Source organism: Vibrio sp. CCB-PB317 (assembly GCF_022808245.1).
GTDB classification, from domain to species: domain Bacteria; phylum Pseudomonadota; class Gammaproteobacteria; order Enterobacterales; family Vibrionaceae; genus Vibrio; species Vibrio diabolicus.
The window spans coordinates 1,439,689-1,555,031 of record NZ_JALGNU010000002.1 but is presented as its reverse complement, the minus strand read 5'-3'; the positions used below and the strand labels follow the sequence as shown (position 1 = coordinate 1,555,031).

The following is a 115,343-nucleotide window of genomic DNA, read 5'->3' as shown; positions in this document are numbered from 1 at the left end:
CCATACTGATGTGCCAGATACGTTGAAAGGTTTGGTATTGCAGCGGCTGCGTTGGGATGGCGATTTATTGTTTTTGTTTTTGCGTAAACACAATGAAGGGTTGTCTCCACGGTTACTTGGTTGGGGAAACTTCTTATTCACTTTGGCTTATGGCGTGATTCAAAACGTTTTATTGCCGCTGCTTGTGGTGATATTTAGCGTGTACATGGTGATTGTCTATCCACTTAAATTTGTATTGGCGTTGATGCTAATGCTCTATTTTGTCTACCTCTTCTTATCTGCTCTGATTTTTGTTGTCTACATTGGGCTTGTATCAGAGAGAAAAAAAGAGGATTTGAAGTCAGCGAAATGGTTATTTCTTTACCCAGTCTACCAGTTTTTCATGCGTTTGATTACCGCTTTCTCAATGGTTAATGAAGTTGTGAGGAGAAGTCATGAAGAGTCGAGTATGGCACCTTGGTGGGTATTGAAGCGAGGTAAAAAGTTTTAGTATGAAAGTTAACTTTCACTTAGATAAGAAAAACAAACCGCAGTCTGAGAACGGGATGAAAGTCGTCTACGGACAGGCAAAGCGTGGCGGTTATCGTCTCCGTTGGTACTTGATTTTAGCGATTGTAATCAGTCCGCTTTTGTTTATGGCTTATTACTTGTTTAGAACGCAAGTGTTAGTGACGGCGCCTGCCATTATCACGTCACATCCACTTACGGTGACGGCAACTCGCTCTGCCATTGTTGGGCCAGTGCCTGTGAATGTCGGTACGGAAGTGAGTCAGGATCAAGCGCTGCTGTTGTTAAAAGATAATGCGTTGAATAAAGAGATTGATTTCATTAAAGATGAGCTGGTGAAACTGTCTAAAAATCAGGTGCAAAGTACTGATGAGCTATACAAAAGTGCTATTGAAAGCTCAGCCGAAGGCTTGAAGAAGGTTCGTGATATTCAGAAAAAATACGACCTTTACAGAAAGAAAGGGCAAGTGTCTGAGGTGGATTACGCGGCTATTGTGAGTGTGAATAACTCACTGAGTAATCAGTTAAGCAGTCAGAAAATTGCTTATGTGGATGCGATGCGTAACTTGGAAGAGTTAGAGTTGGCTGGTCCAGTGACACAAGAGTATCGTTCTTTAATGCGTGAGCTGGTAGTAAAGCGTGCTCAACAAGAAGATCTCACCTTCCGTTCTCCTATGAACGGTCGTGTACTCGATATTCATGTGCATGAGGGGCAAAATGTATCGGAAAATACGCCATTGCTCACGATTGCTCGCAACGTGACACCTGAAATTACGGCTTTTCTAAATCCTAAATACCTCGAATACAGCAATATGGAAACCAAAGCAAAAGTCGTATTTCCTGATGGTCGAAAGTTTAATGCGACGGTATCGAAGCCGGTTGAGGTTGTGAACAAATTGCCTTCGGAACTTCAAAGCCCATTTGAAGGGCAGCCTGCCTATTTAAAAGTCACACTGAGCTTTGATGAGCCGTTGGAAAAAAGTCGATGGATTGAAGGGGTCGAAGTGGAAGTTCGCTTTTAACGTTGGTTGATTGAGTAGGAAAGGAGCGAAAGCTCCTTTTCTTTTTTGGTTGTTAACGCGCCTTTAGTCGCCTTTAGCATGCATTAAAAACGCGCTAGTCAGTTGCTGAAAGAGTGAATCTATCGAGGGGCGGTCGGATATATGATTGAAGAGCGGTGTGTGGACATCGCCACGAATATCATCGCTGTGACCACAAAGCTGATTACACATTCGTACTGGTTCGACAATCTTCTCGACGTCGGTATCAATCAGAATGCATGCTTGTGACAATACCACTTGTCCGCCGCCTTTTTTAAGTAAAACACGCTGCGCGGTTCCCACGACTTTTTGCCCGCCAATGTTGAGGTTGTACTCGCCATCGCAGTAGGAATAAGGCGTAGCATGAACATCCACTTTCACGCCGAGCTGTTTAAAGAAAACCGTTAATATCGCACATAAATCGAGATACGCTTTCTTGATGTCGTAAGGCTCACCGTCTGGCCAGTGATAGATGTGGGATAGATTAATAATACCCGGTACTTGAGGGACGGGGGCACCACCAGTTTTACGGGAAAAGAGTTTCCAGCCAGACGCATTTAACGCATGTTCTAACTCGTTAGAAATAGGCCACTTTTTACCTGCGGGAAGCACGAGCGTCGGGCTTTTTACTTGCCAAAGTAATAGCACTTGCGAGAGTTGGTTGGACTGAACTTGTTTAATGAGCTCATCTTCTTTTTCAAATGCATCAGCGACTTCCGTAGCCGTATAGCGAATTAGCTTATTTTTAGAAACCACACTCTATCCCTCATCCGTATATTATCGCTACTGTTTTATCTTAGATACCATGTGATTACTAGCGGTATACGCTGCCTTTAGAGCTTTCTTCGCTTCCATTATTTCTATTTAAAGGGGCGATAGAAATATTTTGTTGGTCATCACATAAGCAATTCATAAAATCCGCCATCTAAATAATTTTTAGGCGATATGACTATGAAAAAGCGAGTGATGTGTCTTGCGTTAGCGGCATCATTGACGGGATGTGTGACGTTCCCGACCCAAGAATCTGAGCAAGTCCAAGTGCTTTGGGACAACGTGAATGCGATTGAAAACTGTGAGCTAATGGGAACGGTAATTGGCTCGGAAGGGCACTTTTATGATTATTGGCTGCACGCAGATAAAGACATGGTTTGGGGTACGTTAAACCAAATGCGCATCAAAGCGGCAGATTTGGGCGCAGATACATTGTATTTATATGAGCCGTTGGACTTCTCCACATCGGTTACCATGTTTGCCAATGCTTATAAGTGCAAACAGCCATAATTTTACTTTTCCGAAAGCAAAGACAGGCGAAATGTGCCTGTCTTTGCTCTTGCTGCCAAACAACAAGTTTACGTCTGTGCGCGTTGTGATGAGCACTTTTCAGCTAATTTACATTCGCTGTAGCCACAGCCGTCGTGTCAGAAAACGACAGCGTGAAGTCTTGTTCGGTATTTAATACTTTGGCTGGGAACTCCAAGCTTAACTGTGCGTGTGGTGCGACTTCTGAAGCGATACTGGTGACGAATTTTCGGGTTTCACCCGGAGAGATTGACAAGTTGTCTCCCCCTCGTGATGATAGCTCTGCGATCCCCATGGTTTCAAGCGTGTTACCCGCAGTATCTGCTAAGTTCAACAAAGACTCCGATTTATACACTAGCTCTCCGCTTTCGGTGCGATAGGCATTAAACGTGTTGAAGTTTGGCTGTAATGAACCTTGTGAACCGACGTTAGTGACGGAAAACGTCACATTAGAGCCATCAAAATTCTCGACTTTCACCAACACGTTACCGTCTTGGTAACGCGCTGCTGCGGCAGCACTGGCTTGCTGCTTCTGTCTCTGTTGTTCTTTCTCGATGTTGCTTAACTGTTCTTGCTCGCTAGCAATTCTATTTTCTGCCATGGCGTAAGATTGATCCACCATTGCTAACAAAGCGGGGATTGAATACAACGTGAGACCTTCCAAATGGTCAAAGTCGATTTTGGCATGCTGAGTAAGTTCGTGGTTCGAGAACTGGCAGTAACCATCAATCAAGCTAACAAATGCGACTTCAAAAGTACCTTGTAATCGGCTCACTTCCTGTGCGGCTTTTTCTAAATCTGAGCGTACTTTTCTGATCTCTTCCAATGTCTTTTGTGGCAAACGTCCATTGGGTGACACGTCGTTGGAAACCGAGACCAGTGCTTCGGTTACAAATGGATTGTTTTCGGCTGGAATCACTGTGGTGATGCGGTTGGATTTAGTGATGTCTTCGCCCAGTAAAACCATCATTTTTTGCGATACGGCGGTTGTGTTGCCCGCTAAAACATCACTACAGTTTGGAGACGTATTCGCATACGCGGCGAATGCGGTAAAAAGTGAAAAGATAACGGACCAGCCAGTGGCGACGAGTCCTGTCGTGGTTCGAGTGTTCATCCTGATAACCCCTCTGTCATTTGGTGCGATTCACTGACGTAATTGCCAATCAAAAGATTGGCTCGCGACATTCAGAATGGTTCTGGTCAATCCTTCGTAGTGGGTATGCCCGCAGATGCTTTCTAGTCGTTTTCTCAATCGCTAAGCCACGACTGAGTAAAGTGTCTGAAATTGAGAACATTAATGCTGCGAAGTTGATGTCTTTTGTTTGAAAGATAGACGTAACTTTTCTAACCATCAAATACGTGATTAGGTTCTCATTTTTATATGAGTGAGAGGATCAAGAGAAAACAGGCACTTACTGTAGAGAGTTGATTTGAGAGAAAAATATAAATTTTTTTGGGGAACTTTTTTGATGCTGCCTTTGAGACTTTTTCGAATCTCAAAGGCAAATTCTAACGCATGCGCTTAATTACAAAGCGTTGAGTACATCCGCAAGTCGAGTGACAGCAGTCGTCAGTTCTTCTGGTGTGGCATTGGTAAAGTTAAGACGCAGAGCGGCTTTTACCTTTGAACCTTCCGGATAAAATACCGGGCTAGGCACCACAGCAACCCAGTTTGCGAGAAGAGTCTTCGCAAGTTCGAAGGTGTCGCATTCTGGAATTTCGACCCATACAAACATGCCACCATCGACAGGTTTGAGTACGCAACTTTCTGGCAGCTGTTTTTGCAGCTCAGCAAACATGACATCGTAACGCGATTTGTAAAGCGCACAGATGGTTGAAATGTGCGTTTCGAAGTTGTCATGTTGCAGTAGACCATGCAGCAAAGCTTGCATAGGAATACTAGAGTGCAGATCGGCACCTTGTTTGATTTTGATGAGTGGCTCAAGGTAACTGCGTTTGCCCGTTACCACACCAATACGCAAGCCTGGAGAGGCGATTTTGGAGAATGAACGCAACACGATGGAGTGCTGCGGGCAGAAATCCGAAACCAGCGGTAGTGCTTCACCAGAAAAACGCAGCTCTCGGTATGGTGCGTCTTCAATGAATGCAACGTCGTATTGGATACAAAGCTCGGCAACTTTTTGGCGAGTCTCTAGCGCCCAGCATACGCCCGTTGGGTTGTGAAAATCGGGCACGGCGTAGAACATTTTTGGTTGCTGCGTGGCAAAACATTGCTCGAGTTCTTCAAGGTTTGGGCCACACTCGGTTTGCGAAACGGTCACGATGTTGGCTTGCACTAAACCGAATACTTGCATAGCACCAAGGTAGCTTGGCGCTTCCATCACCACTTTATCGCCCGGATTCACGTACGCACGCGCAATCAAATCTAGCCCTTGCTGAGAACCCGTTGTGATCATCGCCAAATGAGATTCTGGTAGCTGGTAATAATCGGTCAAAAAGTTAAGTAGCGGTGCGTAGCCTGCTGTTGCGCCATATTGAAACACCTCTGGCATGTTCGCGAGGTTTTCGAGCGTCGGTTTCATTAAGTCGATCGGGAAGGTTTTTTCGTCCGGTAAGCCACCCGCAAGAGAAATGACGTTCTTATCGCTCGCTGCTGCGAGGATTTCTCGGATGTAGGATGACTTAGTTTGTTGTAATGACTGTGCGATTTCCATGTGCTGTGCTTCTCGTAATTGTCTTTTTTTATGTCAGAAATAGTATAGGTAAATTGCCAAGCTTAGTGTGTCCATTTATGCTGTTAAACATGTCCATTTATGCTATTTGAGCGAAAGTTTACTCCGTGAGCCATCAACAAGTTTCCAGAATCAATGACGTGCTGTTTTACATTCATCAGGACATTAGCAGAGAGTTATCGGCTAAAGAGCTAGCAGATGTAGCAGCCTATTCTGAACAACACTTCCATCGTATTTTTAAAGATGTAGTGGGGGAGTCCATCCATCAATATATCCGCCGTACAAGAATGGAATACGCCGCCAACCAACTGATGTTTGATACCAGCTCATCGGTGTTAGATATTGCTAACAAGTGCGGCTTTAGCTCGGTATCTTCTTTTAGCCGAGCGTTTAAAGCGACGTTCGCTATGTCTCCCGGTGCGTGGCGAAAGCATGATTTACAAGTCGCAGAAAAGCCGTATTTGAAGGATCCGGAAGTGGCTGCGGGTTATCATCGGGTTGCGAAACGCGAGTTGCCAGAACCTAAAATTATGGAGGTCCCACAACGCTTTGCAGCGTATGTTCGACATGAGGGCTATAGCCGTTCCATTCGCAATGCGTGGCTGATTTTGAAAGCGTGGGCAAGTTCTGAGAATCGGGACTTTTCAGTTCAATACGGTTTGCATCACTCCAACCCTGCTTGGGTCGAACTCGACAAGTGTCGCTATGTGGCTTGTATGGATATTGATACGCCGCTCAAAGTGCGTGGCGTCGTGAATCAAATGACTATCCCAGGCGGTTTACATGCCGTCTTTCGCTTAACGGGAGTATATGGTGAGCTTCTTCCTCAACTGAGTATGGTATTAGAGAAGTGGTTGCCTAACTCTGGCTTTAAACAGCGTTCTACGCCCGCTTATGTCCATTATCATAAAAATCACTTTCTCAGCCATGATGAGGCGTTTGAGCTGGATTTCTATCTACCCATTAGCTTCTTCTAAGGATGAAAACGAACGTATTATCTTGTGAGTCGATTTGTGGTGAGCAAAGAGCTGACCAAGAACGCCATGAAGAAAAGGCAGAGCTTGTGCTGACTCTGCCATTTCTAGGGGATCTTAAAAGTTTGCGTCTGTATTAGTACCAACGGATACGTTAAGTCCGCTAGTTGATTGATAAATGCTGAAAGTTTCGCCAGCGACAATACCTTCTTCAGAATCGTCATTTGCCGTACAGGTATAACCGACCGAGTAAGTACCAGGTTCTACAAAACCGAATTCGTACTCGTAATTTGCATCATCAACGTCTTGAACCACGTTCGCTGCTGCGATTGGCATTGCTTGGCCTTCTGCGCCGGCAAATGGCCCCATGTTTTCTTCGGCGATATTTCCTTGATATAAGTAGACCGCGTGCGAATATCCATTTGCACTTGGGGTATCCGTTTCGCAGCTTTGATAGGTCAATGTTGCGACATCACCCTGAATCTCCCCCGTTGTAACCGTGTTAATTAAAGTGACGGAGGTGCGTTGAATGCTGTAGCCTTCGTTTTGGCCTGTTCCGTCTTTTAAGCCACGGCGCAGATCAAATTCAACTACGAACTCATTATTGTCAGGGTTGACTGCAAAGGTGTTGTTAAAGAACAGTACTCCAGAATCAGGATCCTTTCCGACACCTTGTGGGCAAGCCCCATCACCTTTGACGGTCAGTGGGATTTGATTTCCTGTCGCTTCGTCAATTACATACGATGGGTAGTTTGGATGATCGCCATCATTAGCAAACACGCAGAGTTTATAATTACCAGTTGGTATCAGTTCATCATCCACCAATTCTTGTGCGTCACTGCCTTGGAAGTTGAGTAAGTTAACACTTAGGGGGAGTGGATCTTCACCATCGGGAAGGGGGTTACCATCTTCGTCGACCAAATTGCCTTCTTCGTTTGTTTTATACACATCGAATACTTGTGGTGTGCCACCATCCAGAGGAAGAAATGCAACTTTGTTATATGTGATCACCACTTCTGATACGTCATCAATAGGGGCATCTGATACAGACAAAGTAACAGGAGTCATTGTACTGACAGAGTCACTGTCTGAATTACAGCCAATAAGTGCAACGGCTATTGATGCACTGATTAGGCCAATTTTCATGCTGTTCATTAGATGTACCTTTTTATGAGAAGTGTATTAAATGTAGCTTATTATTGACAAAATACAGAATAACAACGAGCGGAGTTACCGGGTCGAAAACAGTGACGAACCATCATTAAGACGTTCAGTAAAAGTGTGCTCAAATCGACGATATTGTGCTCAATGAAGTGCTATGGTTAAGAATGTGTCGCTCAAAAAATGAGCGGAGATATACATCAATAACTCTAGCCAAGAGGTCTCTATGTTAGGTGAAAATCACTCATTAACTCATGAATTCCCAGAACATTTGGATACCATTACTCAGCTTGCCGAAAACGATGCATCATTTGCTGAAACCGTTAAAAACTACAATGCTTTAGATAAGGAAATCCGCGTACTAGAACTGCAAGGAAGCCCGATTGATGATCACGAAATGAACGTGTTAAAACATAATCGAGCTGAGCTCAAAGATTGGCTCCACTCGAGAATTATGGGTTCTTAGCGACGCAATGATCATCGGCTCGTAAACTACGAGCCGATTTTAGTTTCAAGGGACGATGCCAAGTATTCCAACATTAGGATTGCTGAGCAGGAGCTTGGAGTGGCAGGTGGCCTGTTTTTACCCAAATGATCGTTTCTTGCTCTACAAAAGGAAAGTGCTCACTCATATGTGGACTGCGTATCCAAGAGTAGGGAGGATAGGTTCCTAGCTCGTCTTTAAACTCTCCCGATAACACAAAAATTTCTTCACCACCAAAGTGACGGTGTGGTTGAAACTTCTCGTCTTTCGGCCATTTAACCAATGCGACATGTTCATGCTCAAAATCATGCAATGGCATGACTTTCAGCCCACCAATGCCAGGTAACCAATTCGCTTCGTTCGTGTTGATGCGAACTGTTTCAAGATCATCAGAATTGAATTGATTTAGTTTAACTAAAATCACACAGCCTTCTTTGCTATAGGGCGCATGTTGACTTCCAGGAGGGTTACGCAAGTAGGTTCCAGCAGGGTAGTCACCATGTTCGTCAGAGAACACTCCTTCGAGCACTAATATTTCTTCTCCGTGAGGATGAGGATGAGTCGAAAAGTGCGAGTTTGGCTCATACTTCACTAAGCTGGTGGTGTGCCCTGATTCTTTGGCTTCTCTTTCCAAAGGTTTACGCCACACGCCTTTGGAAGGGCTGGCGATCCACTCCTGTTCACCTGTTTCTATCACGATTCTTTTCGAGAAATCCATATTCAACATACTGAAATTCCGTTACTTATCTAATGATTGACTCTCAATAGTATACGTATAAAAAACATCAATTGATTCACTTGTTGATAGTCGAAATCAGGGATTGGATACGAGCTAGCAGTCGGAACCGAGTTAAATTTCTGCTTGTGTAATGATAATTGTTATATTATAACATCGCAAAATTAAATGTTATAACATAACAAAAGGAAAGAAGTAGTGAATAAGAAATTGGTTTCTCTCGCGATCGGTAGCATTTTTGCGTCCCCTGTTTTTGCCGATACATTATCGAACCCACAGATTGGTGTTGTTGTTGATGGCTACTACCAAGATGGTCAACGTCATAATTCTGAGCGCGAAGAAGGTTTTGGTCTAGGTCATACGGAATTGAACTTATCATCAAATATTGACGACAAGTTTCACGGTGCGTTGACCGCTGTTCTTGAAAGTCATGGCGATGAGACAGAATTAGAGCTTGAAGAAGCATTCATCGAAACTTTGGCATTGCCATACGGTGTAAACGTGCGCGCGGGCCGATTCCTATCTGACTTCGGTTACCTCAACAATCAACACATGCACACTGACAGTTTCGTTGAACGCCCAATTGCTTATCGTACTTTCCTTGGTTCGCATTACTATGATGACGGTGTACGCGCAAACATCGTTCTGCCAACCGATCTTTACGTGAAGTTTGGTGTAGAAGCATTAAGCGGCAACAAGATGTCTTCTGTTGAAGATGGCTCTAAAGTTGGTGTTTACACGACAACGATGAAGCTTGGTAATGATTTCTCTGAATCTTCCAGTTGGCAGTTTGGTTTAAGTTATCTGCGTAACGAAAACGGCAAAGTTAAAGAATTTGAAGATCACGACCATGGTCACGAAGAAGAACATGACCACAGCCACGCTGCGGCTGTAACGGGTGCGAACCTATACGGCGCAGATTTTGTGTGGAAGTGGGCACCAGATGGTAACTACAAGTACAGCAACTTCACGCTATCTGCGGAATACATGTTGTTAGACGGTGTAGTAGACAGCAAATACAAGAACGATGCAGAGTCACCAGACAACCTAAGCGCATACTATGTTTCGGGCGTTTACCGATTCAACCCAAGCTGGTCTACAGGCCTACGTTACGGCGAAGCAGAAAGCTATGATGGCCACGCACACGGCGATCATATGCACTTCACTGCACTGAATGATAAAGAGATGGATGCGATGATCGCATGGGATTCTTCTCATTTCGGTACGATCCGTGCGCAATACACTCGCATTGATAACCAAGACAGCGAAACAGACAACGTGTTTACTCTGCAATACGTGATGACATTTGGAGCGCACGGTGCACATGCGTTCTAAACTTGCGATAAGTAAATGCAGTTTAGTGATGATGGCGGCGGGATCTGCCATCATCTCTTCGCCTGCTTTGGCTCTCAACATTTTCGTTTGTGAGCCTGAATGGAAAGCTTTTCTTGAAAGTCATGCCCCAAACGCCACCATTTACTCAGCAACCACGGCTAAGCAAGATCCGCATTATGTTCAAGCTCGTCCGTCTTTAATTGCCAAGATGCGCCAAGCTGATATGGCGATGTGCTCTGGCGCTGAGTTGGAGGTAGGTTGGTTGCCGATGCTTCAAACTAGAAGTGGCAATAGTGCTGTTCAAAATGGTGCTCAAAGCATGATTTATGCGACCGATTTCGTGCGTATGTTGGACTCTCATGATCATGTTGACCGCAGCATGGGGGACATTCATGCGCACGGAAATCCACATGTTCAGTTTGCGGCAAATGACATGATTCCATTATCTCGTAAAGTAACTGAGCGCTTAAAAGCGATTGATCCCGACAACGCGCAAAGTTACCAAGTGAATGGTATGAAGTTTCGCGCGCAGTGGCAAAAAAAGCTCAATGAATGGAATGAGAAAGGCGCGGCTTTAAAGGGTAAGCAAGTTGTCGGTTATCACGCGACGTATCGTTATTTGTACGATTGGCTCGGAATGAAGCAGATTGCCGATCTCGAACCTAAACCGGGCATTTCACCGACCACATCTCACCTGCAATCACTTACCAAGTTAGATGCCGACAGTTTTGATGCGATTGTTTACTCCTCTCATCAGGATCAGCGTCCAGCGAACTGGTTGCAGGAGCATACTGACAAACCTGTGATTCAACTACCATTGACCGTTTCTGAGGGTGAAAGCTTGGATGAGATGTACGATCAGGTCATTGATGATTTACTGGATGTGTTAGTGCCACCCGTTCCAGTGAAGATCTAAGTCATGGCAGATTATGCATGGCTTTTACCTGCGGTTTTGTGTGGCTTAATTGCGTTAGTTGGCAACATCGTTCTGGGGCAACAAGTTCTTAATCGTCAGATCATCTTTATAGATTTGGCGGTGGCGCAAGTTGCGGCATTGGGGGCAGCACTAAGCCACTACTGGTTGAGCCAATACGCGCTGTTCTCAGGCTCATTCTTTGGTGAAATGATTGGCCCTTGGGTTATGTCTTTGGTGCTTTGCGGTTTGATTGCCTTAATGGAGAAACGATACCAGCAACATTTAGAGCCCATGATTGGCAGCTTGTTTGTGGTGTCTGCATCGCTGGCGATCCTGCTGGTGAGCAAAGACCCACACGGCGGAGACTTTATTCAAGGCATTCTTAATGGGCAACTGTTATGGGCGACTTGGGCAGACGTTTGGCCTTTGGCACTCATTACCGCTGCGATGTTGCTATTGGTTTGGTTAAAACCTGCGTTTATGTGTGGTAGTGGTTTTTATCTGATCTTTGCTATCCTGATGCCCATTACGGTCAAGTTAACCGGCATTTATTTAGAATTTGCTTTGTTGGTTATTCCGGCTTTATGTGCGGCAGCATTGAAGGGAACTCGATTCTTTGTCGCCAGTATCAGCATCGGTATTGTTGGGATTTTATCGGGTATTGCCGCATCGGCTCGCTACGACTTACCAAGTGGTGCGAGTATTGTGATCACCCTGTTTATTACTGGAATGTTGTTTAATCTTTTGCTTCAACCTTTTCTGGTGAAAATAACAAAACCAGCTTTTGTAAGAGATTAAGAGACAAGTAATATTGGTCTGATGAAGTAGTATTTGAGTCATCAGATCAATACTTTTCTATCCAAGTCCTCCAATCGTGTAACTTTGCTCCTTCCAACACACTTTCTTAAGTTGATCTTGCCATAGTCATCAAGTTGCCTTGATTAGTTCACATCCGACTCCCAGACTGTTTCTATAGTTTTTATAAGATATAAAAGACCCTGCGTATGAGAAGCGCAGCTGTAGCGCGACTAGGCACAAAAACAAAAAACGCTAGGGATACAAGCGAATTTGTACTCTCAACATTTAAGGAAGACCAAGATGAAAGACGAAAAAGTCGCCGTCGTTACAGGGGCTGCTCGCGGTATAGGGCAGGCCATTTGCGAACAATTACTCGAAGATGGATTTCACGTCGTGGGGCTAGATATCTCGCCTGTGGAGTGGAGTCAGTCGCCAAACCTTTCAAGTTATCAAGTGAATCTCTGTGAGGCCGCAGCGGTAAGTGAAGTGGTCGACAGCATCGTCGCGAAACATCAACGCATTGATGTTCTGGTCAACAACGCCGGGATAACGAGAGATGCACTGCTGCCAGACATGTTAGAGCAAGACTGGGACAGCGTTATCGACGTGAACCTAAAGGCGGTGTTTTTACTCACCCAGCGAGTTGCACCTGTCATGCTAGAGCAAGGCGCAGGCAGTATTGTCAGTATTTCGTCTATCGTGGGAACGGATGGCAATATTGGTCAAAGTAATTATGGCGCGAGTAAAGGTGGCGTGATAGCGATGAGCAAAGGCTGGGCGAAAGAGTTCGCAAGAAAAGGCGCTCAAATCCGAGTCAACTGTGTTGCTCCAGGTTTTATCGCTACCGACATGACAAAGAGCTTGCCTGAAAAAGTCATTCAAATGATGGAAAGTAAAACGCCTCTGGGACGCATGGGCTCGGCGCAAGACATTGCCAATGGCGTTGCGTTTCTAGCGTCTGATAAAAGTGCGTTTATAACCGGACAAGTGCTCAAGATTGATGGTGGGTTGGTGTTATAGCTCGCTAATCAAAATCTCAAATAACAAACGCCCTTTACTTATGTGAAGGGCGTTTTTGTTGGGTAACGTTAATTGCGCTGCTGGCGCGTTTTTGCCCCATTCCAATTTAGCTCGTTTTATCGCAACTTTCTTTATAAAATTACTGTATATACAGACAGCGTTTGTTACAAATCTCGACGTAATTGTTTTTAACTTTCTAGAACAACTTAACCCAAAAAAATAAGGAATAAAAATGCTCGAAGAAGTTTTTAAAACCGTTAAAAATGACCTATCTGAAATAGGATGATGTGATTGGTATTAGTATTAGCTTTGCTGAAAAGTAGAGATGGTGAAAGCTAAGTGCTCAGTTTCAGGTGAAGAGGCAGATGCAGAGTTTTTGCGCCTTATGGAGCTATTCCGTAAGATCGGGAATCGTAATATTTATGGCAACAACTGTACTATATTTAGACCGCCTTCAGGCTTTAGATTTACCGATGAAGTAGCTTATACTTACTATCACATGTATGAGGGTGCTCTTAAGGTATTCGAAGCTTTGAGCCTTCTAGAAGCGTTTTTTAACGCTAGTCTAGAGTACGCAGTTGGCGGTGGTCCAACGAGCATGATTCGATGGATTCTCGAAGTTGGCCGCGCTATTGCCATGCAAGAAATTGAGAACCAAATGATGTTCTGAATCCTACGCTAACTTACCTAGCAAATCAGTCATATCAAAGCCCTCTGACAACAGCATATATCTTTGGTTAACAAACTAGGAAAAAGTGGGTGTGTTAACACTAACTTTTTTAACAGGTTTCATTCAAAAGTACCTTGTAGTATTTCGGTAAGAACAACTCACCTTTTTGCCATTCTAATTGAACGTGTTGGCATCGGCCTTGGTAAAGATAGTTACCGTCGGCGTAGATTGACTTGCCTTTATCTATCACCTGATTAAGGAGCACAGCTTCTTCTATTTTATCGTCCACTCTGATTTTTGTTTGCAAGTCCCTATCATCATCTATTGCTATCGTCAGAATCCTATTTTTGGCGCTGAACTCTACAGATCTAAGATTATTAATTTTGTCTTCATCGCCACTGGTGTAAAAGTAGAACGCTACTGCAATTAAACCCAGAATAACAAATATTTTCATTTCATCCCCATAATTAATGCGTTGTATAATCAGCTATTTTAACACGTTGTTTTAGAGAGAAAAATTGATTGAAACGGCAGTCTTGTTGGAGTATTCAATAAAGAAAGATGTTTCAAAGGCCTTAGTAGAGTAAGAGAAGTTTCTTCACGTTAGGGCGTTTGACTCTAACGATCGTAAAGAGGTTGAAGACGGGGCTGCTGAAGATTACATGAAGGCAAACCAAATGGAGCCAGTCGAAGTTGCGGTATACGATGTGATTTTTCCTGTACCTACAGACAGCACAATGCCACCAACAATGCTACTAATTAGTTCAAGTTATAAGGTACTAAATAACAAGTGGTTGCATTAAATTAGCACATAACAAAGCATTTAGAGTGATTTGCAACGCGTGGCATTTTCACTATACATTGGTTTTAGTGGTTGAGGTGTTATGCGGCAGCATCAGTATTGCGTTGATCACCTCAACAGGGCGTTAAAAGCCTTTTATGTCGTTTGAACCAAGGTATCGAGATCCGCTTCGCTCTTAGTCACTTTCAAGCTTAGCCGCTGATCTTCTAGAGGTGCGTCGTCACCAAGTAGATTGGGGAAGTGAGTGATTATCATTCCCTCAAGCGAACATCAAATTCCCATTCACAACCTGATATCTTCAAACTAATTCCGCTAGAACGAATAATTTAACTGTGCGCTGGTTAATGATTTTTATGTAAGTAACACAATTGAACGTGATAGAAGTAACAAATTCGCTTCCTTGCGGTAACGTTCCCGAAAATTTTATATATTATCGCCCCATTGACAAAAGTGGTAGAGACGCTCTGTATCTGAGCGCTCTGAAATTCAGGCTTTAGATGGACATTTAAAGTCACCATAAGTTTGCAATTTTTCTTGGGAACGTTTGCAAATAACCTAAGTATAAATTTACGTGAGACTATGGAAATGAAACTACACACTTTGACGATGGCAGTAGCGCTTGGGCTGGTTACTGCACCTGCATTCGCAACAACAGATGTTGACGCTCTTGAAAAGCGAATTAATGAATTAGAACAGAGACTTGAACAGACAGAAAAAGTATCCACAGAAGCAAATGAGAAAGCCTCAAGCTTTGAGTTTCATGGCTACGCTCGTTCCGGGCTGCTCATTAATGATGATCTGAATGGTGCAGTGGGTACTGGTCCTTACATGACGGCAGCTGGTGCTATTGGCGCGCCAATTGGACGATTAGGGGTTGAGGATGATCATTATGTGGAAGCAAACCTTATTCACAAACGCTTTGCAGATGATGGTTCCAGCGCATTGTTCCGAATCATGTTGGCAGATAGTACGGAAACCAATAACGAATGGACAGCGAGTGAGAGTCAATTAAACGTTCGTCAGGTATATGCTGAGCTAAACAAGTTGAGCATGTTCTCTGAATCAAGTGCGTTTGCTGACGCAACGTTTTGGGCAGGTAAACGATTTGACCGTGATAACTTTGACATTCACTTCTTTGACTCGGATATCGTTTTCCTATCTGGTACTGGTGCTGGCGTGTATGACGTCCAAATGAACGATTCATGGAAAGCAAACTTCTCGATCTATGGTCGTGATTTTGGTGAGATTGATAGCTCGTCAACTGATGTTGAAAACTATATCGCGACAATGAACAACCGCTTTGGTAATTGGCAATTGATGCTGAGCGGCATGACGTCAGCTGATAACAATGATCGTGTAGAAGGAGCTGCGGACAAAGGTTTACATGCGATGTTTGCTTACCATGGCGATAACTTCTTTGGCATGAGTGAAGGCTTCTCTAAAACTGGTATTTTGGTGGGTGATGGACTGGGTGCAGAACTTAAAGGCATTGGTTCAAACGGTGATTTGCTAGAAGACGCAAAAGCCGTACGTTTGTTCAGTTATGGTGTAACACGCATCGGCGACAACTGGCGTGTAGCACCTGCGTTGCTAGCAGAACACAGCCAAGATCGCTTTGCTAAAAATGATGAATTTATGTGGGCATCGTTCAACATCCGCTTAGCACAAGAGTTTACGCAAAACTTTGAGATGGTTTATGAAGGCTCATACCAATACATGGACCTAGACAATGCGATTGATAAAGCAAGTGGCAGTTTTTACAAAGCGACAATTGCACCAACGCTTAAGATGTCTACCGCAGCAGGTTTCTTTGACCGTCCGGAGCTACGTTTTGCAGTTAGCTACGTTGATTGGAGCGAAGACTTGAATGGCTACTCGATTAGCCAGGATGCGGGCGCTGCAACGATGGGTGATGGTGGTGAAGTTCTGTTTGCACTGCAAATGGAAACTTGGTTCTAAAGGGCTCTAACCGACAAAGAGTAATAAGAAAAGCGCCAACTGATTTCAGTTGGCGCTTTTTCATTAACAGGACTGACGCTCAATTGTTTTGAAGGTTAGTACCATCTTACTCATTTCAAAACTTCTGTTGGCGATTCTATCTAGTAACAGTTTCGCACCATTTTCCCCGGCTTTATCAAATGCATAGTTAAATGTTGATAAGGTTGGGGTGCACACTGATGCGAGCTCATCATCACCAACTCCTAGCACTAAAACGTCTTTACCCGGTGTTAACCCGAGCTCTTGAATCGCTCTCATCGCACCGATAGCAATACGGTCTGTCGCACAGAACAAGCCATCTAGCTTAGGGTTCTTTGTTAAGTGTTGTTTTGCCAATGAATAGCCAGAATCGATTGTAAAGTCACCACGAGCATGGAAGGCGAGCTCAAAACCATGATGTTGTAGCGCTTGAACAAATCCTTCAGAGCGTTGCTTATCTACCGCGATATCGTCACCTTGCACACCAATAAAACCCATGGTTTGGCAACCTTTTGCAACCAGTCTATTTCCCGCTTCAAACCCTACTCGTGCGTCATCATGAATGATGCTTGGAATATTAAACATGGAACCATCTTGACCGACGAGCACAACTGGGACGGCTGAGTTTTGAATTGCTTTTACCAGCTTGGAATCGAGGTGGGTGGCGTAAAGAATGATCCCTTCAACCCGTTTTTGGTTAAAGATCCGAATGTATTCCAGTTCTTTTTCGTGGGCTTGGTGAGTGCTAGCAAGTAAGACATGTTTCCCGGCTTTTTCAAGGACATCGGTTAATCCATCGACACCTTGGGATGTGGCATGAGAGGAAACCCGAGGAACAATGACACCAACCAGATTGGTCTTTTGAGATTTTAGATCTTTAGCGACTTGGTTCGGCACATAGCCACACTCCGCTACTGCTTGGCGGACCTTCTGTTTTGTCGCTTCTTTTACGCCATACTCATCGTTTATAACCCGTGACACTGTTGATTTTGATACGCCAGCCAGACGGGCGACATCATGCAGACTCGCCATTGTTCCTATCCATTCTGTTTTTCGTTTTTGGGATTGTTTGCAAAGAGAAGATGAAAATCTCTTTGATAAGTAGCGATTCTAACCTCCTATACTGCACTTAGGGAGAGAATTTGACGATCATTCTCACATTCTCTCTGCTTTATCTTTGATCATTTGGTTTTATTGAGCAAAAATCTGTTTTGCAAACGTTCCCGAAAATTTCGCAAGCTCAGATAATAATCCAATGGGGTATGAAATGAATTATCCGGCAGTAGCAAAAGAGTTGTTAACTCTATTAGGTGGTAAAAGCAACATCACCGCACTTGCGCATTGTGCGACACGCTTACGCCTTGCCGTTGCAGATGAGCAAAAAATAGATGAACAAGCGATTGATAGCCTTGAAGGGGTAAAAGGGCAGTTCAAAGTTGCGGGTCAGTACCAAATCATTTTTGGATCAGGCATCGTAAACCAAGTTTATGCAGAAATGGCGAAGTTGACGGGTATGAGTGAAATGTCCACCAACGACGTTGCGTCTGCTGGTGCAGAGAAACAAAACATCGTTCAGCGCGCGGTGAAAGGGTTGTCTGATATTTTCGTTCCAATCATTCCCGCAATCGTCGCTGGCGGTTTGTTGATGGGTATCTATAACCTATTGACTGCCCAAGGCTTGTTCATTGATGGCAAATCTTTGATTGATGCCAACCCAGGACTGACAGACTTGGCGAACATGATCAACACGTTTGCGAATGCTCCGTTTGTTTACCTGCCTATTCTGCTGGCATTTTCAGCCAGTAAGAAGTTTGGCGGTAACCCATATTTAGGGGCGGCGCTAGGTATGTTGATGGTTCACCCAGAATTACTTAACGGGTGGGGCTTCGGGGGGGCTGCGGTATCTGGCAACATTCCGGTTTGGAATATTCTTGGCTTTGAAATTCAAAAAGTGGGCTACCAAGGTTCGGTGTTACCGGTTTTGGTATCGGCATTCATTCTTGCGAAGGTTGAGTTGGGTCTGCGTAAGGTTATTCCTTCTGTTTTAGATAACCTTTTAACGCCGCTACTTGCAATTTTCATCACGGGTTTATTGACGTTTACTGTCGTTGGTCCATTCACGCGTGATATCGGTTTCCTATTGGGTGATGGTCTGAATTGGCTATACAACACAGCTGGCTTTGTTGGCGGTGCGGTATTTGGTCTTATCTATGCTCCGTTTGTTATTACCGGTATGCATCACAGCTTCATTGCGATTGAAACGCAACTTCTTGCCGATATTGCGACGACAGGCGGCACCTTTATCTTTCCTATTGCGGCGATGTCTAACGTTTCTCAAGGTGCTGCAGCGTTGGCGGTGGGCGTGATGAGTAAAGATAAGAAGATGAAAGGTATTGCGATTCCATCAGGTGTCACGGGTTTGCTGGGTATTACAGAACCAGCCATGTTTGGTGTTAACTTAAAACTACGTTACCCATTTATTGCGGCAGTTTGCGCTGCAGCGTTATCAAGTGCGTTCATCACAATGTTTAATGTGAAAGCTCAGGCATTGGGTGCAGCTGGTCTTCCAGGCATCATTTCCATCACGCCAGATAAGATTGGTTACTACATCGCGGGTATGGTGATCGCGTTCTTGACCGCATTTGTTCTCACCATCGTTCTTGGTATGCGTGACCGCGCTAAAGTCGGTAAAAAAGCAGCGGCTTAATCTGAACTCCTTAAGGGTGGAGTCCCCCAAAATCCACTTCTTTTCCTAAATGTTTGGGGTGCTAGCCAAGCACTAATGGCTTGGCTAGCCTTTTTCAATTTTTACTTGGTAGTGAAGGTGTTCAACACGTTGGACTATCAGGGCTTTAATTTTAAGGTAAGCAAGATGAATCAAGTGTGGGTAACTGGTGATGCTGTTGTCGATCTAATACCGGAATTTGAGACTTCTTTACTCAAATGTCCCGGTGGTGCACCAGCGAATGTCGCCGTAGCAATTGCTCGTCTATCTGGTAAGAGTGCGTTTTTTGGACGTGTGGGTGATGACCCATTTGGTCGCTTCATGCAATCAACGCTGGATCAAGAGGGCGTGTGCACGGAGTTTCTCGTTAAAGATCCTGAGCAAAGAACATCAACAGTGGTGGTGGATTTAGACGATCAAGGTGAGCGCAGCTTTACGTTTATGGTAAAACCGAGCGCTGATCAGTTTATGTCTGTTGAAGACATCCCAAACTTTAAGCAAGGTGACTGGTTACATGTTTGCTCGATTTCACTGGCAAATGAGCCAAGTCGAAGCAGCACATTTGAGGCGATTAAAAGAGCAAAAGCCGCTGGTGGTTTCATTAGCTTTGACCCTAACTTGCGTGATGAAGTGTGGCAAGATCAATCAGAAATCCAAGCTGTCGTAATGAAGGCTGTAGCGATGGTTGATGTGGTTAAGTTCTCTGAAGAGGAGCTTTTGTTCTTAACTGACTCAACATCGATGGCACAAGGTTTACAACAAATAGCCGCTTTGAATATTGCTTTGGTCTTGGTGACACAAGGTGCGAAAGGTGTTTGGTGCGTCTTTGAAAGTCAGAGTGAGCTGATCACAGGTCAAGTCGTTAGTCCGATTGATACCACAGGTGCGGGTGATGCTTTTGTCGGAGGGCTACTGGCATGTCTGTCTCAGCATGACGATTGGAAAAATCATCCTGTTGTTAGCTCTGCGATTCAATGGGCAAATGGCTGTGGTGCATTAGCGACGACGCAAAAAGGCGCAATGACCGCGCTTCCGACCCAGACAGAATTGCTGCGATTTATTGGGCAATGATCTTCAGATCCAATTTCAGTTGAGAAAAATTATGAGCTTAGACAACCGTTGGACTGTAGAGCAAAGATATCGCCGACTTGAGCAAATCCCTCAGTGTGATATCGAAGAAATGACACTTTTACGTCAGCAAGATAAAGGCTTTCCTAGTTTTCATATCGCCCCTAGATTTGGGCTGTTAAATGACCCAAATGGGTTGTGCTATTTCAATGGTGAGCACCACATCTTTTACCAGTGGACGCCTGTGGGACCAGTTCATGGAATGAAGTATTGGTATCACCTTTCTACTAAAGACTTCATCCATTTTAAAGATCATGGCGTGGGTCTTCATCCCGACCAAGACTACGATTCACATGGTGTTTATTCGGGTGGCGCTTTGGTGGAAAACAACAAGGCTTTGCTGTTTTTTACTGGCAACAAGCGTGACCAAAACTGGAACCGAATTCCAACACAGTGCTTTGCCACCATGGATTCAGACGGCAACATTGAAAAACATGGTGTGGTCATTGAGAACGAACATTACAGGGAGCACTTTCGTGACCCAAAAGTTTGGAAGAAAGGCGACGACTATTTGATGGTGGTGGGTGCTCAAACCAAAACTGAGCATGGTTCAATGGCGCTCTATCAAAGCAAAGATTTGAAAACGTGGCAGCATAAAGGTCCTATCAAGACCAAGTTTTCTGACCTTGGGTACATGTGGGAGTGTCCTGATTTCTTTGAGATTAATGGTCAATCGGTGATGCTGTTTTCTCCACAGGGCGTGAGCAGTAGTAATTCTTATGATTTCAAAAACATCTATTCTGTTGCGTATATCGTGGGTGATCAGTTGAACCTAGAGTCGATGACTTTAGAAAACCACCAAGATATTTTGCAGCCAGATTATGGGTTTGATTTCTACGCCCCACAAACCTATTTAGATGAGAATGGGCGTCGCATTCTTATTGCATGGATAGGGTTGCCAGAAATCGACACGCCATCGGTCACACACCAGTGGGCAGGAATGTTGTCTCTTCCTAGAGAACTAACGTTGAAAGATGGTTTTCTTGTTCAAACTCCACTCCCTGAGCTGGAGAGTTTAAGAAAAGAAGAGGTGGTCTTTGCACAATCCCATACACTGGAAAGCACAAGTTGTTTGATCCAATTAGACCTTGTGGGTGATGGTTTTGAACTTGAGCTGAGTAACCTCAAAGGTGACAACATCGTCTTTAGTGCGACAGAGCACGAGTTTATGCTGGATCGTCGTCACATGTCGCACTTGTACGCAGAAGAATTTGGTAGCATTCGAAAAGCACCAAGATTGGACGCTAAGCAGACGATTGAGATATATATCGACAATTCTGTCATCGAGATTTTTATTAATGGTGGCAAACACACGATGACCAGTCGTTTCTTTATTGATGACCTTAGTAAGGTAACGTTGAGAAGGTTGGAGCAAGCAAGGCTTTTCCCTTTGAAAGGCATCACTGGTTTGTTTGAATCAGCTAAGTAACGGTTTCGATTACAAAGATATTAAAACGCCCTTCATTGACTCAGTGAAAGGCGTTTTTCTTTTTAACGATCTAACCTAACTATCTTTCACGTACGTAAGTCTTCTGAATCAAAGTATCTAACACTACTTCGCTCTTAGTGACTGTAAAGTTAAGCGGTTGTTCTAAATCACCAAACAGAGATGCGCCGCCGAGTTGGGCTTACTCATTATTGTTAGCATCTCGAACCTAACTCACATTAACACAACGTTTTTCCTTATAGCGTGAAAGAAAATCCCATAACCAAAGGTTCTAATTAAGTGAAAGGTCAGGACTTTTATTTGAAGATTCCGGCCTAATATCTTGGGTATGCCCATTTATCGAATGCGGTGGGTTACTTCATCATGCTTGCTGGCGCACTGAGTTTGCCAGTTTGATAATGCATTCAAACACAATAAGGGATAACAATGGCTAACGAATACATTCCACCAAAAGTTTGGACAAACGATAACGAAAACGGTGGTCAGTGGGCGAGCATTAACCGTCCGGACTCAGGCGCTCGTCATGAGCAAGAATTGCCTGTTGGGGAACACCCATTCCAACTTTATTCCATGGGGACTCCAAACGGCCAGAAAGTAACGATCATGTTTGAAGAGCTTCTGGCGGCAGGCGTAAAAGAAGCAGAATATGATGCATACCTGATCAAGATTGGTGACGGCGACCAGTTTGGTTCTGGCTTTGTAGCTGTTAACCCAAACTCTAAAATTCCGGCATTGGTTGACCGTTCGGGTTCTGAGCCAGTGAACGTGTTTGAATCTGGCAACATCTTGTTTTATCTAGCAGAGAAGTTTGATCATTTCTTACCAAAAGAAGGCGCTAAGCGTGCTGAGGTAATGAACTGGTTATTCTGGCTGCAAGGTTCTGCGCCATACCTAGGCGGTGGTTTTGGTCACTTCTACGCGTACGCACCAGAGAAGTTCGAGTACCCAATCAACCGTTTTACAATGGAAGCAAAACGTCAGTTAGATGTATTAGACAAGCGTCTTGCGAACAATGAATTCCTAGGTGGCGATGAGTACAGTATCGCTGATATCGCAACATGGCCATGGTACGGCAACCTTGTACTGGGTCGTGCTTACGATGCGGCTGAATTCTTAGATGTAGAAAGCTACAAAAACGTTGTGCGTTGGGCGAAAGCGATTGATGAGCGAGAAGCTGTCCAGCGTGGTCGTATTGTGAATCGCTCATGGGGAGAAGAGTGGGAGCAGTTACCTGAACGTCACAGCGCAGAAGATATTGATAAGGTATTGAAGCTTAAACCATAAGCAACCTTGGCTCAGTCACTTCAAGTAAGTTTGTTTTCATCCGAACTCATACTCCAAAACTGATCAAATCCATAGCGCATCTTACTAGATGCGCTACTTTTATTTGAATTGTAACCCCGTTGAAGATTATTCAATCTATAGATGGTTCTTTGCTTCTATTTGTCGTTTTCATATTCAACAAGCCCTCTGCGTTTCTATTAACTATTAGCTGATGATATTCTAAAAGTTTATACTTTAGATAACCTTAAATTTATAACTTAATTTTATATCTAGTATAAATAAACTTAATGATAATTAATCTTTGACATAACCTTTTATTTTGTGTGGAATGTGCAGGTTAATCTATTTAAATTAAAATTTATAGATAAATAAAATTTAAATAATTTACTGAATTCTACATCTAGCTTTGAGCAATGTTTAATTACAACTGCTTATACCATGAAAGAGGATATGTATAATGTCGTCGTTTGATTCGTACTGGGTTGGGGTACGTGAAAGAATTGCTATACAAACTGAAGGTAACCGAAATTTAAAGTCTTTAGTGATAAAAAAGCAGAGAGTGAACTTAAATAACAGTGGTTTATCTTTTCGTGCTAAAGCCGGATGCCTTATCCCTCATTGTTACACTCAGTTTACTGATGACGATACAAACTCAAAGGCATCGAAAAAAGCCTCCCTTAGTTTTAAGAAAGGGAAATTATACTTTTCTCCTGTCTAGTAATAGATAATATTTAGGTTATATATAAATTAAATTTTTATTTTTATCTGAATTTCTGACAATAAATTATTATGTTGTTATGACCGAGATGAAGCATTGGTTAGTAAATTATTAGTTCGGGTTATTAATTGAATTGTAGATTTTCTTAGTTGCCCCTAGTTAGATAGTGATAAAATTTTTAGCTATCTTTTCCCGTACAAGCTTAGTTTTAGATCTGGCTTGTACGGTTTTTTCTCTGAACACTAATTACATAGCACAACGGCATGATTTCTCGTCTCTTGTCTCATCTTTCTAGACGAAAGCTCTACCTACCTCTCATTATTCTCGACAAACATTGAGTAAAAGTAACTAATCGTAACAAGGTGGCTGTAACTGAGCGCCGTTTCAATATACTCGCTCTTTACCTAGGTAACCCTGCGCTTTGAATTCATTCGGGTACCGTTTGTAAGCCTTAAATGCTACTAAGATAAGATGTCATGATGAGAAAAAGTACTATATTAAACACAGTGTTAATTACAGGGTTCGCTGCTGTATCTTCGTTGGCTTATGCAGCACCAACGGTTGTGCCAAATGCACCGGAACTCAGTTCTCGTGGCTATGTTTTGATGGACTTTCACACTGGGAAAGTGCTGGTTGAACGTGATGCACATAAACGGCTAAATCCTGCGAGCTTAACGAAGTTAATGACGGCTTATGTGGCTGGTCAAGAAATTAACGCAGGTAATATTACTTTGGATGATGAGGTCGTCATTAGCCGAAATGCTTGGGCAAAAAACTTCCCAGATTCCTCAAAGATGTTTATTGAAGTCAATACTTCCGTTTCTTTATCTGACTTATACCGTGGCCTGGTTGTTCAATCAGGTAATGATGCTAGTGTGGCCATTGCTGAACATGTCGCAGGTAGTGAATCAGGGTTTGTAAGCTTGATGAATAGTTGGGCTGCTAAGCTTGAATTAACTAACACGGCTTTCACCAACCCTCATGGTCTAGACAGTGACGGTTTATATTCAACACCTTATGACATTGCCAAGTTGGGTCAAGCTATTATTCGTGACTTACCTGACATCTACCCACTGTATAGCGAAACCTCGTTTACCTACAACGGTATTACGCAATATAACCGCAATGGCTTGCTTCGTGATCGCAGTATGAATGTTGATGGCATGAAAACTGGTTATACGAGCGGTGCTGGTTATAGTCTAGCGACTTCAGCGACTCAAGGTGATATGCGTTTGATTGCTGTTGTAATGGGAGCGAAAAGTGAGAATATCCGTGAATCCGAAAGCAAGCAATTGTTAAGTTATGGCTTCCGCTTTTACGATACGGTAATGCCAACCGAGGCAGGAACGGAAGTTGCGAACGCTCGAGTTTGGATGGGCGAACAAGATGAGCTTAAAGTAGGCGTGGCCAATGACGTTTATCTCACTTTACCAAAAGGGGATGTGAAAAAGCTACAAGCTGAAGTTGAATATAATGGCGATTTGGTAGCGCCAATTTCTCAACAACAAGTGGTTGGTAAAGTGCTTTACAAAGTCGAAGGTAAAGTTGTGAATGAAGCCGAACTTGTTGCGTTGGAATCGGTGGAAGAAGGCAGCTTATTCAAGCGAGTTTTAGACTGGTTTAAGCAATTGGTCGCGAGTTGGCTCTAAAAAACAGCTAACTTCTGCCATTATCACTCTATCTTGTTATTGTTCTATTAAATCAATTTACTAAGGCGGCCAACGTGGTCGCCTTACTTTTTTGGAATACTCGTTGTGCTAAAACATCGAACCTTCTTGTAAGGGGCTATTTTCGCCTAATTAGAAGCGTTTTTGTGTTTTTGAGTGCGAGAAAAAAGAAACTAGAACAAAAATGGAGTGACACGTGCACAAGATTTTATCTTTGACATTGATTTTATCGCTCATGGGCTGCGCTATGCCTTACCAGCAGCAGGTCGATAGTGGCCAATGTGTTGGAGTAATGACCTCTCAGGATGCGTATGGTTATTTAAACCCAAACCATTACACGATGCAGGTACTCGCGCTAAAGCAAGAAAAAGATGTGAAAGATTACATTCGTTATATCGATCCTAAGCATCCGGTTTGGGTTAACTGGAAAAACAGCCGAGGCACGCGTTGGTATACGGTAACTGTTGGCGATTTTAAAACGAAACAGGATGCCTACAATGCGCTTTCTTCACTGCCGAGCCGCGTAAAGCAATCATCCCCATTTGTGCTGACTTTTGCGGAAATGCAGCGTAAGCAACAAACGAGTGTTGTGAGAATGCGTTAGCCAACAAAAAACGGAAGCGATGGCTTCCGTTTTTGTATCTAAGGGTAAGCTTAAAGCGCCGCTAAAATCGTTTCTGCTTTGCTTGCTTCAAACTCTTTTGGTTCTTCAACGTTAAGTTTGGTCACAATGCCGTTTTCAATGATCATGGCGTAGCGTTGTGAGCGAATACCACCAAAGCCGCCGGTATCCATTTCAAGACCCAATGCTTTAGTAAAGCTTGCGTCGCCATCACCCAACATCAGGATTTCTGAAGCGTTTTGAGCTTCGCCCCAAGCTTGCATCACAAATGCATCGTTTACAGAAACACAAGCTATTAAATCAACACCTTTTGCCTTCAACTCGTCGACTAATACCACATAGCCTGGTAGGTGAGCTTCCGAGCACGTTGGGGTGAATGCGCCAGGTACAGCGAAGAGTACGACTTTCTTGTTTGCAAACAGCTCAGTAACGTCGTGGTTAACCATACCATCGGCAGTCAATTCGCTTAGAGTCGCAACTGGTAGAGCTTGGCCTTGTTGAATCATGATTTTATTCCTTTTTGTGTGCTAGTTTAGCTTTCTCAGTCTAGCGCTTATAAATGCGGTTAACCACAGAGCTTTTGTAAGGTTTTAGCACCTAAGTGTTTGACCTAAGATGTAGCACTGATGGCTTTATTACAACGCTTCATGCTGACTTACGTATTGACTAACGAGATGGCGATACTTCGCTTTCAACTCATTATCGATGAAGCTAGCATCAATCGCATTCATTGTGAATTGAGCTAGTTCATTCTTACTCATTGGGTGTGCGTTGTTGACGGCTAAAAAGTTATCTGTCATGTAACCACCAAAGTATACCGGATCGTCCGAATTAATTGTCACAGCGACCCCTTTGCGCAGTAGCTCGACAATATTGTGATCGTTCATATCGTCAAATACACACAATTTAAGGTTCGATAATGGACATACCGTCAGTGGCATTTTTCTTTCAATTAACGACTCGACTAATGCTTCATCCTCAACACAGCGAACACCATGATCCACGCGGCTGACGTGAAGCATTTCAATTGCATCGGTAATGTTTTGTGCCGGACCTTCTTCACCTGCGTGAGCAACAGTCAGTAAGCCTGCTTCTACTGCTTGTTTAAATACTCGTTTGAACTTAGCTGGTGGATGCCCTTGTTCTGAAGAATCTAGACCGACACCAATGATCTTATCACGGTGTTTCAGAACGGCTTGCAGAGTCTCCATGGCGCTTTCTTCTGAAAGGTGACGGAGAAAACACGCAATGATTTGTGAAGTAATGCCGAGCTTCTCGTGCCCATCTTGTAGTGCGCGAGCGATCCCGTGGATAACGGTGTCAAAGTCAATACCGCGCTCTGTATGCGTTTGTGGGTCAAAAAAGATTTCGGTATGAATAACGTTATCCGCTTTACAGTGCAGTAAGTATTCCCAAGTGAGATCGTAAAAGTCTTGCTCTGTACGCAAAACATCCGCCCCTTGGTAATAAAGGTCAAGGAATGACTGTAAGTCTTCGAACTGATACGCGCTGCGTAGTTCACTCGGAGAAGAGTAAGGAATGTCGATGCCGTTTCGTTGTGCTAACTTGAAGAGAAGTTCTGGCTCAAGTGAACCTTCGATATGTAAGTGCAGCTCTACTTTTGGAAGACCTTGAATAAATGCGTTCATATTCCACCTTATGTGTATTGTGGATGCAGTTACTCTAAGAATAGGTATAGATAAGAATAAATCGAACGCTATCACAAAGAGTAAGACCCACGATGATCTCAACTCTTCGTAATCAGCACTTTGCGGGAACTGGTAGAGACCCCCAAACCATATCATTGGGGTTATACGAAGCAAACGAGGCGATTATACGCAAAATTCTCAATTTGGCTATACGCAAATAACCTAGTTGTCAGTAGTCGAAGGGTTTTTCTAAGAAAAGTAACTGGCAACCGCATAAGTCACTTGGGTATAGAGGAGCAAATTGGTTTTTGGGCGTGCACGAGGCTTATCGTGTTGTTAGAAGTGAGGAAAAAGAGTGAGGCTTCGTTTGAGCAAAGGTAGGTGGCGGTACCTTGCACAACGATGGAGCAGAGAGAGAATTGAGAGAGTCAAGGATAGCTTATAGATCAAATAACTTGTCAAATTCTCTTTGTTCCATAATGTCTTCTATACGGCGTCGCGTTTTTTGTTTTACCGCCGCCGCGTTTTGCTCAGACTCTTTCTTGTCTTTTTCTGCTTGCTTCTTACTTTTTCTAGCCATTGGATACCTTCCAAATTAGTTGCATCATTCATTAATGCATGAAAACTGAATTAGTTAACAGTAAAACTTCCTAACTTTGAACCTGAATCACAGAGAATAGTTCCAGATTGCGTTTTCTCACAATATTCAAAATCGATCATGTAGCTATGAGAATGAAGCTTAGGTAATACGTGCCTTCGTAAAATATCACCATTTAATTGATGTATTTTAGCGTTCCAAGAGGTGTGAGGTTGTTCTAGATTAAATTCAATTTCTAACATTTATTCTCCTGTTTCTTAGTGATTTTGTCTTTGTTAAGTAATTGATACCAATGCCTTTGACGGCCTGTTCTTTTTGAGGACATGATTTTTCCTATAAATAATAAATTAAGCAGTACTATCCTATTTATTTTAGGTAGCACAAAGCAATGCCTGATATTAAGCTGAGTGATTAAAGTGAGAATATTTTTGAAGGAGAGAGATTTGGTGCAGCATGGGCATGCTACACCAAGAAAAGCAGTCTTATAGAGGAGTTACTTCAGTCGCTTGAGGACCTTTTTTACCTTGCTCTACGTTGAAGCTTACTTTCTGACCTTCAGTCAGTGTTTTGAAACCGTCAGAAACGATAGCGTTGAAGTGTACGAATACATCTTGACCACCGTTGTCTTGAGATAGGAAGCCAAAGCCTTTAGTTTCGTTAAACCATTTTACTGAGCCGTTTACTTTAGACATAAAAATACCTTTGAATTAAACATTAAAATTTGAATTTGTTTTGTGGATCTTTTCTAAGCTATTGAATGTTCAATCAAGAGGAAGTTGTACGCAGGTGTCTGAATTGGGGGATTCAAGATTTTACTGAGAGGAAACTTAAACTAAATGTTGCATTAACAGCTCTCTTCTAAGAGCCAAGGCCTACTATACACCTTGTTTAGGAAATAGCTACACTTATTTTTAAATATATGTCGACAGCTTGGATAAGTGGGCTGTTCGAAAAATTTGAATAAGTAGCTCAAATAGCAAGGCTCATGATTATTTTTCTTCAATCTAAAATAGAACCATATCGATAGCCATGGCTGAACATGCGGTTTGCAAGCGGCCACAAAGGTAAACGAGGAGAAATAGTATGAGCACATTCAGAGAAATTCGTCAGCTTATTCAATCACAACCCACTGCTGATGGTGACGGAGTGAAAATTCGTCGAGTAGCAGGGTTTAATAATGCGAGCTTTTCTCCATTTTTGATGATGGATGAACTTAAGTCTGACGACCGTGCTGATTATGTGGGTGGCTTTCCTCCTCATCCGCATCGCGGCATCGAGACGCTTACTTATATGTTGAAAGGTCATTTCCAGCATCGTGACCACATGGATAATGTTGGTGAGCTTCGTTCTGGTGGCGCTCAATGGATGGCGGCAGGAAGAGGCGTCATTCATAGTGAGATGCCTATTATGCAGGAAGGTGAATTGCATGGTTTCCAAATTTGGATAAACCAGCCTGCGAAAAATAAGATGGCACCGGCTCAATATCATGACTTTCAACCTGAAACGATAACGGAATTCGAAACTCAAAGCTCGGGCGTTGTGCGCTTGATTGCTGGTCATCTGACTATAAACAACGAACGTATTCAGGGGCCTCTAACAGAAACAGGTGTTGCTGCCACGGTGGCCGATTGGAGAGCGATGGTTGGCCACGCTTTGAATTTGACCACGGAGCAAGACCACAACATGATGATCTACGTTTATAAAGGTCGTGTTCAGTTAAAAGATCGTGAGATCAATCAAGGCGAAATGGCGATTCTATCGAAAGGTGAATGGGTTGAATTACAAGCCGAAAAGGAGAGTGGTGCTCTGATTTTTATTGGCGAACCAATCAATGAACCAGTGGTTCACTATGGCCCTTTTGTAATGAATAGCATGGAAGAAATAGAACAAGCAATCCAAGACTACAATTCAGGATTGTTTGAAACCTACTAGCGTCAACATCCTAACTCCCTTTTCTGTGAGTAGCGCAGTTATCAACAGTTTTGAGCCTGACTATTGGGCTCGACCAGAAGCAAATACGATAATCCACTGCCATCGAATTTGCGTTAGCCACGTCTAATCCACGTGGCTTTTTTCTACTTCTGATTCCATCGCATGATGGCTTCTTTTCCTGCTTCAATACCTAACTCATAAGCTTGGCGCAATGGTGCTGGCGAGCGACTCAATCGTTTTAATTTAAATGATTCAGGAGGACAAACTTGGATGATTTCGACTCCCGATGGTGGATTGTCGATCAGTGCTAACGTTTGATTGTAGCGAACTTCACGCGTCAACATCGGCTCAATTAATCCTGGCGTTTCTTTCAACATCCGTTTGGTTAGTGCGCTGAACTTTCCTTTCGGCTTTTGATAGCTAGAGGGTTGGCTGCGTAAAACCATAATCTTTTTGGCTCCTCGCTTTATTGCTTCTGCGACAGGAAGGGCATCAGAAACCCCACCATCAACGTATCGGGTGCCGTTCAGTAAGACACCATTTCGGTAAAGTACGGGAAGCGCGCTGCTGGCTTTCATTGTTTCTGCGAGCTCGTCGACACTAGGAGTATGGTACTCGGCTTGGCCATTGTCTTGACGTGTTACGCCTAAAAAGAAAGGTCTCGAATCCGCTTTTAGTGCGGACTTGTCGATGCCAAGCTCTTCGAGAGTGACGTCCCACATCCAATCTAAGTTCATCATATCACCACCACGTAGAATCTGAGATGGTGAGATGAATTCTTTCCTTAAACTGTAATCGAGATAGATTTTTAAGTTGCGCCCGGGCATTTTAGCTAAATACGCCGCCAAGTTACTTGCGCCCGCCGATACGCCCCAAAAGCTATCAAATGGAGAGAAATCGTTAGCGAGAAAATGATCGAGTATGCCGCAAGAAAATACACCTCGCATTGCACCACCTTCGACAATCAACGCACGCTCTCCTACTTGTTCCATCACTGTGTTCCATTCTTTACCTATTGGATGAATAGAATGCAGCTTAACGCATAACGGTTTTATACCCAAGTGGCCCTAAGTGCTAGGGCATCTCCTTAAGTAAAAGAAAAGGGCATCGATGGATGCCCTTTTCATATTAAGCCTAGGGAGTTACAGGTTATTGAGCAGCTCATTTAGTGAAAGCGCACTGAATAAATATGTCACTCCCACACAGAAAGCGGCGCCTGTAATTCCGATACTGATCGTTGTTGTAATTAAAAGAAGTGTCATCTTAGACATACAAGATCAAACTCCTTTTTTATATTTAAGTGGGGCGTTGTGCGTCTGGTTATCGTTTGGAATCATGATGCAAGCGCCCCAAGTTTATTGTTCTAATAAAAGTGATGATCACTTGTCAAAAAAGCAGATAAATAGGACCCAAACTGTCGTTAATGCGAGCAGCGGAGTGAATACTTTCTGTATAGAGGCGCCATCGGTTAGGTTGTAGATTTTGATGGATTCGTTATAGAACGCCCGCTTGAACGCCTTAAAAGAAATATCATTTTTCACATGAGATTGTTCATAGTGTAGGTGTGCTGCGTCTGATAGTTGGTATTCTAAGTCTTGGAGTTCGTACTCTTTGTTAAGAAATGCCTCCCAAGCCGAAAGACGGGCTATCGTTTTTGGAGATTGATTACCCTTTAACTTCTCTAGACGTTTGGCATAAGCAGCTTGATATTTATCCACGGTGTATTCCTGTCTGAATAGACGTTGAGTTAGAACATTTGTAAAAAGAAAAACGAGCAAAAAAGGGGCTTTACGTTCTATGTCTGTGATAAATGCTAAGGAGCTCAATGATCTATTTCTCTGATGTCGCGAATAATATTGATTGAACTTAAATGCGACAAACAAAATAATTTACTCAAGATAACAACGAATATTTGTTGCTTTTTAAAGAAAAGCGATAGTGATGCGAAGTGGTGGCTTTGATCGGGAAGAAACCCGCTTTCGTAACGGCTTACGTTTATTGAGAAAAAGTAAACGCTGGAACTATCGCTGGATTGGTGTGAGTTATTTATCGTCAAAAATCATTAATATCAACTACGCTTATAGTTCGACTTTTCGTAAATGAACTCAATTTAGAGGAGCGGGAATAATACTGATTTTTGAGCGTGGGTGAGCTTCGAGGGTTAAGCTAATCCATTGATTAATAATAAAGTAAAGTAGTACAGAGCTAGGGTGAACTTCAACTTAAAGGTGACGGTATGGATATACAATCAACCATTATTGAATATGCGATAGCGATAATAGGCTTACTTTTGACGGGAGTTGCCCTCTGAGCACGATTGCCCAGAGGATAGAAAGTATATTGGCTGTTTGTTAGCGGTTGATATTGTACCGAGCCATTGCAGCTTCTTCTGACGACACAACCGTTTTACCAATTGGTGCGAGTGAAATAACCGCAAGCTTCAGGTGTTGGAGTGCAAACGGAATACCAATGATGGTTACAAAACACGCTGCGGCGGAAAGGACGTGACCGATTGCCAACCAAAGACCTGCAAAGACAAACCAAAGGACGTTACCGATAACGCCTAGAGGGCTCGTACCAATGTCCATTTCATTGGTCAATTCATCGCGTGAAATGGCTTCTTTTCCGAATGGGAAAAAGGAAAAATTACCCATAACGATACACGCACGCCCCCAAGGTATTCCGATGATGCTAATAAAGGCTAAGATACCGAAAAACCACCATAGCAACCCCATAAATACGCCACCAAATACAAACCAAATGATGTTACCGAGTGTTCTCATTCTATTTCCTTTACTCTTGAATATGACGATGCAGGTTCCTGAGGGTATCGTAATGTAAAACTAGAACCACTCCGTTAATAAACGTGATCCGTTCCCTCATTCACTTGCTTGATAGAATAGCCGCATAAGTATTAACAGAGAATGAATGACTCTCTGAAGCTACGTTTGTTTTAGTATAGAGCGTAATACTCGATTAAGCACATAGCCAAGAATTAAGCTACCTAGAGGTAACTTTCTCGATATATTGACAAATTTGCTCTGCTAACTGATGGCTAGCAATGTTGCGTTTCACTACTTCACTAGCGATTTTTCCAGATTCAACGACGCTAAACCAGTCGAGCAACATCGCATGGAAACCTTTGCTCGTCAGCATTGGCGTCCAATCTTTCAAATTAACTTTTTGCTCTTGGTTCGCTTGCCATCGTCTCCCTTCAACGAAAGAGTCGAACTCCATTGCTTTGTTTGCATAACAAGCTTGAACGCGTTCCATAGTCATACCGAAGTGACGATTCATCGAAGCGTGGAGTAAAGTATCTCCGTGTTGCCACTGAATGTCTAAACGCGCCAATTGGTCACCCTCAAGCTGATGCGTTATGTAAGCCTCTTTTAAATCGGTTTTGGCTGTCACGTTAATACTGTCTAATGGGTGAATAAAATCATCAAATATAAAGGTACGAATATCGCCTGGTAGTTGGTGACGGTTCTTTTCCCAGCGTAGCGATTTTAGGTCAGAAATGTTGCCTTGCTGTACCTCTGGCATGTGTTGGTTGTAAAGCGGAATATGACGTCGGTTGAAGCCCACATAAAGTGGTTGTTTTTCTTTTTCGGCAATATCGTACAGTTTTTCCACGTCATCAGCATTGTCCGCTAATGGTTTGTCGACAAAGGTTGGGATTCCATGCTGCAAAAAGAATGCTGCGATTTGAGGATGTACGCTTGTTGCCGCATGAATCATGACAGCATCTACGCCAAAGTGCAGAAGCTGCTGGTAGTCTTGACAGGTCTCTGAGATTCGATATTGCTTAGCCAGACTCTCAAGTGCATTTGCGTTGCGTGTACAAAATACAAGTTCGATATTTGGAAGCTGAGTGATAACGGGAAGGTATGCTTTCTGAGCAATATCTCCTAAACCAATAATACCAATTTTCATCCTAGTCCTTATTTCGATGTATGGATGGCAGGTTGTAGTATAACGCTTGGCAAGCTGATGAGTTTAAATGCCTTGTTAGAAAAGAGCCTGACTCACATTTTGAGTCAGGCTTTGTTGGTCCACTTAGGAAGTCGTGCGGCAATCTTTGAATATATCTAACTTGCCGTCGTAGGCTTGGGTTTGTACATCCATAACGCCTAATAAAGAGTGGAACACGTTATCATGTGAGTACTGGCCTGCCTTTTGCGCTTCATTCGACAAACAGTCGGTGTTTATTTGTTTCACTTGCTTAAAGCCGGAAGATAGCCACATGAGCAAAGGAACACGTTTTTGGAAGTCTGGTGCAAGGCCGTAAGGCATGCCATGTAAGAACAATCCGTTTTCGCCTAATGATTCACCATGATCCGATACGTAGATGAGAGCGGTATTATATTGAGACTCTAATGCTTTGAGTTTGTTGATGGTTTCTGCCAACACAAGATCAGTGTAGCGTATCGTATTGTCGTACGTATTCACGATTTGTTCGACGCTACAGTTTTCTATATCTGCACGTGGGCAGTCTGGTTTGAAAAACGCTTTGTCTCTAGGATAACGCTGGAAGTAGGTAGGACCATGGCTTCCTATAAGATGCATGGCGACAACGCGATTGCCGTGCATATCCGCAACTTCTTGATCAAAGTGATCTAACAGCGCCATATCGTAACAGGTTTGACCGTTACACAGAGGACTTGCTTGCTTTCGGTTCACTTCAATTTTCTTGATCTTGTGGGCGACTTCTTTGTCTCCGCCATCATTTTCTTTCCAGATGAGGTCAACTCCAGCGCGCTGCATGATGTCGAGAGCATTATCTTGGTTATCTGCTTTGGTCCGTTCAAACTCGCTTCGCGTGAGCTGAGAAAACATGCAAGGCACAGATACTGCAGTTGCAGTGCCACAAGACGCAACCTCTTGAAATGAAATTACATCCAGCTTACTGGTGTAAGGGTTTGTCTCTCGCTTATAGCCATTGAGTTGGTAGTTCTGTGTTCGAGCGGTTTCTCCGACAACAAACACCAGTAGTGTCGGCTTGTTCTGTGCTTGCTTTACTGCGCTATCTGACTGCTTTGCATCGATTCCAATCTCGCGATACGGCTCTGGCGTGGTGAAGTATTTCTCCTTTACATACCCAGTCGCGCTGTAAACGAATTGAGTGGGAATAATGATTTTTTTCAGATAGCTGTTATTGCGACCGACAGATGCATAGTCTTGGTAGTAAACACTGGCAATAACAGCAATTACTGCAAGAGATGACAACATCGACACCAACTTCGTGAGAGAAAAATACAGCAATTGGTGGCGCTGAGATTGCAACTTGACCTTATAGACAATCATCGCAGGGACGCCCCCCATAAGTAGCGTCCAGATTACAGAATAAGTACTCAGGTAAGAGCTTGCCTCGCTCGAATCGGTTTCAGCAATATTAGCAATCATTCCAGAATCGAAAAGTGTGCCATAGTTGTAACTTGCGTAGCTAACCATACTCGAAATTATGAGCAAAGTAATAAAGAATGGTTTTCCAACCCAAGGCCAACTAAATAAGTTAAAAAGGAAATTGAGCGCGGCAAGAAAGAAAATGGGTATCGTAATAATAAAACCAATTTTGACATTATCTAGGCTTGAAAAAATACCATTCAGCTCTTTGTAAATAGGAATATTTACAACCAGCGCGAAATAGAATGCCAACAAGAAAGTAAAGGTAACGTACGAGATACCTTTTTGTTGCAAATTATGTGTCTTCATAAGTAAATGTCTTGAATCAAAATTAGAGCAAGAACGAAGCCCAAACAAAAAGGGCAAGAGTGAGCGCAACAAATACTGCAGCCGAGCCGATATCTTTGGCTCTACCACTGAGCTCGTGCCAGTCATCGCTAACACGGTCGACAATCGCTTCTACGGCGGAATTAATAAGTTCGACGATCAGGACCAATAACAGGCTACTGATCATCAGTACTCTTTCAAATGTGGTGACTGGAAGGAAAAAAGCACAGACGGAAAGCACTAAGGCTAGAATCAATTCTTGTCTGAAGGCGGCTTCGTATTTCCATGCGGCTTTCAATCCCTGAAATGAATAGCCGGTCGCATCCATGACACGGCGTAGACCTGTTTTTCCTGGCTTCAAAATATGACCTTACTACAGCTTAATAATTTAGATTGTGCATCTATCCAAACGATGAAATGAGACTAATCGTTCTTGCGTGAAACATTTGTGAATGGCATTCATCACACAACGAGATAGGGTTTGAATAAGAAAAAAGAGTTGAATTAATCAAGGTCGTAGACGGTATAGCCTTTATTCTGAAGGCATTTTCGCAGTACGAGAGATTGTGTCTTGGTGGAGTCATTGCTTCCACTCAACGCTCCGGCCCCTGCTCCTACAGCACCGCCTGCAGCGGCACCAACAGCAGCCCCACCTATCCCGCTTTCTAGCACTCCAGCAGCTGCCCCAATTAGTGCACCTGTAACTGCGCCATTAGCGGCTTCAGATTTAGCAGCTTCCGCTTTGTCTACGTTATCCGCATACCCTTGGCAATAAAGAAAATCTTGTTCATATTTAGCAGGATCAACATTGGTCATGTCGACAACAGGCTTTTGATTATAAGTACAAGCGCTAAGAGTAGAGGCAAGCGTCATAACCAGAATAAAAGGTTTGTACATGAGTATTATCCATTTGTTCTGTGAATTTATGGATTAAATGTACACTGTTTTATTGTTGGGCTCTGTCGCTGGAGTGTATTGAAGTGTCGTCTTCTGTAAAGGAGGAAAGACGTTAACTTAACTGTCTGATTTTGGAAGACGAAGTGTGAAGCAAGCACCACCCAGTGGGCTATGAGAAATCGAAACCTCACCATTTTGAAGTTCCATTATCTGCCTGACGATCGCCAAACCGAGCCCAAATCCACTCGTGTTTTTGTTTCGGGATTCATCCGCGCTATAAAATGCTTCAAAAAGGTGAGGCCAATGCTGCTCTTCTATACCTATACCATCATCATGTACGTGGATTAAGCAGCTTTGCTGATCACTTTTTATCTCAACCATAATTTGAGTATTTGCGTATCGCATTGCATTGCGTAGCAGATTATCCAGGGCACGTTTTAGCAGTTTTGGATCGGCGAATGCGCGCGCGTTTTCAGAGTTTGTTTCATTGAGTGAGATTGATAATTTGGTCTCTTTTTGCCATCTCTGTTTTAACTCACTAACTAACTTGGCGAGTGCTACGTTTTCTGTTTGCAACGCCGTATCTGGGCGTTCCATTTTGGCGTAATAAAGCAACTCTTCAACCATGTCTTCCATCTCGTCAATGTCTTCGACGATACTACGTACATGCTTTTTCTGTTGTTCGGTTAATGTAGAGTCCGATAACAAGTCAGCTTGCCACTGTAAACGAAAAATAGGAGTGCGTAATTCATGCGCAACTGCATTGGTCAGCATTTTATTGCTAGTGATCAGGCGAGAAACTTTGTCAGCCATCGTATTAAAGCTTTTGTTCAGCGTTCCAACGGACTTGGCACTTGAGGTGCTTGCTCGTGCTTTGAAGTTGCCTGAAGCAAACTCTACCGTGACTCTTTCTAACTCACGAATTCGACGACTCAAAAACCAGATCAGCAGTATGCAATACAGAGCAAATCCGGCTAAAAAGAATAACCATACAATGTTGTCATCAAAGTTAATCGCCTGAATAACTGAGCTATCCGGATCATCGATCATTTTGAAAATAGGGGTGTCCGCATCTAGGCGGAACCATATATCCCTTTCTTCGTCGTAAGCAACGTTAACAGAGGTGTCACTTTCAAATGCTTTTCTGATGTCCTCTGGAAGTTCTTCGAGCGTGTGAGGAATCAACAAGCGATGGCTGGACGTGGCAAATTGCTCAAGCTGTTGTTGAGTGTATTCTAGTCCGTGCTCTTCGTAGATAGGATAGATAAGATCGTGGAAAGCTTGACCTTCTTGCTCTTGTAGCAGGTAATCGTAATCTGTGTTGATCTCATAGACTAAGAATTCGTAACCCCACAAACTCACCATAAATAGAATGATAAGACCGACAAAGCTTTCCAGATAAATCCGTCTCATTATTCATTCCATGCATCAGGCATAAATAGGTAGCCTTTGCCGCGAACCGTGATGATTTTTTGTGGAGAGCAAGAGGCATCACCTAGTTTTTTTCTCAATGTCACAATACGGTTGTCAATGGTGCGATCTGTACCGTCGTACTCAATACCACGTAGTGTTTTCGTTAACCACTCACGTGAGAGTGTTTTTTCTGCGTGTGTTGCGAGAACCCATAATAAATCGAACTCACCGTCAGTCAGCGCAATTTCTTCCTGGTTCATGACGCATGATTTACGTAATCGGTTTAAACACAGTACTCCAATTTGTAGACCGTTTTCGGAATCGGTAGAGGCTGCCTCTTTTCTTCTCAATAGCATGCGAATGCGTGCCAGCAGCACGCGAGGTTTGATTGGCTTGGTTACAAAGTCATCGGCGCCAATTTCTAATGCGGCGACGTGATCGAAGTCGTCATCACTCGCTGTCAGCATCAACACTTTGCCTTTGTAGCATTCACGGATTTGACGACATACGCTCAGGCCGTCTTGTCCAGGTAGCATCAAATCTAACAAAACCACGTCTGGCTGTGTGTCAATAATCGCTTCCGGTGCGTCTGTCCCGTTGTCGATACATTTGACCTGGAAACCTTGTTCAACAAAATACTCTCCCAGCATAGCTTGTAATTTGGGATCGTCTTCCACAATGATTAAAGATGGTTTGACTTGTTGTGCGTTCATTTGAGTGATGTATACAATATTTAATATCACTGGAACTTAAACAAATTTACGAATTATTTCAAATAAAGCTTTCTCAGAATAAGGTTATCGGATGAGTTGATTCGATAAATACCCCAAGTAATGATTCAAACTTAATCATTAATCACATTTTGAAAAGTCTAAAAAAGGCGCAACTACTGCGCCTTAATATGGAATATTAGAGTGAACTTACGTTTTATTCGGTGGTGCACACGACGCTGTTGTCGCTGCCAAAAGCATTGGGAACATAAGCGTCGGCTTGAGGATCGTTTTCCCACTTTGCATCATTGAGCAAGTAGCGGAACTGAACATTCTGCTCTTTAGGTAAGCGCGTTTTAAATTTAAATTGACGGCTTTTCTTCACTAATTTCATCGGTTCTGGCTGCCAGTTGTTAAAATCCCCAGCAATATGGATGGAGTCCCACTGGTCTTTATCTAGCTCGAACGTGACTTCAACTTCATCTTTTGTCTTAAAGAATCTCTTTTTAAGCATTGATCTTTCCTTGTTCGTACAAAAACTGCTCTAACTATTACTCGTGTTTCATAACGATTTCAAGTTTTATCGAATTGTCGCTGGTATCATGTGAAGAACTATCTGAATGATGAATAGCTTAATCGCTATGAGTTCGTGTGAGAGGGGAGCGGTATTGAGAAGCCTCAAGGATATAGAACCGTTAACGTACCAAGTTTTTAGGCGAGGCGGAACTCAGAGTCCGTATCTTGAAGTCAAATCGTTATCATGTATTATCTTAAATCACCATTTTTGTTGATGTAGCTATGTTGAAGTTTAACCGTACATTGTTGACCGCGATAGTTTGTTTAGCCGCTATGCTTTTGAGCAGTGTCGCTCCTATGGCGAAGGCTTCAGCCCCGGTGAAAACAATTGAAGTACGCGATATTATTGTTCAACAGGCTGCTCTGCACAAACAACTTGGCGTCAATGACGACTGCGTAGAATTACATCACGATGCGTCAATCATCAATAAGGCGCAACAGTCTCACACGAGTTGTAACTCTTCCTGCATGGTCAAAATTCCTGCCAACTTATCTCAAAACGACTTACTGCTTCTTCCTTACAGCCTTGCATTGATTGATAGGCCTTTAGTCGAAAAAGTAGTGACAGTGATCACCAAGCTTTATCGTCCTCCGATTGTTTAATTCCTCATCTCAAATTACTTGGGGTTTCCCCCTTTTTACCAAATGAAATGATTTGGCATTTGAATGCCACAAGGAAATAAACAATGAAAAAAATACTTGCCTTATGTAGTGCACTTTTACTGACTTTTACCGCTCACGCAGCGCAATTTGAAGAAGGGAAGCACTACAAAGTTCTGGATGTTAAGAAAGCATCGAAACCTGTTGTGACGGAATTCTTTTCTTTTTATTGCCCACATTGCTACAAGTTCGAGTCGCTTATTGAGCGTTTAAAACCTGCTCTGCCAAAAGAGGCAAAGTTTGAAAAGGTACATGTGGGGTTCATGGGCGGAGATATGGCGATTCCGATGGCCAAGTCCTACGCGACGATGGTGTCGCTCGGGGTTGAAGATACAATGATTCCTGCCATGTTTGCCCAAATTCATCAAAAGCGACAAGCGCCAAAAGATGAAGCTGAGCTGAAACAGCTCTTCGTTGATAATGGCGTAGAAGGTAAGAAGTTTGATGCGGCGTACAACAGTTTCGCCGTAAACTCAATGCAGAAAGGTTTTGATAAGCAATTCTCTGCTAGCACGTTGAGAGGGGTTCCGGGTGTGGTTGTGAACAATAAATACATTGTTTTGGCCAACGAAATTCGTACTTACGACGAGTACAATCAATTAGTTAATTACTTATTGACGCTGTAACTATAAATAGCATTGATACTTAAAAATGGCGACGGTAGAGTCGCCATTTTTTATGCTTATCACTTTCGTATTATCTAAGAACGCTTGTACATGCTTGAGTCGGAACACTAGTCATAAATATGGCATGCGGATAAAACAAGCTAGCTGCAGTGATTGCGACATTACATGGCTGAGCAATCGTGGTTTTAATCACATTGGTAAGCACGGCACCTGTATTGTTTACTGTTTGAGCGGCGGCTTGTTGTGCCTGGTAAGACACGCAACCTGTCGTTGCATTGATCATCGCAGTGCTAAACAAAAGTTTGCGAAAAAACATATTCATATCCTTTGTGAATGCTTTGAAATACTTATATGTGGATTGATTCATAAATAAAACAAAACAGTGTTCAAAATATGTGTGCATTCACGAAATGAACATTGTTTTATAAAAAGACGTTTTTTTGTGATCTTAGCACTGGACAGACCAGGTTATGAAACTAAAGCCAATCCGTGCATTACGATTACGCCGAAGGTCAGTTTGCTCCTCATTCCTTGATATCCCTTGGGCTCGGCGTCTTGTTCGACTTTCCTCACGAGTTTTTCTGCATACCAAACAGCAAGATACCCAATTGCTAAGAGTAGGGTAGCGACCGCGTAGTGTTTGTGACCCTGCAATAATGCGCCCCAAGCGAGTAAGACAAAAAGGTTGCTGAGAATTAATATATTTCTGCTAAGGCGGTGGTAGTAATGCTCAATGCCATTCCCCCAGAGTATGCCGGATAAAAAACTTAATATTACGGCACTGTAAGCGATGAAAAATTGCTGGCCACTTAAATTGAAGAGTGAAATGTCAGTGAAAATCAGCCCTAAACTAAACACAAATGGAACTAGGCCTAAGTAACCGAGTTGTAGCATGGTTGAGCGTGTTGTCATGGTCGTCACCTTACAATTGTTGCTCTATCATATTGGTAAGCGTAGTACTTGTCGGTGATGTGGAGCTTGGAAAAGTGGCAATAACTTTGCCTTCAGAGCTAATTAGAAACTTATAGAAGTTCCATTTTGGTTTGATGCCAGCTTGGTTAGTAATCTCGCTGAATACGGGGTTTGCATCTACGCCTAATACTGAGGAGCGAGCCATCATTGGAAAGGTGACCCCGTAATCGAGATAACAGACTTTCGCAGTGTTTGTTTCGCTTCCTCTGTCCTGTCGGAAGTCATTGCTCGGGAAACCAATGACGGTGAAGTTTTGGTCTTTGTAAGTTTGATAGAGGGTTTCTAACTGTTCGAACTGAGGAGTGAAGCCGCACTGGCTTGCTGTATTGACGACTAGTAGTGTCTTTCCCTTAAAGCTTTCGCATAGATCGACTTCTTCTGTTGAGTTTAACAACCTTTGCTTACCTTGAAGAATATCAGGGCACTCAGATGCAAGAGCAAGCGAATTCATGGAGAGAAAGCTAACGAGAGCGGCGAGTTTCAGTAATCCTTTCATGGTGTTGTTCCCCTTGTTTTCAATAAGTATAACTACTCAAGTGCAAAGAGGATCGATCAAAAAAGCCGCACAAATGCGCGGCTTCTTTCAGAGCTGGGATTTAATTATGCCAGTTTTAACTCGAACTGATTGCGGTACATCACCATGTCTTCAATAGTCAGCACTGGCATGTTGTGCAGGCGACCGAATGCTACGATCTCAGGTGCTTTTGCCATCGTGCCATCTGGGTTGGTCACTTCACATAGTACGCCAGCGGGTTGAAGCCCTGCCATTTGCATCAGGTCAATCGTACCTTCTGTGTGACCACGGCGAGTCATTACACCACCTGGACGTGCGCGCAGAGGGAATACGTGGCCCGGGCGAGCAAGATCTTCAGGTTTCGCATGCGGGTTTGCCGCCGTTTTAATGGTCGTCACTCGGTCTGCTGCTGAAACCCCCGTTGTTACACCAACTTTCGCTTCAATAGAAACCGTAAATGCGGTTTGGTTTGCGCTGTTGTTGTTTACTACCATTGGAGGCAGTTCCAGTTTGTCCGCTTGAGCATCTGTTAAGCACAAACAAACGATGCCGCTACATTCGCGGATCATCAACGCCATTTGCTCGTTGGTGAGGTGCTCGACTGAATAAATGATATCGCCTTCGTTTTCGCGATCTTCATCATCAAGAAGAAGTACGCCACGGCCTTCTTTTAGAGCGATAAGTGCGTTTTCAACGCGAGTAATTGGGTCGCCGAATTCGGCAAGTAGTGATGACTGATTCATGGTTAACTCCTAAATTTCACCAGAATCAGGGCGGTATGAGAGATCGTCGTAAAATACGATCAAAAAGAAGTGCACCAGCACTCTTAGCAATCTGACTCGCTATGCTGGTGTATTCTTATTCTCTTTCATCCGGACTATAACCGTCGGCTCTGGCATCTCACCAGATCTGCTGACCTCGACGAATCGAGCGCTCGCGGGCTCACTTGAAAAAGTATACCGCCGGTGGGGAATTTCGCCCCGCCCTGAGAACAATTAAAAATGTGCCACTTCATTCAAGTTGTGAGGAAGTGGAGCTAGGATAGTACTGCGAACTGAATAGCTTGGAAAGTCGATTCCATTTGTATGGTGGAAAAGTGTGCTATCGACGGAAATAATCTGTGCGAATAAAGTGATCAATCTGCTGCGGCACGAAGGTGTTGTAAATCAGACTCGTATGCGTTTGCTTCACTTCGATATGATCTTGCATACCGTCCAGTCTTGTCTCTTCTACGGTAACCGTACCGTCCGACATGGTGTTGTCATTACGGATCAACAATGGGCGGGCACCAATCGGCATCGTTCCTGCGATACTGCCGAGTTTTTGCGGAAAAGCCCAAGCGTCATCATGTCTGTTTAATCCGTGGTGTGGCGAATTGCCTAAAATTGCACCCAATCCGAGATCTTGAATCCTACCTACTATGGACGCGCCTTTAAGAGGCGAACCGATAGCGACAACATGAGAGATTAAGCTAGTGCTCGGTTTTCTGTTGGCGAGATAGCGCTTAATCATCAAGCCTCCCAAACTGTGCCCCACGAGCACGTTTGCGGTCAGTGGATTCAGTGAATGGTCAATAGAATCAAACAGTGAAGACTCATCGATAGCAACAGTGTTATAGCTGAGTACTTGCGTTTCGTATCCGAGCTTTCGCAGCTTTTGGCTAAGAGGCTGCATGACCAGCCCATGCATATAAAGACCATGTAAGATGATGATTTTCATAATACCTCCTAGATTTATGACGTCGTAGATATCCTACTCTAATTAACAAGGAACTACTTGCGCTTTGTGGTGCATATTTACGTTTTGCTGCAAAGTTTGAGCGGTATAGCGAGCGTATCAGCCCAGTAAATCCTGTACTTGTTGTTGCAATTGATGACGATTTAAAGAAGCTGGGCTTAACACTTCACCGATAACAACATCCACTTTTGACCAAAAACGAGTCGGTCGTTTTGTGAGAGCATGTCCGCCTTTGTGGCTGAAAAAAGAACCCCAAAGCCCTTTTAACGCCATAGGGATGACAGGAACAGGATTACGTTCAAGGATTTTTTCCACACCAGGGCGAAACTCACCCAATTCACCGTTAGACGTTAAACGACCCTCAGGGAAGATACAGACAACCTCACCGTCGTTAAGCGCTTGTTCAATCTGTTCAAATGCTCGACGGTAAGTGTCGGCACACTTACGTGGAGAACAGATCGGGATAACACCGGCATGACGGAAAACATATTTAAGAACAGGCAGCTCGCTGATGGACTTGTCCATCACAAAACGAACCGGGCGAGTAGAGGTTCCCATCAAAATCAACGCATCGACATAGCTAACATGGTTAGCCACGATTAATGCAGCACCTTGTTCAGGAATATGTTGGCGCCCCGTTACTGACACACGATACATACAATGGCTGAGTAAATAACTGATAAAACGTTGTGTAAATTCCGGTACTTGACGATAGACATAGATTGCCACGAAGAAGTTACCTATTGCCATCATGGCAAACAGTTCCACAATAGAAAGCTCTAGTACGCTGAGTACAACGATAGAAACCAAAGCAGACACCACCATAAACAACGCATTCATGATGTTGTTAGCAGCAATGGCACGTGCACATTCCCCTTTGTTTGAACGCGATTGGATGAACGCATAAAGAGGAACAATAAAGACACCGCCGCTTACACCAACAAGGAACAGGTCAATCATGACGCGTAGATGTTTGGATTCAGCAACGAAGCTTTGCACATCATAAAAGTGCACCGGAAGTGATGGATAACTTGGGACTGCCCATAGCAAGTCGACGCCAAAGACTGTCAGACCAAGGATACCGAATGGCAAAATACCAAGCTCAACGTGGTTGAAAGAGAGCTTTTCACACAACCAAGAGCCTGTCGCGATACCAATGGAAAATAATGCCAACAGTAAAGAAACGACAGTGCTGTCTGCAAACAAATGTTCACGCGCAAAGTTAGGGAATTGAGTCAGGTAAGTCGCACCCATGAACCAGAACCAACTGATGGCTAGAATAGACATCCAAATGCCTCTCTGCTTTTTTGCCACTTTTAACGTCTTCTTTAAGCCAGAAATCGGTTCAAATTTCGCTTTGTCAGTCGATTGGCTAGGCATCGTTGGAATATTCACGCTGCTCATGAACCCAAGCAAAGACAAGGTAATCACGACACAAGAAGCAATCAAGGTACCATTAGGAATGGCTAGCAGCAGGCCTGCGCTAAGCGTACCTATAAGAATCGAAAGGAACGTGCCCATTTCAACCCAAGCATTTCCTTTAACAAGCTCATTTGGTTTGAGCGCTTGTGGTAGTAAGGCGTATTTTACGGGACCAAAATAGGCCGATTGAGTGCCTGTCATAAACAAAAGAGCCAGCATCAGCATGGCACTTTGAGTGGCAATAGCGGTTGCAGCGCAAGACATGATAGCCAGCTCGATGAGCTTTAGACGCCGGATTAATTTGGCTTTGTCCATGCTGTCAGCGACGGCACCAGCATGCGTAGAGAATAGAAAGAAAGGTAGGATGAATAAGCCTGCCGCCAAATTAACGAATAGATTGACGGATATTGGTAGGTTATCAATTTGGCTGTATGTCACCATCAACAACAGGACGTTTTTGTAGATGTTGTCATTGAGTGCGCCAAGGCATTGCGTCACAAAGTAAGGAAAAAAGCGTTTTGAGAAAAACATGCTGGCCTCGAGTAAACAAAGTCGAATGAGATGGGAGCACTTTATGCTCAATGAGCGATTAAACCAGCTTTCTCTTTCAAGTGACGTTGCATGCCACCAAAAGTAACGAAATTCGTTACTTTCATTTCCATTTGTTTATTGAGTTACTAATTTCGAGACTTCTGAGTAGGTTTTCTTTCCCATGGTTCAAACAGAGGGAAAGTCCAGCGACGCATCGCAATAATCAGAGAGGTGCCGTGCTTTTCGTTCATATCGAGAGAGCTATCACTTTGGCAAGCCTGATAAAACTCATCGATGACCTTTTGCAGTTTCTGTTGCAGCTTCTTGTTGGTTGGTACGCTCATCAATCCTGTTGCCATGGACAACTGTTCATCTTCACCAGAAAAGTAGCTTTGGAAAAAGGCGTCTTGAACTTGCTGTTGGAAGAACCGTTGAATAGGGCCGCCCATCTGCCACTTAAATGTCGGAGATATACGCAAACGAATTTTGTTATTTGGCTGCAAGTCGATGATGTTCAGACGATCCAACTGAGCAAGCTTTTGCACCAGTTCCAACTCATTGAAGGTGTATTGCTGAACGATTTGTTCAAACTGATAACCATTTACAACACAGATCGCCACGAGTAGCAGGGCTTTATCGTCAATCAACTGCTTTTCTTGCTCTAACGTTAGCGACTCTAGACCTTTATTGTGCGCAGCCGCGAGCTTAAACAGTTCCGCCATTTCTAAACCAATCAATTGGCAAATTCGCTCTAAGCGCTCAAGGCTAATGTGTTGACCTTCAGCGAGTAACCGTTTGACGCTGCCTTCACTTAAATCAAGGTGTTGTGCAACATCGATATAATGCAGCCCAGCTAACTTTAGCTGGCGTTTAAGCTCTTTAATTAACGTACGGCTTTCAGACATTTACGCTGTTACCTCGTCGTGTAACTGCTCTAGGTACGTTTGCATAAAGGTTTTGCGTTTTTGCGCCTCGCGTCTCGCTGACTCCGTGTTCATAGTTTCAGCGATTTTGAACAACTTGGTTTGAAAGTGATCCAGAGTGAATTGTTTATCGTTAAGTTCACGTTCTTCGGCAAATATATCGCTGTCGTTGTAAAGTTGCGCGTTAAATTGAGTGCTGACCTGAATGCATCGCGTCACGCCAATTGCGCCTAAAGCGTCCAGACGGTCGGCATCTTGGACGATTTTGGCTTCCAACGTATTTGGCCTGATGTTTGCGCTAAAGCTGTGTGCCTCTATCGCATGAGCAATGGCATCATGATATTGCTGCGGATAATCGATACTCTCTAAAAATGCGACCGCTTTTTTGGCTGCGATGATTGAGCTCTCTTTGCGATTTGGGTGATCTTTCGGATAAGTAAAGCAATCATGCAAATAGGCAGCCGGTAATACAATCGCGATGTCTGCATTTTCTTCTTTGCAGAGCTGTTTCGCTGTTTTGACCACGCGTTTTACGTGTTTAAGATCATGAGCTGCATCTACTTGCATCTCTTGCTGCATAAATTCCAAAAATTGCGGTTCTATCTGGCTTAATGACGTCATGGTTCATATCTACAACTAAAATGAAGTCAGAAGTATGCCCAACGCTTAGAATAATTTCCAAGTGCGATGGTGTAATTGAGATTCAGCCACCAGAACCTTGTGCAACGTTTGGTACTGAGCCGTTTTATATGGCCTTTCAATGTGTTCAGCGGTTTATGAGACAAGAATAGACAGAGCGAGCAGTGACGTTTGCCAATAGCAAAAGGGCCTGATGATTTCGTCAGACCCTTTTTCGTTTTAGTCGGTATTTTTACGAACCTCAGCGCTTGAACGTCACTTGCTCTGCTTGTTCAAGATGAATATGAGTCGTCGCAGGCTGTGTTTCTGCAATCACTTTACCGTGACGAACAGAGTAGCGAACCGGTACTTGGCGACGTACGGCGTCAAAACCATTTTCTGCAGGAAGAATCAGTAGGCTACCTGGTTTGCCTTCTTCAATTCCATACTTGTCTTGAATGTTCAGTGTACGTGCTGAATTGGTGCTGATCAGATCCAGTGAGTTGTTGATTTGCTCGTAACCCATGACCTGACATACATGTAGGCCCATGTGTAGCACTTGCAGCATGTTTGCTGTACCAAGTGGATACCATGGGTCGAATACGTCATCGTGTCCAAAGCAGACGTTGATGTTGGCATTCAGCATCTCTTTTACTCGTGTTACGCCACGACGTTTTGGGTAATCATCAAAACGGCCTTGTAAGTGAATGTTCACCAGAGGGTTTGCCACGAAGTTGATACCGGACATGCGTAATAAACGGAACAGGCGAGATGCATACGCGCCGTTGTAGGAACCCATCGCTGTTGTGTGACTGGCCGTGACTTTACTTCCCATATCGAACTTGTGCGCTAATGCTGCCAACGTTTCAACGAAGCGAGATTGCTCGTCATCGATTTCATCACAATGCACGTCGATCAGACGGTCGTATTTTTGTGCTAATTCGAATACGTAGTGCAGTGATTCAATGCCATATTCGCGTGTGAATTCAAAGTGTGGAATCGCGCCAATAACGTCCGCCCCCAATTTGACGGCTTCTTCTAGCAGCTCTTTGCCATTTGGGTAAGAGAGAATACCTTCCTGCGGAAACGCAACGATTTGGATGTCTACCCACTCTTTCATCTCTTCACGCACTTCTACCATCGCTTTTAGGGCAATTAGGGTAGGGTCTGAAACGTCTACGTGAGTTCGAACGTGTTGTACGCCGTTTGCGATCTGCCATTTTAAGGTTTGTTTTGCGCGCGTTTTCACGTCTTCAATCGACAGCATTTCTTTGCGCTCAGCCCAACGTTCAATACCCTCAAACAATGTGCCAGAGATGTTCCAGCTTGGCTCGCCTGCGGTTTGCGTTGTATCTAGGTGGATGTGCGGCTCGCAGAAAGGCGCCACCGCCATGCCCCCTTCAGCATCGATGGTGTCACCGTTATGATTAAGCTCCACATCGTTGCTTTCAATGCGCTTGAATTGACCATCTTCAATCAAAATTTGCTGCAGACCTTCTTGTCCTTTTAGCGTTACGTTTTTGATCAGTAGTGTTGTCATGATGGTTCCTTACGCTGGCTGTGTAGCCAGTGCTTTTTTGTTGAGAATAGGATTAAGAATCAGGAAGCTAATTGCGCCGCCAAGTACAGCGTTAATCGGTACTACGCCAGGAAGGAAGTGTCCCGCACCAACGCCAATCGCTACAGCGATAATGCCAGCCCAGTTTACGCTTTGGAACTGGGCGGCTTCAAAGTTTGCGTAGCGCTTACGGTTCGTGAAGAAGTCAGCGATGATCACGCCGCCAATCGGTGGAATTGCCAACGATAGGAAGGTTAGCCAGCCAACAAAGTTATTGTAGAGCCAGAGAGCGCAAAGTGTGCCAACAAGCCCGTTCGCCATCGAGATGTATTTACTTGGTAAGCCTGTGATGTTGGAAAATCCAAGACCCGATGCGTAGAGCGCGTTGTCGTTAGTCGTCCAAATGTTTAATCCAAGTACGATGATGGCGGGAATTAATAAGCCTTGCGCAATCATCACTTCAGAGATGTCTGATTGACCAGTCACGGATGCACCTGCCGCGCCAAAGATAAACATTAACGAGTTACCGATGAAAAATGCCACCATGGTGATCATCACGGCGCTGCGCGGCTTTTTGCCAAAGCGCACGAAATCTGCCGTTAATGTACCAGCACTGACAAAAGAGCCAACAACCATCGCGAGAGCTATTGAAAAATCGAGTGGCTCGGTTGGTTGAACTTGTTGTAGTTCGCTAATACCGCCAACGCTATTTACTGCCTCAATGACAGAGTAACCGCCAAGTAGCGCAATGGCAGGAACGGCGATTGCTGACAGCACCATCAGTGCGGAGATGCCAAAGTAAACGGTCGCGGTCATGAGCAAACCGGAGACGAGGAGCAACGTGTTGGTATCGATGTCCGTTGCTTTATGCACCGGAATCGCAAACATCGCGACACCAACTCCAAACCACCCAACTTGAGTACCGCCAAGAAGAGCGGAAGGAAGCCAAGAGCCTTTAGAACCAAAAGAGAAACGAGCAAGGAGGTGAGTAGAGAGACCAGTAGAAGCGCCGATGTAACCGAGGAAAGAAGTGTAAATACCGAGAATTAGGTTACCGATGAGAACAGCGAGGAAAAAATCATTAAAGGAGAGCCCAGTACCGAGAGAACCCCCTGTCCACATACTTGCGGAGAAAAAAGTGAGTCCTAACATCACCATGGTTAGTGATGCCACGCCTTTTCTGGCCGTGTTGGGAACTGGTCCAAGACTGTAGTTATTGTCTCCAGCCATTATTACCTCCGCACATTGAAATATTAAATTATAGCACCTGGTTTTCAGGCAAACGGCGCGTATTATCGTGATGTAAATTTAATAGTCAATGATAAAGTTGCAACTTAAACGTTTGCTTGATTTTTAGTGTATGCTTTTTCTTTTAATAACAATGGTTTGGTTTTTAAGTTCTAAAAGTGAAAAGTTTATTTTTACGTATTTTCTATGATTTATAGACAGGCTTTCTATGTGAAATGAATGTTTTGAATTGCTATTTGTTTTTATGGATTAAATTTATCTATAACTCTGGATTGTTCAGTCGATTTCTATGAAAAGAAAACGATTTCATGATGAGATTTTTGGTTTGGACGTTATTTGTTCTTTTTTGGGTGTGTTTTCTTGGTTTTATTTGGGTTAGGTGGTTTTTTTTGTTGAAGTTGGTATTTCTAATGGTTTAGTGGGCGAATATTTGAGTTTTATAAACAGTAAACAATCTGTTGTGGGCAAGAAAAGTACAACCGAGCTCGGTCAGAGGATAAGAGGGCAATAGCCACATAAAAAAATAGCCAACCGCAAAGAGTGCGATTGGCTTATATACATGTGAACAAAATCAAGTTCACTAACAACGTCAGTTGGCTAGGTGACCCTCGGCTTAAGAAGGGTCAATTTATATAATGCAGTTACTGTGCCAACTTTAATATGCCCCAAAATACGTTGTTTCTGTGACATGCGTTGCTTAAAGTTTGAGTTTATTTGCAATTTGCAACTGCGTTATGCAATTTAACTCTATTATGCTAATGATTGATTAATAAACAGTGGACTTTTTAGAGCATGACTAAACTCGCCGTTCCCAAAAAGGCGAAGAAACCAACTACATCTGTCACCGTCGTTAGAATAACCGAACCTGCTAAGGCTGGATCCAATTTAAACTTATCCAAAATAATGGGTATCAACACGCCAAATAAAGCAGCGGTAATAATGTTGACGATAATGGCCAGCGCGATGGTTCCACCTAAAACTGGCGATTGGAACCACAATCCGGCTAACCCGCCGATGATTAGCGCCCAAGCAATGCCGTTCAGTGAGCCTATGCCCAACTCATTTTTTAAGAATTTGAATCGGTTACCTGGGGTAATCTGATTAAGCGCCATCGCACGAACCATTAGAGTCAGCGTTTGGCTGCCTGCAATGCCACCCATCGATGCAACAATTGGCATTAGTACGGCCAAAGCCACCACTTGAGCAATCACGTCTTCAAATAGCCCGATAGTGACAGACGCTAAAATTGCAGTCAGCAAATTGATGCCCAGCCACACGCCGCGTTTTTGTGAGCTTTTTAATACTGGCGCAAACAAGTCATCGCCTTCATCCATACCAGTACCGGCCATTAAGCGCGCTTCGTAGATTTCACGTTGCGTACTTAATGCAAATTGCCAATCGACTTCACCAATCAGAGTTTGGTCTGCATCAGTCACAGGTAGAGCGGGCAGTGTGCTGTGCTCTAATGCTTCTACCGCTTCGGGAAGCATCATCTTACTGTCTAGCACCGTCACCGCTTCAATAACGAGTGTTTTCAAGCGAGTATCAGGATCACTACGTAAAATTTCGTAGTAATTGACTGTCCCTCGATACTGTTTATTACGGTTGATCAGGTAGACCTGTTGAGGCGTGTCGTAGCTATAGCGCTCCATTAACTGCTTAGCCGTTCCAATCGTAATATTAAAGGGCAGGGTGATGATTTTACGCTCAGCCCAGTGGCCGAGTTCTTCATCTTCATATTCGTTTGCCTGATCGTAAAGCTCTAACTCATCTTTTTCGATTAACGCGAGCGCTTCGTTGATGATCGACTCAGGCAACGAATCCGCCCATTCGATCAGCGATAAGTTATCAAGTTTAGCGAGGGTGAGTTTTAGCTCGACTTCAGATAATGCATTGATGATAGAAAAACGTACGTCCGCACGCATTTCCGTTAACACGTCGATATGTAGCTCTAGTGGTAAAGCTCGCCATAAGCGAACACGATCGTCGATTGGAAATGCTTCTAGAATCAGGGCAACCGCGCCGGGCTCGAGGCCCGCTTCAATAGATTCATTGAGCGTTGCGACTTGATCCGCTTCTTCGGCTTGGCCAATTTGCTGGATTAGAGTGGAGAGATCTTGAAACTTGCTCACCGAGTACCCCGATAGTTAATTCGTTTTATGGAAGTATGGCATGTTATTGAGATGCACAACTATGCATCTTAACCTTGCTCAAGGTACTTGAAAGTAACAGAAAAACAATAGGCTATTCGCTGTTGATAGTGAGATATGGCTGTACCAATTGGCGAATGTTCACTTTTGCGCCAATACGGGCTGCCAGCAAGTACATTCCGCCGATTTTTCTGTGTAAAAATAGGGCATCTGCTGGTGGAGTATGCCAGTATTCTTGCTCCATGCTTAGAATGGTGCCAGCCTCGCGAAGCTTTTGTGCTAAGCCGCTGGCTTTGAAATCATAGGGCTCATCGACCAACATAGGTTCACATGCCATTTTCACTAGATCGAGAATCGCTTGGCGCTGGTCTGGAAGGATGGTTTGGCTGAAGAAGCCTATTTGTTCAAGCGCATCATTCAAGCCTTGTTCGTCATTGTTCATGACGGACGCAAAGGCTTGGCGATAGCCGGCACTGAATCGTTCGCTGTATTCGCGAGTTGCACCGAAATCTAACAAGCCGATTTGGCGAGTACTTTCAATGTACAAGTAATTGGCGAAGTTAGGGTCGGTTTGCACCATCTTGAATTCGAACAGCTCTCTGAACAGCAATTCGAGCAAACTGTGCATGACAAAATCTCGCGTACTTTGATCATAATGTTCGATGTGTTCAATGGGTACGCCGTCAATAAACTCCATGGAGAGAACGGAGTCTGAGCAACTTTCAGTGTGAATCTTTGGTACGACAAAGTGAGGATGCTCCTTCAAAGCATCATGGTAACGAATCGCAAATTGCGCTTCTCGGGTGTAATCGGCTTCATCATGCAGTTGCTTTTTGGCTTCTTCTAGTAGCCCTTTGTAGTCGACGGATTCTGGAATCAACCCAACCACTTTAAGCAGCGTACCTACGTTGTCTACGTCGCTATCGATACTTTTTCGTATGCCCGGATATTGCACTTTGACGGCTAGGTTATCGCCCGCATCGCTGTAGGCTTGGTGCACTTGTCCTATTGATGCACTGGCGATTGGTTTGAAGTTAAATGATAGAAACTCAGCTTTCCAACTCGTTCCTAGCGAACTTTCCATGACTCCGTTCAGTTGCTTTGCAGGCATTGGGTCTGCGTTGGAGCGAAGGCGGGAGAGAATATCTGCGAGTTCAGGTTCTAAAACATCACCAGCATCCATTGAGAGCATTTGACCAAGCTTCATTGCAGCGCCACGTAGGTGAGCAAGTTGGTCTGTCAACCGTGCGATGTTTTGTGGCGTCAGCAAGAGGTCTTTCGCTTTTGGTTTATTGCCTTTGGCGATTTGTTTCGTGCTTTCTGCAATCACATTGCCTGCGACACGGGTAGCAAGTGAAGCGAACTTGCTGAACCTTGAGATACGATGGGTAGGTAGGCTTCTTTCCTTTGCCGACATGAATCTTCTCCGCTATTTACTAACTAATTGTTATACGGGAAAAGGATGTGTTTGGATACAAATGAAAAAACCGCCAGCGAAACTGGCGGTTTGTGAGTTTAGATGGAGTAGAAGAAGTACAGCTGGGACTTCATTCGAATGATGATCCCGCGAATCACATCCAAGAAGGCCATGAAGCCTATCGGTTTTTCACCGCTGACCCATGCGAGGCCAACAGAGCCAACAGGAATGTCGTAGCCTTCTGGCTCATCAATCTTAAGACGAACAAAGTGGTGTTTGTTCTGTAAATTCTTTCCAGTGGTGACACGCACAGAATCATCGAAACCCAGCAGATTACCTTGTGACTCACCTGTTGCTTCAACAATGCCTTCGACGGTCGCTGAGAAGATCTTGCCTGGGTAAACGGACGAGGAGAATTCCGCAGGTTGACCCGGTTTGATGTTACGAATCGCCTGGTGGTTGACTCGCATCAGCACATACTTCTCGTTAGTGTACATATTAATACGTGGCATCATCGATACACGCTGACCTTCACGCAGGATAAAGTTGGTGACAAAGCCATCTGTTGGGGCATGAACTTTGGTGCTGTTCAAATCCCATTGCGCTTTTGCAATTTGCTCTTCAGCTTGGCGCAGTTCGGCTTGTTTGGTTTCAACTGCGAGCTCTGCTTTATGAATCGCCAGTTTTGCACGTGAAATATCGACTTGTTTCTTCTTAATTTGAGACTCAAGGGTTAACACGTTGTGACGTGCCATATCAACCGCACTCGATTGTTTGTCGATGTCGCTTTCCGTGATGGTGTTTTGCACCACTCGGTTTTGCTCAACATAACGATCTAGCATCTTTTTCTGCAATTTGTAGTCAACTTTCGCCGCTTCCAATTGGCTCTTTGATGTTTCTAGATCTTGCACCAATGCTTGATGATTCGCTTCTTCAATCTCGATGTCGCCTTTTGCCGTAGCTAATGCGACTCGTGCAGAATCGGCGGATACGCTCGCCTGATTTAATGCGATTTCGTATTGCGTTGGGTCAAGTTCATAAATAAGCTGACCTTCTTTAACTTGTTGATTTGGCTTAATGTAAATGTGGTCAACTTTACCCTTCACATTGGTTGAATCTGGACGCAATTGGATGTGTGGTGACTGCACGACAGAACCACCGGATAAATCCATCGGGGTGAAGTTAATCAAACCTACCCATACGAACATCAGCCAACTCAAACCGCCAAGATAAGCGAACGATTTGGTTGCTTTGTTCCAAGGCATGCCAACCAAACGCAGCAAATAGATGAAGAGAGCCCATACCGCTAAACCTTCTAACATTACGCTTCCTCTTTTGGCTGTGTTTCTGTTTGCGGTTTACTTCTCCATGTATCACGCAGATTGATGATGGCTTTTTCCATATCAACGAATGCAAAGATAACAGCTAGCACCCAAACCCAGTGCCAGACAAACCCTATCCAGGTGAGCGCAGTGATGAGCCCTATCTGATGATGGTCTTTGCTGTGCGCCTTATTAATTGGCAACTCATGGATTTTCCAAAAGCCGTAACACGCGCCCGCGACACTCGCGATTAAAACGACAGCAGCGACAACATGTAACGCCGTATCTGCGCCTGTACCGACAAATGGGACACTCAGTAAACTCATTAAACACTCCTCTATCAAACGGTTGGCGTATTGTGATCTGGATTTGATTTAGGTCTTTCTTTGTGACAGATTCAATCAATAGAGGATTGAATTTGATGTGATTGGTAATGAAGACGGTTCGATTTATTCGCGCGATGGGCATTCTAAACATGCATAACCTCGCGTTATCTAAATATAATTTGGGCTCGGATGAACTGGGGATTCCGTCGTCGGTATTTCACAACCCAATGACACTGATCCCGCTAAAAGCCGTCGCAGAATGGTATCGTTGTGTTGAACAAGCCAGTAGTGATCCAGATGTGGTTTTGAGTCTCAGCCGAGGTATTGAACTGCAAAAGCTTGGGCCTGTGGGACGCTGGCTATTTTCTGGGAATGATTTAGCCAGCGCGATTCGACGCGTTAATTATGGTGCGAGTAACTTACAATCTGGGGCATTTTTTGCTGGCGAACAGTCGGGCAAAATCATCAAATGGACTTACCACAATCCGTTTATAGAAACGTCAGTAAAGGTGCACGATAGTATCCGCTGTGCGGTATTTATGATTAAAGTGCTACGCGAATTTCTTGGTAAAGACTATCAGCCTTTGCGCGTCAAGATTTCAGGGTCGAGAAAAAATACTGAGCGATACCGGGAATATTTCGGCTGCGAGGTGGAATGGAGTCAGCCAAAAACAGAAATATGGATCCCGGGAGATGACCGATTAGCTTCCCGCCAAGTGAGCCATCGCGAGGACAGCCGTCTAGCGATGAGTTTTTCCGATTTGGATGATTTGCTTAATATGCCCGACCCAGAAGATGAGTTGAAAGTGATTTATGAAGTGGTGAACTACAGCAGTCATTATGGATTGCCAACGTTAGAGCGCGTTTCTTCTCTGCTTGATTTATCTGAACAGCAGTTTCAACGTCGTTTGCACAAATTAGGCCTCAACTTCTCGATGGTATCCGGCTATGTATTGAGTAATGTTGCGGCTGGGTTATTGAGTAAGCGCGTGAGTATTGATGACATAGCCATGCGCCTTGGTTACACCAATGTGGCGAGCTTCAATCGTATGTTTAAGAAACATCGTGGATTAACGCCCAAGCAGTATGCGGGAAGATTAGAAAAGTAATGCTTCACTTGTCTTTATGAAAACAAGCAATAAAAGCCCTCAAGGTAGAGGGCTTTGCTATTTTTGGTGTTGTTTAATGTAATGGCTATTTCTTAGGGCGCCAGCTTAGTGCACTTGCAACAGCGCCGATGGCAATCACATCCTTTTTTTGTTCACTAAGTTCTGGGAGCATTTGTACCGCAATGGTACCGTTCGTCTGTACAGCGGCAATTTCTTGTGTGCCTTCCTTAAAGCTATAACCCAATGGAATGTCTACCGCCATCATGGCGTCGGGACTAGTATGTACGGTTTCTACATTAAAGTGGGTGCTGCCAATACGCACTACGCCAGTCTCTTTTTTCTCAAAGCTGATGTCGATGAGAGCGGATTTTGGCTCCATCGCAAATTCTCCCACTTTGACGCCATCTTGGGTGATATCACAGGTGTAAGGATCATTCCCACCAAAATCGACGCCCATGTAGTTAACCGACATACCGCCTCCAGAGCAGCTCAGAAGCCAAGTTTCCCCGTTGTCGATACGAGTAACTTCTGCGCCCATCGCACCTTCTTTGAAAGAGATATGGTTAAACCAACTTGAGTTAGAAGCACTGCGTGAATAGTTGCCTTTGTACTTACCAGCAAAATCAAAATGACCATCTGCACCGAACCCCCAAAAATCTCCGTCGGTTTTGATCAGCATTTCTGGTTGTGCTTTTACGGCATCAGTACGATCCATGACAGCTAGGCCACCACAACCTACAAGGAGTAGGGGAGCGAATAGAGTAAGTTTCTTCATGTTTTTCATCGTTTATAGCTCGGTTACATCTAAGATTTGGTCGGTGAATTGGATCTTTTGAATGTCGTACAACTCATCCGAGCCTGTACTCGGGCACTTAACAGAAACGCTCTTTGCTTTGATAACAGTACATTCTGCCAGTTTGTGTGGCACGATATAGGTGTTGATACCACCTTCACCATAAATGCTGTTGTCTTTGCTGTTGCCTTCAAAGGTATTGTTTTGGTCATTACCGATGACATTCATTGCGTCGTCGCCAATGATCTTCACTCTTGTCAGCCACTGAGATTTGTAGGTGTATGCTTCTATCAAGCCGTCTTTGTTGGGAGCCATACGGAAGGTAGGCACAGTGCCTGGATTTGTCTTTTCTGTGTAAAGTTTGACGCCCGCAGAGTCGATGTTCGCGGTGTATTGCAAGTATCCGTGGAATAAGCCGCTGATCCAATCAACGGCTTGTGGATCTTGAGTTTGCATTTCTTCACGTGTTAACGCTTGGTAGCCATCTAAACCTTGTCCGTTTGCTTTTGCTACACCCATGTAAGCTTCAAAAGCGGCAGCAAAGTATTCGTGAGAATATGAAGGGCCCGTTTGTTTAACACTTTCAGGATCGAAGTCGTCCGATTTCCAATCGTCCCAGTCATACTGAGTTGGGCGCCACACCGTCGGTTTGCCCGCTTGAATATCGTTATAGATTTTTAACGCATGAGCTTGAATGTCATTTTGCAGTGCCGCAGTCCCCGTGTTAGGTGCAATACCTTGCGCTTGGACCAAGTGTAAAATTTCTTCAAAAGCGGCGTCTCGTTCGGCTTTTTTACCAAGATTGGCACAGTAATCGGCAAAATTACTCATGTAATGGCAATCGCCTTCAACTGTCAGTTCTCGATACATCAAAGATTGGCTGTTCCTTAGCCAGTTTGGTGTTTCTTTACTATTTACTAATGTTGCCACGATAGATGTGACAAGTGTATCCATATCTTCTTCGTTAAGTACCATCATGCTTACAACAAACTTTTCTAGAGAACTCGTATCAAAAGAGTGTGCTAAGCCCGAGTTTGTCACTGCATCGTTCAGTTTGTCTTGGCGAATCAGTTCGTTGATAAAGATTTTGGTTAACATCTCATCATTCTGTTCGTCGTTTTCGGTCAGCATTAGTGTGGCATCACGCTCGGCTAATGTCTTAGCGATACGAGACTTGTCAGCGCCGTACTTAGAGTCTGGTTGGTTTGTAAGAAGGTGTTGGATGATTTTGGCTGCACGAAAGATTTTTTCATTATTCGCACCGTCATCAACAGCCACAATGTGAAATGCATCATTGTTATTTGCTTCAGAAAGGGAGATTTTCACATAGTGGGTGAAGCCCGCATCAGCAGCCACTTTTAACTTGGCTGGAAGCTCTGTAGAAACGACAGTTGGGATTGTGACAGTGCTCAATGTTGGCGCTGGTGGTGTTGGAGGTGTCGTTGTCGATGGTTTCGAATTAGATTCACTGCCGCCGCAAGCAGTTAGACTTATCGCGCAAAATATGGCTAAAGGTGTTAATTGGGAATATCTCATTTCATGTTACTCGTAGACTTTATTAGAGCAAGAAACTTAGAAGCAACATAAAGTCCTGTCTATATAAGCAAACCAAGTCATATATATCGATATTGTTTTTTGGTAAGGACTATCATTCGATATATTTAAAAATGTAGTAGATTTTTATTCCGAAATTTATTTTTTATGTGAAGCTATATTCTGCTAATAAATAAAACATCAGGTTATTGCATGGTTTTAGGGGCGTGGAATGATTAGGATTATCGTATATGTATGGTTTGTAAGCGTATGTAAGCCCGCTTTTTATTAAAATTATCATTTAAGTGGGTTGCGCAGTATAGGACGAGCGATATACTCCCTCCATCATATTGGTGGAGTAAATGATTCATGGTGGGCAATACAATCTTACTGGTAGAAGACGACTCTGAGATTGCTCGATTAACCAAAATGTACCTCGAAGCCGAAGGCTATACAGTAACCGTTATCGACAACGGTCAAAATGCATTAGAAACGATTCACGGACTCAATCCGGACCTAGTGCTGTTAGATTTGATGTTGCCGGGAAAAAATGGCGCAGAAATATGCCAAGAGGCACGTAAATTTTATCATGGGATTATCATTGTTTTGACTGCAACCGATGATGAAATGAGCGAGGTGAGCTTATTTAAGTTCGGTGCTGATGATTACCTTACCAAACCGATAAAAGGCAATATCCTTCTCGCCCGTATTGAAGCGGCGCTACGTCGCTATCGTCGTCAAGTTGATACCGTTGAAGAAGAAAAGCTGAGCCGATATGGCATTAGCCTTTGTCTTCGTCGCTCCCAAGCATTTTATTTGCAAAAAGATATTGGTTTAACGAGCTCTGAGTTTGAAATTCTAGAGCTCCTGATGCTGAATGTCGATAAGCCAGTATCTCGTGAATCATGTTGCCGTCTTGCCAGAGGCATTGAATACTGCATTACTGATCGTTCGATTGATATGCGTATATCCTCACTAAGGAAGAAATTCTCTAAGGCTCATATCCATACTGCTACCATTAAGACCATACGTCACCACGGCTATATGCTGACAGGTAAATGACGCATGTTTTCCCTGTTTACTCGTCTATATGTGGGGTTAGTTACTGGCCTTGCGCTGACTGTTGCTTTGTTTCTCTTTATGGGGGAAGAGTACATGCGCAAAACAGAAGTCGGTGTTTTTTTGAGTGATGGTGCTTATTTTGTCGATCAATACATTGAGCAACGAGGCACTCCGGATTCTCTCTACAAGAAGTTAACCGAAAACGGCAAGCAAGATTTCTTTATCTTTGATTTAACATTGGTTGAAAACTGGGACGGATCACCGCCTTGTCGAGATTGTAAGCTACTGTACCGAATACAAGGGATACCTGTTTATCTTATTGATGGCAGTACCTATGCTGCGGTATTCCCTTTACCTAACACCTCGAAGAGTTTAGTTTTCAAAGAAAAAACGGATTTCTTTAGCCCAGATGTTGATTGGAATGAAGATTCTGAGATTGTATTTATACTGACTCTACTTTTGGTTGTTGTGTGCAGTTTAGGCATTATGGTTTACATACCTGTACGACGTCTTGACCGCCAAATTCGGCAACTAACGGCTGCACAACAACAATTTGGTTATGGTGAGTTGAATACGCGAGTCGATCTAAAGCAATTTTCGCAACCCGTGAAAGAGCTCGCCCAAGGCTTCAACTGCATGTCTGAAGAGATTGAGAGACGAGTACGTCAAACACACATCTTTACTCAAGCTATTCCTCATGAAGTGCGCACTCCGCTGAGTCGTATTCAGCTAGCGACGGATTTAGCTAGGCGCACGAGTGGTGAAATGCAGGCAGAGTTACATGACGATATTGAACGATACGTTGATGTAGTGACGGACTTAACGTCCGACATTGTCATGCTGTCTCGCTTGAGTGTGAAAAACCATTCTTTGAGCGATTCTGTTGAAACCATGGAACTGCCTCTTTGGTGTAAAAGCCGCATGAATTACCTAGGCTTAGAGTCCGCCATGTTGAGAGCAGAAAATGAACTCGCGAACCAATTGATTCACTTTCAGCCTACTTTGGGTAACCTCGTCCTCGATAATTTATTGCAAAACGCCAAGCGTTACGGTGAATCCTGCGTTGAGGTGACGATTCGAATGGTAGCGGATTGCTGGAGCATCGATATTGAGGACGATGGTCCGGGCATACCTGAAGCGATGCGAGAAGAAGTATTTATGCCATTTTCACGTTTAGATAAAAGCCGCAACGCCGACGTGAAAGGCTTTGGTTTAGGGCTTGCTATCGCTACCAGTGCAGCGCGGCAACTGGGTTGGGAGCTTTCCGTCGGCGAGAGTCACTTAGGCGGCGCACGTTTTACGGTGCTTATTCCTGCCAACGATTAGAGTAGGCACTGCGGTAGTCTGGTTCAGCGATACCTTCATACAAATCTTCACAAGCTTGCAGCGGACCTACGACGGTTCGGTAGGGTAGGACACCTGCCCAAACAGGAATGTCCATGTCTTCCGCATCGTCGTTGACGCCAAAATTGCTGATTTTCACTGATGCTTCCGTGAGCGGGATACGCAGTAGCATGGTGGCTTTGAGTTCTTTTTCATTACTCAAACGGACTTGTTTTGTTCTCCCTGGAGCGATCTGTTCGATAAAGTGATTCAGCAACCTGTCTTTCTCTTGGTTATTCTCCACCATCTCAAATTGGCCAAAGACCACTGTACTGCGATAATGCGCACTGTGGTGAAACGCACTTCGAGCCAATACCCAACCATCAAACAAAGTAAAGGTTAAGCACGTTTGCACTCCTTGTTTGAGTGAGCGTAACAGTCGACTGTTGTTGGCACCATGGATATACACGTAATCATCCACACGCCATGCCAGCATAGGGATGACCACAGGGCCTGACTCGTTGGTTATCGCAATATGAGCGATTAGGCTTTCATCTATGATGGCGTGCAGTTTGCTAACATCAGAGACGGCTTTATGTGCGCCTTTCTTAATTTCTGTTCTATTGGTGTTGGATAGCATTTTCTCTCCTTGTTTACTCACGATTACGAGCGCTTGATCCTCATTCTTTAATTGCAATGTAGCGCTTAACTGGTAGCTTAAAGAGAGCCAGTTTTATTTAATGGATGGATCCAGTTTGTCTTTGATTGATATCGGTGACCTACATTTAAAAGAAAGTGATGGAACGCGTCAGCAAGCGTTGTTTTTTGCTATTCGCAAGAAAATTGTTCAAGGATTGTGGGTGAAGAATGGGAAGTTGCCTTCTACGCGGAAGCTTTCACAGACGCTTAATCTAAGTAGGAATACCGTGATTTCTGCCTACGAACAGTTAGTGGCGGAAGGGTACTTGAACAGCCAAAAAGGTTCTGGCTTTTATGTTGCCGTAGAACTGCCGGAGCAGTACTTGCCTGAACCTAATTCAGTTCAGAGAGACTCATCACCGAAAACTCACTTTGATATCAACCTTGCATTTGCACCGGGTGTGCCGGATTTGGACGCATTTCCGATGGCGCAGTGGCAAAAGTTACTCAATCGCCACATGTCCCGCCCCTGCTTGTTGGGGAATCAAGATATTCAGGGTAGTTGGGCATTGCGCTGTGCTTTAGCTGACTACCTCGCATCAAGTCGTTCAGTGAATTGTTCCCCAGAGCGCATTATTATTACCTCTGGGGCGCAGCAAGCGTTGTCAATTGCGACGATGGTAGTGCTCAAACAAGGTGATAAGGTTCTGATGGAGCAACCAGGTTACGCGCAAATGCGGAAGTTGATTCAGTTCCAAAACTATCAATTTGAGCCTTTGTTCGTAAGAGAGAAATTAGGTTTTGATGTGGAAGCTGTGACCTCAAGCGATGCCGATGCGCTGTATATCACACCAAGTAATCAATATCCGATGGGTACCACACTCAATACCGAGCAAAGAGGGAAGATCATCAACTGGGCGGTCGAGCAATCAAGTTGGATCATCGAGGACGATTATGACAGCGAATTTCAGTTTGCTCATCGTCCCTACACCAGCTTACAGGGGCTAGCAGCTCAAATGGGTCGAGATGATCGTGTGTTGTATGTGGGTTCCTTCAGTAAAGTAATGTTTAACGGGTTGCGGCTTGGCTACCTTGTGGTTCCTGAACGTTTAGTAGAGCAATGTTTGGTGGTTAAAGATGCGTTAAGTGGTGATTCACCGACGCACACTCAAGAAGCGTTGGCAGATTTTATAACCGAGGGTGGGTTGTTGCGCCATATCCGAAAAATGCGCCGATTATATAAAACCAAGCATGAACAGATGCATTTATCCATTCAACAGCATTTTGGCGACAGTGTTTGCGTCGTTAGCCAAGCGGCGGGGCTTCATATTACGTTGAAATGGCAAAACGGTATAGATGAGCTGCGTTTGACAAAACTGGCAGAGCATGAAGGGATCATCTTGCGACCTTTGAGCTATTATGAACATCCAGGTTTCCAAGCACGTCACTGGCATGGTGCCGTGCTTGGTTATGGCAATATCGCGTTAGAGAATATAGACGCTGGTATCCAACGTTTAGCCCTAATTTTTCGACATGGGAAGCAGTGACTATTCAACTGCGCGTGTTTGTCGTTTATGTCGCCACTGTTTCCAAGGCAGTAAAAGTAGAGTGAAAATGCCAAGTGCATAAAACATTGACCAGCCTAAACATATAAAAACACCGGTACAAAGCAGTAGAGAAAGTCCCGCAAGCGCTTTACCAAACCCACGGAGCAATTTATAAGCGGCTAACATCGCCAACATGTAAACCAAAACGAATACACTATTTGCTAGTTTTAGGAAAAACTCCAGATCGAGCTGCGATAGCGTTCCTATCACGCAAGATATTAGCAGTACGCCGCCAACTAATAAGGTGGCTGAGAAAGGGACACCACGACGCGAAATCTTGGCTAGTGGGCTGTAAGGACGATGTTCCCGAGCTTGAGCCCAGACCATTCGCGCTAGGCTCTGTGTGTATAAGTTAACGCTCGCGAAACAAGCGGAGAATCCGATCAAACTGATTATCCATTTGGCCCCATCGCCAAGTAGTTGAGCACTCAACCATGGAATCGATGCATTATCGAATTGAGCATTACCATATGCACCAAACTTTAAAATAACAACAGAGCAAGCCCAGTACGTAGCTCCCGCTACAAAACAACCGACAATAATGGCGATAGGGAAGTCTCTTTGAGGGTTTTTGAATTCTTCCCCCATATGAGCAAAAGCCTCTATGCCAACAAAACACCAGAACATCACGCCAAGCGCTGCGGTAATAGGCCAAATTGACTCTTGTGTGATAGCTGGCATCACGAGATCGGCGCTGTTAACGTCACCTTTCCATAAAAATGTGCCAACGAGCGCAAAGACACTCAAAGCAATAAGAGTTTGTAAATGACCTGATGACTTAGTGCCCATCAAGTTGACGAACACAAGAAGTAATACCGTTAGAATTTGTGCAAACAGATTATTGCTAATAGGCTCTGGCAATATTTGCTGTAGAAAGCCTGCGGCGAGTGCAATCGCGGCCGGAACCCCTACCGGAATGACACTAACAAATAGCCAAGCTACACTACTTTCCAGCTTGGCGTTAAATGCTTTACGCACAAAAAATGCGGTTCCGCCCGCGTTGGGATATCGCTTGCCTAGCTGGGCAAAAGTCAGCGCAATAGGACAAATGGCGATGAATAATAAAATCCAGGCCCATAGTGAAAAATGACCCGCTATGCCTGCTGCAATGGCTGGTATCATAAAAAGCCCCGTTCCCATTAATGTTGTGGATAGTTGGGCGATACCGGATGTGAGTGAAATGTCTTTTTTGAGCTGTTCCATGCTAATTGATTCATCCAATGTTGTAGGACTTATGACGAAAGCGCTTGTGGCTTCTAATTATCTCATTTATTGGAGTTTAATGAGCCCGCTAGTGCGCTGAGTGCATAAGAAGCGTATTTGATTTCAATGCGTTATCGCTCTTTTATTTGAATGGATAACGGTGCTCATCTCATGCTTACCAAATAGCATATCCAAAATCTTAATAACAAAATGATTTACTGAACCGTCAATATGACGGTTGTTTTAAATATTTCCAACAAAATGTTGGTTTCTTATGCAGTTAGAATCGGTATAGAATGAGAAAAATAAGGAAAGCTTGGTAAGTATATGGACAAGTTTGATCACAAGATTGTGGATCTTCTCCGACACAACGCTCGGCTGTCGGTGACTGAAATTGCGGATAAAGTGAACCTTTCTCGTTCTGCGGTGACGGCTCGTATTCGTAAGCTAGAACATGACAAAGTGATTCTCGGGTATCACGCTGAAATTGCCTCTTCAGGCGGGGACTCGATTTGTGCTTATTTTGCTCTAAAGTTCGATAAATCTACATCCACGTATTATTGCGAATCATATGCCGACGAACTATACAAAATCGATGGCGTAAAATGGTGCCATGCAATCAGTGGTGAAACGGATATGATGGTTTTTGTCGAAGTACCTACGATGACTCGTTTGAACGAAATCAGAGATCAAATTCAACGTTACCCAGAGCTAAGGCACCTCATGACTCATACCGTTTTAGCTGAGTTCTTTAATACGACTGGCAACCAGTTTGTGAAATAAGCATCATGGGTGCCATTATTTATTAAACCTTCTTGAGCCGGTATGTTAAACAACATCAATTTGAATCTACTTAGGTCCTTGCATGTACTTTTAGAAGAGTGTCATGTCAGCCGAACTGCAGAACGTTTGCACATTACTCAGTCTGCGGTTAGCCGACAGCTTGCACAATTGCGCGATCTGTGTGGTGACCCACTGCTTATTCGTCAAGGTAATCAGCTGATACCAACCCCGCGAGCAATAGCATTAAAATCAAAGCTTGATGCGTTACTGGCTGAGTTTGACCATTTACTCGATGACAAACCTTTTGAGCCGCAACTGTGGCAAGGCGAGCTGGTTATTGCCTCAAGTGATTACGTGGCACAATACGTTTTGCCCGATATTGCATCTCACTTAGGTGAACAAGCACCACAATTGGATTTGGCGTATCGACTGTGGCAGCTAGATTTTATCGATAAGCTTCACGAGTTAGGAATCCACCTTGCTTCTTCTATGTATCCCACTCAGCCTGAAGGTGTATCTAGCATCAATATTGGTTCAGATAAGTCAGTTTGTTTGATGAAGGCGTCTCACCCTTTAGCTGGTAAGGCTTCGATTTCTGTAGAGGACCTCATTAGTCATTCGCATATTCAAGTGACGGGTGGAGGAGACAAAGACTCAAGTACCGATATGGCACTAAAAGACAGGGGGCTGATGCGTCATGTTACCTTTAAAGTGCCTTTTTTCTCTGCGGCGGTAAATCGTTTGGTCTCAAGTGAGCACTTAATGGTAGTTCCGGAGCACATTGCAAATAATTTGGCCAAGCACTGGCCTTTGGTTCATAAAGCGCTTCCTTTTGAGACACCTACCCATGAATATTGGCTGATGTGGCATCCTAAATACGACAATGATCCAGCTCATCAGTGGGTGCGAGAGCAAATCCACGCGGTGATGAAAATATCGGAATACTCCATCCATTAAGTTATGATTTTAAATCATGACTTTTATGCGAAACTTTGATTTCAAATTATAGCTCTTCAATTGATAGATTGAATTCAAATGGAGAGAGGTTATTTATGACACTAACAGTTTGGTTATCACTTTTTACCGTGTGTTTACTCGGTGCTATGTCACCTGGGCCTAGCCTAGCGATTGTGGCAAAACATGCCTTGGCTGGTGGACGCATCAATGGTTTGGCAACGGCTTGGGCACACGCTTTTGGAATTGGCATTTATGCGTTTATTACGCTGATTGGCCTCGCTGTTGTTTTGCAGCAAAGCCCGATGTTGTTCAAGACGATCAGCCTTGCAGGCGCGGCATATCTTGCATATTTAGGGTTCAATGCGCTGCGTTCGAAAGGCGGTGTGGCGGCGAAGTTGGAGTCAGGCGAAGAAACAACGGTAAGCCAGTCTGCTCGAGAAGGTTTTTTTATCTCGATTTTAAGCCCCAAAATTGCCTTGTTTTTTATCGCACTATTTAGTCAGTTTGTAGCGCTAGGTAATGATTTGAGCAATCAAATGATCATTGTGGCTACACCATTTGTTGTGGACGGGCTTTGGTATACCTTTATCACCCTAGTGTTATCGAGCTCTAAAGTAGTGGACAGAATTCGTTCTAAAGCGGTGCTAATTGATCGTTTGTCAGGGATTGTTCTCATGCTATTGGCACTTCGAGTGGTCGTAACCGTATAAATTTGCCAAGACAACAAAATATTAAAGGCAGCCCAGGTGGCTGCCTTTTTTGTAAAAAAGCACCCTGCCATTGTAAAAGACAGGGTGAAAGCAAGAAGTTTCTCAGGAGCAGTCGGGGGAGAGAAACTTATATAAATTCGATTTATTTATCGGCGAACCTCTTCGAACTCACCTTCAATCGCATCGGCTTTACCAGTATTGAATTCATACTCTTCATGCATTTCTTTCTGCATTTTCTTCACGCGCTTCTCAATACGCTTGCCTGTAATCAATGCTGCGATGGTCAACGGAATCGCAATGATCAAGCTAAATACTAATGTAAAAAAGCCCGTAATCAGTGCCAGTGCGGTAACAATAATCCGATTCATAATCATGACCTCTCTGTAATTCATGTGTTCAGATTAATGCTGTGAACATGAACAAAACATGAATGATAGCCTTCACTTTGTCCGGAGAGTGTCAAATGAGCGAAATGAAAAAACGCCTGAGGGTGATCAGGCGTATAAACGGGGAAAAATATTAGTAATGCGCTTCGCGCTTATTATTTAGAACAAATATGAGATATTGTCCGTTACGCTATGTGGTTAACGTTGTGGAGCAAAGTTCACCTATCGAGGGAATGTTTGGTAACGAACACCCATCATTTGTTCCATACAGTGCACAACTTGGCAGCTGTAACCGAATTCGTTGTCGTACCAGATGTAAAGTACGCAACGTTTGTCTTGTGCGATAGTCGCTTGACCATCCACGACGCCTGCATGGCGAGAACCAACTAAGTCAGTTGATACAATTTCTGTTGAATCGGTGTAGTCAATCTGTGCCGAAAGCTCAGAGTTCAACGCCATTTCACGCAAGTAATCGTTCAGTGAATCACGGTCTACGTCTTCACCTAAGTTTAGGTTAGCGACTGCCATCGAAACGTTTGGTGTCGGTACGCGAATTGCGTTACCTGTTAGCTTACCAGCTAGCTCTGGCAGTGCTTTTGCTACTGCTTTAGCTGCGCCAGTTGAAGTTAGAACCATGTTCAGAGAAGCACTACGTCCACGGCGGTCACCAGAGTGGAAGTTGTCGATCAAGTTTTGGTCGTTTGTGTATGAGTGCACGGTTTCGATGTGACCAGAAAGGACACCATATTTATCATTCAGCGCTTTAAGAACCGGCGTGATTGCATTTGTGGTACAGCTCGCTGCAGAGATGATGGTGTCATCTTCTTGAATAACTGATTCATTTACACCGAATACAACGTTTTTGATATCGCCTTTACCTGGTGCCGTTAGCAGCACTTTCTCTGCACCTTGACACGCTAAGTGTTGGCTTAGACCTTCAGAATCACGCCAAACACCTGTGTTATCAACAACAAGCGCGTTGCTAATACCGTAAGCAGAGTAGTCCACTTCGCTTGGATTGTTTGCGTAGATGATTTGGATGTAGTTACCGTTAACGATCAGAGCTTTACGTTCCTCATCGATCACGATGCTACCGTTGAACTGACCGTGGACTGAGTCACGACGCAGTAAGCTAGCACGCTTCTCTAAATCGCCTTTTTTACCGCCACGAACCACAATCGCTCGTAGTCGTAGTGGGTAACCTGGGCCACTTTTCTCGATCAGAAGGCGAGTTAGTAGTCGACCAATGCGACCAAAACCATAAAGAACTACATCACGCGCTTTCAATGAAGAGTCTGCATCGCGTGCGCCATCGAGTGCAGTGATAAGGAAATCATTTAGAGATGCAGTATCGTCATGCTCATTCCAGTACTTAGTTGCCAATTGGCCAACATCGACACGACACGAAGAAATGCTCATTTCACATAGCGCTTGAATGATAGGCATCGTGTGCTCAAGTGAGAGTGGGCTGCCTGTATAACGTCTTGCAACGCGATGAGTTTTGAGAATGTCTATAGTAGTAGCATTGATAAGCGTTTTACCAAACAGAACCACTTCGATTCCTTTTTGACGATATAGCTTACCAATTAGAGGGGAAATAGATTCAGCAATCGTTTGGCTAGTTTGCCAGTCTTGGAGATATTTCTCTGGACTCATTGTTGTATTAGACCTTTCACGTTTTGGGGGCTAACCATACTCCCTGCTGTTGCCTCTTCGGCAGCGTGCAAGAGTGTGGTGGGTTATGTAATCGGGTTGTAATAGTTATGTGTGCGGATTCTAAGGTCGGAGCCCTTATTCTGCTAGGAAAATTAAATCCAGTGTAAAACACTAGTTAAGGTCGTGTTAGTGGTGAATTAATGTGACTAAAGCGGTGGTTTTCACGTATTGACATTTAAAAAGTCATCCACTTTTTTCGCGATGATAATGTGTGTTTTCAAATTAGTTTTGTTGTCACTGTGAATTCGTTTGCATTTTTGTGTGATTTGTCTCGATAAGGCAACGAGATAGGTGAACATATGGTTTGAAATTTCATGAAAAGTGATGTGCATCTTAGGTATGAGTGAAACTTCACTGTTTGTACTCAGCTTGAAGATCGAAAAGTATGATTCGAGTCACAATTACCATTTCATTGACCGATGGCGAAATAAGCGGAATGACCATGGTTTTGGTAGGTGAATGTTGTTTTAAAGTAACCATGTCGTATATGCCTTTCAATGCTAGAAACTAGTCTAGTATTAAATAATCGGATGAGATCAACCATTGGGCTGATGGATGTTGAGATTATCAATAAAAACACGCTTAGCACTCCTCGCACTATTACCCACGGTGGTGATAGTGGTTTTTGCAGTTCAGCAGTTTTCTGACAATGCGTTGCGCGTAAGCCGTCTCAATCAAACGGTAATCAATATCCAAGGTTTCCAGTTGATATCCCAAGCCTCTCATTTTATATACTCCATAGAGAAAGCACGCCGCCAGCCTACGCTTCAAGCATCAGCCGCACTTAATATAGAAGAACAAAACGGTGTTATTTCTTCCATGCATCAAAAATTCGTCAGTAACCCCAATACCGCTGAATATGCTGATGAGCTGAAAGAGGCCATGCTAGGGGTATTATCAGGTAGGTTGGACGAGATGGATGACCTGGGCGATTGGGCATTTCAACTGCTTCAAAATATGTCGCGCTCTTTGCTACAAAATCATCAGTGGTATGGTAGTGAGGACGGTATTCGAATGCAGAATTTTATTGCTTACCTTGCTCAGCTGTCTTTTTGGACACAGAAAGAAGCCTGGTTGACGCATCGCCTAGTTCAAGATCCTAAGAGTCGGTTGAGTCAGAGTCTGTTTTTTCAGGCTATTGATCGACAGCAGCAAAATTTGGATGCGTTTTTAAATTTAGGAGGGTCATACGATCAAGTTGATAAATTGCTAGGCTTGTTTACGTCGCCGAGATATCAGAGAAATTTGGCATCTCGTGGGCGATTAATGTCAGGGGACATGTCACGTAGTGACTATGAAGCGTATTTGAGAGAACTCGATTTCCGTGTGCAACGCTTGCAAGTACTCATTGATGGGTTCACGAAACAAACAGAGCAGTCGCTCCTAACACAAGTTCATGAACAAAAGACCAATATTGCGATGATTACCTCTGGCGTTATTTTGGTTATCGTAATGCTTTGCTGGCTTGGCTTTGGCACTTGGTTTCGGGTTAATAGCAAACTAGATGCGATTATTCATACCTTAACGGCGCTGATCAACGATGAAGAGAAACAGACGAAAGTCAAAGTCGATGGCAGTGATGAACTGACGATTTTCGCTCAGCAAGTGAATCGAGTGGTTGAAGAAAAGCAGAGACAAACAGACGAAATACTCCATGCTAAAGAGTCAGCAGTGTCTGCTAATCGCGCTAAATCAGTATTTCTTGCCAACATGTCGCATGAAATACGTACCCCCCTAAACGGTATTATGGGCATGACGGAGATACTCTCTCAAAGCGAGTTATCTTCCCATCAACAAGAAGTCGTTGATGACATTGACTCTTCATCTCAAACATTACTTACCTTGCTTAACGATATTTTGGATCTTTCTAAAATCGAATCTGGTCGACTGGAGTTGTCGCTAGTCGAGGCCGATATCCGAGAGGTGGTGTACCAGTCGATGGTTTTATTTCAATCCAAAGCCACATCTAAACAGCTAGAGCTGGGGATTAACTTAGCTGAAAACATTCCAACTCGAGTGATGGTTGATGATCATCGCATCAAGCAGGTCATCACGAATCTGGTATCGAATGCGGTCAAGTTTACCGAAAGCGGTCATATACGTGTTGATGTCAGTTATGACGAGTTACCTGAGAACGAGCGCGGAACGCTGATGTTTAAAGTCGAAGATACCGGGATAGGCATTGAACAAGATAAGTTAACGACGATTTTTGAACCCTTTACTCAGGAAGATGAAGGGGTGTCAAGGCAGTTCGGTGGAACGGGGCTGGGATTGGCAATTTGTCGTCAACTGGTATCGATGATGGGAGGGCAGCTTATAGCGACATCCACCAAAGGAGTGGGCACATGCTTTGAATTCTCTATTGAGGTTGACGTTATTCCGATGTTTGGCTGGCGCTCGGACGTGATAAATAAAGGGCTCTTGATCTGCACAAATTACGATTACGCTGATCAACTTTTGAAAGAGTGTCGATTAGCGAAAATCAATCTCTTTGGTGCGAATAATGTTAATGAAGTAAAAGCAATAAACGATGACTTTGATGTCATATTTCTGTGCCATAGTGACGACTCCAATACGGATGAAGCCTTAGATGAATTGTCACTCAAATATGATCTTCGTCGTGTGATTATTTGTCAGCATCATCTATCCACTCCCTACGACAATGCAGAAAGAGTACATGCTGTACTCACATTGCCTTTTCTTGGCAATCGATTTAAGCATGTCATTGACGACTTAGCGAAGGTAGAAAAAACCATATCAGGTGACACTGTCACTAATGGTCTTCCAAAGTCTGAATATCGAACATCGCGCTCTCACAGGAGGATCTTAATCGCGGAGGATAACTTGATGAATCAGAAAATCGCGAGTTTCTTTCTGGATAAAGCAGGGTATGACTATTTGATAACAAGCAATGGACAAGAAGCGTTGGAAGCCATCACAAAGGGAGAAGAATTCGATGCAATTTTAATGGATTGTATGATGCCGGTGATGGATGGACTGACCGCGACGAAAGAAATTCGTCGTTGGGAAAAGAAAGCCGGGCGTGAGAAAACGACCATTATTGCGCTCACCGCGAGTGTTTTGGAAGAAGACATTCACAACTGTTTTGCTGCAGGTATGGATGCTTATTTACCTAAGCCTTATAAATCGAATCAGCTATTTGAGCTCTTCAATGAATTAAAACTCGCCTAAATCGATAACATTTCAAGACGATAAAGCCCCAATCAAAGGGGCTTTATTTTAACCATGCATTGTTATGCGTTTGCTTGAGCGCCAGCGAGTTTACGTATGGTTTGTCGGTAGGTTAGGTAAGCGGAAATGCCCGCCAGAATGTTGCCCATACAAGCGCCTAAAAGTAGACCTCGGATTCCCCCCATTTGAGCGCCAACCCATAAGCAAGGAAGGAAAAAGACAAACAAGCGTAGCGCTGAAATGGTGAGCGCGGTGTAAGACTTACCTAATGCATTGCAAAGAGAAACCATCAACATACATACACCTAGTGAACCTAAGCTGATAGGAACAATCAGCAAATGCATTTCTAATACTTGCTCTACTTGAACATCACTGGTCATCAGTAGTGCAAGTGGGTTTGCGACGGCAAACGTAATGGCTGCGATCAAAAGTTGAAAGCCCAGAATGAATTTTACGGCAATACTGACTAGCGATTGGATATCTTGGTAGTTCTTTGCGCCAAGTAAGCGCCCGACCATTGGGGGCATAGACATTGTCAGCGCTAACACCGAAACGATAGCAAAGAATTCGTAGCGTGAACCGAGCGCCCAAGCGGCGACTGCTGCGGTCCCGAAGCTTGCCAACAACTTTGTTGCCAACATGGACGACAACGGAGGCAGCAGTTGGCTGATCATCGCAGGTCCCATGATGTTACCGATAGACGCAACACTTTTAGCTACGTTGAGGTCTTGCCACTGCGTTGTTGCCCAGTGATTCTTCTTTACGCGAGGCGCGACGACTAAAATACCAAACCCAAAAGCAACGATGGTTGCTATTGCGGCTCCGTTAATACCCAAGTCAAACGTGAAAATAAATAGTGGATCGAGCACAAGGTTCACACCGCTGGTCACCATCATCATTGTGCCAGGCAACATGGTGTTGCCGTTAGCTCGGCAAATACTGTAGTAAAAATATAAAACCGCGCCAGTCCATGAACTTAGCAGCCACCAAGGCCAGTAGCTGTCGATAATCGGCATCACAGACTCTGGAGCACTTAATAGAGATAAAATGGGGTAGCGCAAAAGCCAAATTAGCCCTCCAAAAACGGCTACACCGATTGAGCCAATCATCAAAACTAAGCCACCGAGCTGTTTGGCATAACGACTTTCATTCGCACCAAGCGCTTTAGAAATGACAGCGGTCGTGGCGATACCTAAACCGACTTGAATGCCGATAATGACCATTTGCAACGGAAGAGTAAAACCTTGAGCGGCCAAAGGTAAAACGCCGAGCTGACCGATAAACGCACTATCTACAAGCTGAAAGCTCATTAAAGATAGAACGCCAAATAGCATTGGCCAAGTCATCGTAAATAATTGTTTTGCAAGTGTTGGTTGTGTACTTGTCGTAGTTGAGGACATAGAAAGCTGAATGCGTTAGGAATAAGAGTTGGATTGATTGTACACGGCGCTTAGTTTAGAGACAAAAATAAACCCCGAGGAAGGTAGCCTTACTCGGGGTTGAAAAATCTAGCTTACGTGTTTACTTTTTGCCGCTAGTTTGCTTGTCTTCTTCGGTCAGTTCGCGAATACGACGGCTGATGTCACGACGTGCTTTAGAGATTTCTGCACTTTTGATGATGTGGTCATCAACACGATCTTCGTAGTCTGCTTTCATATTTTTGATGATTGCGACGATTTCATCGTGAGTCATTTCTGGTTTGATGTAATCTAGAAGGTTTTCTAGAAGGTCAACACGTTTGCGGTTATCACGAACTTTCTTTTCGTTATCAAGCAGCTCACGTTTTAGTTTGTTTTTACGACGAGCTTGGTTAACGATTTCAAATACGCTACTCATAGTTCTCTTTCCTAATTTTATGAATATCTCCCTCGATTAAAGCACAACATCCAGTGGCATAACAGTCTTTAGATCAATCACAATGCAGAGTTGAACATTTCTCAACCAATTGCGATGTGTCTACATAATCACGCTTCTTTAATCGAGTTTTAGGCAACATCGTAGAATCCATCGATTCATTGTCATAACGTGGCCTTCACTATATTATCAACACCATTGAATGCAAAATGATGAACTTGATATGGACTCTGGGAACACTGCGGAGCAAGTAAGTAGTCAAGATAATGAGCAAGCCACTCGCTCTGTGGCTGAAAAGTTAAAAACAGCGTATATCAACGCTCGCGAGCAACTCGAAATCATCGAAGTTGAGCTGAATCGTTCAAAAATAATGATGGTTGATCAAGATGGCAATTTGACGAAAGTGCCAATTCTCTCGGAGCATTGATACCTGACCCGATTCGCAAAGGGTGCCAGGTCTTGCGCTATGCTTTAGCCTGACACCGACACCTGAATCGTTAACGCTTCTTGCATCTCTTTGCCAATGTATGATGCATGATTTCGAAGCGATTTAGGTACCAAGTCAAATGCAAAAATAATAAGGAAATGCATTATGAAAGTTGAGCTAACGGCAATTGAAGCACGAGTCATTGGTTGCTTGATCGAAAAAGAAGTCACCACCCCAGATCTTTACCCCCTCAGCCTAAACGCATTAACCAACGCGTGTAATCAAAAAAGCAACCGTGATCCCGTAATGTCGCTCTCTGAGTCAGACGTTCTCGATGCCGTTGAGGCTCTAATTGAGCGTAGGCTCGTCAGTGACGAAAGTGCGTTTAACAGCCGTGTTAGCAAGTATCAGCACCGTTTCTGTAATACGGAGTTTGGTGATTTAAAACTGACAGAACAAGAGAAGGGAATCGTATGTTGTATGCTTTTGCGTGGTGCTCAAACGCCTGGGGAAATTCGCACTCGTACCAATCGTCTCGCGACATTTCATGATGTAAAAGAAGTTGAAACGGTTTTGGAGCACTTAGCAAGCGAAGAAAAAGGACCATTAGTGGTCAAGTTACCGCGTGAAGCCGGGAAGCGAGAATCACGCTATATGCATTTGTTCTGTGGCGACGTTGACGTCTCTGAGCTAGCAGTGCCAGTGTCAGCGGCTGGCTCTAATTCTGATCGAGTCAGCCAGCTAGAGCTCGAAGTTGCTCAGCTTAAAGAAGAGCTCGATGAACTTAAAGCTAAGGTCGAGTCACTACTTTCATGATTGAAAATACAGCGCAGCGTTGGAGTGTCTATTTGATACGAAATAACCGCAATGCGCTGTATTGCGGTGTCACAAACAATGTTGAGCGAAGATTCAATCAGCACCAAACGGGCAAAGGAGCGAAAGCTTTAAAGGGAAAAGGTCCCTTGGTATTGGAGTGGTCTTCGGATTTTGATTCAAAGACACTTGCCATGCGGGCTGAGTATTATATTAAGCAACTAACAAAAGCTAAGAAAGAGCTACTTGTTACGTCAAAAGCAAGTATTGTCGTTGATGAAAATCAGCAGATGATGTTAGAAATGGCTTTATCGAAATAAGCGTTCGCGACATGCCGAATAACAAAGAAACCGTCCACTGAGGCGGTTTCTTTTTAGTTTTGGAGTACCATGTAAGAACAAACTGACGCATAATGGGTTGGTGTTCTGTTTAAACACTCAGAGTATGAAAAGGAGAAATGATATTTTGTGACCTTACAATTAGGTACACAATAAACGTTTATTCGTTCCAACTCAGACTAAGAACCAATTTATTATTGAAACAGGCACTCAGAGGAAGGTAGATTACAAGAGTAAAGGATGACTCGGCTAGGTAACGAATAGAGCTGAATTAGGCTCATAAAAAGCTAAAAGAGCAGTAGATGAAAAAAGCGTTAGTATTCTCCCTGATGTCAATGGCCACTGTCGCGCCGATAGCGCAAGCCACTCAAGTCCTCAATGGGTATTGGGCATATCAAGAATTTTTAGACCAGTTTCCAGAACAGAAGCAGTTAACGAATGCGTTGGCTGACGCCGTGCGAGAGACTCCTGTTCCGGTTGAAAGAGACAAAAAGAGTCCGTTAAAAATTTCTGTGGTTTATCCAGGCCAACAGATTTCGGATTATTGGATTCGAAATATAGACGCATTTGAACAGCGTTTAGATAAACTCGATATCGACTATCAACTTAATCAAGTATTTACCCGTCCCAACGCAGATATTAAGCAACAAAGTTTGTCTTTAATGGAAGCGCTGAAGAGCAACTCCGATTATCTGATTTTCACTCTCGATACCACTAGGCATCGTAAGTTTGTTGAGCACGTCTTAGACTCAAAGAAAACCAAGTTGATCTTACAAAATATCACTACACCGGTAAGAGATTGGGAGGATCACCAACCGTTCCTTTATGTTGGTTTTGATCATGCTGAAGGCAGCCGTGAGCTTGCCGTGGAGTTTGGTAAGCGTTTTCCAAAACAGAGCCATTATAGTGTGCTCTACTTTTCAGAAGGGTATATCAGCGATATCAGAGGCAATACCTTTATCAATCAAGTCAACCGTGATAACAACTTTGAACTACAATCTGCTTACTATACCAAAGCGACAAAGCAGTCTGGGTATGAAGCAGCAAAAGCGAGTTTGGAAAAATACCCTGACGTCGATTTTATTTATGCGTGTTCTACAGATGTGGCGCTAGGGGCTGTTGATGCGCTGAAAGAATTAGGGCGTGAAGATGTCATGATCAACGGCTGGGGTGGCGGCTCTGCAGAATTAGAAGCGCTTTCGAAAGGGGAGTTAGACGTTACTGTTATGCGTATGAACGATGATACTGGCATTGCAATGGCAGAAGCGATTAAGTGGGATCTTGAAGGGAAACCCGTTCCAACCGTTTATTCTGGTGATTTTGAAGTCGTCACGAAATCTGATTCTCCAGAAAGAATTGAAGCATTAAGAAAACGCGCATTTAGATACTCAGACAATTGATGACAACTACATCAAAAACAAGAAAGCGTCGCTCATTGTCGACGCTTATTACGAAAATAATCATTCTCGTACTTGCTCCGATCATTTTAGGTATCTTCGTTCAGAGTTATTACTTCTCGAAGCAAATTATTTGGCAGGAAGTCGACAGAACTAAGCAACAGACGTCAGCGCTGATTCTTAATATTTTTGATAGCCATTTTGCTGCGATTCAGATTCATCACAACAGTAACTCGAAGAGTGATGTTGTTTTAGATTTTTATACAGAACGGGATGAAGAAGCTCTCAATTACTTTTTCATGAGTATTGACCAGAGTGATCCTTCTCATACGCCAGAGTTTCGCTTTCTCACAGATCATCAAGGCATTATTTGGGACGATGGGAATGCGCATTTCTATGGCATCAATAACTTGATTCTCAATGATCTCGCGAGCCAAGTGACTTTTAGCAACAATTGGTATTACCTTCCTTCACATACCCCAATGGGAACTCGCCATCTGTTACTGCGTCGTGTACCGGTTTTACAACCTAAAACCGGTGAAGTGATGGGGTATTCTTACAATGTTGTTGTTCTAGATAACAACTTCGGGTTGATGGAAAGACTAAAAAACGAAGGGAACGTTGATAATGTTGTTTTGGTGGCCAACGATACGCCACTAGCTAGCTCACTAGTCGGAGATGAAGCGTACAAGATATTTGATGTTCTGAAGCGGCGAGAGTCTCAGCAAAAGCTTGACCAGTTGTTGATCATTAAAACCCCTATCGAAGTCAATGCTGCCACGACGGATTTGTGTTTACTAACCGTGCAGGACAATCAGAGTGTTGTGACGCTGCAAATCCAGCACCTTTTAGCGATGCTGGCTTCGGTTATCGGGATGGTGATGATTGCGTTGATGACCAAAGAGTGGATTGAGAATCGAGTTGTCGAAGAGCTTGGCTCGTTGATGGCATACACTCGTTCGGCTCGTGAAGAAAAAGGGTTCGAACGATTTGGCGGATCGGATATCGAGGAGTTCGATCATATTGGTTCGACACTAGAAAACACCTTTGAAGAGCTGGAAGCGCAAAAGCGTTCATTCCGCGATCTGTTTAACTTTGCGTTATCGCCGATTATGGTTTGGTCAGAGTCTGGCGTACTCATCCAAATCAATCCGGCAGCCCGCAAAGAATTGGTCATGGAAAACGACATTGAAACCATGCACCCAGTGTTTAAAGGCTTCAAAGAAAAGTTGATGCCGCACCTGCGAATGGCAGCTCAAGGAGCCACGTTAACTGGCGTCAATGTACCAATTGGAGACAAGGTATATCGCTGGAACTTATCGCCGATTCGAGTGGATGGTGATATCAGCGGTATCATTGTTCAAGGTCAGGATATTACGACGCTTATTGAAGCGGAAAAACAAAGTAACTTGGCACGTAAAGAGGCAGAAAAATCCGCCCAAGCACGTGCCGATTTTCTGGCTAAAATGAGCCATGAAATCCGAACGCCAATCAATGGCATTCTAGGAGTTGCTCAATTATTAAAAGACTCGGTCGAAACGGAAGAGCAGAATAACCAAATTGATGTACTCCGACATAGTGGTGAGCACTTACTTGCTGTTTTGAATGATATTTTGGATTTTTCGAAGATTGAGCAGGGTAAGTTTAATATTCAAAAGCACCCGTTTTCGTTCACTGACACGATTCGAACGTTAGAAAACATTTATCGTCCAATTTGCGAAAATAAAGGCGTTAACCTCGTCATTGAAAACAAGATTGATCCCAATGTTGAAATCTTTACTGACCAAGTTCGTCTGAACCAAATTTTATTCAACTTAGTCAGTAACTCAGTTAAGTTTACCCCCTCGGGCAGCGTACGCTTGCATGCTGAACTGGAGCAGTTCTACGGCGCTGAAAATAGTGTGTTGGTAGTGGAAATTACGGATACGGGCATCGGCATAGAGCCCGATAAGCTTGACCAAATGTTCGAGCCTTTCGTTCAAGAGGAAGCAACGACCACTCGAGAATACGGTGGCAGTGGTTTGGGACTGACCATTGTGAAAAGCCTCGTCGATATGCTGGAAGGTGACGTTCAAGTACGCAGTCAAAAAGGTTTGGGTACGACCTTTGTTATTACAATGCCAGTGAAAGATCGTGAGCGAGTGCTCACCCCTCTTGATTCAAGCTTGAGAGTTAAACCTGGTGAGTTATTCGCAGAGAGTCTAAAAGTACTGTTGGTAGAAGATAACCATACTAATGCTTTCATTCTCAAAGCATTTTGTAACAAGTACAAAATGCAGGTTGATTGGGCAAAAGATGGATTGGAAGCGATGGAGTTCTTAAAAGATCATACTTACGATTTGATTTTGATGGACAACCAACTGCCGCATCTTGGAGGAATTGAAACAACCAAAGAGATCCGACAGAAGCTGAAGTTAGGCACGCCAATTTATGCTTGTACTGCCGATACGGCGAAAGAAACCAGTGATGCGTTTATGGAGGCGGGCGCGAATTACGTATTGCTCAAACCGATTAAAGAAAATGCGCTCCATGAAGCCTTTGTTGACTTCAAGCAGCGATTCTTAATTGAACGAACGTGATGAACTCATTCGCTATGAGCCTCAATTGATAATTCAATCGCTCACTAGACCGAAAAGCACAACGCCATAACTTAGGGTTGTGCTTTTTTTGTATCTCAAATGCTTCACTTGTTGATAAGCCAGGAGTGCTGATATCACCTTTAGTGTCGTATATCACTACTATTCAACCCAAGTACTACGTTACGCAAACTTGTTCCCCAATGGCATATTCTATGTGATTTAAATCACAAAAACTTATTTACTTAGCGTGCTAACTATTTTATATTACTTAGCAAGCTAAGTAATTGAGTAGATCTTATGATTCAAGACATCAACAGTTTGCGCGACCTTTCTCTGGCTGAAAAGTTATCTCGTGTTGCCCGTTTGTGGAAAATGGTTGCAGATCGCGAGTTGGAGCCTTTAAACCTGACGTACCCGCGTTGGACTGCGTTATGGAAACTTTATCGAATGGGCGACAACGTTAGTCAGAAGCATTTGGCTGAAGCGCTTGAGATTGAGTTGGCATCGCTGATGCGCACATTAAAGCTATTAGAAGAGCAATCTCTGATCACTCGCCATTGCAGTGAGCATGACAAGCGAGCACGTATTGTTAGCCTTACAGAAGAAGGTAAAACCCTACTCAAGCAAATGGAGACTCGAATTCTTCAAGTACGGAGCAAGCTACTGACAGAAATCAATGACCAAGAGCTTCAAAAGCTTTCATTGATCCTCGATCAGATTGCTCACAATGCACTTGATTCACTTAGCGAATAAGTCAGAAACCCGAATTAAAAGAGAAGTAAACGCCTATGACTCCAGATCAAAAATTCGCACGTTGGATCAAGTATTCTTGCGTCGCGTTTGTCCTTGTCTTTGCCTATTTTCTAGTCGCAGATCTCGCTATGCCACTGACGCCCCAGGCAATGGCAACGCGAGTAGTAACGAAAGTAGCTCCCCGTGTGAGTGGACAGATTACGCATCTTTATGTTGCCAACAACCAAGAAATAAGCCAAGGCGATCTACTATTCCAGATTGATCCACAGCCTTATCAGCTCGCCGTAGAAAAGGCTCAACTTAACCTTGAGCGTGTGATTCAAAATAATGAACAGCTTGATGCCTCTATTGCAGCGGCAAAAGCGGACGTTGAAGCGAGTAAAATTGTCGCCGAGCAAAAAGTTCGCGAAGCCAAACGTCTTGATACATTGTTTCATCGCAATGGCACCTCGCAACAACAGCGTGACGACGCACAAAGTAGTGCAACGGCAGCCAGAGCAAACTTACTGGCCGCGCGCGCTCGTTTAAAAGAGTTGGAAGTAAACCGAGGCGATTTAGGTGCAACGAATGTAAATATCCGCGTGGCACAAAACCAGCTAAAACAAGCGGAACTTAATCTGTCTTACACTCAAGTAATTGCTGAGCATGATGGCGTTGTCGCTAACTTGCAGCTGGAAACGGGTGCCTATGCGGCAGCTGGTACGCCTCTTGTGGCTTTAGTCTCGGATGACGTGGATATTATTGCCGACTTTCGTGAAAAGAGTCTGCGACACTTCAATCAGAACAGTCGGGCGTTAGTGGCCTTTGATAGCTTGCCAGGTGACGTATTTGAAGCTCGTATTACGAGTGTGGATGCGGGGGTAAGCTCGGGCCAGTTTGATGCGGATGGCCGTTTAGCGACACCGACAGACTCAAACCGTTGGGTGAGAGACGCGCAGCGTTTACGTTTACATTTAGCTATCGATGAACCTCAACAGCGCGCATTTCCGGCCGGGGCACGTGCGACTGTGCAACTGTTGCCAGAAAACTCGTTATCTGGCTGGTTAGCGAGATGTCAGATCCGATTTTTGAGTCTTCTTCATTACATTTATTAACGGGGAGGCGATATGAAGTTATGGGATCACCCCATGTCGGAAAACGACTTCCGTCAGTGTTTGCGCATTACAACTGGCGCGACCATTGGCTTCACCTTATGTAAGGTCTTTGGCTGGAATTATGGCGTATTTTTTACCGTAACACCGATGTTGTTACTTGGAATGGTACCAGTCATGAGCCTGCATGCCGCACGACAGCTGATTTTTTCAGCGGTCGTATGCGGATTAGAGGTCGGTATTCTTGGTGGGCTATTTGGTGGACATCCTGGCATGATGACGATCATCGCCTTCGGGTTGTTTTTGTATAAGTTCGCCTGTATGTCAAAAGGGAGCTTATTCTTGTTTGGGGCAAATAGCGTGCTGAGCTTGAGCATCATGCTGCATTTTGCGAGTTATCCAACAACCGACTTAAATGATCTGATATTCAGCAACCTACAAGCGAATGTTATTTCAGTGATCGTGGCCTACGTCGTGACATTTTTGATCCCTGATGCAGAGCCTCGTCAGCCATCGGCCAAACCATCTCAGCCTAAACAGAATCACCGCATGCGTCATGAAGCCCTTATGGGGGCGAGCATCGCTACAATGTCTTTCCTTGTATTCCAGCTATTTGACCTCAGTGATTCTATGTCCGCTCAGGCGACAACCTTGCTTTTATTGTTTCCTATGCATTGGAACGGTGCTTTAGGGTATGCGCGCAAAAGAGCAATGGGGACCTTGATGGGGGTAACCTTTGGTATTGCTGGGCAGCTCGTACTATACGATTGGTCGGATACCTTGCTGTTTATCGTCCCATTGCTGTGGATTGGCGCGATGATGTTCAGCTATATGCATGTAAAAGAGTCTAGTGGGTCAGGAGCTGGGTTTGGCGGATTAACTACATTAGGTATTTTATTTGGCCAATACCTTACTCCGGATGGCGATTTAATGTTCAGCGCGCTGTATCGCGTGAGTAGTATTTTGTTTGCTATTGTTGTCACTCTGCTCGTGACCTATGCGGTGCACAGAGTGCTCAACAGCTTTGAGGCGACGCGCTTTAGCCAGCAGTAAGTTCAGACGTTACTGGTTAGAAAGGACTGCTCCAGTAACTCTGTTTTTAGCTCGTGACTCATCGCTATTGGGCTTTCAAATTTAATTCCTATTACCCAGCCTTTCACCAACTTCTTAATGTTGGCAATGACACACCGATTTTCTTCTCCGATATAGTGACTTAGAGAAGAGTCGATAGTGACACTTTCACCAACGTTGAATTCTGGCTCTATAAAGGTTGAGATACCAATACCTGCCAGTGAGAAGTCGATAAGGCTACCGTCGTAAACATTCCCCGCGTGAACAATCTTACAATCCATTTGCAGCTTATATCGTTCGTGTTCCCGGACTGGTTTGGTTGCAAATGTTCCTGGAATTCGAATAAATAAAAGGGGCGAAGGACGAACCGCAGTTGTTAGAACACTGGATTTAAATGCAATGACATGGCCTAACTCCGTATCTGATACACCACGCACGATGACATCGGCGTTTGGGAGTTTTCTCATCACTTGCTCTTCAAGCAAACGCATCGGTATATCAAGAATCAAATACGCGTTCTCTTTCATCCCAAGATAGGTGGTGGGATATGTATACTGGTCCTTAGGCCCAAACTCGAAATTAGTCGAAAGTTTCATTCCCGGTTTGAGGAATCTATGCAGTTCATCTTTAGTATGAGTGGCAGGCATTACATTGGCGTTTTAATTATTGGTTAAATCGAGGCTATCAAAACGCCATTTTGTTATTCAAGATAGTAGGACAAAAGTTTTTGTAAAATTATCGCTATCTGTGAAGTGGTGGGCGATAAGTTTGGCTCATTCCATCTTTCATAAAGATTTGGCTTGCCACAATACTGCCGCAGGTTACCAGCATCAGCGCTAACCAAGTCAGTGAATCTGGTTGTTCACCAAAAATTGGAACGGCAAGAAGTGTCGCGACGACTGGAGTTAATGACCCAAAAGCAGCACTGGCTTCGGCGCCAATAATTCGGATTGCATAGATAAAGGTAAAAGAGGCGATTAAGCCTGCGCCGACACCTTGCAACATCGCGTGGCCAAATAACTCTTCCCACGGCCACTGACTGATCGGCGTTATCGCTAGGTAACTATCTACCCATCCGAAGCCAACCGCAATGATGAGCAGTGCCAAAGACGCGATTGCAACGAACCCAGCACAGACATGCGCATTAAGGTTAGCAACACGAGCACTGATGGTGAAAACGCCCCACATAATGCTACCGGTTAGAAACAAGATGTGGCCTTGTAATTGAGACCAGTTGTACTCTGCACCGCTATTAGAAAGAAAGAATACGAAAATCCCTAACAGCACCGTAGAAAGCCCGATTAAGCGGTGAGCACTCAGCGACTGTTGATAGCACAACACCGCGATAGCAGAAACAAACAATGGCAAAGTGCCAGGTACTAATGCACTGCCGTGCGCCACGGGAGCGAAGTGCATAGCTGTGCCGACGACCAGCAGGTAGGGCAGGCCACTCCCTACCACAACACCAGTTAGGTAGCGTTTAGGCACGACGCGAAGCGCCTGCTTATGCTTAATCACAAATGGTAATAAAATTAAACTTGGGATTAGAAAGCGAACTAACGCGATATCGGCTGGCTGCAAGTTAGAAATTGCGCCCCCTTTTAAAGAAATAAAGAAACCAGACCAAAGCAGTAAGGTCGTTAATATAGCTGCGTATCCCAAGATCATTGTCGGCATGTCCATTTGTAAATGATGTGTTAATTGTTGAATAAAACTCGTGCCAAGGGGAGGCAAAATTTGACGTAATTAAGCTTGATGTTGGTGATAAAGCGCGTATAAGTGTCAATTGTTAGTGATTATTGGCATGGAAGGAAAAATGGACAAAATTGACAGGCAACTGATCAACTTGATGCAGAAGGATGCAACCCTGACTACGGCAGAGCTCGCTGACAAAGTAGGATTATCGGCATCACCTTGTGCAAGACGCATTAAGCGTTTAGAGCAGGAGGGCGTAATTAGCGGTTATCGAGCCATTGTGTCCAGAGACACGGTGGGTATTGCGATGACCGTATTTGTTGAAGTCAGTTTGAACAACCACCAAGCTTCTTCGATTGATGAATTTGAACATGCTGTTGTTGAAATGGACGAGGTGATCTCGTGCCATGTTGTATCAGGGGCTTATGATTATTTGTTAGAAGTGGTCAGCAAAGATCTCGCTGGCTATGAAACATTCACTAGAAAGCTACAACGATTAGAAAACGTAAAAGATATCCATACGCACTTGGCGATTAGACAAGTGAAAGGAAATGGAAGCTTGCCGATTTATGCATAAGAAAGATGAAATTTCTCGATAGACTTAAGATTGCTCACTATCACCGAAAGCGATACCGACAGTTCGGTACAGACAGAGCGCGAACGCTGGGATGGAGAGATAAGTACAGCCAAATCAGTCGATTTGAAGCCTTGTGCCGTGGGTTAACGTTAGACGGTTCAAGTCTTTTAGATATTGGGTGCGGCTACGGAGACTTATTAGCGTTTATTGAGTTCAATAATCTGCGCCCCCAAAGTTATATTGGCATTGATCAGCAAAAACAGTTTATCTCTGAGGCCAGAAAGCGGGACTTTCGTACTCAAAGTGAGTTCGTATGCGGTGACTTTTCAACGTTGGTATTGCCCCGTAGTGATTATGTCTTTGCTTCTGGATCATTGAATTATCAATCCGCGAATCCAAATCATACCATTGAGATGATTGAGAAAATGTACCGGACCGCAGAGAAAGGGTGCGTGTTTAACTTATTGGATGAAGAAAAGCTGCCGAGCATGAGAATGCTCGCATCGCATAATAAAGTTGGGGTGTTACGCTATTGCCGATGGCTATGTCCAGACGCACAATTGATTGAGGGTTATTCCGATCACGACTTTACGATTGCGATGATCAAAAAAGCGGAATCAGTTTCCTGACTCCGCCTTATAAATTCTTAAGCCTTATTGCTGCTTGTATTGTGAGATTTCACAGTTACCTGTGTATCTATCAACCTTGAATGAGAACGCAGCTGAATGGTATTCCCTCCCATCACTCCAAATTGTTTCTCCGAAGATTTTACAAAGGTCCAAATCGCTGATTGAACCAAACTCTTTTACGTGCCTAACTACTGACAAAAACTTGGCTTTGGTAGCATTAGGACAGTCCCTGTTACTTAATCGATTGATAACCATGGTTGTAGCATCATCTCCAGCCAAATGTGACTTTTTATTAAATTTTATTAATGGGTAAATTAACCAAAAATTGGCCATAAGTAAAGCATTATTGTGACGTATGTCTCTATAAGTTGCCTCTCTTGGTCATGGTTTAGTCAAGTTTGTAAAAGGGAACAGTCCCATTTTTTACATATAATGTTGGGATCACTAAAAGAGGGAATTAAAGCACGAATAACGTCCAATATTGGAGCGAAAACCCGACATCGTCTTTTCAAAACGGGCTCGATTTTTACCTCGAAACATCTTGAGCGTATTGAAGCGATCTCGCTTCTTTATCATAGAGTTGCGCTAGTGCTTGGTACTGTGAAGAAAGGCGTTTGTAATCCTCGGTAAGTTGCAAAGCGTTGGTGTTATACCACTCCGCAGTGATTTGATTGGCAGTTTCGTTTGACTCACGGCACTTTTGGGCAAGTTTCTTCCATCCATTTGCTGACCATTGAGATTGTGTGCTCAATTTAATCAACTCATTAGCTTTAGTCGTGAGTTCTTCTTTATATTGAATGGAGGCTTTTAATTGAGTTTTGAACGCATTTTGGTTCGAGCGGGCGCGCCAAAGTAATACGAGTTCATGTAGGGAAAAGGTTTGGGACAATAACTGACGCTGCTTATGTTCGGCTAAAAGTGCATTGAATACCTCAACATGCTTATTGTAATTGGACTCTAAACGATTGAATTGGGTAAGATTGTCATTCCACGACGATGGTTTACATTGAATATTGGCGTGCCCCATAATGGGGAACAGAAGAAGCAACAGTATCCAATTGAGTTTGTTGATCATTATTGCTCGCGTTAGTTGACCGACCCTTTTGAGTATATACCCAAATTTCCGCGACATGCGTGTTGCCGGTGAGATAAGAACAAAGAATGAAAAGGAAAAGTACATGAAGAAAATTCTCATCGCATTGATTGTCATACTGTTGCTCGGTGGGGCGGGTGCTGGATACTATTTCTTCTTTATGCAGAAAGATGAACCTGAGGCGCCAAAAGCTGCGCAAGTGGAGCAAGCGCCAGTGGAAGAAGAAATATCCAAACCGATTCTGGATTTAGAAACCGCCCCTCCTGAAGTGACCGAATACTATGTCATTGAGCGTCGAATCAATGTTTACAATAAGCCAAATGCTAATGCTTTGGTTGTCGATACGCTCTATAAGGGAGAAAAAGTATCGGTGTTAGAAAAAGTGGATGGTTGGTATCGAATCTCTGGTTACCTTGTTTATGAAGAGGGCGGTGAAGAAAAAGCTGAGTGGTTGAATGCCGAAGGATTATCTGATGCAGAGCCAGTTATTAAAGAACAAGAGCGTTTGGAAATACTGGATGGATATTTGCAGAAGTCGGATGATTTAAAAGTCCACTTGGACATCTTCCGCAAGAAAACCCAGCAATTGTTAGACGATGAAACCTGTGATCCGAGTGATTTTGAAGAGCTCGGTGGCTGGGTTCGTTCGGTTACTTATGACAAGCGCAATGTGTACTTCATTTATTGTGGTGGTTTGGAGCAAGAGAACAAAATCTATTTAGATGTCGATAAAGGCGATATCTTTTACCGTTAACAGAGCGCCTTTAGTTTAAAGCCTCTAGAGATTTATAACTTTTTAGTTGTGAACCATAATTAATAGGAATACTATCATCGAGTCGAGTGAAAAAACTCGACTCGTTTTGTTTTTAGTGAGTTCTTATGTCTCAGATTTGCTTGAAAAAATTGCTTTTTATGCTGCTTGCGATGGTATTGCTACCAGCGCATGTTTTTGCTGCGCAAATCGATCAGAAAGCTCATTTACCTTACTTTTCTAAGCTGCAACCATTTGTTGCGAGTATTGCTTTTGCAAATACCTCAATCGATTTTTCTGAAGTCTCAGAAGAAACGACGCAGTCTCCGATTTCTGAAAGTCATGCAAGACTCGATACGCTAGCTCTATTTAACACTCAACGTTGGGTTTCTCACTTACGTGAAGGCCTCGATGATGAGCATGTTGACGTTGTTGGTGACCTAAACACGCCTTTCTATGTTGACGCAGGTTATGCCTACAGCCTGATGGATATCAATTGGCGTCAAAACCAGTACACTTTTTATCATTTCACAAGCGATCATCGCATTTCTGGTTGGAAAGAGACCAACGCAATGTACGTCGCACTCAATAGTCAGTTTTCTGCCTAAACACCATCTATTTGCACCATTGTGCACTCTTAACACGACGATTGTATTCAACAGGGCGTAACCGTCCTGAGCATTTCATACCCTGAATTTATTCTGGGGGCATCTGTCGTGTGTTAAGCCTTGTTATTAAAAGCTTCACTTCGTAGTGAAGGGATGATGTTTACATGAAAAAAACACCAAAGCAGCAAAAGAACAGAAAGCTGATGAATCACTATTCAGCTTGGAAATATGTCGTATTAATCACGACGGTCATTATCTTAACGTTAAGCGCGATTCCGACTTGGTTCGGTGAGCAACCATCGATCCAGCTAACGTTTTCAAACCAAAACAGCAGTGAAATGTCGGTTGTTCAGTTGAATCAACTACTGAAAACCAATCATATCTCAGCAGACAAAATCATCGAAAAAGATGGCAAAACGACCATTGTATTCGATGATGAAAATGCGCAAAGCAAAGCTCGTGCGTTACTAAACAATGAGCTAAATAAAGAAGACAGCATTACCTTCTCATATGTGTCTGTTGCTCCAGAGTGGCTGAATGAGATGGGTTTTAGCCCAATCAAACTCGGTCTTGACCTTCGCGGTGGGGTACAGTTCCTCTTGAATGTCGACGTAAATAAAGCATTTGAGGAGCAACGTAATGCTTTGATCGATGAGATCAAAGCAAGCCTGCGAGATCAGCGCGTGCGTGGTGTACAAATTCGCGCAGAAAGTGGTAACCGCATTGCGGTAAACAGTGAGAGTGATACCGCCCTAGCTGAAGTAAACAAATTCTTGCGTCAAAACTATCCAGGTTGGGTGGTGAAAAGCTCGTCTCGCGGTTTTGTTCTTGAGCCAAGTGAGCAGAATATTCAAGAGTTCCAATCAACGACATTGCAACAAAACTTGAAGATTATGCGTGGTCGTATTGAAGAGCTAGGCATTACGGAAGCATTAGTTCAGCGTCAGGGTAAAGACAGCATTCGTATTGAGCTACCAGGTGTACAAGACCCAGCACAAGCGAAAAACGTTATTGGTGCCACTGCGAGTTTGGCATTCTATGAAGTGAAAGATGCAGGCCAAGCGCGAAGCGGCCAAGATCTTGTGCTGAAAGATAACGATGGCCGAACTGTTGTTCTGGAGAAACGACCAGTCCTAACGGGTGAGCACATTGTTAACGCTCGTGCAGGCGTCGACAATATGGGTATGTCAGAAGTTAACATCTCGCTTGACCACGCGGGCGGTAAAAAGATGAGTGATTTCTCTGCAACGCATATTGGCAAGCCAATGGCGACGGTTTACCGCGAATACAAGACAAACGATCGTGGCGTAACGGAGCGCAGCGAGCGCGTTATCAGCGTTGCGACTATTCAATCTCAACTTGGTAGCCAATTCCGTATTACCGGCGCTGGCAGCATGGACGAAGCGCAGCAGTTAGCGCTATTACTTCGTGCGGGGTCGCTAACAGCCCCGGTTACTATCGTAGAAGAGCGCACTATTGGTGCTTCTTTGGGAGCTGAAAACATTGAAAATGGCTTTGCGGCACTTGCTTTGGGTATGGGTTTAACACTGACCTTTATGGCCCTTTGGTACCGCCGCTTAGGTTGGGTGGCGAACGTGGCGCTTTGTGCCAACATGCTTTGTTTGCTTGGCTTAATTGCCTTGTTACCAGGTGCGGTGCTAACGCTTCCAGGTATTGCAGGGTTGGTGTTAACCGTTGGTATGGCAGTGGACACCAACGTTATTATCTTCGAACGTATTAAGGACAAAATGCGTGAAGGCCGCAGTTTCGCTCAAGCGATTGATCTGGGCTTTGATAGCGCGTTCTCGACCATCCTTGATGCCAACATTACTACCATGATCACCGCCGTGATTTTATACGCCATCGGTAACGGTCCAATCCAAGGCTTTGCTTTAACACTCGGATTAGGTTTGTTAACCAGTATGTTTACAGGCGTATTTGCCTCTCGAGCAATGATCAATTTAATTTGGGGCCGAGATGCCCGTCGTGATGTGAGGGTTTAATCATGGTCGAAATGCTAAAACAAAATATTCGTAAAATTCGCCACTTCACTACGCTAGTTTCTATCGTTTTGACGGTGATCGCACTTGGTGCTCTGGGCTTTAAAGGGTTGAATCTCGGCTTGGATTTCACTGGTGGTATGGTGACAGAAGTGAAAGTCGATAAGTCGTTAACCAACCACGATCTGCTTGATGCACTACAACCAAAACTTGGTGAATCAACCTCTGTCACCCGCACAGGTGAAGATGGTCGTTGGCTCATTCGCTACTCCGCCCCTGAAGAAGGGCAAACTCTGCCAAGTGTGGAAGAGGTATTAAAGCCAGTTTCACATCAAGTTGATGTCGTCAGCAACAGTATTGTTGGTGCTCAAGTTGGCCAGGATTTGTTTGACCAAGGCGGTTTAGCACTATTGATTTGTGTGCTGAGCATCCTTGGTTACTTGTGTTTCCGTTTTGAATGGCGCTTAGCGAGTGGCTCTGTATTTGCTCTGGCTCATGACGTAATTGTCGTCCTCGGCTTCTTCGCCGTTACCCAAATGGAATTCAACTTAACGGTTTTTGCTGCCGTATTGGCAATTTTAGGCTACTCATTGAATGATTCGATCATCATTTCAGATCGAATTCGTGAGCTACTGATCGCGAAACAAAGTTGGAAAATGGAAGACATCAATGACCAGGCTGTCATCGCAACGTTCTCTAGAACGATGGTGACTTCAGGCACAACACTGATTACTGTTGGTGCACTATGGATTATGGGGGGAGCACCGCTAGCGGGTTTCTCAACAGCGATGTTTATTGGTGTGCTATCAGGTACATGGTCTTCCATTTCCATTGGTACCGTATTACCTGAACTGTTCAAGCTCGAACCGAAGCATTACTTGCCTGTTGAGATTGATACCGCGCCGTAATACGAGGTGCTGAAGGTAAAAAGTGCTCGCGCCACTCAGTTTGAGTGGCGTTTTACTTTGTGCTATTTCACACGCATCAGGCGGTGTTTGACGTGACCTAAATCGAACTCAATGATTTGAGAGCGCTTCATCGATTCAACCAGGCGCAGCATGGATGTGTGATAACCTTTCTTTTTCATCCATTGCAATGGCTCAGAAAAGCTGTCTTCGTTTACAACGTAAGATTCGCCTTTGTGTTCTCCAGCATAAACGTTTACGACCCAAACTCGGGCCTGAAAATCTAATACTTCACTTATGTTTCGCGTAATTTTTCTTAGGATATTTTTCATCATTTCCAGCGTTGCTTTAGCTCAGTAATAGCCAAACACCAACCCCCATCATTAAAGTGCCCGCGATACGGTTCATCAGACGCACATTCTTTGATTGACCCAACACGCGTTTAAGTCCTTTGCCACCCGTGGCATACAGAGACATACAAATGAACTCAAAAAGAAGGATGATGGAGACAAGCACGATCAGCTGTGGAGCAAGAGCCGCATTTTGATCGATAAAAGGCGGCAGTAGAGAAATCATAAATGCCCAGCCTTTTGGGTTTGCGATAGCGGTAACGAAGCCTTGCATGATGAGCGCGACATTGCCACTTTTGGGTTTTTCTAAATTATCGACATTTATTGCTAACTTACCTCGAGATCGCCACATTTCTACACCAAGATAGAGTAAGTAGCCGCCACCAATAAACTTTAGTGCGATAAACATCCAAGGATAGTTGAGCATGATCGCTGCGATCCCTAGTACTGCCGAGACTGAAACCAGCGCGACACCGACGAGTTCACCAATCATCATCCATAATGTGCGGCGATAACCGATACTCATTCCTAGCGTTAAGGCGAGCGTCATGCACATTCCTGGTGTAATTGAGACAAAAAAGAAGGTAGGGATGAACATACTGAGCAATGCAAGATTCATGTTTGTTGATCACTAAGTGATTTGATAGAAGCCACAAAGATAGTGCAAATTGATAAAGGATACTATCCCCAAATATCCCCAAATAACCTCAAGGTGCTAGGTTCAGCGAGAATGACTTGGCTCACAGGCACGGCAACGATTTGAAGACCTACTGGTTCTAAATCAAAAATCGTTAACAAAGGCTGTGGGATAAGGAAACTCGCCCTGCGGAGCATGTCACTGACACGATTTCTGCATCTTGACGTCATTTGGGTATAACATCAATTTACTGGGTTAAAGAATCTAGATGATTGCTTTAGGAGATGGCACCATCGAATATTGCACCGTACCGGTACTTCAATAGATAAAAAGTGATTCGATACGTTAAATGCTAGTTAATTGATGTTATTTGGATATTTAAAATAAAACTGAAATTATTTTTTAATTGCTGCGTCATAATAGTGCGAACTGCACCAAAATGAGACGTTTTCTTCTATTGTTTACATTCTAAATATACCACTTTTCATAAGCGAAACTATAAATATAAAATTAAGTTTATACTGTCTTAAATATCATTTAAGTTAGTAATTAAATGATATTACTGACAATTGCTTATATTGATATTTGAATTATTATTCTAATCGTATTTATAGAGAACAACTCTGAGCATGAGAGTGGTATCTGAAATCATGAGATGATGTAACGTCCACTGTTCGGTATGTAACCTATTGATAAATAATGCTTAAATTTATGTTCTGATAAGCTTGTGTTTAACTTTATTTTATTTAAAACAATGACTTATAAAGAGTTAACCATTTTATAACATTTCATGTTTAATGAGATCTAAATCAATCTTATGCAAATGGATTAGTTTTTTATTTGAAATGTAATATTTCTGGTTTAACTTAAAATAAAAGGCATCACAGGATTGGTAGCCAAAAGAATAAATAAACACGTCAGTTGGTGATTTATTTCATCAGTGTATTTAGTTTGCTTTTTTAAATGCCGTTAAGAATGGAGTCTTCGATGAAGAAAGTCGCTTTGATCACCGGATCAAAAGGCGGAATTGGTTCTGCTATTTCCTCTCAATTAGTGAATGATGGTTACCGTGTAATCGCTACGTATTTCACAGGCAACTATGAATGTGCGTTGGAGTGGTTCAACAGTAAAGGGTTTACCAAAGATCAGGTTCGCCTTTTTGAGTTGGACGTAACAAACACTGCAGAGTGTGCAGCAAAGTTAGCGCAATTGCTTGAGGAAGAAGGGACCATTGATGTCGTTATCAACAACGCAGGTATCACACGTGATGGCGTGTTTAAAAAGATGACTGCGCAAGCTTGGAATGACGTCATTAATACCAACCTCAATAGTCTATTCAACGTTACGCAACCTCTGTTCGCTGCGATGTGCGAAAAAGGCGGTGGTCGTGTCATTAACATCTCCTCAGTCAATGGCCTAAAAGGGCAGTTTGGTCAAGCAAACTACTCGGCGGCGAAAGCTGGGATGATAGGTTTCTCTAAAGCCTTGGCGTATGAAGGTGCTCGTTCGGGTGTGACAGTAAATGTTATTGCGCCAGGTTACACTGGTACACCAATGGTTGAGCAAATGAAGCCAGAAGTATTGGAGTCCATCACGAATCAAATCCCAATGAAACGCCTTGCTACACCAGAAGAAATTGCAGCATCAGTGAGCTTCTTGGTCAGCGATGCAGGGGCCTATATCACCGGTGAGACTTTGTCGGTGAACGGCGGCCTATACATGCACTAAGGAGAGAAGATGATGGAAAAAGTGTTTATCGTAGCAGCGAAGCGCACTCCAATTGGCGCCTTTGGTGGCAGTCTGAAAAATACCTCTGCTGGCAATTTGGCAGCAGTAGCGATTAAAGGCGCGTTAGAAGCGGCAAAGTTGACTGGTGATAAGATTGATGAGGTGATTGTTGGCAACGTTGTCGGCGCAGGTCAAGGCATGGGAGTCGGTCGTCAGGCGGCATTGTTCGCTGGGATTCCGGACGCGGTTCCTGCGTATGGTGTAAACATGGTTTGCGGCAGTGGCATGAAAACCGTCATGGATGCGGTTTCACATATCCGTAGTGGCGATGCAGAGATTGTTGTTGCAGCAGGTGTTGAGGTCATGTCTCAGATACCGTTTGCCGCACCAAGCAGTATTCGTGATGGCAACAAAATGGGCAACCTAGAGCTGAAAGACCTGCTCGTAGCGGACGGTTTAACCGACGTTTATAACCAATATCACATGGGTGTGACGGCAGAAAACGTTGCAAAAGAAATCGGCCTAACCCGTCAACAGCAAGACGAGTATGCGCTGTCTAGCCAACAGAAAGCGGTGGCGGCAATCGAAGCGGGCAAATTCAAAGACGAAATTGTGCCCGTAGAAGTAAAGCAACGCCGTGAAACGGTGCTATTTGATACCGACGAATACCCAAAGGCTAATGCGACCATGGAAGCGTTAAGCAAGCTGCGCCCTGCTTTTGACCGTGAAGGCACTGTGACTGCGGGGAATGCATCAGGTATTAACGATGGTGCGAGTGCAATTATCGTCGCGTCTGAGAGCGCAGTTAAAGCACATGGACTCACGCCTATTGCTGAGATCGTAAGCTATGCGCAATCGGGGCTTGATCCGAAAATTATGGGTCTAGGTCCAGTGGAGTCAGTCAATAAAGCATTAGCAAAAGCGGAATTAACGGTAAACGACATTGACGTTTACGAGTTAAACGAAGCATTTGCTGCGCAAGCACTTGGCGTGATTCATCAGTTGGCGGAAACCAACCAAGTTCCCGTTAACGCGATTCAAGATAAAGCGAACTTTAATGGTGGTGCTATCGCGCTAGGTCACCCACTTGGTGCATCGGGCAACCGAATCTTAGTGACGCTTGTTCACGAGCTTCATAAGCAAAATGGTCAATATGGTGTCGCATCACTTTGTGTGGGCGGCGGCATGGGGACGGCTGTGGTTATAAAAGCAGTTAAGTAATTATTTAAACGGACATTTTTAATTCTTTCTCTAGGAGATAAACCATGTACACAGATTTCTTCAAAACCTTTAGCGATCAAACTGAAAAAAATCTAGAACCTTACTTGAAGTTCAACAAGCTAGTGACAAAAAACGTAGAAGTGTTGACTGAGCTTCAACTGAACGCAATTCGTACTTATAGCGAAGTGGGTCTGAACCAAATGAAAGCGGCATCAGAAATCAAAGACGTAACGTCATTGACTGCTTTCAACAGCCAGCAACTAAGCGTTCTTACTAAGCTTTCTCAACAAATGATGGACGACAGCAACAAGCTTCAAGCTATTGCAAAGGAGTTCAAAGAAGACGTTGAGAAAATGACTTCGGAAAATCTAAAGACTGTTACTCCAGCGTAATTTGTCCGATTCTCGCCGCCTTAGGGTCTTTAGACCCTAATTTGGGCGGCGTTGTTTTTTCCGAATATAGGAGTAAGACTATGTTTCAGCACTTCTTTTCGGACTATCTTGTACAGCTTCAACAAACCAATCAACAGTGGTGGCATGATTTCGAAGTGAACAAGGCAGTCGTGAACTCTCCTTTAAATAAGGCCATGCAAGAAGTGAACTTGGAAGACACTGCCAAACTCTTCGAACAAGCTGTAAATCAACCTGCTGCGATCTTAAAACTGCAAGCAGAATGGTGGGAACAGCAGCTACAAATTTGGCAGAATGTCGCGTTGGCGGGTAACCAAAAACAGGTCATTGAAGCAGAAAAAGGGGACAAGCGTTTTTCTAATGAAGCGTGGCAAAATGAGGTGATGTATAGCTTCATTAAGCAATCCTACCTGTTATTCAGCAAGACTTATTTAGATACAATTGAGTCACTCGAAGGTTTGGATGAAAAATCTAAAGAGCGAATACTTTTCTTTTCTCGTCAAGCCATCAATGCACTTTCCCCCTCGAATTTCATCGCGACGAACCCAGAACTCTTGAAACTGACACTTGAGCAAAACGGTCAAAACCTGCTGGCTGGCTTAGAGCAGTTAAAAGAAGACGTTGAGTCCAGCGCGGACATTTTGAAAATTCGTATGACGAACAACAATGCGTTCCGTGTGGGTGATGACGTTGCGACCACCCCGGGCGATGTGGTTTTTCAAAACGAATTGTTTGAGTTGATTCAATATCGACCTCTAACAGAGAAAGTGAATGCGACGCCACTGCTCATCGTTCCGCCTTTCATTAATAAATACTACATCCTTGACTTAACAGCGAAGAACTCAATGGTTCGATGGTTGCTAGAGCAGGGACATAGCGTATTTATGATGTCTTGGCGTAACCCAGGCAAGGCACAAGCGCATGTAGAGTTTGGTGACTATGTGACAGAAGGCGTCGTCAAAGCCGTCGCCGCAATTGAAGATATAACGGGCCAAGAGCAAATCAACGCGGCTGGTTACTGTATCGGTGGTACGGTTCTGGCGAGCACGGTTGCGTACTATGCGGCAAAACGTATGAAGAAGCGTATTAAGTCAGCGACTTTCTTCACCACATTGCTCGACTTTTCTCAGCCAGGCGAAGTTGGCGCGTACATCAATGACACCATTGTTAGTGCAATTGAGGCGCAAAACAACGCAAAAGGGTATATGGACGGTCGTTCATTAAGCGTCACATTCAGCTTACTGCGCGAAAATAGCTTGTACTGGAACTACTATGTAGACAACTACTTAAAGGGCAACAGCCCAGTCGATTTTGACTTGTTGTACTGGAACAGTGACAGCACCAACGTGAGTGCTGCCTCCCATAACTTCTTGCTTCGTGAGCTCTATTTAGAGAATAAGCTAGTGCAAGACAAAGGCGTCAAAATTGGTGGGGTATGGATTGACCTAAATAAGATCAAAATTCCTAGCTATTTTGTATCAACGAAAGAAGACCATATTGCTTTATGGCAGGGAACTTATCGTGGTGCCCTGAACACTGGTGGCAACAAAACGTTTGTTCTCGGTGAGTCGGGTCATATTGCGGGTATCGTGAACCCTCCAGCGAAAAATAAGTATGGTTATTGGTTGAACGATACTTTGGATGATTCGGCTGACGAGTGGTTGAATAATGCCGAGCACAAAGAGGGCTCGTGGTGGACACATTGGAATGAATGGCTACTTCAATTCAATCCAAAAGAGCAAGTCGAACCATTCCCTATTGGCTCGGAAGACCACCCAGCAATCGATGAAGCTCCAGGGCAATACGTCAAGCAGGTTCTGCCAGTAAAAGAATCTTAAACAACTCCCTATAGCAGTAAATTTTAGCGACCTTTATGGTCGCTTTTTTTGGTCGTTACTGGCTACCTTATTATCCCGATTGAATATACGTATCGGTTGAGGAAACTCTGGGGTCGAAAGTGACGGTGAATAAAAAAGCGCCGAGTAGATACTCAGCGCTTAGTGTCAACAAATAGGCAAGTTGACGGGTAGAAGTGCGTTACGTTACACCTCTTTATCCTTACCAAATGACAGCAGCCAGAGAGAGATTGCTGCTACTGCCACAAAGCCGGAAAGAATAATCACAGGCATGGCGCTATAGCCAAGGATATGCCAAATTACAGATTCTAAAGTACTCATGGGAAGTCTCCTTAGTGCCAGCCTTCAACGCCGCTCATGTCCGGTAGTTTGTGCGCGATGCCTTTGTGACAATCTACGCAGGTTTTCTCTCCAGAAGCTAGCGCAGTAGAGTGCTGCTCCGCTGCTCGTGAGCCTTGTTGAGAGTAATCCATGTAATCAAACTCGTGACAGTTACGACACTCAAGAGAGTCATTCTTTTTCATTCGCGCCCACTCTCGCTCAGCAAGGTGTCCTCGACGCTCTTGGAACTTCTCTGGTGTATCGATAGTACGCAGAACATAGTGAGCGAATAGCTCTTTGGATGCTTGTACTTTACGAACGATCTTATCTGTCCATTCATGAGGAACGTGACAGTCTGAGCAGATGGCACGAACACCAGAACGGTTAGAGTAGTGAATTGTTTCTTGAATTTCAGCAACGATTGGTGCGTGACAGCCAGAACAGAACTCTTCTGTGTTGGTTGCCTCCATACCTGTGTTGAATGCGCCCCAAAATAAAAGACCGCCTGCAAAACCTAAGAACAAAACCACACCAGCGGCAGCTTTACTTGGGTTCTTCAGTCTTTTCCAAAACGCTTTAAGTATTTTCATAAATAACCTCTTCGTACTCGCGTTTCAATTACTGAAGCGAATCAACTGCCTCGAACTTGTTTTCCACTAGTGGCTTAGCATTAGTTTGTGGCACGTGGCATTGCAAACAGAAGTAACGACGAGGAGACATATCCGCCAATACAGCATCTTCTCGGTTTACATAGTGCGTTACGCTAATTTTAGTCGCGCCTGACTCTTTTGCATTTTTCCAGCTGTGGCACGCAAGACACTTGTTAGCATTTAACGATACTTCGTAGTGACGGATGCTGTGTGGGATCAACGGTGGTTGATAAACAAAGCTATCTTCAACAATCTGGTCTTTAGGGAAGTCCTTGAACTCATCTGCTGGGCGTGTGTCTTCCAATTGAGACATTCCACGTAGAGACTCTAGACCACCAATGCCACCTGGATTATCTAACTCAGCTTGCGCAATGCCTGTCACTAAAGCACCTACAGATAAAAGTGCGACAAGTAATTTTTTCATCATTTCATCTCCGCCTTTATGGCTTAAATTCTTTATTAGGCCGCCATAGTGACGGCCGTAGCATTCGGTATCTGAAGGTTAAGCAATCTTAGTGATTTTGACTGGACACTTCTTAAAGTCTGTCTGTTTAGACAGTGGGTCAGTCGCATCTAGGATGAGCTTGTTAATCAAAATACGTGCATCAAAGAACGGTACGAATACCAAACCTTTTGGCGGACGGTTACGACCGCGAGTTTCAACACGAACGCGTACTTCGCCGCGTTTGTTTGCCATGAGTACTTCTTCACCACGACGAACGTTACGCGCTTTTGCGTCCTCAGGGTGCATGTAACACACTGCGTCTGGTACTGCTTTGTATAGCTCAGGTACACGACGAGTCATGGTGCCTGTGTGCCAATGTTCAAGAACACGGCCAGTACATAGCCACATATCAAACTCATCGTTTGGCACTTCTGGTGGCGCTTCATATGGTGCAGAGATAATCTTCGCCTTGCCGTCAGCATTGCCGTAGAAATCCCAACCAGAACCTTCTTTTGCGTATGGATCAGAACCTTCTTTAAAGCGCCATTGTGTTTCCTTACCATCAACAACTGGCCAACGTAGACCACGCACTTCATGGTAACGGTCGTATGGTGCTAAATCATGCCCGTGACCGCGGCCAAACGTTGCGTATTCCTCAAACAGACCTTTTTGAACATAGAAACCGAAGTGGTGAGCATCGTCATTCAATTCGCGAGCTTCTTCGATAGGGAACTTGTCGACATTACCATTGCGGTATAGTACGTCGTACATGGTTTTACCACGGTACTGAGGCGCTTTCGCTAGAAGCTCTTCAGGCCACACTTCTTCCATTTTGAAGCGTTTCGAGAACTCCATTAGCTGCCACAGGTCAGATTTTGCCTGACCGACCGTGCCCACCTGTTGGTACCAAGCTTGAGTACGACGCTCTGCGTTACCGTAAGCACCTTCTTTCTCAATCCACATTGCTGTTGGAAGAATAAGGTCTGCTGCTTGCGCTGTCGCTGTTGGGTATGGGTCAGACACAACGATGAAGTTTTCAGGGTTGCGGTAACCTGGAAGGCGTTCAGTGTTGATGTTTGGACCCGCTTGCATGTTGTTGTTACATTGAACCCAGTAACAGTTCAGAACACCATCATTCAACATGCGATCTTGCAATACGGCGTGGAAGCCAGGTTTTGGTGGAATCGTACCTTCTGGCAGTTTCCAGATGTCTTCCGCAATCTTACGGTGTTTCGGGTTAGCTACTACCATGTCTGCAGGTAGACGGTGAGCGAAAGTACCAACCTCACGAGCCGTACCACACGCAGATGGTTGACCCGTTAGTGAGAATGGGCTGTTACCCGGAGTCGAGATCTTACCGGTTAGTAGGTGGATGTTGTAAACCAAGTTATTCATCCACACGCCACGAGTATGTTGGTTCATACCCATTGTCCAAAGTGACATTACTTTTGTATTTGGATTGGCGTATTGCTTCGCAAGCTCGATAAGCTTCTCTTTTTCAACACCAGAGATTTCAGAGGCTTTCTCAGCTGTGTAAGGTGCAACAGACTTTTTGTACTCTTCGAAAGAGATAGACGTTAGTTTGCCTGAGTTAGGATTCTTCGCTGCTTTTTGTAGCGGATCATCGTCACGTAGGCCGTAACCGATGTCGGTATCTGCTTGAGTGAAGTTAGTGTGCTTGTTTACGAAGTCCCAGTTTACAGCATCGTTTTCGATGATGTAGTTCGCGATGAAGTTAGCAATCGCTAGGTCAGACTGTGGATTAAAAATGTAGCCGTGATCTGCCAACTCAAATGAACGGTGGTAGTAAGTAGAAAGCACGTTCACTTTAACGTGAGGGTGACTTAGGCGACGGTCAGTAATACGAGTCCATAGAACAGGGTGCATCTCTGCCATGTTCGAGCCCCATAGAACGAAAGCGTCTGCGTTCTCAAAGTCATCGTAACACCCCATCGGCTCATCGATACCGAATGCGCGCATAAAGCCAACTACAGCAGAAGCCATACAGTGACGAGCGTTTGGATCAATGTTGTTTGAACGGAAGCCAGCTTTCATTAGCTTTGACGCAGCGTAGCCTTCCATTACTGTCCATTGGCCTGAGCCAAACATACCTACGCTTGTTGGACCTTTTTTCTCGAGGGAAGCTTTCCATTTCTCAGCCATGATGTCGAAAGCGTCATCCCAAGAGATAGGTGTAAATTCACCGTCTTTGTGGAATTTGCCATCTTTCATTCTCAGCATCGGCTGAGTCAGACGGTCTTGACCGTACATGATCTTAGAAAGGAAGTAGCCTTTAATACAGTTTAGGCCTTTGTTTACTGGCGCTTCTGGGTCACCCTGTGTTGCTACCACTTTGCCATTTTGAGTACCAACAAGAACAGAACAGCCTGTACCACAGAAACGACAAGGTGCTTTGTCCCATGTGATTTTGGTTTGATCAGAGCTTGCAATCAGGTTGGCTGCAGATGCTGGTAGTGTCACACCTGCGACAGCAGCAGCTGATGCAGCCGCGTTTGCTTTCACAAACGCACGTCTTGTCATTTTCATACTTCACCCTCGATTTGGGAATGTTGTGTTCCAGTGTCTTCTTCATCCGTTTCTTCAAGCCCAGTTTCGATTTGGTGATAAACCAATACCGTGCTCAAGACATTCGGTAAATTGTTAATGGCATCGATAGTGTCTGTGATAAAACCTTGGTTCTCGGTTTCAAGCACGACGATAATCTTGCCTTCTGGACTGTCACCATAGATTTCCGCATTTTCATGTGCTTCGATCTGTTGTTTGATTTCATCCAGATGTTCCGGCAGTACATGTACTACCAAACTTGAAATATGCACTTCATTTAGTGACATATAGCTCTCTCATTTATTGCCTTTGGCCGACGACATACGGCTTAGGCTGTTATATTGCTCACATTGATGGATGAAGTCGGGCACACTGAAACACATGCGCCGCAGCCGTTACACTCATCAAGGTCTAAATTGGGTTGTGCTACTTTCCCCAGCTCTAATTTGAACTGAATTGCCATCGGGTCGCACATATCCCCACAGCTTCGGCATTCGACATTTTGTTTTGCTAAGCAGCTATCGTTGATGCTTGCTTTCGCTTGCCAAGGTTGCTCTGTTTTTGGCAAGAAAAGGGGCTCAGGACAGGCGTCTGCACACTGATAACAAAATGTGCATTCATCAATAGAAAAATCGACCGAAGGGAATCCGCCATCACTTTTAGTTATAATCTTTGTTTCGCAGGCCTCAATGCATTTACCGCAGCGAGTGCAATCGTCCGTAAACTGTTCTGGCTTGGTTAACCAAGGCAAACGTACGGCGTTGTCGGGGTGCGCTTTTCTTGCAAAGAGTCTTCTTCTGGAAAGGTCTACCACTTAGTCACCTCGAAACTTGGAACCCAAACTAAGCATAGTCCACAATTTTCATTAATAAACTGTCATTTAAACTAACGAAATTGTAGTTTTTGACATATTTGTATAAATACCTCTTAGGAGGTAAATGGGATGCAATATTGTTTTGGATCAATAAATTCCGTCGCAGGTGATCACATATTGATAAAGTTGAAAGGTAATGGGTTCATTGCACGTACAAATAGGGTTGTTAATGGGCGAGGAACTCAGATTGTTTAAAAATGTGAAAAAGTCAGTGACGCGCACGATTGCGTCCGCGATGCTTCTTATTTTGCTGCTTTCAGTTGCTACGACTGGTTTTGCAATTTTTACGTTAGCGTCAAGCTTGAATGATGCAGAAGCCGTCAATGTTGCTGGCTCAATGCGAATGCAAAGTTATCGTTTGGCACATGATATTCAGATTAAATCTGTTGATTACTCTTCACATATTGACGCATTTGAACATTCGATATACTCACCTTCCATGAAAGCACTCCAGCATTGGTCAGTGCCAGAAGACATTACTCATGATTACTACCGTCTTATTATGAGATGGCATGAGCTCAAGTCGGTGTTGAGAGGAGATAATCCGGCGAAGTACCAACTCCTAGTGGCTGGTTTTGTAAAGCAGATCGATGAGTTTGTATTTAAGCTGCAAAGCTTTTCGGAGCAAAAGCTGATTAACTTAGCTTGGATTGGCGGGTTAGGGTTAGGCGGTATCCTTTGTGTCAGTATGTTTGTTGTCCATTTTGTGCGCCTCGAAGTTGTACGGCCTTTGCGTGCTTTAGTTTTTGCTAGCGAGCAAATTAAGAATCGCTCATTTAATATATCGCTTGATGTATCCAGCGATAATGAAATGGGGATCCTGACTCGAACCTTTAATCGGATGGCGACGGACCTTGGTAAGTTATACCGAGGGCTAGAACAAGCGGTTGATGAAAAAACGCGTAAATTACAGCATGCGAATCAGTCTTTAGAAGTATTGTATGACTCGTCGAAAGAGTTAACGGCTTCACGTATTAATCAGGATAACTTCCAAGCCATATTGCAACATATTGCAAGTCTTGAGGGCATTAAAGCGGTCAAACTTGAAATAGAGCAATTGGGAGAACCGAGTTGGATATTGATGGAAGGGGAAGAGTGCTGCCACGACTGTGATGAAGATTGCCACAGTAAGGCTCTAACGTTGGACGGTGAGCACTTAGGCTATTTGTATTGGAAGGCCGGGTTACCTTGTCCGAACGAAGCTCTTATTGACAACTTTGTGCAGATTTTATCGCGTGCCGTGTATTACAATCGAGCCCAACGCCAAGCAGAACAAATCCTACTGATGGAAGAGCGAGCCACCATTGCTCGGGAACTGCATGATTCATTAGCTCAAGCACTCTCTTATTTAAAAATTCAGGTCGCTTTATTAAAGAGAAGCGTAAAGAATTTGCCTGATGAAAAAGCGATAGCTCAGGCGAATCAAGTCATTGCCGAGTTGGATACGGGCTTATCTGCTGCTTATACCCAACTACGCGAATTACTGACGACGTTTCGTCTTACGATTAAAGAGGGCAGTTTTGGCCAAGCATTGCAAGATATGGTCGAAACGCTCAACGAACAAACCGTCGCTGACATTACGTTAAAAAATAGACTTTCTTCAACTGAACTGGATGCACACCAGCAGGTTCATTTACTACAGTTGATAAGAGAAGCGGCAATTAATGCCATCAAGCATGCGCAAGCAGATAATATTCACATTCAATGTCTTGATAATGATGGAAAAGTCACAGTAACCGTTACCGATGATGGAATAGGCTTTGAACATCAAGACGAAAAATTAAATCATTACGGTATGAGTATCATGCAAGAGCGAGCCGCTAGGCTGCATGCCGATCTTCATATTGAAGCATCGATCAACAAAGGCTGTACCGTAAAACTAGAATTCCAACATAGTAAGGAAGTAAACAGTGACAGTGTGTAAAGTAATGCTGGTGGATGATCATCCACTCATGCGACGAGGTATTCATCAACTTTTAAGCTTTGAGCCTGAGTTTGAAGTCGTTGCAGAAGCAAGTAATGGCGCAGATGCGGTAGCGAAAGCGCATGAGCTGGAACTGGATCTTGTACTTCTTGATCTCAATATGAAAGGCATGTCAGGCCTCGATACCTTACAAGCGCTACGTGCTGATGGTTGTGAAGCTCGAATTGTTATCTTAACCGTATCGGATAGTCCTGCTGACATAGAAGCAATAGTTCGAAGTGGCGCAGATGGCTATTTATTGAAAGATACTGAGCCTGATGAGCTGGTTGAGTTGCTAAAACAAGCGCATCAAGGTGACAAAGCTTACAGCCAAGAAGTTTCTAAGTATTTGAGTGAGCGTTCAGGACAAGAGGACGTTTTTGATACGCTGACGGATCGCGAAACGCAGATCTTAAGAGAGGTGGCAAGAGGTTTCCGCAACAAGCAGATTGCCGATCGTCTTTTTATTTCTGAATCAACGGTTAAAGTTCATATGAAGAGTTTACTTAAAAAGCTTCAAGTTCCTTCTCGTACTGCGGCAACCGTTCTTTATCTTGAGCGCTTTGGCGACATCAAATAATACAGTTGAAGAACAATCCCAAACCACCAATGGAATCAATCGTTTAGCGTGATTTTAATAATAAAAAAACCGCCTTTAAGGCGGTTTTTTTATTTGTCTGGGCGAATAGAGTACAAGTCACTGTTGTGCTTACCGCACTCTAAATAGTACTGATAAGCCACTTTTTTGCTTTCAGCAATGACTCTCATGCAGTGCATTTTCCCCTGTTCAAAATATCGAATCTCATATTCTACACTGGTATCAAGTTGCTCAGCGGCTGCCATACTTCGCCTCCATAAACCATCCAAAAAACATCCATGCAAATTATATGCCGTTATAGGGAGCGTCGTTCGGTGTATTTTTTAGCCGATAATTGCGCTCTAACTCACTTTTTTGCGGATAGCTGTGATCAAAAAGTTAATTTCAAACTCTATATATTATTAAGGTGGCAATCAATATTTGTCACACTGGTGTAAGTTTGCCGCAATATTAAGTGATACAAGTTGAGTATAGAACTTAATCAATAGAAAAGGGAATACGAATAAGTGACTAAATTACAGGGTGTATCTAATAAGGTGCTTGGTTATGGCCTTCTATTTTGTTTCGTATTTCTTCTTGCCGGATGTACGAAGAAGTTTCTATACAGCAATATCGATTGGTTCGTTATCGATTACATAGAGGATTATGTTTCTCTGCAAGGTGAACAAGAAGTCTTGGTCGAAGAACGCTTATTATTGTTAGCAGAATGGCATAAGAAAGAAGAGTTACCGTTATATATCGATCATTTAAAAGAGCTTGAGAGATTAAAAGCGAGCGATATAACCCTAAATTATTTGCAGGAAAATCGAGATAGAATGCGAGCGCATTACGATAGAGTGGTAAGCAAAGCGGCACCAGACCTTTTTGCTTTGAGTTTACAGTTAACGAAAGATCAAGAACGGGAATTTCTGAGTAATGTACAAGAGCATTATCAAGAGCGAAACGCAAAATATGCGGATAAAACGGAAGATGAAATACGTGAAATTGTTCTAGATAACACAGAAGAATGGATGGAAGAGTGGTTGGGAAGCCTATCAGAAAGTCAGCGCCAATTAGCTCAAACGTTTTCTCAACAAGTCACTCTTAACAGTCCTTTATGGAGAGGTTATCGAGCAACGATATATCAAGAGCTCGAATATCTGTTCGACAACAAGTCCAATGCTGTCACTTATCAGGATATATTTATGCGCCTGTTGTTCGAGCCAGAGAGCTATTACAGTGAGCAGCTTTCTAAAAATATTGATTCTAACTTTGTGCTGGTCGATCAACTGACATTAGATATTTCTCAATCTATGACCGATAAACAATGGCGTCATTTTCGCGGTAAGGTAAAAGAGTGGCGAGTACTAGCTGAGGAATTATTAGATTAGATTCATGCTTCAATTGACGAGGGGATGTGCATTAGCCTTTCTTATGAAAAACTGATTCAAAGCAAATTCTTATTGAGCTAAGAGCGTAACATAGCTTGAGGTTTGATGAGGTAAGGTCAGCTTACTGATGGTTGATAAAGCCTCATCGTATAAAAACAATGAGAATAAATATGAAACATTTAGTTGAAAGATTTCTTCGCTACGTCACGTTCGATACCCAATCAAATCCACATGTTACGCTTTGCCCAAGCTCGCCTGGTCAGCTTGTGTTTGCTGAGTTGCTTAAAAAAGAGATGATCGAACTTGGCTTAAGTGATGTGACATTAGATAAAAATGGCTACTTGATGGCTAGACTGCCAGCTAACGTTGATTATGAGGTGCCGCCTATCGGCTTTATTGCCCATATGGATACCGCGTCTGACGCCTCAGGAAAAAACGTAAAACCGCAATTTATTGAAGATTATCAAGGTGGCGATATTGCGCTAGGGTTGGGGGATGAAGTGTTATCTCCGGTGCAATACCCAGATTTACATCATCTACATGGCCATAACCTTATCACTACCGATGGCACTACATTACTTGGCGCGGATAACAAAGCTGGTATTGCTGAGATTCTCTCTGCGGTCGCGCTGTTACTAGAAAATCCAGACATTCCACACGGCGACATTCGTATCGGCTTCACACCAGATGAAGAGATTGGCCGGGGCGCAGATTTATTTGATGTTGAAAAGTTTGGCGCGAAATGGGCATACACTATTGATGGTGGCCCGCAAGGTGAACTGGAATACGAAAATTTTAATGCGGCAAACGCCGATGTGATTTTTCATGGTGTTAGCGTTCATCCAGGTACCGCAAAAGGCAAAATGGTCAATGCGATGAACTTGGCTGCGAAATTTCAAGTTCAAATGCCCCAAGATCAAACTCCCGAAACAACAGAAGGCTACGAAGGGTTCTTCCATTTAAAATCGGCAGAAATGGGTGTGGCGCGAAGCGAACTTGGTTACATTATCCGAGACTTTGATCGTCAGGGCCTTGAAGAGCGAAAAGCCTTTATGCAGAAACTCGTTGATGACATGAACGCGGGCTTACGCCATGGTTCTGTAGAACTGAAAATAACAGACAGCTATTACAATATGAGAGAAATGGTTGAGCCTTACCCGCATATCATTGAGTTAGCGAAGCAAGCGATGGAAGCGTGTGATGTTGAACCGATTATAAAACCTATTCGTGGTGGTACAGATGGCGCTCGTTTATCTTTTATGGGGTTGCCGTGCCCGAATATCTTCACTGGTGGTTTTAACTTCCATGGGATTCATGAGTTTATTTCGGTTGAAATGATGGAGAAGTCAGTGCTTGTCATCGTCAAAATTGCTGAACTCACCGCGAAAAAACACGGTTAACAGACTAGGTCGAGCTGTTCTTGTCGATTGAATGGGGAAAATAGCCCAGAGTCATCTGGGCTATTTTTAAATTCAAAAACGAAACATTAACGTACGTCTTTGTCTTCAATTTCAATGTCTTCTAGTGGTAGCCAGTCGACTTTCACACCCGCTTGATCGAACATGTCTTGGCTGACTTGGATTTTATCTCCCCAGCGAGATAGAAAGTCTTCAGATTGCTCAGGGCAGTGCACGTGTGAGATCCCTGTTTGAATGATCTTTGCCGCGCAGTTAGGACATGGAAAATGAGTCACCCAAATATCACATCCGTCTAAATCACGTTTTGAGAACAAAATTGCGTTCTCTTCCGCGTGTAGTGTTTTAAGGTATTTCAACTCGCGTTCATCGGTATCGACACTGTCAGAAACACCGTGCGGGTAGCCATTAAATCCAACAGATACAATGCGATTCTGTTTAGTGATAACTGCACCGACTTGTGTTGATGGGTCCTTACTCCAAGACGCCACTAGTTCTGCCATCTGGTAAAAGCGTTTTGCCCATTTAGAAATCATAGTCATCCTCTCTGTCGAAGGCGTTGAATTAATTGAATGATAACCCATTTATATTAAAAAAATAGTCAAAATCGGGGTCTTGAGTATGAAGGCGTCATTTTTTGTCTTTTTAACCATAAAACGTTCTTATCTTGAGCACCGAATCTCACTTCCGTCTTTATACGATATCTTAATTCGCGTTTCCTAGCGCCTCTAAATGCACGATGCCTGAGAGTGTATATCAAATAGTTATGATTGAGCTGTTTGTATATTGTTCATTAAATATCACTGTTAACTAAATTACTTTATTTTCTTTTTGTTTCTCATATTTACATTTAGAAACATTTTGGGGGCTTTTGAGTGAAGTTTTCAGTAGCAGCAAGGAGTAAGGTTGATGGGAATTCAACAATATCCTGTTCTATAAAGACGGTAAATACATGCAAAAGAAACCACTTGTCGCACTAATGGCGGCTACAGCAATCCTCGCTGGATGCGGGGAAGCTAATAATGCCCAAAGGGAAGGCCAAGCGCCTCTCGTAGTGACTCAGGATGTCACGGTTATCGACTACCAACCGAGCAAGTCTTATATCGGTCGCATTGAAGCAGTAGAAGATACCAATATTACCGCGCAGATTTCTGGCTATTTAAAAGCTCGTCACTTTGAAGAGGGGCAAATGGTAGAAAAAGGGCAGCTTCTTTATTCTATCGAGCCATCTTCTTTTGAAGCACAAGTCGCGAGCGCTAAAGCGGCACTTGCACAAGCAAAAGCCGCGCTAAAAAAAGCGGAACTAGACCACACCCGAGGTAAAAACTTGTTGCCTCGCGGTAGTATCTCTCAATCTGAGTTTGACGCCTTAACTGCGGCACTTCTTGGTGCGAAAGCCGAGCTAGAAGCAGCAAATGCTCAGCTTAAGCTTGCTGAAGTTAACCTTTCTTATACTCAAATCCGAGCTCCGTTCAGCGGTCGCATTAGCGATACCAAAGTGAGTACTGGTGATCTTGTTTCCCCTTCATCTGGCGTGCTGACGACATTGGTGAGCTTAGACCCAGTGCATACTTCATTTAGTGTGAGTGAGCGCGAGCGTTTAGCCATGGGTATGGATCAAGTCAAAGGCGACGGCTCAGCAGAATCAAACAGAGTTGAAGTTCAGCTTGAGCTGGAAAATGGTCAGTTTTTTGAGCATCTCGGTAAGCTCGATTTCTTAGGTAATCGTATTGATACCAAAACTGGTACGATTGCAATGCGTGCGCTAGTGCCAAACCCAGAGCAGAAGTTACTTCCGGGTCAGCACATCAAAGTGAACTTGAGAGATAAGAACACAAAAGACGTTATTGTTATCCCACGACGTGCCGTACAGACTGACTTAGAAGGTGACTTTGTGATGGTGATGGCTGAGGGAAGTGTGGCTGAGCGTCGTAACGTCGAGCTTGGACCTCAGGTTGAACAAGGCATTATCATTCGAGAAGGCCTCGAACAGGAAGATACGGTTATTACACAGGGCCTACAGCGTGTGCGTAATGGTGTAGAAGTGCGCATTCAAACACCTGCTGAAGATAAGCAGTAGGGGGCACTATGTTAAGTCGTTTCTTTATTCAGAGACCTAAATTCGCGCTGGTTATTTCGATCATATTAACGCTAGCAGGCGCGATCTCACTGGCGATTTTGCCAGTGGCGGAGTACCCACAGATAAGTCCGCCATCAGTCAGCGTTTCGGCATACTACACCGGTGCGAGTGCGGAAGTTGTCGAGCAGGCCATTGCGGACCCCATAGAGACGTCGGTCAATGGCGTTGAGGACATGATCTACATGTCTTCAAAGAGCGCGAACGATGGCTCATACAGCCTAAATGTCACGTTCGATGTCGGGACCGATCCAGACATGGCGCAAGTAAACGTGCAAAACCGTGTGTCACAGATCGAGTCAAAACTGCCTCAAGAAGTGCGCATGGTTGGTGTGACGGTGAAAAAGCGTTCACCTGACTTGCTGATGGTACTCAACTTCTATTCACCTGATGGCAAATACGATGATCAGTTCTTGATTAACTACATTAACTTGAATGTAAAAGATCAGCTGGCTCGTGCGAAAGGTATCAGTGAAGTTAACGTGATTGGTGGTGGCGAATACGCAATGCGTGTTTGGTTAGACCCTGAAAAAATGGCCAACCTTAAGCTAACTACGTCAGACGTATACGCCGCTTTGGCTGAACAGAACGTTCAAGTTGCGGCAGGGCGTGTAGGTGCAGCACCATACAACAATCCACAAGAAGTTCAGTTTAACCTTGTGACCAAAGGTCGCTTGGAAAGCGTGAGTGAGTTTGAGAACGTTGTCCTTCGAGCTAATCCCAATGGATCTACGGTTTATCTGAAAGATGTTGCTCGCGTTGAACTAGGCAAAAAGTTCTACGATGGTAACGGTAAATTCCGTGGTCAGGACGCGTCAATTGTTGCATTGTCTCTTCAATCAGATGCGAACGCGTTAGAAAGTGGTCAGGCCGTCATGGAGCTGCTTGAGGACTTGAGTAAAAACTTCCCTGAGGGCATGGCGTACGAGACCAGCTACGATACAACCGTGTTCGTATCTGAATCGATCAAAGGGGTAGTAAAAACACTGATTGAAGCGATTCTATTGGTGATTGCTGTAACTTACTTGTTCTTGGGTAGTGCGCGCGCAACGTTGATTCCTGTTGTTGCGATCCCCGTTTCTCTGATTGGTACGTTTGCCATCATGCAGGCGACGGGCTTCACCATCAATACGGTCACTTTGTTTGGCTTGATCCTCGCGATTGGTATCGTGGTGGACGATGCGATTCTGGTTATCGAAAACGTCGATACCACCATGGCGAAAGACCCAACCATTTCACCGCGTAAAGCGACATTGCTAGCGATGAAAGAAGTAACGGGCCCAATCATCACGTCGACCTTGGTTTTACTTGCGGTATTCATACCAGTCGCGATGCTGCCGGGTATCACTGGTATCATGTATCGCCAGTTCGCTTTGACCATCTGTATTTCGGTTGTGATCTCATCCATTAACGCATTGACGCTGTCTCCAGCACTTTGTTCTTTGGTATTGAAGCAGGGTGGGGGCAACACCGCTAACTGGTTCCAGGCTTTCAACCGAGGCTTAGAGCGTATCACAACGCGTTATGGTCAGGTCGCTGGTTTCTTGGTGAAGAAATCTTTGCTACTCGTGACGTTCTTTATAGTCGCTATCGCGGCGGTCACTTTCTTTGCGAAAACCACCTCAACAGCGTTTGTTCCTCAAGAAGATAAAGGCATTTTGCTGGTTAACGTTCAGCTACCAGATTCAGCATCTTTATCTCGTACTGAAGAAGTCACCAATGATTTAATGAACATGATTGGTGAAGAACCTGGTGTGGATGGCGTGACGGTTGCGAACGGTTACTCGTTTATGACAGGCGCAGCAGCATCAAACGGTGCATCTGTGTTTATCAAACTGCATGACTGGGATACTCGTAACTCGTTGCAAGGGGAACACTCTGCCAATGCCATCGCGGCGCGTATTAACGGTCGTGCTGCAACAGAGTTGCCTCAAGCGGTTGTGTTTGCGATGGGGCCACCAGCGGTTCCTGGTATGGGGGCAGCGTCTGGTTTTGAGTTTGTGCTTGAAGATACGCTAGGGCGAAGCCGTACCGATTTGTCGATGGTCATGGGAGAAATGATCCAAGCGGCCAACCAAGCCCCTGAAATTGCCTACACGTTTAGTACGTTCCGCGCGAATGTCCCTCACTACTACGTTGATATCGACCGTGAGAAAGCACAGCAGTTGGGTATTTCACTGTCGTCTATTTTCCAAACCTTGCAAGGCAACTTAGGTTCGCTTTATGTGAATGACTTCACCATGTTTGGTAAGAACTTCCGCGTAACCATGCAAGCTGATAGCCAGCACCGTAGCAGCATGGAAGATCTAGAGCGTTTCCATGTTCGTTCTTCGAACGGTGATATGGTTCCACTAAGTACGCTAGTGAGCTACGAGCAAGTGTTCGAGCCTGATGTGGCATGGCGTTACAACATGTACCGCAGTGCTATCATTCAAGGCCAACCAGCTCCGGGCTACTCTAGTGGTGATGCGATTGCCGCAATGGAACGCGTTGCTGCAGAGGTTCTTCCGCAGGGCTACACGTACGAATGGACAGGTATGGCTTACCAGGAAGTACTTGCGGGTAACCAAGCCATTTATGCGTTTGCACTGGCTTTGATCTTCATTTACTTGTTCATGGTGGCACAATATGAGAGCTGGAGTATTCCATTAGCCATCATTTTGGTGGTGCCAGTAGCAACGTTAGGCTCCTTCTTGGCGTTGAATCTGACTGGGACACCGCTTAACTTGTATGCGCAAATTGGCCTTGTCTTGCTCATAGCCTTGGCGGCGAAAAACGCAATTTTGATTGTGGAGTTCGCCAAGCAAGAACGTGAAGAAAAAGATGCTGATATCGATAGTGCAGCGGTTAAAGGAGGCACGTTACGTTTCCGCGCTGTGAATATGACATCTTGGTCGTTTATCCTGGGTATCTTCCCGCTGATCTTCGCCGCAGGTGCAGGGCACGTGAGCCAAAACTCGCTCGGCGTGTCGCTGATTGGTGGTCTATTGTGTGTGCTTCTAGCAGGTACATTCTTGATCCCTGGCTTCTACGCTCTGGTGCAAAGACAGCGTGAGAAAGTTCATGGCGGCAACACCAAGCTGGTTCCTCTTGATGATGAGTAATCACACCCGCTGTGCACAGTAGAGCACGAAGTTAAAGTCGAAAAAAAGCCCGAAGCAATGATTGCCTCGGGCTTTTTATTTGTAGAGAAGGTTATTTTAGCGCGGTTTTAAATTGTGCAACGGCTTCGTCCATATCATGAGCTTGAGCAGAAACAGAGTTCACTTCGTGCAAGCATTCCTGAGCAGATTGCATGTTGTTTTCAGATATCGCGTTAAGCTCGGTGATTGAGCCACTAACTTGGTTCATCACGATACCTTGCTCTTCAATCGCAGAAGCAATGCGCTCCGAATTGCCTTGAATTGCATGCATGTCAGTGATGATCTGCTGCAGGCTAGAATCAAGTTTTTCAGAGGCATTAAGCGTTTGTTGTCCTTGATCGTTACATTGATCAATATCCGCCACGACCGTCGACATTTGAGCTTGAATATCAACAACAACTCGCGTGATTTCCTCGGTAGATTGATGAGTTCGGCTAGCTAGGGCTCGTACTTCATCGGCAACAACGGCGAAGCCACGACCTTGTTCGCCCGCTCGCGCGGCTTCAATTGCTGCATTGAGAGCCAGTAAGTTAGTTTGTTCCGCAATTTCTTGGATGATGTTCACCGCACCACCAATTTTATCTACATGTTGGTTCAACGAGCCAATCGACTGCTGACTGTTCGATAAAATACTGGTCAATTGACCAATGTTGGTTACAGTAGTTTCAACAACACTTCGGCCTTGTTCGGCATTATTCGCGGCTTGATGTACACCCTCTACCGCAACCGACGTGCTTTCCGATATTTCGCCTATCGTTGCCACCATTTGCTGAACCGCAGTAGCCATCGATGCAGTGTGGTCCGTTTGAGTATGGAACTGCTCCATAACTCCTTCTAGCTCACGATGCATATTATCGGTACTGGCCGTTAACTGCGCAGATTTTTCTTGGGTGCCACTAATTAACTGCTCAAGCTTATCCAACAGATCATTGAGGTGGTGGCTGATATCAAATAGCTCATCTTTGCCTTTCAAGTCAGAGCGCAGTCCCATGTTGTTTGTTTCGCTAATGCTTCGAATGGTGCCAAGCAAGCTGTTTACTCGTGTATTGATTGAGCGAGAGATCTGCCAAATCAATGCGAAAATAACACCTAAGATCAGAGCAGTAATGACTTGCTTGATAGTCGACATTTGTTCATCACGCTTTGCAGCAGCAGAGCTAAGGGCTGTCGAAAAGGTTTCAAATTGCTCTTCTACAGCATGAGATAATGCGCGAGTTTCACCAAGTAGGCCCTGGTCGTAAGCGACCCCTACAACTTGTTTTTGTGCCGCTACTAGCTTACCTGTTTTGATGAGCTCCGGAGCATATAGACCAACAAGCAAATCACTATTGAATTGACCTGATTTTACCGCAGAGTCAAAACGAACCAACGCCAGCAATTGCTGGTGGTCGGAGCGTTGCTTGGCTTCTAACAGTGCTTGCTCGTAACCAGCAAGAAGGCCACTCTTTGCATCAAGTCCGTAGCGTTGGTAAGCACTGACCAGATTCTGAAAGCCCTTTTGGTATGCAAGAAGGTCTTGTTTGAATCGTTGACTTGAAGGTAATTCATTGCTCGTGAGTATGCTCGCAAGCTCTTTTTCGGTATTTAGAAACTTATCAACATTCGCATCAAATTTGTTTAAGTATTTGTCATTACTACGCAGTAAGAAATCTTTCTCGTTTCTGCGTAAGTTGAGTAAACGTATTTCTAGATCGCCAACGAGTTTGATGGCGTGGTTAAGTTCATTGCTCTTATTGGCGAAATGGGATGACGTACCCAAAAGGGCCACGATGCCTAAAATGGCGATAACTCCGAGGAAGTAGAGTTTTTGCCTAATAGTCATATTGTTGTTTCCTGAATAAGTAACTAAAAAGAGAAATCCAATGAGATTTCCCAAGGGCTAGCAAACGTTGTTCAACTAACATGTCGAGAAAACGACATGCATTAATACAGCACTTTCTTACGTTGCTGCTTTTTCGCTCCATGCTTGTTCTTGGTATCAAGTCTTCGGCGTTGAGAAGCGCGGGTTGGTTTCGTTTTAATACGCTTCTTCTCCTGTAAGGCGGCAGCTTTAATTAAAGCTTGAAGCCGATTCAGGGCGTCTTCCTTATTTTGTTCTTGCGTGCGAAATTGTTGCGCTTTGATGATGATCACGCCATCTTTAGTTATACGACTGTCAGAAAGAGCAAGTAATCGTTCTTTGTAGAAGTCAGGTAAGCTGGAATGTCGGATATCAAAGCGTAAATGTATAGCGGACGCTACCTTGTTAACGTTCTGGCCACCATTTCCTTGAGCTCTAATTGGGGATAATTGAATTTCCCACTCTTGAATTGTGACGGAGTTCGAAATTTTGAGCATGATAAGTAAATGCCGGTAAGGACGATTGAAAGAGCTGATAAATTAACATCACAGATGTACAAATAGAAGAAAAGACATGAGCACGATTGATTTTAGGCCCTATGAGGGATTCATATTTGATATGGATGGTACTTTAATAGATACCATGCCAGCCCATTTGGCTGCTTGGCAAGCAACCGCAGATCGCTTTGATTTTC

The 115,343-nt window shown here is 44.0% G+C and carries 113 protein-coding genes, 1 pseudogene and 2 riboswitches (2 of these 116 only partly in view); of the genes and pseudogenes, 54 read left to right on the top strand and 60 right to left on the bottom strand.

The window, feature by feature from the left end:
• Positions 1–490, top strand: the final stretch of a protein-coding gene (locus MTR11_RS15920; protein ID WP_167427296.1) for a glycosyltransferase family 2 protein. The gene continues 827 nt to the left of window position 1, outside the view; the window shows 490 of its 1,317 coding nt (coding positions 828–1,317); its start codon lies off the left edge, out of view; the stop codon is at positions 488–490.
• A 1-nt stretch (position 491) separates the two neighbouring features.
• The gene (locus MTR11_RS15915) at positions 492–1,529 is read left to right on the top strand and encodes an HlyD family secretion protein (protein ID WP_167427297.1); all 1,038 of its coding nucleotides are present in this window, start codon (positions 492–494) and stop codon (positions 1,527–1,529) included.
• A 63-nt stretch (positions 1,530–1,592) separates the two neighbouring features.
• Here MTR11_RS15915 and MTR11_RS15910 read toward each other — a convergent pair whose 3' ends face one another.
• Positions 1,593–2,303 (bottom strand): biotin/lipoate A/B protein ligase family protein, encoded by a 711-nt coding sequence (locus MTR11_RS15910; RefSeq protein WP_243328027.1) that lies wholly within the window; start codon positions 2,301–2,303, stop codon positions 1,593–1,595.
• A gap of 195 nt (positions 2,304–2,498) precedes the next feature.
• Here MTR11_RS15910 and MTR11_RS15905 point away from each other — a divergent pair, with 195 nt between their 5' ends.
• A complete protein-coding gene (locus tag MTR11_RS15905; protein WP_005392758.1) occupies positions 2,499–2,828 on the top strand; it encodes a DUF4156 domain-containing protein in 330 nt (109 codons plus the stop codon).
• A 103-nt stretch (positions 2,829–2,931) separates the two neighbouring features.
• Here MTR11_RS15905 and MTR11_RS15900 read toward each other — a convergent pair whose 3' ends face one another.
• Together MTR11_RS15900 and MTR11_RS15895 are read right to left on the bottom strand one after the other, a co-directional pair.
• Positions 2,932–3,960 (bottom strand): hypothetical protein, encoded by a 1,029-nt coding sequence (locus MTR11_RS15900; protein ID WP_243328026.1) that lies wholly within the window; start codon positions 3,958–3,960, stop codon positions 2,932–2,934.
• A 412-nt stretch (positions 3,961–4,372) separates the two neighbouring features.
• Positions 4,373–5,521 (bottom strand): PLP-dependent aminotransferase family protein, encoded by a 1,149-nt coding sequence (locus MTR11_RS15895; protein ID WP_006741414.1) that lies wholly within the window; start codon positions 5,519–5,521, stop codon positions 4,373–4,375.
• 125 nt (positions 5,522–5,646) lie between these two features.
• Here MTR11_RS15895 and MTR11_RS15890 point away from each other — a divergent pair, with 125 nt between their 5' ends.
• Positions 5,647–6,516 carry an AraC family transcriptional regulator gene (locus tag MTR11_RS15890; protein ID WP_243328025.1) on the top strand — a complete coding sequence of 290 codons (870 nt, stop codon included), beginning with the start codon at positions 5,647–5,649 and terminating at the stop codon, positions 6,514–6,516.
• Positions 6,517–6,630: 114 nt separating this feature from the next.
• Here the strand turns inward: MTR11_RS15890 and MTR11_RS15885 are convergent, their stop codons facing one another.
• Complete coding sequence (locus tag MTR11_RS15885; RefSeq protein ID WP_243328024.1) at positions 6,631–7,668, bottom strand: DUF4382 domain-containing protein; 1,038 nt, start codon at positions 7,666–7,668, stop codon at positions 6,631–6,633.
• 232 nt (positions 7,669–7,900) lie between these two features.
• Here MTR11_RS15885 and MTR11_RS15880 point away from each other — a divergent pair, with 232 nt between their 5' ends.
• Positions 7,901–8,140, top strand: coding sequence for a YdcH family protein (locus tag MTR11_RS15880; protein ID WP_005392770.1), 240 nt, complete (start codon positions 7,901–7,903; stop codon positions 8,138–8,140).
• A gap of 73 nt (positions 8,141–8,213) precedes the next feature.
• On the opposite strand, the gene MTR11_RS15875 is transcribed toward MTR11_RS15880, so the two are convergent.
• Positions 8,214–8,885, bottom strand: coding sequence for a cupin domain-containing protein (locus MTR11_RS15875; RefSeq protein ID WP_243328023.1), 672 nt, complete (start codon positions 8,883–8,885; stop codon positions 8,214–8,216).
• Between the two features lie 207 nt (positions 8,886–9,092).
• Between MTR11_RS15875 and MTR11_RS15870 the strand changes: the two genes are divergently transcribed.
• The 5 genes from MTR11_RS15870 (at position 9,093) to MTR11_RS15850 (ending at position 13,633) form a co-directional block, all read left to right on the top strand.
• The gene (locus tag MTR11_RS15870) at positions 9,093–10,229 is read left to right on the top strand and encodes a hypothetical protein (protein WP_182037169.1); all 1,137 of its coding nucleotides are present in this window, start codon (positions 9,093–9,095) and stop codon (positions 10,227–10,229) included.
• Complete coding sequence (locus MTR11_RS15865) at positions 10,219–11,145, top strand: metal ABC transporter solute-binding protein, Zn/Mn family (protein WP_243328022.1); 927 nt, start codon at positions 10,219–10,221, stop codon at positions 11,143–11,145. Before MTR11_RS15870 ends, MTR11_RS15865 begins: the two co-directional genes overlap by 11 nt.
• Before the next feature lie 3 nt (positions 11,146–11,148).
• On the top strand, positions 11,149–11,943 hold the full coding sequence (locus MTR11_RS15860) for a metal ABC transporter permease (RefSeq protein WP_243328021.1): 795 nt from the start codon (positions 11,149–11,151) through the stop codon (positions 11,941–11,943).
• Positions 11,944–12,243: 300 nt separating this feature from the next.
• A complete protein-coding gene (locus MTR11_RS15855; protein WP_104973466.1) occupies positions 12,244–12,963 on the top strand; it encodes a beta-ketoacyl-ACP reductase in 720 nt (239 codons plus the stop codon).
• A 325-nt stretch (positions 12,964–13,288) separates the two neighbouring features.
• Positions 13,289–13,633, top strand: coding sequence for a hypothetical protein (locus tag MTR11_RS15850; protein ID WP_243328020.1), 345 nt, complete (start codon positions 13,289–13,291; stop codon positions 13,631–13,633).
• Between the two features lie 109 nt (positions 13,634–13,742).
• Here MTR11_RS15850 and MTR11_RS15845 read toward each other — a convergent pair whose 3' ends face one another.
• Positions 13,743–14,087, bottom strand: coding sequence for a hypothetical protein (locus MTR11_RS15845; RefSeq protein WP_053809279.1), 345 nt, complete (start codon positions 14,085–14,087; stop codon positions 13,743–13,745).
• Between the two features lie 208 nt (positions 14,088–14,295).
• Here MTR11_RS15845 and MTR11_RS15840 point away from each other — a divergent pair, with 208 nt between their 5' ends.
• Entirely contained in the window at positions 14,296–14,436 is a 141-nt protein-coding gene (locus MTR11_RS15840; protein ID WP_181869518.1) for a hypothetical protein, read from the top strand.
• Positions 14,437–15,020: 584 nt separating this feature from the next.
• Complete coding sequence (locus MTR11_RS15830; protein WP_243328121.1) at positions 15,021–16,394, top strand: carbohydrate porin; 1,374 nt, start codon at positions 15,021–15,023, stop codon at positions 16,392–16,394.
• Between the two features lie 63 nt (positions 16,395–16,457).
• On the opposite strand, the gene MTR11_RS15825 is transcribed toward MTR11_RS15830, so the two are convergent.
• A complete protein-coding gene (locus MTR11_RS15825; RefSeq protein WP_199479312.1) occupies positions 16,458–17,444 on the bottom strand; it encodes a LacI family DNA-binding transcriptional regulator in 987 nt (328 codons plus the stop codon).
• Between the two features lie 235 nt (positions 17,445–17,679).
• On the opposite strand from MTR11_RS15825, the gene MTR11_RS15820 reads away from it, so the two are divergent.
• The 3 genes from MTR11_RS15820 (at position 17,680) to MTR11_RS15810 (ending at position 21,694) form a co-directional block, all read left to right on the top strand.
• Positions 17,680–19,119 carry a sucrose-specific PTS transporter subunit IIBC gene (locus MTR11_RS15820; RefSeq protein WP_017188252.1) on the top strand — a complete coding sequence of 480 codons (1,440 nt, stop codon included), beginning with the start codon at positions 17,680–17,682 and terminating at the stop codon, positions 19,117–19,119.
• Positions 19,120–19,284: 165 nt separating this feature from the next.
• Positions 19,285–20,208, top strand: a complete 924-nt coding sequence (locus tag MTR11_RS15815; RefSeq protein WP_243328019.1) for an aminoimidazole riboside kinase — start codon at positions 19,285–19,287, stop codon at positions 20,206–20,208.
• A 31-nt stretch (positions 20,209–20,239) separates the two neighbouring features.
• Positions 20,240–21,694 (top strand): sucrose-6-phosphate hydrolase, encoded by a 1,455-nt coding sequence (locus MTR11_RS15810; protein ID WP_243328018.1) that lies wholly within the window; start codon positions 20,240–20,242, stop codon positions 21,692–21,694.
• Positions 21,695–21,773: 79 nt separating this feature from the next.
• On the opposite strand, the pseudogene MTR11_RS24175 reads toward MTR11_RS15810, so the two are convergent.
• Positions 21,774–21,884, bottom strand: a pseudogene (locus MTR11_RS24175) (dihydrofolate reductase); the annotation flags it as partial.
• Positions 21,885–22,138: 254 nt separating this feature from the next.
• Between MTR11_RS24175 and yghU the strand changes: the two are divergent.
• From yghU to MTR11_RS15795, 3 genes are all read left to right on the top strand, one after another.
• A complete protein-coding gene (yghU, locus tag MTR11_RS15805) occupies positions 22,139–22,996 on the top strand; it encodes a glutathione-dependent disulfide-bond oxidoreductase (protein ID WP_006741427.1) in 858 nt (285 codons plus the stop codon).
• 1,197 nt (positions 22,997–24,193) lie between these two features.
• Positions 24,194–25,363, top strand: a complete 1,170-nt coding sequence (locus tag MTR11_RS15800; RefSeq protein ID WP_243328120.1) for a D-alanyl-D-alanine carboxypeptidase family protein — start codon at positions 24,194–24,196, stop codon at positions 25,361–25,363.
• Between the two features lie 214 nt (positions 25,364–25,577).
• A complete protein-coding gene (locus MTR11_RS15795) occupies positions 25,578–25,985 on the top strand; it encodes an SPOR domain-containing protein (protein ID WP_006741205.1) in 408 nt (135 codons plus the stop codon).
• 50 nt (positions 25,986–26,035) lie between these two features.
• On the opposite strand, the gene MTR11_RS15790 is transcribed toward MTR11_RS15795, so the two are convergent.
• The 5 genes from MTR11_RS15790 to MTR11_RS15770 form a co-directional block, all read right to left on the bottom strand.
• Positions 26,036–26,509 (bottom strand): peroxiredoxin, encoded by a 474-nt coding sequence (locus MTR11_RS15790; RefSeq protein WP_243328017.1) that lies wholly within the window; start codon positions 26,507–26,509, stop codon positions 26,036–26,038.
• 129 nt (positions 26,510–26,638) lie between these two features.
• Positions 26,639–27,652, bottom strand: a complete 1,014-nt coding sequence (locus MTR11_RS15785; RefSeq protein WP_243328016.1) for an adenosine deaminase — start codon at positions 27,650–27,652, stop codon at positions 26,639–26,641.
• An 89-nt stretch (positions 27,653–27,741) separates the two neighbouring features.
• Positions 27,742–27,841, bottom strand: a riboswitch (purine riboswitch).
• Positions 27,842–28,091: 250 nt separating this feature from the next.
• The gene (locus MTR11_RS15780; RefSeq protein ID WP_005396335.1) at positions 28,092–28,232 is read right to left on the bottom strand and encodes a PA3496 family putative envelope integrity protein; all 141 of its coding nucleotides are present in this window, start codon (positions 28,230–28,232) and stop codon (positions 28,092–28,094) included.
• A 50-nt stretch (positions 28,233–28,282) separates the two neighbouring features.
• Entirely contained in the window at positions 28,283–28,492 is a 210-nt protein-coding gene (locus tag MTR11_RS15775) for a hypothetical protein (protein ID WP_053807947.1), read from the bottom strand.
• A gap of 240 nt (positions 28,493–28,732) precedes the next feature.
• Entirely contained in the window at positions 28,733–28,942 is a 210-nt protein-coding gene (locus MTR11_RS15770) for a cold-shock protein (RefSeq protein WP_005396336.1), read from the bottom strand.
• A 391-nt stretch (positions 28,943–29,333) separates the two neighbouring features.
• On the opposite strand from MTR11_RS15770, the gene MTR11_RS15765 reads away from it, so the two are divergent.
• The gene (locus tag MTR11_RS15765; protein WP_114323390.1) at positions 29,334–30,182 is read left to right on the top strand and encodes a pirin family protein; all 849 of its coding nucleotides are present in this window, start codon (positions 29,334–29,336) and stop codon (positions 30,180–30,182) included.
• 143 nt (positions 30,183–30,325) lie between these two features.
• Here MTR11_RS15765 and MTR11_RS15760 read toward each other — a convergent pair whose 3' ends face one another.
• The 10 genes from MTR11_RS15760 to MTR11_RS15715 form a co-directional block, all read right to left on the bottom strand.
• The gene (locus MTR11_RS15760; protein ID WP_243328015.1) at positions 30,326–31,174 is read right to left on the bottom strand and encodes a patatin family protein; all 849 of its coding nucleotides are present in this window, start codon (positions 31,172–31,174) and stop codon (positions 30,326–30,328) included.
• Between the two features lie 387 nt (positions 31,175–31,561).
• Positions 31,562–31,900, bottom strand: a complete 339-nt coding sequence (locus MTR11_RS15755) for a hypothetical protein (protein WP_006741201.1) — start codon at positions 31,898–31,900, stop codon at positions 31,562–31,564.
• Positions 31,901–32,533: 633 nt separating this feature from the next.
• Entirely contained in the window at positions 32,534–32,965 is a 432-nt protein-coding gene (locus MTR11_RS15750) for a YccF domain-containing protein (RefSeq protein ID WP_005373685.1), read from the bottom strand.
• Between the two features lie 217 nt (positions 32,966–33,182).
• Positions 33,183–34,115 carry a Gfo/Idh/MocA family protein gene (locus tag MTR11_RS15745; RefSeq protein ID WP_243328014.1) on the bottom strand — a complete coding sequence of 311 codons (933 nt, stop codon included), beginning with the start codon at positions 34,113–34,115 and terminating at the stop codon, positions 33,183–33,185.
• Positions 34,116–34,238: 123 nt separating this feature from the next.
• Positions 34,239–35,894: a phosphoethanolamine transferase gene (locus MTR11_RS15740; protein WP_114323387.1), complete on the bottom strand. Its 1,656-nt coding sequence runs from the start codon at positions 35,892–35,894 to the stop codon at positions 34,239–34,241.
• Positions 35,895–35,916: 22 nt separating this feature from the next.
• The gene (locus MTR11_RS15735; RefSeq protein ID WP_269469449.1) at positions 35,917–36,273 is read right to left on the bottom strand and encodes a diacylglycerol kinase; all 357 of its coding nucleotides are present in this window, start codon (positions 36,271–36,273) and stop codon (positions 35,917–35,919) included.
• Between the two features lie 143 nt (positions 36,274–36,416).
• A complete protein-coding gene (locus tag MTR11_RS15730) occupies positions 36,417–36,809 on the bottom strand; it encodes a glycine zipper family protein (RefSeq protein WP_243328013.1) in 393 nt (130 codons plus the stop codon).
• A 117-nt stretch (positions 36,810–36,926) separates the two neighbouring features.
• Entirely contained in the window at positions 36,927–38,222 is a 1,296-nt protein-coding gene (locus tag MTR11_RS15725) for an ATP-binding protein (RefSeq protein ID WP_182018731.1), read from the bottom strand.
• Positions 38,222–38,935, bottom strand: coding sequence for a response regulator (locus tag MTR11_RS15720; RefSeq protein WP_243328012.1), 714 nt, complete (start codon positions 38,933–38,935; stop codon positions 38,222–38,224). The genes MTR11_RS15725 and MTR11_RS15720 overlap by 1 nt, the downstream gene beginning before the upstream one ends.
• Before the next feature lie 214 nt (positions 38,936–39,149).
• On the bottom strand, positions 39,150–39,446 hold the full coding sequence (locus tag MTR11_RS15715) for an isoamylase early set domain-containing protein (RefSeq protein ID WP_005396349.1): 297 nt from the start codon (positions 39,444–39,446) through the stop codon (positions 39,150–39,152).
• A 284-nt stretch (positions 39,447–39,730) separates the two neighbouring features.
• Between MTR11_RS15715 and MTR11_RS15710 the strand changes: the two genes are divergently transcribed.
• Complete coding sequence (locus tag MTR11_RS15710) at positions 39,731–40,111, top strand: hypothetical protein (protein ID WP_243328011.1); 381 nt, start codon at positions 39,731–39,733, stop codon at positions 40,109–40,111.
• Positions 40,112–40,194: 83 nt separating this feature from the next.
• Positions 40,195–40,794 (top strand): thiol:disulfide interchange protein DsbA/DsbL, encoded by a 600-nt coding sequence (locus MTR11_RS15705; RefSeq protein WP_048624810.1) that lies wholly within the window; start codon positions 40,195–40,197, stop codon positions 40,792–40,794.
• A gap of 70 nt (positions 40,795–40,864) precedes the next feature.
• Here MTR11_RS15705 and MTR11_RS15700 read toward each other — a convergent pair whose 3' ends face one another.
• From MTR11_RS15700 to MTR11_RS15635, 14 genes are all read right to left on the bottom strand, one after another.
• Positions 40,865–41,110 (bottom strand): hypothetical protein, encoded by a 246-nt coding sequence (locus MTR11_RS15700; protein ID WP_005373664.1) that lies wholly within the window; start codon positions 41,108–41,110, stop codon positions 40,865–40,867.
• Between the two features lie 152 nt (positions 41,111–41,262).
• Positions 41,263–41,706, bottom strand: a complete 444-nt coding sequence (locus MTR11_RS15695) for a DUF3429 domain-containing protein (RefSeq protein ID WP_005396352.1) — start codon at positions 41,704–41,706, stop codon at positions 41,263–41,265.
• Positions 41,707–41,716: 10 nt separating this feature from the next.
• A complete protein-coding gene (locus MTR11_RS15690) occupies positions 41,717–42,262 on the bottom strand; it encodes a glutathione peroxidase (RefSeq protein WP_161442656.1) in 546 nt (181 codons plus the stop codon).
• 104 nt (positions 42,263–42,366) lie between these two features.
• Positions 42,367–43,023, bottom strand: coding sequence for a 3,4-dihydroxy-2-butanone-4-phosphate synthase (gene ribB, locus MTR11_RS15685; protein ID WP_006741191.1), 657 nt, complete (start codon positions 43,021–43,023; stop codon positions 42,367–42,369).
• A 113-nt stretch (positions 43,024–43,136) separates the two neighbouring features.
• Positions 43,137–43,277: riboswitch (FMN riboswitch) on the bottom strand.
• 104 nt (positions 43,278–43,381) lie between these two features.
• Complete coding sequence (locus MTR11_RS15680) at positions 43,382–43,999, bottom strand: cobinamide adenolsyltransferase (protein ID WP_104973483.1); 618 nt, start codon at positions 43,997–43,999, stop codon at positions 43,382–43,384.
• A 117-nt stretch (positions 44,000–44,116) separates the two neighbouring features.
• Positions 44,117–45,970, bottom strand: a complete 1,854-nt coding sequence (locus MTR11_RS15675) for an MFS transporter (protein ID WP_243328010.1) — start codon at positions 45,968–45,970, stop codon at positions 44,117–44,119.
• A 146-nt stretch (positions 45,971–46,116) separates the two neighbouring features.
• Complete coding sequence (locus MTR11_RS15670) at positions 46,117–46,875, bottom strand: helix-turn-helix domain-containing protein (protein WP_243328009.1); 759 nt, start codon at positions 46,873–46,875, stop codon at positions 46,117–46,119.
• Positions 46,876–47,514: an HD domain-containing protein gene (locus MTR11_RS15665; RefSeq protein WP_017819864.1), complete on the bottom strand. Its 639-nt coding sequence runs from the start codon at positions 47,512–47,514 to the stop codon at positions 46,876–46,878.
• 259 nt (positions 47,515–47,773) lie between these two features.
• A complete protein-coding gene (locus MTR11_RS15660; protein WP_243328008.1) occupies positions 47,774–49,051 on the bottom strand; it encodes a cytosine deaminase in 1,278 nt (425 codons plus the stop codon).
• 9 nt (positions 49,052–49,060) lie between these two features.
• Positions 49,061–50,299 (bottom strand): cytosine permease, encoded by a 1,239-nt coding sequence (codB, locus tag MTR11_RS15655; RefSeq protein ID WP_243328007.1) that lies wholly within the window; start codon positions 50,297–50,299, stop codon positions 49,061–49,063.
• An 803-nt stretch (positions 50,300–51,102) separates the two neighbouring features.
• Positions 51,103–52,449: a magnesium transporter gene (locus tag MTR11_RS15650; protein WP_005396363.1), complete on the bottom strand. Its 1,347-nt coding sequence runs from the start codon at positions 52,447–52,449 to the stop codon at positions 51,103–51,105.
• Between the two features lie 112 nt (positions 52,450–52,561).
• Positions 52,562–53,884: an ABC1 kinase family protein gene (locus tag MTR11_RS15645; RefSeq protein WP_243328006.1), complete on the bottom strand. Its 1,323-nt coding sequence runs from the start codon at positions 53,882–53,884 to the stop codon at positions 52,562–52,564.
• A gap of 98 nt (positions 53,885–53,982) precedes the next feature.
• Complete coding sequence (locus MTR11_RS15640) at positions 53,983–55,206, bottom strand: HlyD family secretion protein (RefSeq protein ID WP_243328005.1); 1,224 nt, start codon at positions 55,204–55,206, stop codon at positions 53,983–53,985.
• The gene (locus MTR11_RS15635) at positions 55,206–55,532 is read right to left on the bottom strand and encodes an MFS transporter (RefSeq protein WP_046875867.1); all 327 of its coding nucleotides are present in this window, start codon (positions 55,530–55,532) and stop codon (positions 55,206–55,208) included. The genes MTR11_RS15640 and MTR11_RS15635 overlap by 1 nt, the downstream gene beginning before the upstream one ends.
• Before the next feature lie 107 nt (positions 55,533–55,639).
• Here MTR11_RS15635 and MTR11_RS15630 point away from each other — a divergent pair, with 107 nt between their 5' ends.
• A complete protein-coding gene (locus MTR11_RS15630; protein ID WP_054866979.1) occupies positions 55,640–56,641 on the top strand; it encodes an AraC family transcriptional regulator in 1,002 nt (333 codons plus the stop codon).
• Between the two features lie 85 nt (positions 56,642–56,726).
• Here MTR11_RS15630 and MTR11_RS15625 read toward each other — a convergent pair whose 3' ends face one another.
• Positions 56,727–57,416: a hypothetical protein gene (locus MTR11_RS15625; protein WP_243328004.1), complete on the bottom strand. Its 690-nt coding sequence runs from the start codon at positions 57,414–57,416 to the stop codon at positions 56,727–56,729.
• A gap of 12 nt (positions 57,417–57,428) precedes the next feature.
• Complete coding sequence (locus MTR11_RS15620; RefSeq protein WP_047008110.1) at positions 57,429–58,970, bottom strand: hypothetical protein; 1,542 nt, start codon at positions 58,968–58,970, stop codon at positions 57,429–57,431.
• Positions 58,971–59,336: 366 nt separating this feature from the next.
• Here MTR11_RS15620 and MTR11_RS15615 point away from each other — a divergent pair, with 366 nt between their 5' ends.
• Both MTR11_RS15615 and MTR11_RS15610 read left to right on the top strand, forming a co-directional pair.
• Positions 59,337–60,029 (top strand): response regulator transcription factor, encoded by a 693-nt coding sequence (locus MTR11_RS15615; protein WP_025546713.1) that lies wholly within the window; start codon positions 59,337–59,339, stop codon positions 60,027–60,029.
• A gap of 3 nt (positions 60,030–60,032) precedes the next feature.
• On the top strand, positions 60,033–61,355 hold the full coding sequence (locus MTR11_RS15610) for an ATP-binding protein (protein ID WP_104972354.1): 1,323 nt from the start codon (positions 60,033–60,035) through the stop codon (positions 61,353–61,355).
• Here MTR11_RS15610 and MTR11_RS15605 read toward each other — a convergent pair.
• Positions 61,336–61,992 carry a pyridoxamine 5'-phosphate oxidase family protein gene (locus MTR11_RS15605; RefSeq protein ID WP_203343450.1) on the bottom strand — a complete coding sequence of 219 codons (657 nt, stop codon included), beginning with the start codon at positions 61,990–61,992 and terminating at the stop codon, positions 61,336–61,338. The two genes, MTR11_RS15610 and MTR11_RS15605, sit on opposite strands and share 20 nt — an antisense overlap.
• A gap of 100 nt (positions 61,993–62,092) precedes the next feature.
• Between MTR11_RS15605 and MTR11_RS15600 the strand changes: the two genes are divergently transcribed.
• Entirely contained in the window at positions 62,093–63,538 is a 1,446-nt protein-coding gene (locus tag MTR11_RS15600) for a PLP-dependent aminotransferase family protein (RefSeq protein WP_243328003.1), read from the top strand.
• Here the strand turns inward: MTR11_RS15600 and yjeH are convergent, their stop codons facing one another.
• Positions 63,539–64,801, bottom strand: coding sequence for an L-methionine/branched-chain amino acid transporter (gene yjeH / locus MTR11_RS15595; protein ID WP_006741172.1), 1,263 nt, complete (start codon positions 64,799–64,801; stop codon positions 63,539–63,541). It lies immediately after the preceding gene.
• Between the two features lie 327 nt (positions 64,802–65,128).
• On the opposite strand from yjeH, the gene MTR11_RS15590 reads away from it, so the two are divergent.
• The 3 genes from MTR11_RS15590 (at position 65,129) to MTR11_RS15580 (ending at position 67,251) form a co-directional block, all read left to right on the top strand.
• Positions 65,129–65,584, top strand: coding sequence for an Lrp/AsnC family transcriptional regulator (locus MTR11_RS15590; RefSeq protein WP_005396378.1), 456 nt, complete (start codon positions 65,129–65,131; stop codon positions 65,582–65,584).
• A 42-nt stretch (positions 65,585–65,626) separates the two neighbouring features.
• Positions 65,627–66,541 carry a LysR family transcriptional regulator gene (locus tag MTR11_RS15585; RefSeq protein WP_005396380.1) on the top strand — a complete coding sequence of 305 codons (915 nt, stop codon included), beginning with the start codon at positions 65,627–65,629 and terminating at the stop codon, positions 66,539–66,541.
• Between the two features lie 95 nt (positions 66,542–66,636).
• The gene (locus MTR11_RS15580) at positions 66,637–67,251 is read left to right on the top strand and encodes a LysE family translocator (RefSeq protein ID WP_046875874.1); all 615 of its coding nucleotides are present in this window, start codon (positions 66,637–66,639) and stop codon (positions 67,249–67,251) included.
• Positions 67,252–67,397: 146 nt separating this feature from the next.
• On the opposite strand, the gene MTR11_RS15575 is transcribed toward MTR11_RS15580, so the two are convergent.
• Positions 67,398–67,619, bottom strand: a complete 222-nt coding sequence (locus MTR11_RS15575; protein ID WP_005397748.1) for a hypothetical protein — start codon at positions 67,617–67,619, stop codon at positions 67,398–67,400.
• Positions 67,620–67,859: 240 nt separating this feature from the next.
• Positions 67,860–69,293, bottom strand: a complete 1,434-nt coding sequence (locus MTR11_RS15570) for a glyceraldehyde-3-phosphate dehydrogenase (RefSeq protein ID WP_182034009.1) — start codon at positions 69,291–69,293, stop codon at positions 67,860–67,862.
• Positions 69,294–69,908: 615 nt separating this feature from the next.
• Here MTR11_RS15570 and MTR11_RS15565 point away from each other — a divergent pair.
• Positions 69,909–72,545 (top strand): ATP-binding protein, encoded by a 2,637-nt coding sequence (locus tag MTR11_RS15565; RefSeq protein WP_243328002.1) that lies wholly within the window; start codon positions 69,909–69,911, stop codon positions 72,543–72,545.
• A 62-nt stretch (positions 72,546–72,607) separates the two neighbouring features.
• Here the strand turns inward: MTR11_RS15565 and MTR11_RS15560 are convergent, their stop codons facing one another.
• Positions 72,608–73,945: an MATE family efflux transporter gene (locus MTR11_RS15560; RefSeq protein ID WP_041853085.1), complete on the bottom strand. Its 1,338-nt coding sequence runs from the start codon at positions 73,943–73,945 to the stop codon at positions 72,608–72,610.
• A 121-nt stretch (positions 73,946–74,066) separates the two neighbouring features.
• Positions 74,067–74,381 (bottom strand): DUF496 family protein, encoded by a 315-nt coding sequence (locus tag MTR11_RS15555; RefSeq protein WP_005373603.1) that lies wholly within the window; start codon positions 74,379–74,381, stop codon positions 74,067–74,069.
• A gap of 241 nt (positions 74,382–74,622) precedes the next feature.
• Here MTR11_RS15555 and MTR11_RS15550 point away from each other — a divergent pair, with 241 nt between their 5' ends.
• The 8 genes from MTR11_RS15550 to MTR11_RS15515 all read left to right on the top strand — a co-directional run bounded on the left by MTR11_RS15550 (position 74,623) and on the right by MTR11_RS15515 (position 82,850).
• Positions 74,623–74,826, top strand: coding sequence for a hypothetical protein (locus MTR11_RS15550; protein ID WP_031780656.1), 204 nt, complete (start codon positions 74,623–74,625; stop codon positions 74,824–74,826).
• 165 nt (positions 74,827–74,991) lie between these two features.
• A complete protein-coding gene (locus MTR11_RS15545; RefSeq protein WP_243328001.1) occupies positions 74,992–75,642 on the top strand; it encodes a YceH family protein in 651 nt (216 codons plus the stop codon).
• Positions 75,639–75,959: a GIY-YIG nuclease family protein gene (locus MTR11_RS15540; protein WP_012842363.1), complete on the top strand. Its 321-nt coding sequence runs from the start codon at positions 75,639–75,641 to the stop codon at positions 75,957–75,959. Before MTR11_RS15545 ends, MTR11_RS15540 begins: the two co-directional genes overlap by 4 nt.
• 320 nt (positions 75,960–76,279) lie before the next feature.
• A complete protein-coding gene (locus tag MTR11_RS15535; RefSeq protein WP_243328000.1) occupies positions 76,280–77,377 on the top strand; it encodes an autoinducer 2-binding periplasmic protein LuxP in 1,098 nt (365 codons plus the stop codon).
• Complete coding sequence (luxQ, locus tag MTR11_RS15530) at positions 77,377–79,953, top strand: quorum-sensing autoinducer 2 sensor kinase/phosphatase LuxQ (RefSeq protein WP_005397731.1); 2,577 nt, start codon at positions 77,377–77,379, stop codon at positions 79,951–79,953. Before MTR11_RS15535 ends, luxQ begins: the two co-directional genes overlap by 1 nt.
• A 297-nt stretch (positions 79,954–80,250) precedes the next feature.
• A complete protein-coding gene (locus MTR11_RS15525; RefSeq protein WP_005397727.1) occupies positions 80,251–80,706 on the top strand; it encodes a MarR family transcriptional regulator in 456 nt (151 codons plus the stop codon).
• Positions 80,707–80,741: 35 nt separating this feature from the next.
• The gene (locus MTR11_RS15520; protein ID WP_053807920.1) at positions 80,742–81,800 is read left to right on the top strand and encodes an HlyD family secretion protein; all 1,059 of its coding nucleotides are present in this window, start codon (positions 80,742–80,744) and stop codon (positions 81,798–81,800) included.
• A 12-nt stretch (positions 81,801–81,812) separates the two neighbouring features.
• The gene (locus tag MTR11_RS15515) at positions 81,813–82,850 is read left to right on the top strand and encodes a DUF2955 domain-containing protein (RefSeq protein ID WP_243327999.1); all 1,038 of its coding nucleotides are present in this window, start codon (positions 81,813–81,815) and stop codon (positions 82,848–82,850) included.
• Positions 82,851–82,852: 2 nt separating this feature from the next.
• Here MTR11_RS15515 and MTR11_RS15510 read toward each other — a convergent pair whose 3' ends face one another.
• Together MTR11_RS15510 and MTR11_RS15505 are read right to left on the bottom strand one after the other, a co-directional pair.
• Complete coding sequence (locus tag MTR11_RS15510; protein ID WP_047008122.1) at positions 82,853–83,515, bottom strand: flagellar brake domain-containing protein; 663 nt, start codon at positions 83,513–83,515, stop codon at positions 82,853–82,855.
• Between the two features lie 94 nt (positions 83,516–83,609).
• Positions 83,610–84,536, bottom strand: coding sequence for a DMT family transporter (locus MTR11_RS15505; protein WP_243328119.1), 927 nt, complete (start codon positions 84,534–84,536; stop codon positions 83,610–83,612).
• Positions 84,537–84,684: 148 nt separating this feature from the next.
• Here MTR11_RS15505 and MTR11_RS15500 point away from each other — a divergent pair, with 148 nt between their 5' ends.
• Complete coding sequence (locus MTR11_RS15500; protein ID WP_031780652.1) at positions 84,685–85,140, top strand: Lrp/AsnC family transcriptional regulator; 456 nt, start codon at positions 84,685–84,687, stop codon at positions 85,138–85,140.
• Between the two features lie 5 nt (positions 85,141–85,145).
• A complete protein-coding gene (locus MTR11_RS15495; RefSeq protein WP_053807919.1) occupies positions 85,146–85,769 on the top strand; it encodes a class I SAM-dependent methyltransferase in 624 nt (207 codons plus the stop codon).
• Positions 85,770–86,295: 526 nt separating this feature from the next.
• Here MTR11_RS15495 and MTR11_RS15490 read toward each other — a convergent pair.
• Positions 86,296–86,844 (bottom strand): hypothetical protein, encoded by a 549-nt coding sequence (locus tag MTR11_RS15490; RefSeq protein WP_053807963.1) that lies wholly within the window; start codon positions 86,842–86,844, stop codon positions 86,296–86,298.
• 103 nt (positions 86,845–86,947) lie between these two features.
• Between MTR11_RS15490 and MTR11_RS15485 the strand changes: the two genes are divergently transcribed.
• The 4 genes from MTR11_RS15485 to secF all read left to right on the top strand — a co-directional run bounded on the left by MTR11_RS15485 (position 86,948) and on the right by secF (position 91,129).
• Entirely contained in the window at positions 86,948–87,616 is a 669-nt protein-coding gene (locus MTR11_RS15485) for an SH3 domain-containing protein (RefSeq protein ID WP_182036031.1), read from the top strand.
• 125 nt (positions 87,617–87,741) lie between these two features.
• Positions 87,742–88,221: a hypothetical protein gene (locus tag MTR11_RS15480; RefSeq protein ID WP_104973502.1), complete on the top strand. Its 480-nt coding sequence runs from the start codon at positions 87,742–87,744 to the stop codon at positions 88,219–88,221.
• A gap of 164 nt (positions 88,222–88,385) precedes the next feature.
• Positions 88,386–90,224: a protein translocase subunit SecD gene (gene secD / locus MTR11_RS15475; protein ID WP_005397712.1), complete on the top strand. Its 1,839-nt coding sequence runs from the start codon at positions 88,386–88,388 to the stop codon at positions 90,222–90,224.
• Between the two features lie 2 nt (positions 90,225–90,226).
• On the top strand, positions 90,227–91,129 hold the full coding sequence (gene secF, locus MTR11_RS15470; protein ID WP_005397711.1) for a protein translocase subunit SecF: 903 nt from the start codon (positions 90,227–90,229) through the stop codon (positions 91,127–91,129).
• Between the two features lie 62 nt (positions 91,130–91,191).
• Here secF and MTR11_RS15465 read toward each other — a convergent pair whose 3' ends face one another.
• A complete protein-coding gene (locus MTR11_RS15465) occupies positions 91,192–91,458 on the bottom strand; it encodes a hypothetical protein (RefSeq protein ID WP_012842361.1) in 267 nt (88 codons plus the stop codon).
• Positions 91,459–91,474: 16 nt separating this feature from the next.
• Positions 91,475–92,095, bottom strand: coding sequence for a LysE family translocator (locus MTR11_RS15460; protein ID WP_046875887.1), 621 nt, complete (start codon positions 92,093–92,095; stop codon positions 91,475–91,477).
• A 1,005-nt stretch (positions 92,096–93,100) separates the two neighbouring features.
• Between MTR11_RS15460 and MTR11_RS15455 the strand changes: the two genes are divergently transcribed.
• From MTR11_RS15455 to phaC, 4 genes are all read left to right on the top strand, one after another.
• Complete coding sequence (locus MTR11_RS15455; protein WP_005398281.1) at positions 93,101–93,841, top strand: SDR family oxidoreductase; 741 nt, start codon at positions 93,101–93,103, stop codon at positions 93,839–93,841.
• Positions 93,842–93,853: 12 nt separating this feature from the next.
• Entirely contained in the window at positions 93,854–95,062 is a 1,209-nt protein-coding gene (locus MTR11_RS15450) for an acetyl-CoA C-acetyltransferase (RefSeq protein WP_109169008.1), read from the top strand.
• A gap of 44 nt (positions 95,063–95,106) precedes the next feature.
• Complete coding sequence (locus MTR11_RS15445; protein ID WP_005398278.1) at positions 95,107–95,454, top strand: phasin family protein; 348 nt, start codon at positions 95,107–95,109, stop codon at positions 95,452–95,454.
• An 80-nt stretch (positions 95,455–95,534) separates the two neighbouring features.
• Positions 95,535–97,310 (top strand): class I poly(R)-hydroxyalkanoic acid synthase, encoded by a 1,776-nt coding sequence (gene phaC / locus MTR11_RS15440; RefSeq protein WP_005398277.1) that lies wholly within the window; start codon positions 95,535–95,537, stop codon positions 97,308–97,310.
• Positions 97,311–97,514: 204 nt separating this feature from the next.
• Here the strand turns inward: phaC and MTR11_RS15435 are convergent, their stop codons facing one another.
• The 6 genes from MTR11_RS15435 to napF all read right to left on the bottom strand — a co-directional run bounded on the left by MTR11_RS15435 (position 97,515) and on the right by napF (position 102,123).
• Positions 97,515–97,649 carry a TIGR02808 family protein gene (locus tag MTR11_RS15435; RefSeq protein WP_005373546.1) on the bottom strand — a complete coding sequence of 45 codons (135 nt, stop codon included), beginning with the start codon at positions 97,647–97,649 and terminating at the stop codon, positions 97,515–97,517.
• Between the two features lie 11 nt (positions 97,650–97,660).
• A complete protein-coding gene (locus tag MTR11_RS15430) occupies positions 97,661–98,239 on the bottom strand; it encodes a NapC/NirT family cytochrome c (RefSeq protein ID WP_005398274.1) in 579 nt (192 codons plus the stop codon).
• A 28-nt stretch (positions 98,240–98,267) separates the two neighbouring features.
• Positions 98,268–98,723 (bottom strand): nitrate reductase cytochrome c-type subunit, encoded by a 456-nt coding sequence (locus tag MTR11_RS15425; RefSeq protein WP_031780699.1) that lies wholly within the window; start codon positions 98,721–98,723, stop codon positions 98,268–98,270.
• A 78-nt stretch (positions 98,724–98,801) separates the two neighbouring features.
• Positions 98,802–101,291: a periplasmic nitrate reductase subunit alpha gene (gene napA, locus MTR11_RS15420; RefSeq protein WP_006741149.1), complete on the bottom strand. Its 2,490-nt coding sequence runs from the start codon at positions 101,289–101,291 to the stop codon at positions 98,802–98,804.
• Entirely contained in the window at positions 101,288–101,596 is a 309-nt protein-coding gene (locus tag MTR11_RS15415) for a chaperone NapD (RefSeq protein WP_005398456.1), read from the bottom strand. Before MTR11_RS15415 ends, napA begins: the two co-directional genes overlap by 4 nt.
• 41 nt (positions 101,597–101,637) lie before the next feature.
• Complete coding sequence (napF, locus tag MTR11_RS15410; protein ID WP_005398455.1) at positions 101,638–102,123, bottom strand: ferredoxin-type protein NapF; 486 nt, start codon at positions 102,121–102,123, stop codon at positions 101,638–101,640.
• A 247-nt stretch (positions 102,124–102,370) separates the two neighbouring features.
• On the opposite strand from napF, the gene narQ reads away from it, so the two are divergent.
• Positions 102,371–104,107, top strand: coding sequence for a nitrate/nitrite two-component system sensor histidine kinase NarQ (gene narQ, locus MTR11_RS15405; protein ID WP_203343442.1), 1,737 nt, complete (start codon positions 102,371–102,373; stop codon positions 104,105–104,107).
• Entirely contained in the window at positions 104,094–104,726 is a 633-nt protein-coding gene (locus MTR11_RS15400) for a response regulator (protein ID WP_005398453.1), read from the top strand. Before narQ ends, MTR11_RS15400 begins: the two co-directional genes overlap by 14 nt.
• Positions 104,727–104,815: 89 nt before the next feature.
• On the opposite strand, the gene MTR11_RS15395 is transcribed toward MTR11_RS15400, so the two are convergent.
• Positions 104,816–104,989: a hypothetical protein gene (locus tag MTR11_RS15395; protein WP_005373524.1), complete on the bottom strand. Its 174-nt coding sequence runs from the start codon at positions 104,987–104,989 to the stop codon at positions 104,816–104,818.
• Between the two features lie 261 nt (positions 104,990–105,250).
• On the opposite strand from MTR11_RS15395, the gene MTR11_RS15390 reads away from it, so the two are divergent.
• Both MTR11_RS15390 and pepT read left to right on the top strand, forming a co-directional pair.
• Positions 105,251–106,114, top strand: coding sequence for a DUF6279 family lipoprotein (locus MTR11_RS15390; protein ID WP_243327998.1), 864 nt, complete (start codon positions 105,251–105,253; stop codon positions 106,112–106,114).
• Between the two features lie 170 nt (positions 106,115–106,284).
• Entirely contained in the window at positions 106,285–107,514 is a 1,230-nt protein-coding gene (gene pepT / locus MTR11_RS15385; protein ID WP_243327997.1) for a peptidase T, read from the top strand.
• Between the two features lie 86 nt (positions 107,515–107,600).
• On the opposite strand, the gene MTR11_RS15380 is transcribed toward pepT, so the two are convergent.
• Entirely contained in the window at positions 107,601–108,065 is a 465-nt protein-coding gene (locus MTR11_RS15380) for a dCMP deaminase family protein (protein WP_005373515.1), read from the bottom strand.
• A gap of 416 nt (positions 108,066–108,481) precedes the next feature.
• Between MTR11_RS15380 and vmeY the strand changes: the two genes are divergently transcribed.
• Together vmeY and vmeZ are read left to right on the top strand one after the other, a co-directional pair.
• A complete protein-coding gene (gene vmeY, locus MTR11_RS15375; RefSeq protein ID WP_005396140.1) occupies positions 108,482–109,609 on the top strand; it encodes a multidrug efflux RND transporter periplasmic adaptor subunit VmeY in 1,128 nt (375 codons plus the stop codon).
• Between the two features lie 8 nt (positions 109,610–109,617).
• The gene (vmeZ, locus tag MTR11_RS15370) at positions 109,618–112,770 is read left to right on the top strand and encodes a multidrug efflux RND transporter permease subunit VmeZ (protein WP_046875892.1); all 3,153 of its coding nucleotides are present in this window, start codon (positions 109,618–109,620) and stop codon (positions 112,768–112,770) included.
• 91 nt (positions 112,771–112,861) lie between these two features.
• Here the strand turns inward: vmeZ and MTR11_RS15365 are convergent, their stop codons facing one another.
• Positions 112,862–114,631, bottom strand: a complete 1,770-nt coding sequence (locus MTR11_RS15365; RefSeq protein WP_109168975.1) for a methyl-accepting chemotaxis protein — start codon at positions 114,629–114,631, stop codon at positions 112,862–112,864.
• A 101-nt stretch (positions 114,632–114,732) separates the two neighbouring features.
• Complete coding sequence (gene arfB, locus MTR11_RS15360) at positions 114,733–115,146, bottom strand: alternative ribosome rescue aminoacyl-tRNA hydrolase ArfB (RefSeq protein ID WP_005396137.1); 414 nt, start codon at positions 115,144–115,146, stop codon at positions 114,733–114,735.
• 76 nt (positions 115,147–115,222) lie between these two features.
• Here arfB and MTR11_RS15355 point away from each other — a divergent pair, with 76 nt between their 5' ends.
• Positions 115,223–115,343, top strand: the 5' end (the start) of a protein-coding gene (locus tag MTR11_RS15355) for a beta-phosphoglucomutase family hydrolase (RefSeq protein WP_031780520.1). 482 nt of this gene lie beyond the right edge of the window; 121 of the gene's 603 nt are visible here — the first part of the coding sequence; the start codon lies at positions 115,223–115,225; its stop codon lies beyond the right edge, outside the window.

Bases quoted from the DNA above. Each gene is read 5' to 3' on its own strand.
- MTR11_RS15915 (WP_167427297.1), top strand. From the start codon at position 492: ATGAAAGTTAACTTTCACTTAGATAAGAAAAACAAACCGCAGTCTGAG.
- MTR11_RS15905 (WP_005392758.1), top strand. From the start codon at position 2,499: ATGAAAAAGCGAGTGATGTGTCTTGCGTTAGCGGCATCATTGACGGGA.
- MTR11_RS15900 (WP_243328026.1), bottom strand. From the start codon at position 3,960: ATGAACACTCGAACCACGACAGGACTCGTCGCCACTGGCTGGTCCGTT.
- MTR11_RS15895 (WP_006741414.1), bottom strand. From the start codon at position 5,521: ATGGAAATCGCACAGTCATTACAACAAACTAAGTCATCCTACATCCGA.
- MTR11_RS15885 (WP_243328024.1), bottom strand. From the start codon at position 7,668: ATGAACAGCATGAAAATTGGCCTAATCAGTGCATCAATAGCCGTTGCA.
- MTR11_RS15880 (WP_005392770.1), top strand. From the start codon at position 7,901: ATGTTAGGTGAAAATCACTCATTAACTCATGAATTCCCAGAACATTTG.
- MTR11_RS15875 (WP_243328023.1), bottom strand. From the start codon at position 8,885: ATGTTGAATATGGATTTCTCGAAAAGAATCGTGATAGAAACAGGTGAA.
- MTR11_RS15865 (WP_243328022.1), top strand. From the start codon at position 10,219: ATGCGTTCTAAACTTGCGATAAGTAAATGCAGTTTAGTGATGATGGCG.
- MTR11_RS15860 (WP_243328021.1), top strand. From the start codon at position 11,149: ATGGCAGATTATGCATGGCTTTTACCTGCGGTTTTGTGTGGCTTAATT.
- MTR11_RS15855 (WP_104973466.1), top strand. From the start codon at position 12,244: ATGAAAGACGAAAAAGTCGCCGTCGTTACAGGGGCTGCTCGCGGTATA.
- MTR11_RS15850 (WP_243328020.1), top strand. From the start codon at position 13,289: ATGGTGAAAGCTAAGTGCTCAGTTTCAGGTGAAGAGGCAGATGCAGAG.
- MTR11_RS15845 (WP_053809279.1), bottom strand. From the start codon at position 14,087: ATGAAAATATTTGTTATTCTGGGTTTAATTGCAGTAGCGTTCTACTTT.
- MTR11_RS15840 (WP_181869518.1), top strand. From the start codon at position 14,296: ATGAAGGCAAACCAAATGGAGCCAGTCGAAGTTGCGGTATACGATGTG.
- MTR11_RS15830 (WP_243328121.1), top strand. From the start codon at position 15,021: ATGAAACTACACACTTTGACGATGGCAGTAGCGCTTGGGCTGGTTACT.
- MTR11_RS15825 (WP_199479312.1), bottom strand. From the start codon at position 17,444: ATGGCGAGTCTGCATGATGTCGCCCGTCTGGCTGGCGTATCAAAATCA.
- MTR11_RS15820 (WP_017188252.1), top strand. From the start codon at position 17,680: ATGAATTATCCGGCAGTAGCAAAAGAGTTGTTAACTCTATTAGGTGGT.
- MTR11_RS15815 (WP_243328019.1), top strand. From the start codon at position 19,285: ATGAATCAAGTGTGGGTAACTGGTGATGCTGTTGTCGATCTAATACCG.
- MTR11_RS15810 (WP_243328018.1), top strand. From the start codon at position 20,240: ATGAGCTTAGACAACCGTTGGACTGTAGAGCAAAGATATCGCCGACTT.
- yghU (WP_006741427.1), top strand. From the start codon at position 22,139: ATGGCTAACGAATACATTCCACCAAAAGTTTGGACAAACGATAACGAA.
- MTR11_RS15800 (WP_243328120.1), top strand. From the start codon at position 24,194: ATGAGAAAAAGTACTATATTAAACACAGTGTTAATTACAGGGTTCGCT.
- MTR11_RS15790 (WP_243328017.1), bottom strand. From the start codon at position 26,509: ATGATTCAACAAGGCCAAGCTCTACCAGTTGCGACTCTAAGCGAATTG.
- MTR11_RS15785 (WP_243328016.1), bottom strand. From the start codon at position 27,652: ATGAACGCATTTATTCAAGGTCTTCCAAAAGTAGAGCTGCACTTACAT.
- MTR11_RS15780 (WP_005396335.1), bottom strand. From the start codon at position 28,232: ATGGCTAGAAAAAGTAAGAAGCAAGCAGAAAAAGACAAGAAAGAGTCT.
- MTR11_RS15775 (WP_053807947.1), bottom strand. From the start codon at position 28,492: ATGTTAGAAATTGAATTTAATCTAGAACAACCTCACACCTCTTGGAAC.
- MTR11_RS15770 (WP_005396336.1), bottom strand. From the start codon at position 28,942: ATGTCTAAAGTAAACGGCTCAGTAAAATGGTTTAACGAAACTAAAGGC.
- MTR11_RS15765 (WP_114323390.1), top strand. From the start codon at position 29,334: ATGAGCACATTCAGAGAAATTCGTCAGCTTATTCAATCACAACCCACT.
- MTR11_RS15760 (WP_243328015.1), bottom strand. From the start codon at position 31,174: ATGGAACAAGTAGGAGAGCGTGCGTTGATTGTCGAAGGTGGTGCAATG.
- MTR11_RS15750 (WP_005373685.1), bottom strand. From the start codon at position 32,965: ATGAGAACACTCGGTAACATCATTTGGTTTGTATTTGGTGGCGTATTT.
- MTR11_RS15745 (WP_243328014.1), bottom strand. From the start codon at position 34,115: ATGAAAATTGGTATTATTGGTTTAGGAGATATTGCTCAGAAAGCATAC.
- MTR11_RS15740 (WP_114323387.1), bottom strand. From the start codon at position 35,894: ATGAAGACACATAATTTGCAACAAAAAGGTATCTCGTACGTTACCTTT.
- MTR11_RS15730 (WP_243328013.1), bottom strand. From the start codon at position 36,809: ATGTACAAACCTTTTATTCTGGTTATGACGCTTGCCTCTACTCTTAGC.
- MTR11_RS15725 (WP_182018731.1), bottom strand. From the start codon at position 38,222: ATGAGACGGATTTATCTGGAAAGCTTTGTCGGTCTTATCATTCTATTT.
- MTR11_RS15720 (WP_243328012.1), bottom strand. From the start codon at position 38,935: ATGAACGCACAACAAGTCAAACCATCTTTAATCATTGTGGAAGACGAT.
- MTR11_RS15715 (WP_005396349.1), bottom strand. From the start codon at position 39,446: ATGCTTAAAAAGAGATTCTTTAAGACAAAAGATGAAGTTGAAGTCACG.
- MTR11_RS15710 (WP_243328011.1), top strand. From the start codon at position 39,731: ATGTTGAAGTTTAACCGTACATTGTTGACCGCGATAGTTTGTTTAGCC.
- MTR11_RS15705 (WP_048624810.1), top strand. From the start codon at position 40,195: ATGAAAAAAATACTTGCCTTATGTAGTGCACTTTTACTGACTTTTACC.
- MTR11_RS15700 (WP_005373664.1), bottom strand. From the start codon at position 41,110: ATGTTTTTTCGCAAACTTTTGTTTAGCACTGCGATGATCAATGCAACG.
- MTR11_RS15695 (WP_005396352.1), bottom strand. From the start codon at position 41,706: ATGACAACACGCTCAACCATGCTACAACTCGGTTACTTAGGCCTAGTT.
- MTR11_RS15690 (WP_161442656.1), bottom strand. From the start codon at position 42,262: ATGAAAGGATTACTGAAACTCGCCGCTCTCGTTAGCTTTCTCTCCATG.
- ribB (WP_006741191.1), bottom strand. From the start codon at position 43,023: ATGAATCAGTCATCACTACTTGCCGAATTCGGCGACCCAATTACTCGC.
- MTR11_RS15680 (WP_104973483.1), bottom strand. From the start codon at position 43,999: ATGAAAATCATCATCTTACATGGTCTTTATATGCATGGGCTGGTCATG.
- MTR11_RS15675 (WP_243328010.1), bottom strand. From the start codon at position 45,970: ATGTTTTTCTCAAAACGCTTTTTTCCTTACTTTGTGACGCAATGCCTT.
- MTR11_RS15670 (WP_243328009.1), bottom strand. From the start codon at position 46,875: ATGTCTGAAAGCCGTACGTTAATTAAAGAGCTTAAACGCCAGCTAAAG.
- MTR11_RS15665 (WP_017819864.1), bottom strand. From the start codon at position 47,514: ATGACGTCATTAAGCCAGATAGAACCGCAATTTTTGGAATTTATGCAG.
- MTR11_RS15660 (WP_243328008.1), bottom strand. From the start codon at position 49,051: ATGACAACACTACTGATCAAAAACGTAACGCTAAAAGGACAAGAAGGT.
- codB (WP_243328007.1), bottom strand. From the start codon at position 50,299: ATGGCTGGAGACAATAACTACAGTCTTGGACCAGTTCCCAACACGGCC.
- MTR11_RS15645 (WP_243328006.1), bottom strand. From the start codon at position 53,884: ATGTCGGCAAAGGAAAGAAGCCTACCTACCCATCGTATCTCAAGGTTC.
- MTR11_RS15640 (WP_243328005.1), bottom strand. From the start codon at position 55,206: ATGTTAGAAGGTTTAGCGGTATGGGCTCTCTTCATCTATTTGCTGCGT.
- MTR11_RS15635 (WP_046875867.1), bottom strand. From the start codon at position 55,532: ATGAGTTTACTGAGTGTCCCATTTGTCGGTACAGGCGCAGATACGGCG.
- MTR11_RS15630 (WP_054866979.1), top strand. From the start codon at position 55,640: ATGAAGACGGTTCGATTTATTCGCGCGATGGGCATTCTAAACATGCAT.
- MTR11_RS15625 (WP_243328004.1), bottom strand. From the start codon at position 57,416: ATGAAGAAACTTACTCTATTCGCTCCCCTACTCCTTGTAGGTTGTGGT.
- MTR11_RS15620 (WP_047008110.1), bottom strand. From the start codon at position 58,970: ATGAGATATTCCCAATTAACACCTTTAGCCATATTTTGCGCGATAAGT.
- MTR11_RS15615 (WP_025546713.1), top strand. From the start codon at position 59,337: ATGGTGGGCAATACAATCTTACTGGTAGAAGACGACTCTGAGATTGCT.
- MTR11_RS15610 (WP_104972354.1), top strand. From the start codon at position 60,033: ATGTTTTCCCTGTTTACTCGTCTATATGTGGGGTTAGTTACTGGCCTT.
- MTR11_RS15605 (WP_203343450.1), bottom strand. From the start codon at position 61,992: ATGCTATCCAACACCAATAGAACAGAAATTAAGAAAGGCGCACATAAA.
- MTR11_RS15600 (WP_243328003.1), top strand. From the start codon at position 62,093: ATGGATGGATCCAGTTTGTCTTTGATTGATATCGGTGACCTACATTTA.
- yjeH (WP_006741172.1), bottom strand. From the start codon at position 64,801: ATGGAACAGCTCAAAAAAGACATTTCACTCACATCCGGTATCGCCCAA.
- MTR11_RS15590 (WP_005396378.1), top strand. From the start codon at position 65,129: ATGGACAAGTTTGATCACAAGATTGTGGATCTTCTCCGACACAACGCT.
- MTR11_RS15585 (WP_005396380.1), top strand. From the start codon at position 65,627: ATGTTAAACAACATCAATTTGAATCTACTTAGGTCCTTGCATGTACTT.
- MTR11_RS15580 (WP_046875874.1), top strand. From the start codon at position 66,637: ATGACACTAACAGTTTGGTTATCACTTTTTACCGTGTGTTTACTCGGT.
- MTR11_RS15575 (WP_005397748.1), bottom strand. From the start codon at position 67,619: ATGAATCGGATTATTGTTACCGCACTGGCACTGATTACGGGCTTTTTT.
- MTR11_RS15570 (WP_182034009.1), bottom strand. From the start codon at position 69,293: ATGAGTCCAGAGAAATATCTCCAAGACTGGCAAACTAGCCAAACGATT.
- MTR11_RS15565 (WP_243328002.1), top strand. From the start codon at position 69,909: ATGTTGAGATTATCAATAAAAACACGCTTAGCACTCCTCGCACTATTA.
- MTR11_RS15560 (WP_041853085.1), bottom strand. From the start codon at position 73,945: ATGTCCTCAACTACGACAAGTACACAACCAACACTTGCAAAACAATTA.
- MTR11_RS15555 (WP_005373603.1), bottom strand. From the start codon at position 74,381: ATGAGTAGCGTATTTGAAATCGTTAACCAAGCTCGTCGTAAAAACAAA.
- MTR11_RS15550 (WP_031780656.1), top strand. From the start codon at position 74,623: ATGGACTCTGGGAACACTGCGGAGCAAGTAAGTAGTCAAGATAATGAG.
- MTR11_RS15545 (WP_243328001.1), top strand. From the start codon at position 74,992: ATGAAAGTTGAGCTAACGGCAATTGAAGCACGAGTCATTGGTTGCTTG.
- MTR11_RS15540 (WP_012842363.1), top strand. From the start codon at position 75,639: ATGATTGAAAATACAGCGCAGCGTTGGAGTGTCTATTTGATACGAAAT.
- MTR11_RS15535 (WP_243328000.1), top strand. From the start codon at position 76,280: ATGAAAAAAGCGTTAGTATTCTCCCTGATGTCAATGGCCACTGTCGCG.
- luxQ (WP_005397731.1), top strand. From the start codon at position 77,377: ATGACAACTACATCAAAAACAAGAAAGCGTCGCTCATTGTCGACGCTT.
- MTR11_RS15525 (WP_005397727.1), top strand. From the start codon at position 80,251: ATGATTCAAGACATCAACAGTTTGCGCGACCTTTCTCTGGCTGAAAAG.
- MTR11_RS15520 (WP_053807920.1), top strand. From the start codon at position 80,742: ATGACTCCAGATCAAAAATTCGCACGTTGGATCAAGTATTCTTGCGTC.
- MTR11_RS15515 (WP_243327999.1), top strand. From the start codon at position 81,813: ATGAAGTTATGGGATCACCCCATGTCGGAAAACGACTTCCGTCAGTGT.
- MTR11_RS15510 (WP_047008122.1), bottom strand. From the start codon at position 83,515: ATGCCTGCCACTCATACTAAAGATGAACTGCATAGATTCCTCAAACCG.
- MTR11_RS15505 (WP_243328119.1), bottom strand. From the start codon at position 84,536: ATGATCTTGGGATACGCAGCTATATTAACGACCTTACTGCTTTGGTCT.
- MTR11_RS15500 (WP_031780652.1), top strand. From the start codon at position 84,685: ATGGACAAAATTGACAGGCAACTGATCAACTTGATGCAGAAGGATGCA.
- MTR11_RS15495 (WP_053807919.1), top strand. From the start codon at position 85,146: ATGAAATTTCTCGATAGACTTAAGATTGCTCACTATCACCGAAAGCGA.
- MTR11_RS15490 (WP_053807963.1), bottom strand. From the start codon at position 86,844: ATGATCAACAAACTCAATTGGATACTGTTGCTTCTTCTGTTCCCCATT.
- MTR11_RS15485 (WP_182036031.1), top strand. From the start codon at position 86,948: ATGAAGAAAATTCTCATCGCATTGATTGTCATACTGTTGCTCGGTGGG.
- MTR11_RS15480 (WP_104973502.1), top strand. From the start codon at position 87,742: ATGTCTCAGATTTGCTTGAAAAAATTGCTTTTTATGCTGCTTGCGATG.
- secD (WP_005397712.1), top strand. From the start codon at position 88,386: ATGAAAAAAACACCAAAGCAGCAAAAGAACAGAAAGCTGATGAATCAC.
- secF (WP_005397711.1), top strand. From the start codon at position 90,227: ATGGTCGAAATGCTAAAACAAAATATTCGTAAAATTCGCCACTTCACT.
- MTR11_RS15465 (WP_012842361.1), bottom strand. From the start codon at position 91,458: ATGAAAAATATCCTAAGAAAAATTACGCGAAACATAAGTGAAGTATTA.
- MTR11_RS15460 (WP_046875887.1), bottom strand. From the start codon at position 92,095: ATGAATCTTGCATTGCTCAGTATGTTCATCCCTACCTTCTTTTTTGTC.
- MTR11_RS15455 (WP_005398281.1), top strand. From the start codon at position 93,101: ATGAAGAAAGTCGCTTTGATCACCGGATCAAAAGGCGGAATTGGTTCT.
- MTR11_RS15450 (WP_109169008.1), top strand. From the start codon at position 93,854: ATGGAAAAAGTGTTTATCGTAGCAGCGAAGCGCACTCCAATTGGCGCC.
- MTR11_RS15445 (WP_005398278.1), top strand. From the start codon at position 95,107: ATGTACACAGATTTCTTCAAAACCTTTAGCGATCAAACTGAAAAAAAT.
- phaC (WP_005398277.1), top strand. From the start codon at position 95,535: ATGTTTCAGCACTTCTTTTCGGACTATCTTGTACAGCTTCAACAAACC.
- MTR11_RS15435 (WP_005373546.1), bottom strand. From the start codon at position 97,649: ATGAGTACTTTAGAATCTGTAATTTGGCATATCCTTGGCTATAGCGCC.
- MTR11_RS15430 (WP_005398274.1), bottom strand. From the start codon at position 98,239: ATGAAAATACTTAAAGCGTTTTGGAAAAGACTGAAGAACCCAAGTAAA.
- MTR11_RS15425 (WP_031780699.1), bottom strand. From the start codon at position 98,723: ATGAAAAAATTACTTGTCGCACTTTTATCTGTAGGTGCTTTAGTGACA.
- napA (WP_006741149.1), bottom strand. From the start codon at position 101,291: ATGAAAATGACAAGACGTGCGTTTGTGAAAGCAAACGCGGCTGCATCA.
- MTR11_RS15415 (WP_005398456.1), bottom strand. From the start codon at position 101,596: ATGTCACTAAATGAAGTGCATATTTCAAGTTTGGTAGTACATGTACTG.
- MTR11_RS15395 (WP_005373524.1), bottom strand. From the start codon at position 104,989: ATGGCAGCCGCTGAGCAACTTGATACCAGTGTAGAATATGAGATTCGA.
- pepT (WP_243327997.1), top strand. From the start codon at position 106,285: ATGAAACATTTAGTTGAAAGATTTCTTCGCTACGTCACGTTCGATACC.
- MTR11_RS15380 (WP_005373515.1), bottom strand. From the start codon at position 108,065: ATGATTTCTAAATGGGCAAAACGCTTTTACCAGATGGCAGAACTAGTG.
- vmeY (WP_005396140.1), top strand. From the start codon at position 108,482: ATGCAAAAGAAACCACTTGTCGCACTAATGGCGGCTACAGCAATCCTC.
- vmeZ (WP_046875892.1), top strand. From the start codon at position 109,618: ATGTTAAGTCGTTTCTTTATTCAGAGACCTAAATTCGCGCTGGTTATT.
- MTR11_RS15365 (WP_109168975.1), bottom strand. From the start codon at position 114,631: ATGACTATTAGGCAAAAACTCTACTTCCTCGGAGTTATCGCCATTTTA.
- arfB (WP_005396137.1), bottom strand. From the start codon at position 115,146: ATGCTCAAAATTTCGAACTCCGTCACAATTCAAGAGTGGGAAATTCAA.